Here is a 111,356-nt window from a genome sequence, read left to right as displayed (position 1 = left end):
TGTCCCCCATCGCCCAGGCCGATGCCATTAAACCATTGGGGGTGAGCTTATTGAGGATAGTGACGGAGGAAATTTGCGAGTCGTTACGCCGCAGTGGGAAGGTACTCAGGCTGCCGCGGATCATGGCGAAAAACACCAACAGGCTGATCAGCAGGTACACCACAAAGACCGGGTTGGGTAGCAAACGAGGTTGCCGTGCTGACCGCCGTATTTGTGCAAACCCAGTCTGCTGAGGCTGTGAAAAGAGGACTTTCCTGCCCAGTCGGTTGCTCAGCCAGACAAACAACGCTACCAGCAGTAGTGATCTGACAATCGGGTAGTCCTGCCAGATGGTGGTCATGACGGCGACTGGGCCATCGTCAATGAGCCCGAACGCGAAAATATCGATGTAGGTATGGTAGGTCTGGTAATAAAAATAGTTGATGATGGCGATGATGCTGACCAGAAATGCGCATACCCCCAGATACCAGGGCGCAATACGCTGCACCCAGCGCCAACCAGTGCGATGCACGCTCATCGCCAGGCCGATGACCAGCAGCGGCGCCAGCAGGATGGATACCGCACGTAAATCGTAACGTAACCCGGTTAGCCACATCAGTCTGACTGCGGCGTCGTAATGTTGTAATTGCTGTGTGTCGGCAAACACTGAAAACATGGTCAGACGGGCGCCAGACAACAACAGGCTCAATAATAAAATTTGGCACCACAGGGTTTTTAACAGGGTGCGGGCATGCTGTTGGTAGTTATCCATTTTTATTCTTGGAGTGTTATCAGTAGGGGGAATGCTACGGTGTTATTGCAAAAAAATCTCAGTTACATGTCAGGAAGATGAAAGAAAATATGAACGGCAGACCGGGGCCTGCCGTTGTGTTCAGTGCTGCCTGTTTCACCCTCAGTCAATCGTGTGCTTATAGTCGATTTTATTGACGTACCAGACCCTGGGACCGGTAGGCGTACTGACCACCGCTTCTTCGTCCACCGCTTTTTTCAGCAGGGCGCGGGCCATTGGCGCGTCAATCGAGATGTAATCTTTTCGGCCATAGATTTCATCCGGCCCGACGATACGAAAGCGTTTAACCTCGCCCTCTTCGTTTTCCACCTCGACCCAGGCACCAAAGAATACCTTGCCGTCCTGCTGGGGGGAGTAATCCACCACCCGCACCACCTGCAGGCGTTTGCGCAAGTAACGTACCCGGCGGTCGATTTCACGCAACAAGCGTTTGTTGTAGAGGTAATCGGCGTTTTCGCTGCGATCGCCCAAACTGGCCGCCCAGGCTACCTTCTCTGTGATTTCCGGGCGACGCTCTTTCCACAGATAGTTCAGTTCCTGATGCAGGGCTTCATAGCCTTCGCGAGTGATCAGATCGGTTTTCATACGCTTTTCTGAAATGTGAAGATCATAAAATCGTTATAATCGACAACTGTGAGATAACATAGCGGATAAATCGTCATTTGTAGCGTAGCTTACGGTGAATTATGGCGGGAACGGCTTGATTACAACGTATTTTTATATCCTTTGTAACAATTTTGCCTAGAATGTATACCAGAAACGGCTGTCAGTTCGTTGCGCGTTTCTGAACAATACTAGATTGTGTTTCGTGATGGAACCAAGCGCTGGCGGCTATCATGTCTTTGGAGAAGAGAGATGCAAGAGAATTATAAAATTCTGGTTGTGGATGACGATATGCGCCTGCGAGCGTTATTGGAACGCTATCTGACCGAACAGGGTTTTCAGGTACGTAGTGTTGCCAATGCCGAACAGATGGATCGCCTGCTGACGCGCGAATCCTTCCATCTGATGGTATTGGATTTGATGTTACCGGGCGAGGATGGGTTGTCCATCTGCCGTCGTCTGCGCAGTCAAAGCAACCCGATGCCGATCATCATGGTGACGGCGAAAGGCGAAGAAGTGGATAGAATCGTAGGGCTGGAAATCGGTGCCGACGATTATATTCCCAAACCGTTTAACCCACGCGAACTGCTGGCCCGTATTCGTGCGGTACTGCGCCGTCAGGCGAATGAATTGCCCGGCGCACCGTCACAGGAAGAAGCGGTCATCGCATTCGGTAAATTTAAACTGAATCTGGGCACGCGCGAGATGTTCCGTGACGATGAACCCATGCCGCTGACCAGTGGCGAGTTCGCGGTACTTAAGGCGCTGGTGAGCCACCCGCGTGAGCCGCTGTCTCGCGACAAACTGATGAATCTGGCTCGTGGCCGTGAATACAGCGCCATGGAACGTTCCATTGACGTGCAGATTTCCCGCTTGCGCCGCATGGTAGAGGAAGACCCGGCACATCCGCGCTATATCCAGACCGTGTGGGGACTGGGTTACGTTTTTGTGCCGGACGGCAGTAAAGCATGATTCGATGGCGCTTCTCACCACGCAGCGCCTTCGCCCGCACGCTGTTGCTGATTGTTACTCTGCTATTCGTTAGCCTTGTCACCACCTATCTGGTGGTGCTTAACTTCGCGATTCTGCCCAGTCTGCAACAGTTCAACAAAGTTCTGGCCTATGAGGTCAGAATGTTGATGACGGACAAGCTGCAACTGGAAGATGGTTCCACGCTGGACGTCCCCCCGGCGTTCCGGCGTGAGATTTATCGCGAGCTGGGTATTTCGCTCTACACCAACGCCGCAGCCGAAGAGAGCGGTCTGCGCTGGGCGCAGCACTACAAGTTTCTGAGCCAGCAGATGGCGCAGCAACTGGGTGGGCCGACCGAAGTGCGGGTTGAGGTCAGCAAGAATACGCCGGTGGTCTGGCTGAAAACCTGGTTATCGCCGGATATCTGGGTTCGGGTGCCGCTAACGGAAATCCATCAGGGCGATTTCTCGCCACTGTTTCGTTATACCCTGGCTATTATGCTGCTGGTGATAGGCGGCGCCTGGTTATTTATTCGGGTGCAGAACCGACCCTTGGTGGAGCTAGAGCACGCTGCCATTCAGGTGGGGAAAGGCATTATTCCGCCACCGTTACGTGAATATGGTGCTTCGGAGGTGCGTTCGGTGACGCGAGCTTTCAACCAGATGGCATCCGGGGTCAAGCTACTGGCGGATGACCGAACGTTACTGATGGCTGGCGTCAGCCATGACTTGCGCACGCCGTTGACCCGCATTCGTCTGGCAACCGAGATGATGGGCCAGGAAGATGAATACCTGGCGGAATCTATCAATAAAGATATTGAAGAGTGTAACGCCATCATCGAGCAGTTCATCGACTACCTGCGTACGGGTCAGGAAATGCAGATGGAGGTCGCTGACCTCAATGCGATTCTGGGTGAAGTGGTTGCGTCTGAAAGCGGTTATGAGCGGGAAATCGACAGTGAATTGACTCTGGGCGAACTGCCGATGAAGGTCAGCCCTTTGTCGATTAAACGAGCGGTAGCGAATCTGGTCGTGAATGCTGCGCGTTATGGTAATGGCTGGATTCGTGTCAGCAGCGGCCGGGAATTACAGCGAGCCTGGTTCCAGGTGGAAGACGATGGCCCCGGTATCGACCCATCGCAGTTGGCGCACCTGTTTCAGCCGTTTGTTCGTGGTGATAGTGCCCGCAGTACCAGCGGCACCGGGTTAGGCCTGGCGATCGTGCAGCGTATTATTGACGCACATAACGGATCGTTGGATGTGGGGAAAAGTGAGCGCGGCGGACTACGCGTGCGGGCTTATTTGCCACTGGCGTTCCCGAACTCATCCAGCACGGCTTCAGTCCGTGTGCGTGAGGGCCATCGACGTAGCTCGACGCAGACAGGTCGCACCCGGCAAGGCAAAGAGTAATATCGACCCACCGAGGTGAAATCGGTGAAAATAACAAAGAAAAGGCGCGTTATCGCGCCTTTTTGCTGTCGGAAAACGCCGCCGGGCGGCGATCGTCGAGGTTAGCGTTTCGGCCCGGCGGATACCAGTGCCGCACCGGCTGGGGTGTCGGTGTATTTATCGAAGTTGGTGATAAAGCGCTGCGCCAGATCGTGTGCTTTCTCTTCCCACTGCTCTACAGAAGCGTAGGTGTCGCGAGGATCCAGAATCGCTGGATCAACACCCGGCAATGCGGTCGGGATCGCCAGATCGAAGATCGGCAACGTTTGGGTTTCAGCGTCATCGATGCTGCCATTGAGGATTGCGTCGATAATGCCGCGAGTGTCCTTAATGGAGATACGTTTGCCGGTGCCGTTCCAGCCGGTATTGACCAGATAGGCTTTTGCACCTGCTGCCTGCATGCGTTTCACCAGGACTTCTGCGTACTGCGTCGGGTGCAGCGTCAGGAACGCTGCGCCAAAGCAGGCGGAGAAGGTAGGGGTTGGCTCGGTGACGCCGCGCTCGGTTCCCGCCAGCTTGGCGGTAAAACCAGACAGGAAGTGGTACTGGGTTTGGTCCGCTGTCAGGCGGGATACCGGTGGCAGCACGCCGAAAGCATCGGCGGTCAGGAATATCACCTTGGTGGCGTGCCCGGCTTTGGACACCGGCTTCACGATATTATCGATGTGATAGATCGGGTAAGACACGCGGGTGTTTTCGGTTTTAGAACCGTCGCTGAAATCAACGCTGCCATCGGCCAGCACCGTCACGTTTTCCAGCAGCGCATCGCGCCGGATAGCGTGGTAAATGTCCGGTTCGGCTTCAGCGGAGAGGTTGATGGTTTTCGCATAGCAACCACCCTCGAAGTTGAACACGCCGTCATCATCCCAGCCGTGCTCGTCATCGCCGATCAACTGGCGTTTCGGGTCGGTGGACAGCGTGGTTTTGCCAGTACCGGACAAGCCGAAGAACACCGCAACATCGCCTTTCTCGCCAACGTTGGCCGAGCAATGCATGGACGCGATGCCTTTGAGTGGCAGCAGGTAGTTCATGATGGAGAACAACCCTTTCTTCATCTCGCCGCCGTACCAGGTACCGCCGATGAGCTGGATGCGCTCCGTCAGGTTGAACGCCACGAAGTTCTCTGAGTTCAGCCCTTGTTCTTGCCACTGCGGGTTAGTGCATTTCGCACCGTTCATCACGATGAAATCCGGCTCGAAACCCTGCAACTCCTCCTCGCTGGGGCGAATAAACATGTTTTTCACGAAGTGGGCCTGCCAGGCCACTTCAGTGATAAAACGGACCTTCAGGCGAGTGTCGGCATTAGCGCCACAGAAAGCATCAACGACAAACACGCGTTTGCCCGACAACTGGTTGGTGACCAGCTGTTTCAGGTGTTGCCAGTTTTCCTGGCTAAGCGGATGGTTGTCGTTTTTGCCTTTGCCCTGATCAGACCACCAGACGGTATTGCGAGTCACATCGTCACGAACGATGTACTTATCCTTTGGCGAACGGCCAGTGAAAATGCCTGTATCAACGGCAACGGCACCCAGTTGGGTTTCGATACCGCGTTCATAACCTTGCAGGGTAGGGGATGTTTCTTCAGTAAACAGTAAATCGTAGCTTGGGTTGTAGACAATTTCGCGGACATCATGAATACCATAAGCCGTCAGTGCCTCTGGCGTAATGCCTTTCATCTGCATGTTGCTACTCCTAGATCGTTATAGTTGTACTACATAGTAAGTCTAGAAGGTGAGCTTATTTTAACCGCGATAACAATCAAAAAATTAAATAAATTCATTAATAACTTTGCTTATACATGTGAACGGAAAGTAAGCAAATGGTTGGTATGTAAGCAAAATAGTGCGATAAAAACACCAGCGGCTTACTGATGTACTGATTAATCTGAAAAGAGCAGATAGCCCGCTGGCGGGCTATCTGTAATGAATGAATACGCTGTGATATGACGCGGAAATAATTAGCGTGATTAATGTAAGGTCGGGTTGGCGCTGGACTGACGAATGTTGTCGATGTCCTTGGCATTAAACAGATAATGGCTGCCACAATAGTCGCAGTGCATATCGATTTGCCCGTCTTGCACCAGAATATCGCTGACCTCATCCGCTGGCAGCGTCATCAGCGCGTCAGCACAGCGTTCCCGTGAACAGTGGCATTTGAACTCGACCGGCTGCGGCTCATACAGCGTGACGTTTTCCTGATGGTACAACCGGTACAGCACATCGTTGGCTGGCAGGCCAAACAGTTCTTCCGCTTTCACCGTGGCGGTTAGCTGTGTGAGATGGTCAAAATCCTCACGGTTGCCGTGCTGTGCGGGCAGCACCTGTAGCAGCATTCCGGCAGCGCACTGGCGGCCATCATGCTCACCGGTGCGAATGAACAGCCGCGTTGGCAACTGCTCGGATTGCTGGAAGTAATTTTCCAGACAGGCCGCCACATCCTCGCCATCCAGACCCACCACGCCCTGATAACGTTCACCTTCAGTCGGGGTGATGGTTATCACCAGATAACCGTTGCCGACCATGTCGCGCAGTGAACTGTCGGCGGCAATGTCGCCTTGCAAACGCGCAACGCCGCGCATTTGCTGCTGGTGGTTACCGTTAATCACCGCCAGTTTCAGCGGGCCGTCGCCCTGTAACTGTACCGTGATATCGCCGCTGAATTTGAGCGTAGCGGTCAACAGGCTGGTGGCTACCAGCATCTCGCCCAGCAGGTTTTTTACCGGTACCGGGTAGTCGTGATTCGCCAGCATGTGCTGGAAGGTGTCGCTTACCGTGACTAGTTCGCCGCGAACAGCATGATTTTCGAACAGGTAACGATGCAATTGGTCATGATTGGCCATAATGTTCTCTCGTGGTGACGACGGCTTATTCCGTATCACTGTATTTGAATTTGATTAAATCCCGACGCTCTTTCTTATCCGGCCGCCGGTCCGGGTGCGGCATCGACAGGGCATTCAGCTTTCTGGCTTGCGCCAGCTTTTCACGCTTTTCAATGCTCTGCGGCGTTTCTTCATATAACGCCTGAGCTTGTGCCGCCGGGCGGCGCTGATCGCTAACTGCGCGAACCATTACCGTGCGCGTATCGTTGCCCTGACGCAGCGTAATTTCGGCATCTAATTCCACCAGCTTGCCCGGTTTGCTGCGCTGGCCGTTATAGTGCACTTTGCCGCCGTCGATCATCTCACGCGCCAGAGCACGGGTTTTGTAAAAACGCGCAGCCCATAGCCACTTATCTAACCGGACGGCGTTGTCGTCATCGTGTTGACGGTCTTTACTCATGAACACTCCTGATTGCCGACGCGAATCGACTGATGAATGTCCGGCAAAAAGGCCAGATAGTCATTCATCGACGGGTGTTGCTGGAAGCGATTTTCCTGCCGACTGGTTGAGTCAGGATTGCTGACACCCAGACAATAGCGGATACCGAAGGTTCTGGCGGCATCCAGAATTGGCTCGCTGTCATCCACAAACAGGGTTCGTTCCGGGTTAAACCCGATGTCTTCCTGCACTGCCTGCCATAATCGCTGATCTTCCTTGGGATACCCATAAGTATGGGTGGAAAGCAATAAATCAAGGTGCCTATCCAGCCCGGTATGAGCCACCTTGACGGACAGGCTATGCGGATGGGCGTTGGTCAGCAAAACCGACCGGCGGCCGCTTTTACGCAGCGCGTGCAGAAATGGCGTGGTGTCATCCCGCAAGCGGGCGCGGTGGCCGATGTCACTGGTCATCTGGTAAATATCCAGCCCCAGTCGCTCACTCCAGTAATCGAAGCAGTACCAGTTCAGGGTATGACGCACTGCCTGGTATTCCACTGCGATCAATTGCTGTGCCTGATCCAGGCTGATTTCACGCTGACGACTCAGGGATTCCGGTACCAATTGCAGCCAGAAATAGCTGTCGAACGCAAGGTCGAGCAGCGTACCGTCCATATCCAGCAGGACGGTATCGATCTCATTCCAGTTCAGTTCGGGATTCATACATACTCCAGGACAATGCCCCGTTTCCGGTGTAACCGGAAGCGGGGTAGTCGATATTATTCGCGTAGCATAACCGCTAAACGCGGCTGATAGCACGTATCGATTGAGGTGAGCTAGGAGTGAACCGCATTGCCGTACAGGGGACTGGCGGTCGGTGCTTCCGGCACCAGATGGCGCGCATAGTATTGCTGAATATTGGCAATACGCTGCTGGCTGCGGCGGCGTTTGACCAGCAGCAACAGCAGATTCAGCACCAGAATGACGCTGAAGGCCAGCAACAGCAGGCAGGCACCCAGCGAGCGCCACATGGTAACGGCGTCAGGTTCGCTATGCAGCGAAATATGGCGGGTACCATTGGCGTCGATGCTGATCTGCGTTATCACGCCAGTGGCTTCAAACGGCGTATGCAGCAACAGCGAGGACAGGCGTTGAAGTTCCTGCCATTGCTCCTGCGGCGGGAGATCGCGCAGTGGTGCCACCGGTGCCTGATGATTGACGAATTGCCTGCCTTCGTCACTGCGAATCAGAAAACCGCCCGGCGGCGGGCTGTTCAGTGAATTGGAGGCGGTAATGATTTCGCGACTGTAGAACTCGTCGGTGGCGTTTTTCACCAAAGCATCCAGTGATTCAGCACTGACCGGGCGTAACACCACGCTCATGCCTTTCAGCGCGCCGGAGCGCGCCCGTTTAACCAATAGGTCCCAGTTTTTGGCATTGCCTAAATTGATCAGCGCATTTTTGAGCCGGATACAATCTTCTTCTTTCTCACATAAGGCATCGGTTTTCAGCACGATATCGGAGAAGTTATTGAGCAGAATCATACCGGATTTCTGAATAGCATCTGCCAACTGGGAACTGACCTGATTGTCGCTGGCGGCGGGGTGCAACTGCTCGTTCACCGTTTTTTGTAAGGCGGCGGTTTTCTCGATGGTGTCTGATTCAGGTAATGGCAGCGGTGCCGCTTTATTCCAGTAAATGGCGGCGCAGTCAAACGGGGCGAAAGGCGAGGCTTTGGATGCCGTTGGGTTGAGGCTAATCGGCGGCACATAGCACATCCCGCTGCCGCGTACCTGTAGTTTATCGCCAATGTGCAGCGGCATGCGTTCCAGCTCTTCAACCTGGTTTACTTTGATGCTGCTGGCACCCTGAACCCAGGCCAGACTGAGCTTTAAGGGAAGATCAAGCGGTACTGACGTCAACAGTAGGATCAGGCTGAGCAGTGCACCGACGGCCAGTACGGCGTTTTTGCCCCATTGCTGTAGCGGGAAGAATTTGACTTCGTTATGTAAGGACAGATAGTTGCCCTGACGCACGACCTGGCGGGTCAGATAAATATCCACATCGGTTTTTTTGCCGAGGTCGTAGCCAATGTAAGGCTGCCAGTGGGGGGGATAAATAAGGTCGATATTGCCGAGCGAGACATTGCTGATCTGGCTTTGTGTGGTGTCGCTGAATAATCCCATGCATTGTGGTGTGCCATGCAGGCAATGCACTTCGCGCAGTTCTTTTTGCGATGGAGGTCGAAACAACTGCCAGCATCCCCAGGCGGCCATCAGGCAAGCGACACCGGCCAGCCAGGGCAACATCGTCAGCGGACTGGTCAGGCTAAACACCAGCAGCAGAAACGCCAGACTCAGTACTCCGGTTTCACGCAGACCGCGTGAACGGTGCACGGCATGCTCTTCCGGCGTTTCCTTGCGGATAGCGACCAGCTCGGTGTGTTCGTAGCTTTCCGGGCGAATGTATGCCTGTTCGCCAGGGATGTCTGAACCGGCGAACGAATCCATTTCGGTCACCACTTCCGTCAATGAATGGCCGTTCAACGAAATCACCAGTGGGATCGAACGGGTTTTGATCAGTTCGATTTCATTGTTCTGAGTGATGTATTGCTCCCAACGTGCAGGCAGGTGGATTTCCTGAGTATCGATGTAATAGCGCCATTTATTGGGCGCGTCAGTGCTCAGCCCATAGCGGGTGATGCTATGGGTTATAGGGTACACCCGATTGCCCGGCAGCAGACGGGGCAAGGTAGCCGGAACAGACGCAGAAACCGGACTGTCTATGTGGGCCATGGCCAGATAGCGTTCGACGGCAATACGTTCCGACGCTGTCAGCTGGCGATGTCCCGATGGTGTAACCGGCAAACGTTTGGCGAATAGAAGACGACGATACATGAGATAGCCAATGATCCCCCCCACGACAATTAGACAGGCAAACAATACAGCCAATATGATGAGTATTGTGCGCATATTATCTCCCGCTAACAGCGTAAGGTTCCCCCTGTTATTCCCGGATAGTAACAAAACTACACGAACAATGTTAACCCACGTCGTACAGTTAATAACTGAATTAACCGACTATTACTTGTTTAACAGCGCATATTAGCAAGCTAGCTCGAACGCGAAAATGAGGAAAATCTGAATTTTTTCTGATGGGTTTATGGTGGCGGCGCATCGTTATACTGTCGTTTTTTGTATAAAAAAACTAATGTGTGAGCGTTGTTGCGAATATGTAAATTCACCATGATAGAGTTGCAGCGACTGTTAATGTTAACGCACAATATGACTTACTGAATATTTTGCAGGAAATCGCGGCTCTACCAGTTTGTGTTCCGTGCCGACACTGGCCTGAACGGGAAAGCCTGTTGCGGTTTCCTCATCGAGGCCACGATGGATAATAACCTGCAAAAACCTAAAATCCTCAAGGTTGAGACCGTAGCCCGTTCACATCTGTTCAATGTGGAGGCCGTTGATCTGGAGTTTAGCAACGGTGAGCGCCGCATCTATGAACGTATGCGTCCGTCAGGCCGTGAAGCGGTGATGATAGTACCGGTCATCGGCGATGAACTGTTGTTGATTCGTGAATATGCGGTAGGGATTGAGCAGTATGAATTGGGGTTCCCCAAAGGGCTGATTGACCCAGGTGAGACCGTATTTGAAGCGGCTAACCGTGAACTGATGGAAGAGGTCGGTTTTGGTGCCGAACGGTTTGAATTGTTATCCACCCTGACGATGGCACCGTCGTATTTTTCCAGCAGCATGAATATCGTGGTGGCGAGCGGTCTTTATCCGAAACGCTTGCAAGGTGACGAGCCAGAACCGTTGCAGTTAGTTCGCTGGCCGCTGGCAAACATGATGTCGCTGCTGAAAGAGCCGGATTTTCGCGAAGCACGTAACGTGAGTGCGTTATTTTTAGCGCAACAGTTTTTGGCACAACCGTTTTCGGCGCAGCAGGACGAATCGTCAACGTAATGGCTTCATCACAGTCCAGATAAAGAACCCGATCGAGATAAAGAAAAAGGCGCGAATATCGCGCCTTTTTGCTGTGTGGTTATCGCGGTCGCGGCACAGCCCCATCAGAACCGCACCGCGTGTTCGCATCAGAATAGCTCTTCTGCCTGACCGCTGCTGGTGTTGTACAGCGTGGTACCGGCGTCATGCACGGCCCGCTCAGTGGGTTGCGTACCGTCGATGAAATACTCCTGACGACTATTCCCGCCGCCATCCGACAGTTTGCCGGTGCTGCGATCGATAGTGACCGTCACGACGCCCTGCGGCGGCGTCTTCGGCTGTTCTGGTACGCCGGCCAGCGCCACCTTCATATAGTCATCCCAGGCAGGTTCAGCACTTTTTGCTCCGCCTTCATAACCGGAAATCTGGTCGCGAATCACACCAGATGCAGATGTTCGGCCAAGATCACGGCGGTGATCGTCAAAACCAATCCACACCGAAGCAACAACATTTGCACCATAACCGGAGAACCAGGCGTCTTTCGAGTTGTTGGTTGTACCGGTTTTGCCACCAATATCATGGCGTTGCAGTACTTTACCCGCGCGCCAGCCGGTACCCATCCAGCCCGGTTCGCCAAACACGTTACTGTTGAGCGCGTCTTTGATCAGGAAGGCCAAAGGCGTGCTGATAACATGCGGGGCGTACGGTTGAGCGGCGGCTTGTTTAGCGACTTCCGACGGTGTAATCGGGTCAACCTGCGGGGCGGCCTGTACCGGATTTTCCTGCGATGTCGCGACGTTCTCCATGCTGTCATCCGACAGGACGGCGGAACGTTGGGTATCGCCGTAAATGACCGGCAGATTGCAGGTATCGCACACGATTTTCGGTGTGGCGCTGAAAACGGTATTACCGGCAGCGTTGTTGATTTTGGTGATGAAGTAAGGGTCGACCAGATAGCCGCCGTTAGCCATTACCGAGTAACCACGCACTACCTGCAACGGTGTAAACGACGCGGCACCTAGCGCCAGTGATTCGGTATGTACGATGTTCTGTTCCGGGAAGCCGAAGCGTTCCAGATAATTAGCGGCGTAATCCACGCCCATCGCACGCATTGCACGCACCATCACCACGTTTTTCGACTGTCCCAGGCCCTGGCGCAAACGGATTGGGCCGTCATAGACCGGCGGTGAGTTTTTCGGGCTCCAGTCGGAACCCGCACCGGGATCCCAGCGTGTAATTGGGGCGTCGTTGAGGATAGTCGCCAGCGTCAGGCCTTTATCCATCGCAGCGGTGTACAGGAATGGCTTGATATTTGACCCTACCTGCCGCAGCGCCTGCGTAGCACGGTTGAACTTGCTCTGATTGAAATCGAACCCGCCAACCAGCGCCAGTATCGCGCCGTCTTGCGGATTGAGGGAGACCAGCGCCGAGTTGACGTCAGGCACCTGCGCCAGCCACCAGTCGTTGTCGACTTTGCGTACCCAGATTTGTTGACCAGCAGCCAGTACATCGGTGACGCGTTTTGGCGTGGGGCCTTGCTGGTCATCCGAACGATAGGCGCGTGCCCAGCGTACACCCAACATTGGCAGTTCTATCTTATCGCCGTTAGCCATCACGGCATGGGCTTTATCGGCGCTGGCATCGGTAACAACCGCCGGGAACAACGGCCCGTAAACCGGTAATTTTTTCAGTGCCTCGACAATCTTGTCCTGCGTCAATGCAGGAGTACCGACTTTCCACAGCACCTGGTCCGGGCCGCGATAGCCGTGACGCATATCGTAGGCGATAACGTTGTTGTGGACCGCGTCTTCCGCTGCCAATTGCAGTTTGCGGGTGATAGTGGTGTAGACCTGATAACCGTCGCTATACGCATCTTCGCCGTAGCGCTTCACCATTTCCTGGCGAACCATTTCGGCCATATAGGGCGCGGAGAAGGCGATTTCTGGTGCGTGATAGTCCGCCACCAGCTTTTCGTTACGGGCCTGATCGTACTGCGCCTGCGTGATGTAGTTCTCGTCCAGCATGCGCGACAGCACCACGTTACGACGCGCTACGGCACGATCGTAAGAGTAAAGCGGGTTAAAGGTGGACGGCGCTTTCGGCAAACCGGCAATCATTGCCATTTGCGCCAGCGTCAACTGGTCGACGGGTTGTCCGAAATAGACCTGTGCGGCGGCACCCACGCCGTAAGCGCGGTATCCCAGATAGATCTTGTTCAGATACAGCTCCAGGATTTCGTCTTTGGTCAGTGTTTGTTCGATGCGGATAGCCAGAAACACTTCCTTAATCTTACGCAACAGCGTGCGCTCAGGACTCAGGAAGAAATTACGTGCCAACTGCTGGGTGATGGTACTTGCCCCTTGCGATGCATGGCCAGAGGTCAGGGCAATCACCGCCGCGCGAATAATCCCCTGCGGGTCAACACCGTGATGTTCAAAGAAACGGCTGTCTTCTGTGGCGATAAACGCGTTAACCAGCATCGGCGGGATCTGGTCCAGCTTCAGCGGGATACGACGCTTCTCACCAAACTGGGCGATCAGCTCGCCGTCAGCACTGTAAACCTGCATCGGAGTTTGCAGGCGGACATCTTTCAGCGTAGCGACATCGGGTAACTGTGGCTCGATATAGCGATAGAGGCCATAGAGCGAAGCGACTCCCAGCAGAATGCAACTCACTGCAAGGATGAATAGATACTTTACGAACTTCACCGGAGATTTTCCATTCAGTAGCAATTGAATAGTTTATAAACAGACGGGCGCTAGTATAAAGGGAAGCCAGCAAGGTGGATATACCCGTCGTCTTTCAGATTACAGGCGCATGGTGGCCTGCTGTACCCGGCTTTTTATGGTCCTCTTCCCTTGCGGGGCGCCGTAAACCGGGTATGACTCTATGACCGCCTTACCTGCACCGCGACGTCCATCGGGTATCTGTTCTGTATGAAACGATAAGGAGATCGAACATTCATGGCTTATCCCATCTGGCAGGTTGGGTTGGACATTCAGAACGGCGTAATGCGCGCCCTGGCCGTACAACGTCGCCGACATAGCTGGCAATTACGCCATTGGTGGCAATTGCCGTTACCAGACGGCACATTACGCGGCGGTAGTCTACATCATCCCGCTGCACTTTGTACGGTTCTTCGTCAATGGCGGCATGAATTGCCACGATTTGTTTCACTACGGTTGGGGTTTCCCGCCCCGCGTGTACTGCAACAACGGCTGTCGATGCCAGACCATCGTCTGCGTGAACCGCAACGTGGCGAATATATTCGTAAAATGGCGGCCAAAGTACTGCCGGTGAGCGGCGACGATCTGGCGCTGGATTATCGTCCTGATCCGCAGGCTCCCAATAAGCTATTGGTCACTGCGGCACGTCAGACGGAACTGGATATCTGGCTGCATTGTCTGCGTGATGCCGGTCTGCAGCCCGATGCGGTAGATATCACACCTTGCGCATTGCGGTGTATGGCGGCACGGGCCGGGCTGGCTGGCGATCGTCTGCTGTTGCACCGGTTTGACGATCACTGGCTGTGGGTGTCACCGCTGGACGCACCTTTGGCATTCGGCACGTTTCATCCGGATGAGATAGCGGGCGACCCGACGGGTACAGGAGCCGAGCACGAACTATTAAAGTACGTGAGCACTTGCTATCAAAAAGAGATCCCACCTGCAGCCTATCTCAGTGCCTCTGTTCCTGTGACATTGCAGCAAGCGTCTGCCGGGCTGATTTCCTGGTCGCCGCTGGCGGCATTTGCGCAACAACAACCCCCATTACCCGCATTTCCTGCCGCTTTTGCCATTGCAGGGGGGCTGGCGATCCGCCCGGAGGATTCACCATGCTGACTGTGAATCTTCTGGCGTGGCGACCTCGCCTGTTTTACCGGCGTATACGCTTAAGCCTGTTGCTGACCGGTATCGTGGTGGTGATTGTTGGTTATGCGGCAGTCATCGCCTGCGTGAACTACCGCCAACAACTGGCATGGCGGCAACAGCAGGTCGGGCTGACACAGTCGCAACAGGTGCGCTATGAACAGCTCCACCACCAGACGTTCGCTGCCTGGCAGCGACGTGAAACCCGGTTGGCGCAACTGGCGGCACAAGAGCAGAGCCAACGCCAGAACCAGCGTTATCAAATCCTGCTTGCACAGCTACCGTCGCTGATGCCTGACGCACTTTGGCTGACAGAAATTGGCGATAACGGTGTGCGTTTATCGTTGTCAGGAGTGAGTAATCACTATTCAGCTATTGTCACGCTGGCGAAGGCGATGTCGGCATTACCGCAAATAGCCCATGCCAGTGTGCAACAGGCCGATCGTGATCCTAAGAATAACGCCCGGCTGAGTTTTTCGTTACGTCTGCACTGGCAGGCTATAGGCGAGGTGGGGGCGAAAGGATGATGAACTGGCTTTATTCCCGGGTCGCACATTGGCTGACCGCGCCGCTATGGTTGTGGCTGCTGGTTCCCCCAATGCTGGTCATGTTGGCGGCGGTTGTCATCGGTGGAATATGGATGCAGGCGCAGCAGCGACAGTTACTGCAACTCGAACAGCAAGTCCGTGATAGTGAACAGGTCATCAGACAGTGGCGAGAGAAAATTACCGCGTTACCGACACTACACGTATTACAACGCTGGCTTGCTGAGCAGCCTTCTTTGGCAGAAGACAGGTCGGTAAATCGCCTCGCGTCGTTACTGGATGCGCCATTACGAGACAGTGGTGTTCAGCTTGAAAGCTGGCATCCATTGCCGTCGGAGGGCGCTAATGACGGGTCACCTGCCTGGTTACTGGTTTTTAATGCACAGTATGGTGCAACCCTGAATTTCCTGTCGCGTTTTCAAGCGCTGCCAGTGGTGCTGCGCATCGACCACATTACTATCCGAAAGGCCTCTGCCGGGCTGCGTACCGAATTGCGGCTTTCGCTGCCGCAAGCGCTATCAGCGAAGGTGGCGCAATGAGTCGCTGGCAAGGCTGTGCACGGTGTGTCGTGGGGCTTCTTGGCGTGGTGAGTACAGCGGCATACTGTGATTCAGTAATACGCGAGTCCGCTATGCGCGATCCGTTCCAGCCCTTGTCGGAGATGTCGTGTAATAGCGGGCAGGATCAGCAGAAATGGCAACTCAAGGGAATGGTGGGGTCATCGTCGCGGTGGATTGCCTGGCTGGTACAACCGCAAATCGGCTGGTTACGCGTTCGTGATGGTGACGTTATTCCACCCGGTGACTGGCAGATTACCCAGCTTGACCGTGGCGGCGCAACGTTGCGTCAAACGGGGGGGAAAGTGAGCTGTGGAGTGGCGGAAATACGTCTTGGGCCGCCTTTTCATCACAACAAGGAATGAAGGATGAAGACAGGATGTTTTCCCGGCAGACGGTTTTACCGGTACGGCTGGTTGATGATGTTATGTGGCAGCATGCTGGCCAAAGCAGGTAGCGGTGAGCCGGTTTCACTGGTCTTTGACGACGTTCCGGTGCAGCGAGTTTTGCAGGCGCTGGCAGACCACCAGCAACTTAATCTGGTGGTGGCACCGGGGGTAGTAGGTAACATTAGCCTGAATTTACAGCAGGTTCCCTGGCAGCAGGCGCTGGATATTATTCTGCGCATGGGGCAATTGACGGTTGAACAGCAAAATAGCGTCATGATGGTTTACCCCGATACCTATGTGAAAGACCGTCAGCAGAAACAGGAAGAACAAGCGGCTAAGCAGCGTTTGCAGCTACCGTTGCAAAACTTGTCCGTCACCTTGCAGTACGCGGAAGCGACGGAGGTGGTGGCGAATCTGCAAAGCCAGCGCGGTACGTTGCTGACGGAGCGCGGTAACGTCACCGTCGATAAACGCACCAACACGCTGCTGATTCGGGATGTTGCCCCTGCGCTGGAACAAATTCGTCCCTGGATTGACGCGTTGGATAAGCCATTGTCGCAGGTGCAGTTGGCGGCGCACATCGTCACCATCAGCAGCGAGCATCTTAAAGCCTTGGGAGTGAACTGGGGGCTGGGGGAGGCCTCTATAGCAGGGCAGGCGATGCAAATGAACAACTTCACGGTCAACCTTCCGGTTGAATCGCCTGCCGTTAACGCCGGGTTCCACCTGGCAAAGCTCAATGGCCGATTACTTGACCTGGAGCTGATGGCGCTAGAGCAGGAAAACGAGGTAGAGATTATCGCCAGTCCGCGCCTGTTTACTGCGCATCAACAAACGGCCAGCATCAAGCAAGGCACAGAAATCCCGTATCAGGTATCCAGCGGCGCCAGCGGTTCGACATCGATCGAGTTCAAGGAAGCGGTGTTAGGGATGGAGGTCACTCCCAGAATTCTGCATGGCGGGCAGATTACGCTCAACCTGCTGATTAGCCAGAATATGCCGGGGCGGGCTATCAAGCAGGGGGAGGGCGGAGAAATCCTGGCGATCGATAAACAGGAGATCCAGACTCAGGTCACCGTGCAGGATGGCGAAACCATTGTGCTGGGTGGGATTTTCCAACAGCAGAAAAATCAGGGGGAGCGTCAGGTACCAGGTTTAGGGGCGTTACCGGGCATTGGTCGGTTGTTTCGCGCTACAAACCAGCAGCATACACGCCGCGAACTGGTCATCTTTATTACGCCTACGCTGATTCAGGCGGCCAAACGAGCACCCGCGACCTGATTATCCTAAAACAGCGGGCAGTAAGGATGTGTCTGCCCGCTTTATGCACTCGCTTTGTGAAATAGTGCCCTTCATAGTTTGACGATCCCGTCGTTTTAGCATACAAGGATAGCGGCTTGAGCACGGAAGTGGTGTTACATCAGCAGTGTAGATAAAACGCACGGTTTATGATGACCTGGTTTGTGTGGCGTTTTATTCGGTTGCCAAACCACCCTGAGTATTGAGATAATTTTTTGTCTGATTCTCGCACTATCGCTCATGAGGTTTCAGTTTAGGTTCCGCCGCAGGTTACATGGCGGGGCGGGTTATCATTAACGAATTTCTTAGTAATACCAAAAAAATGGCAGAGAAACGCAATATCTTTCTGGTTGGGCCTATGGGTGCCGGCAAAAGCACTATTGGCCGTCAGTTAGCTCAGCAGCTCAATATGGAATTCTTCGACTCCGATCAAGAAATTGAGCGTCGTACCGGGGCTGATGTGGGCTGGGTATTTGATGTGGAAGGCGAGGAAGGCTTCCGCGAGCGCGAAGAGAAAGTCATTAATGAATTGACGGAAAAGCAAGGCATTGTACTGGCAACCGGCGGCGGTTCGGTGAAATCACGCGAAACCCGCAATCGCCTGTCAGCACGTGGCGTGGTGGTGTATCTGGAAACCACGATTGAAAAACAGTTGGCCCGTACTCAACGAGATAAAAAACGTCCGTTGCTTCAGGTTGAAAGCCCACCACGCGAAGTATTGGAGGCGTTGGCGAAAGAGCGTAATCCGCTGTATGAAGAAATCGCCGATGTTACGATTCGCACCGATGAACAAAGCGCCAAAGTCGTTGCCAACCAGATTATCAGCATGCTGGAAAACAACTGATTTTGTGCAATCTCCTGTATACCGCAGGTCTCTGACAGATCAATGGAACGTGCATGGAAAGAGTCACCGTAACCCTCGGGGAACGTAGTTACCCCATTACGATCGCCGCCGGTCTTTTCAACGATGCGGCTTCTTTTATGCCGCTGAAGGCTGGCGATCAGGCCATGCTCGTGACCAATGAAACGTTGGCTCCATTGTATCTGGACAGGGTGCGTAGTCTGCTGGAGAGCAGCGGCGTACGGGTGGATCAGGTTATTCTGCCCGATGGCGAGCAATTTAAGTCGCTGGCGGTGCTAGAGCAGGTGTTTTCCGCATTACTGGCCAAACCGCATGGTCGTGATACTACGCTGGTAGCATTGGGCGGAGGCGTCATCGGTGATTTGACCGGTTTTGCTGCTGCCTGTTATCAACGTGGCGTTCGCTTCATTCAGGTTCCCACCACATTGTTGTCACAGGTTGACTCCTCTGTCGGTGGTAAAACGGCAGTCAATCATCCGCTTGGCAAAAACATGATTGGTGCGTTTTATCAGCCCGCCTCGGTGGTTGTCGACTTGGATTGCCTACAAACATTGCCTGCACGTGAGCTCTCCTCCGGGCTTGCCGAAGTGATCAAGTATGGCGTTATCCTCGATCGCGTCTTTTTTGAATGGCTGGAAGCGCATATCGACGAGATCCGTCGGCTCGAAGGTGCGCCGCTGGCCTACTGTATCCGTCGTTGTTGTGAACTAAAAGCTGAGGTAGTGGCCGCGGATGAACGTGAATCCGGGCTGCGTGCCTTGCTGAATTTAGGCCACACTTATGGACATGCCATTGAAGCGGAAATGGGGTACGGCAACTGGTTGCATGGCGAAGCCGTAGCGGCCGGAATGATGATGGCCGCTCATGCGGCGCGTCGCCTCGGGCAGTTGAGCGCAGATGACGTTGAGCGTATCAAGTCGCTGTTGCTGCGGGCTGGTTTGCCTGTCACCGGACCGAGCGAAATGGTTCCGCAAGCGTATTTACCGCACATGATGAGGGATAAGAAGGTTTTGGCCGGAGAGTTGCGTCTGGTTCTGCCTACGGCAATTGGTCAGTCAGAAGTCCGGTCGGGTGTATCGCACGAACTGGTGCTGGCATCCATCGCCGACTGCCTTCCCTAAACCTTCAGCTGGGCTGGCTGAATAGCCAGCAGGTGGAGTCGCGGTGGTTTACGTTTAAAATACAATGCCTTATGATTTAGACTTTCGCAGCGTCAGAATGTGTGCGAAAGCTAGCCTTTCAGTGGGAGGGTAAAATGGATGAGTTCAACCCGGAAGAAGAGTTGAAACCGGATACCAGTGATCGACGCCCCGTGCGTCAGCAGAGAAGAAGCAAAAGTTTCTCTGCCCCGAGTGTTTCGCTATCCAGACAACACACCATGATTGGTATCGGTATTGTGGTATTGGTGCTGCTGATCATCGGCATCGGCTCTGCCTTGCAGTCACCCAGCCAGAATACGCCTTCAGCGCCGTCACCCACCGCAGGTTCTGGCAAGAATATCGATTTGTCATCGTCCATGTCTTCCAGCCAGGTGCAGGGAGCATCGCCGACGGCACCCCAGCCTTCTTCCCCGGTACCGGTAAGCAATAACCCGAATGCAGGGAGTAGCGCTCCGCAGGCGTTAAGCGGCCAGCCGGTTTCTGGCACCCCTACACAGGCGCCATTGCCTGCACAGAATAACAACCAGCAGCGTATCGAGTTGCCGGGTAATATCACCGAGGCATTGTCTCAGCCTCAGCAGCAAGACAGGGTAAACGCCTTGTCGGCTGGGTTGCCGACCGAACCGGCTACCATCTTGTCGCCGACCACCAAGGCCGGGCGCTCGCAGCCTGTGGAGAAGGCGCCTTCACGTGTGCAAGTTGAAAAGCAGCCTTCGACTGTGTCATCCCATGAAACGACGCTATCCCATAAAACGGTCGCAGAAGCTAAAGAGGCAGCGAAGCCTGCTACGAATACGCATCGCGGCCCTACGACCGCTGTAATGCCCGCACCATCGAGCAAACCGGTTGCGGTGGTTAAACCTGCGGCGTCAGCCGCGAGCCAGAGCAGTACGGCTATCCAGAGTGCGCCTGCCAGCCACTTTACCTTGCAGCTCAGCAGTGCGTCTCGTGAAGATTCCCTCAAGGCTTATGCACGGGAACAGCGACTGGCGAATTACTGGGTGTATGAAACGAAACGTGACGGGCGGCCCTGGTATGTGCTGGTGAATGGCGTTTACGCCACATCGGAAGATGCCAAGCGTGCTATTGCGTCCCTGCCTGCTGATGTTCAGGCGAAAAAACCATGGGTCAGGCCGATCCGTCAGGTGAAGCAGGACTTGACCAAGTAAGACCAAATTGGCCCTGATGTGCTGTCTTAACAGAGTACAATCCGTGGCTCTGAACTGTGTGAGTAACTAACGACGGCATGAAGAAAAACCGCGCGTTCTTAAAATGGGCCGGTGGGAAATATCCGCTGGTGGAGGAGATTCGCCGATATCTGCCAGCGGGAGAGCGATTAATCGAACCTTTCGTGGGTGCGGGTTCTGTGTTTCTCAATACCGACTACGACAGCTATATTCTGGCGGATATTAACAGCGATCTCATTAATCTTTATAAAATTGTCAAAACTGAAACCGATACGTTCATTAGCGATGCCCGCGAGTTGTTTGTTGATGAGGTGAATACCTCGGATGTTTTTTATCAGTTGAGAACGGAATTTAACCTCTGCACCGATGACTATCGCCGTGCGTTGCTGTTTCTGTATCTGAACCGGCATTGTTATAACGGCTTGTGCCGCTATAACATGCGAGGTGAATTCAATGTGCCGTTCGGGCGTTATAAAAAGCCCTATTTTCCGGAAGAAGAACTTTACTGGTTTGCGGAAAAGGCGCGAAACGCCACGTTCGTTTGCGAGCATTATCAGCAGACGTTGACCAATGCGACCTCAGGCTCGGTGGTGTATTGCGATCCGCCTTATGCGCCGCTGTCGGCAACGGCCAATTTCACGGCGTACCACACCAACAACTTTAACCATCAGGATCAGCAAAATCTGGCGCAGTTGGCACAACAGTTGTCATCGCAAAACCAGATCCCAGTGCTGATTTCCAACCATGATACGGTACTGACTCGCGAGTGGTATCGTGATGCGTCATCGTTGTATGTGGTCAAGGCGCGTCGCACCATCAGCCGCAATATTTCGGGCCGCAGTAAGGTCAATGAATTGCTGGCGTTGTACTGCCGGGCGTCTTGAGTGTCACCAGAGGCGACGGGCAGGGGGATAACGGTGAGAAAAACCTCACCCTTGTTCCCCTAACAGAGTGGCTGCGCAGGTGTGTCATCAGTGGGTGTACCCGGCAGCGGAATGCAGACTTGATGGTTTGGAGAAACGCATGAAACCGTTTTTAATCGCCCCGTCTATTTTGTCGGCTGATTTTGCCCGCCTTGGCGAGGATACCGCGCGCGCTCTGGCTGCCGGAGCAGATGTCGTCCACTTTGATGTGATGGATAACCACTATGTCCCCAATTTGACGATTGGCCCGCTGGTGTTGAAATCCCTGCGCAACTACGGCATTACCGCACCGGTCGATGTGCATCTGATGGTAAAACCGGTGGACAGACTGATACCTGATTTTGCCGAAGCGGGTGCCAGCTTCATTACGTTTCATCCCGAGGCATCTGAACATGTCGACCGTACTCTGCAACTGATCAAGAGTCATGGTTGTAAGGCCGGTCTGGTGTTTAACCCGGCCACCTCACTGAGTTATCTTGATTATGTGATGGATAAGCTGGATATCATTTTGCTGATGTCCGTGAACCCGGGCTTCGGTGGTCAGTCATTCATTCCTTCTACGCTGGATAAATTACGCCAGGTGCGTCAGCGGATTGATGAAAGCGGCTATGATATCCGTCTTGAGGTCGATGGTGGCGTCAAAGTCGATAACATCGCGCAGATTGCGGCAGCCGGTGCGGATATGTTCGTCGCCGGTTCGGCGATTTTCGGCCAGCCGGATTACCGTGCGGTGATTGATAAGATGCGTCATGAGTTGGAGACAGTACGTCATGGCTGATTTTGCGGCGATTCGTGGGCTGGCGTTTGATCTGGATGGTACGCTGGTTAACAGCGCGCCGGGGCTGGCCGAAGCGGTGGATATGGCATTAGGTGCATTGTCGCTGCCGCGCGCGGGTGAAGAGCGAGTATCCACCTGGATTGGTAACGGTGCCGATGTACTGATGGAGCGGGCGTTACGCTGGGCAGGGGTAGAGCCAACGAGCAGGCAGATTCAGGACACCCGTTCACTGTTCGATAAGTACTATGCCCGCACGGTAGACAGCGGCAGCCTGCTGTTTCCCGAGGTGAAGGACACACTGGCCGAACTGGCCGCACGTGGTTTTCGTATGGCCGTCGTCACCAATAAACCGACGCCCTTTGTCGCGCCGTTGCTGGATGTGCTGGGGATAGGGCACTATTTTTCGCTGATTTTAGGCGGCGATGACGTTACCGAGAAAAAACCGCATCCGGCACCGTTGTACATGGTGTTGGGTAAACTGGGGCTACGGGTAAACGAATTGCTGTTTGTCGGCGATTCTCGTAATGATATTCAGGCTGCCCGAGCCGCCGGATGCCCGTGCGTCGGCATGACGTACGGTTATAACTATGGCGAGGCGATCGCGTTAAGTCACCCTGACGTGGTGCTGGATCGCTTTGCGGATTTATTGACCCTTGCCGGGTTACCCTTTTTACACGATCAGGAAGCATGACATGAGTAAGCCCATTGTATTTAGCGGCGCACAGCCGTCAGGCGAGTTGACCATTGGTAACTACATGGGTGCGTTACGTCAGTGGGTCAACATGCAGGATGATTTTGACTGCATTTATTGCATCGTGGATCAACATGCGATCACCGTGCGTCAGGATCCGCAGCAACTGCGCAAGGCGACACTGGATACGCTGGCGCTCTATCTGGCCTGCGGTATCGACCCGCAAAAGAGCACGATTTTTGTCCAGTCGCATGTGCCGGAACACGCACAACTGGGGTGGCTGCTGAATTGCTATACCTATTTCGGCGAACTGAGCCGCATGACCCAGTTCAAAGACAAATCTGCCCGTTATGAAGAAAACATCAATGCTGGGTTGTTTGACTACCCGGTGTTAATGGCGGCTGACATTCTGCTCTACCAGACTAATCAGGTACCGGTGGGCGAAGACCAGAAACAGCATCTGGAACTGAGCCGGGATATCGCCCAGCGCTTCAACGCGATTTACGGTGAGGTGTTCCGTGTTCCTGAACCGTTTATTCCTAAATCCGGCGCGCGGGTGATGTCTTTGCTGGAGCCGACCAAGAAGATGTCGAAGTCAGATGACAACCGCAATAACGTCATTGGCCTGTTGGAAGACCCGAAATCGGTGGTGAAGAAGATCAAACGCGCAGTCACTGACTCCGACGAGCCACCAGTGGTGCGTTACGATCTGCAAAACAAGGCTGGGGTGTCCAACCTGCTGGATATCCTCTCTGGCGTGACGGGGAAAGCCATCCCTGATCTGGAGAAAGAGTTTGAAGGGCAGATGTATGGTCACCTGAAAGGCGCGGTAGCCGATGCGGTTTCCGGCATGCTGAGCGAACTGCAGGCGCGTTATCACCGTTTCCGTGATGACGAAGCCTTCCTGCAGCAGGTGATGCGTGATGGGGCACAAAAAGCCAGCGCCCGTGCGCAGGAAACGCTGCGTAAAGCCTATGACGTGGTGGGGTTTGTCGCTCGCCCGTAATCTGATCGTTCGTTATCTGGTCGTGGTTATTTGTATTCACACAGCGCCGCTTCTTATCGGAAGCGGCGTTTTTTATTGATGTTATTCTGAGCGATGGATAAGGAAAATAAAGATGATATACCCGTCATACTTCAAGTTGCAGGTGCGTTGGCTGCCCTCGCTCACCCCCAGTCACTTACTTGAGTAAGCTCCTGGGGATTCATTCGGTTGCCGCCTTCCTGCAACTTGGATTATTTAGGGTATAGAAATAGAGATTGTAAATAGGGCAATTGCATAATCATCGGGCGGATAATTTTCACAAATGTTATAAATTGCCTAATGACCTCGCGGTAAACTTCCTCAATAATCGACATAAATAAAACGCAATTTTATTAAATCAGCACTGTGTTTTTATTTTTATCAATTCATAAAAACCGATGCTGGCGGGCGCTTCATCTTCAGGCAGGTAATCAACGTGAAAATTGAATCCATTGACGTCACCGTCTTCACTTATCCCACTCGCCGCGTTTCTGACAGCGCAGGACATTCCCATCCCGGCGATGAGCATCAGGCTAGCATGGCGTTGCTGACCATCAGCACCGAGGATGGGCACAAAGGGTATGCATTTGCGCCGCCGGAAGTCATTCGGCCCTATGTGGTGAACAGTTTTTTCCGCAAAGTACTGATTGGGCAGGATCCTTTTGACCGTGAGCGTTTATGGCAGGATCTGGTGCACTGGCAGCGCGGTAGTGCTAACCAGTTAACTGACCGGGCGCTGGCTATCGTTGAGCAAGCCTTGTGGGATCTGGCGGGGCGGGTACTGAACATGCCGGTCTATAAACTGCTGGGCGGCTACCGCGATAAAGTACTGGCATACGGCAGCACCATGTGTGGCGACGAACTGAAAGGTGGCCTGTCGACGCCGGATGAGTACGGTCAGTTCGCCGAAAAACTGGTCGCGCGCGGTTACAAGGCCATTAAATTGCACACCTGGATGCCACCGGTATCATTCGCACCCAGCCCGCAAATGGATGTGAAAGCCTGTGCGGCGGTGCGTGAAGCGGTGGGGCCGGATATCAACCTGATGCTGGATGGCTACCATTGGTATAGCCGTAGCGAGGCACTGTATATCGGTCGTGAGCTGCAAAAACTGAACTTCACCTGGTTCGAAGAGCCGATGGAGGAACAGAGCATGGCATCCTACAGTTGGCTAAACAAAAATCTGGATATCGATGTCATCGGGCCAGAAAGTCTGGGCGGGAAATATTTCAGCCGTGCCGACTGGGTGAAAGAGGGGGCCTGTGACATCCTGCGTGCCGGGGTGCAGGGTGTGGGCGGTATTTCACCGTGTCTCAAAGTGGCACATCTGGCGGAGGCCTTCGGTATGGATTGCGAAATTCATGGCAACGGGGCACCCAATCTGGCCGTCGTGGGAGCGATTAAAAACTGTCGCTGGTATGAACGTGGCCTGCTGCATCCCTTCATGAACTACGACGAACCTGCCGCTTACCTCAATTCGCTGGTGGACCCGATGGACGAAGACGGTTTCGTCCACCTGCCACAACGTCCTGGCCTGGGCGAAGATATCAACTTTGACTGGATCGAAGCACACACGCTGAGCCAGCATTAATCGTCAGGTAGCGCATCATTCTTTTGACCCTTTCTCTCCCCCGGTTATGATGTTTCGACTCCGGGGGAGCGTGTGGCGGCTATCATAATGTTCAGTCGGCGGGTGGGAGAGCAAATAGTGCTCTTTTTTTCGCCAATGGGTGGCCGTGATCGCGTAAAAAAAGGTAAATGGGTGGCGCAGAAAGGTACGGCTATTTAAAATCGGTACGCTTTCTGTCGTTGATCCTCAAAAGGAATGCTTCATGTCAAAACGTATACTGGCAGCGGTAGTGACTGTATTTGCCCTGACCGCTTTTTCACCGGCTTTTGCCGCTACCACGTCCACTCACGTGTTGCTGACAACCACCGCAGGTAACATTGAACTGGCGCTGGATGATCAAAAAGCGCCGATTTCCGTGAAAAACTTTGTCGATTATGTCAACAGCGGTTTTTACAATGGCACTATTTTTCACCGGGTCATCCCAGGGTTCATGGTTCAGGCTGGCGGTTTTAGCAGTGATATGAAACAGAAAGCCACCAATCCGCCTATCAAGAATGAAGCGGATAATGGTCTGCGTAACCTGCGCGGCACTATTGCTATGGCGCGTACCAGTGAAAAAGATAGCGCCACCAGTCAGTTCTTTATCAATGTAGCGGACAACGCTTTTCTGGATCACGGTCAGCGTGATTTTGGCTACGCGGTATTCGGTAAAGTCGTCAAAGGCATGGAGGTCGCAGACAAGATTTCTCAAGTCCAGACCGACAATGTCGGGCCGTACCAGAATGTACCGACGAAACCTATCGTCATTCAGTCAGCAAAAGTGATTAAGAAGTAATCGCCTGTTGGTTTGACATGTCTTTCGCATCATTTCCCCATTCCCGCAGCAGGATGCCGCGGTGTGGGGAAACTGCTCCAATTATTTTTTAGACAGCGACAGCTTTTTGTCATCAATTAGCATGTGCTGAGTGATCACTTCGTACACCACGTAGTGGAATAGCTCCGTCATACCTATCTGCTGCTGCTCAAACCGTTGTAGTAGCTCGCTTGCCCGATAGAGCAGGTGGCTGTGTAAACGGGCGTGATAACCGACGTCTGGATGCTGCTTTTCGCGCAGCATTTGCTCTTCATGCTGCATGTGCTCGTGCAGTAAATCGATAAGCTGGCTGACCTGCTGTGAGAATTCTTCCCGTGTTCCGCTACGCAGTATTATCTGCAATAGCGCATTAGCCTGACGAAACAGGTTCTGGTGTTCTCTGTCGACATCCGGATGACCGGTAGCGTAACTGTAGTGCCAGGTCAGATGAACCAGATTGGTATCTGGCAACACCATCAACGAATTATCGACAATCAGTGCTTCCGTTTCGACACGGTTACGGCCTGCCGCTTTAGCACGGTAGAGCGCGGAGTCGGCCCGGCTTAGCCAGCTTTCCCAATGGTCGGTAGACTGACAAACGGCAATACCAATGCTGGTTGTCACCTGCAGACCGTTGGAAAAACGTTGTGATTCGAGCGCCTGCCTGATGCGTTCAGCGGTCAGTATCGCACCGCCGATACCGGTAGACGGCAGAATTGCGACGAACTCTTCGCCTCCCCATCGCCCCAGTACATCGGTAGTGCGCAGCGTAGTACGAGCAATGTGCGCGAATGCTTTGAGTACTTCATCCCCCGTTGCGTGGCCGTAATCGTCGTTTACTTTCTTAAAATGATCCAGGTCGAACATCAGCAACGACACGGGGTAGCCGTATCGCTCCAGACGGTCCATTTCCTGGCGGGCTATCTCTTGTACCCGGATGCGGTTCCAACAGCCTGTCAGGTTGTCCTGGCGCAGCATCAGGCTGTTGAGATGGTCTGAACGATCCTTCGTCATCATGATCAGCCCGTTGGCAATGAAGAGCAGTGTGGCGAGACTCGCCACATTGATAATCGTCAGTGCCGGGGCACTGGCGAGTAATGAAGTCGGATAATTACCGCTGGATAGTAACAACAATAGTCGATGGATAAGGCTGAGGATATTCACCGTCAGCCCCAATACCATCAGGTTGCGTCCCCGAACCGGTTGATCGGTTGCCTGTGTCAACAAATACCCAATCACCACAAAGGCTTGTAGCATGCACAGAATACTACTGACCAGTGTGCGGGCTTTCTGGTTATCCAGCATGATGCTAAAGAACACGGCGGCAAATACCGCTGGCATCCACAACAACCAGTGGGGAACACGCCGTTGCTGGAACGTGGCGACAGACAGAAGCAGTAGTGAGTAGGCCTGCGCAATCAGGATGTTAGAAGGGATGATGGATAGCGTGTCAGGAATTTGGCCGCGTAATGCATACAATGTGTAGGCTGTGCCGTGGAAAACTAATGCCCATGTACAAATCATCAATTCCCGATCCCGATGGTTATGCGCTGCCCAGCGCACACACAGGGCCAGGGCAAAACTTGAGACGATGATCATCATGAACATTGTGGGGACATCGACTCGCATGTATCACCTCAAAATAAAAAAAAGCAAAAAGTGACTGTCACTGGCATTCGTTGTTATTCGTGAATGCTCAGCGGAATATCAGTTAGATTTTATTCTTCTTCCTTACTGCGGTCGGCTTTATTGATACCGACACAGTAGCAAATCCAAATATAGTGAATTTGCAGTACAGGAGCATGACAAGGCAGGCACACGATATAAAAAGCGTGTCTGAACGTCTGTACTCGTTGCTTGCCTGTTTATTGCCGTCCGATGGCAGGATACCGCGTAGCGTGGCGGAATAGTGCCCGACTAGGGTGAGGATCAGGAGGGCCGAATAGGATGTCGTTCGGCAACGCAATGGCATCGTCATCCTGATGATGACCTGTCCGGCCTGTTTTGCTGTGTGTCTGTTTTTGCGATGTCGGTCTGTGTCGCTGTGTTTGATAGTATTGATATACGGTTTAGCGATGGTTGTTGTCAATATACCCGTCATACTTCAAGTTGCAGGTGTGTTGGTTGCATTACTCGGCCCATCCCTGGGCCTCGCCCTTTCAGGGCCGCAGCACGCTGCGTTCAACTCTGCTCCCGGCAGAGTTGTCGTTCACCCGAATCACTTACTTGAGTAAGCTCATCGGGATTCACTCGCTTACCGCCTTCCTGCAACTCGAATTATTTAGGGTATAAGCGCGTTATGCCAACAGAAAAAAGGGAACCTGCAGCAGGTTCCCTTCTATTTTTTAACGCGTTGGTAATGCATTCGGGTGGGGGGTTATTCCAGGTCTTTCGCCATTTGTTGCAGCCAACTGTCCACACCGCTGGATGGTACCGTCAATGTACGCGTAGTCGCGGTCGCGGTGGGATAACCACCGACTTCGCTCTGGCTGTTGACGAAGGTACCGCTACGTTTCTGGAAATCGCTAACGATGCGTTTGTCCACCGCGTCGCGGTCTTTCGGTCGCGCACCGGCGTGCTGCGTTACCTGATTGGCTACCGACGAGGGACTGAGCGCCGTCAACCCGGTGGGCCAAACGGGGGCGGACTTCAGCAGGTTAATGCCGGTACCGGAGGTCTGCGCGACGGCTTTGCCTGCTTTATCGAAAGCCAGATTGTCGCTCATCCAGACATCGCCGCCAGTGGTATTGCTGCCGACCAGTGAGAGATCGGATTTGGTGTTGGCACCGTAATACATCACGTTACCGGCGATCGCGACTTTGGCGTTCACCGGCAAAGAGCGGCCTTCCCACTCGCTTTGTATCGCCCCGATGCGGATACCCCAAATTCCTGGGTTGTAGATCAGGTTGTTGACCACAACGCCGGTGGTTGCACCTTTAAACCATGGGTTGCGTTCATTGTTATGGGCATACAGGTTGCCGATGATCGCCGCGTTGGTCACGTTATCGTGCACCAGCGTTCCCATCGAGTGGATGCCTTTGGAGTGGCTGGAGTCGTACAGACCTTCCGCAATAATGTTATTCGAGAAGGTAACGTTATGGGCGGTGCCGGACTGGCCGTCGTAACGCGGGCCTGAAACCGACAGGTTTTCATCCGTACCCCAGGCAAAGCTACAGTGATCCACGACGACGTTGTAGGCATTCGGTCCATACAACGATACGTCTTTCTCAAAACCACTCTTCTTGGCGTGACCGTTATCACCAATGCGGAAACGGATATGCTGCATCAGGACATCATGGGTGGTGATCATCATGCCACCCTTGACCAGGGTAATACCGGGTGACGGCGCGGTTTGCCCGGCAATGGTCACGTAAGGCTCGGCGAGCCGAATGTCCTGCTCGTTGAGGTCAATAATACCGCCCACTTCGAACACGATAACTCGCGGGCCTTTGGTGGCCAATGCTTCGCGCAGCGAGCCGGCACCGCTGGAAGCCAGCGTGGTGACGCGGATAACTTTGCCGCCGCTGCCGGCTACCGTCTCGGTACCGAATCCTTTCAGGTCAGGGGCGGCGGTGCTGGCGGCCTGAGCAGTCAGCACGCAGGTACTGAATAGCAATGTAAATAAAAGGGTATGTTTCATGATGGCTTGATCCCTATGCCGGGGCGTGTTCGGTCTGATAGCAAGGTGCTGTCAAACAAAAGGCGGGTGAGTAATGATGGCTCTCCCGCCCTGAATCAATCATGCGTCCTGCGCCCGGTTTTGCCGGGCGCAGGACGTTCCAGAGGTCAGTCAGGCTGACGGGAGCGTATTACTTACAGGCTGCACTGGTCAGTGTTGCCAGGTTTTTGCCAACACCGGCGTAGTTAGCCAGTTTGTCCTTCACGCACTGGGCGCTAACCGGGCTGTAGCTGTAAGGCACAGTCGGGTAGGTGCCGGTGGACGTCCAGCTGTCGGCGTTGACGTAAGCCTTGGTGTCGGCTGTCCAGGTAATGTTGTAAGTCGCAAAATCGGCCGGTTTGGTGATGTTGTTATTCTTCAGTACCCAGGTACCGAAATTGCTGCCGTCATAGCGTGAGGTTACCGGGCTTACCGCATTTTCGAACCAGTTGTTTTCGATCAGCGCTTTGCCATTCTGACGGACGTTCAGGCCAGAGCTGGTGATATTGGTGTACAGGTTGTTGTACGCATGGACATTACCACCGCGTTGCAACGGCAGACGGGCGTTAACGTCGTTGTAAACGTTGTGATGGTAGGTGATGTTGCGTTCAGCGCTGTCAGAAGAACTGAAGCCCGCCAGACCGACCTTCTTCACACCATGGATGTAGTTGTAGGAGATGGTGACGTAAGTAGCACCTTTTTTGATGTCGAAGGCGGATTCAAAGGTGGTGTCGCCGTCTTTGGTACCGTCACATTCGTGGTTTGCCGCAAACAGCTCGTTATGGTCCAGCCAGACGTTCGGCGAGTTGTCGATACGGAACATGTCGCCATCCTGAGCGCCGCCTGGCATGTAGCCGAGACGCATGTTGCGTACCACAACATCGGAGGAGTTGACTATCCAGATACCGAAGTTCGCGGAAGAACCGTTGGCACCGATGATGGTGATGCCTTTGGTGAAGTCTTTGATTTCCACGCCACGAGCATCTTTGCTCCACTGACCGCAAATGTTGGCGGCTGCCGCGTTGATCAGACTGTCTTCGTTACCGGTATAGGTGATAATCAGCGGGTAGGCACCGCCTTTCACTTTTTTACCGTTGGCATCCACTTTGGCGGCATCGATGATATTTACAATATCCTGCATGGACGCAGCCGTTTTGCTAACCGCGCCCGTGACGTTACCACCGTCCGTTTTGGTATAACCGCCGGTATCCGCAGCCAGGCTGGATTGACTGAATGCCAGCAGCAGACCGGCGGCAATGGGAGTAATGAGTGATTTCATGAGTCGTGTTCCTGTTTTTTAAAAAAATATGAAATGGGCATTTATCGTTCCACATGCCCTTATTGGTGGTTGATGCAGCCGCGATATTCCCGTCATGCTTCATGTTGCAGGGGCATTAACTGCCGTTCAGTCACACAACTCATGCAGGGTACACATAAGTAAAACCGAATCGCATGAATCAACCTGTGCTCAGTTTTAGCTCAAAAAGACGACATTTCAATAGGTGAAACGGCAGTTCATTATTAGTAATGGTTATGTTTTTTCAAATTTTGACAGACGTCACTCTTTGTGGACGGAGTTCTGACCTGCTGGTTATAACCTTTAATAATTAAAAACCTGCCGATTAGTAAATTCATTCACCAGATGAGTGGCAGGCTGATCCATACCGGGAAAAGAGCAGGCGATTGCCTGCTCGATTACCGGGTTATTGATTGCTGGGTTACTGACAGGCGGCGCTGGTCAGCGTGGCCAGGTTTTTACCCACACCGGCGTAATTAGCCAGTTTGTCCTTCACACACTGCGCGCTAACCGGGCTGTAGCTATAGCTCACTGCCGGGAAGGTACCAGTGGAGGTCCAGCTATCCGCATTCACGTAAGGTTTGGTGTCCGCCGTCCAGGTGATGCCGTAGGTCGAGAAGTCAGCCGGTTTGGCAATGTTGTTGTTTTTCAGCACCCAGGTGCCGAAATTCTTGCCGTCATAACGGGATGTCACCGGATTCACTGCATTTTCGAACCAGTTGTTTTCGATCAAGGCCTGGCCGTTCTGACGCACGTTGAGACCGGAACTGGTGACATTGGTGTACAGGTTGTTGTAAGCATGCACCAGACCGCCGCGTTGTAACGGCAGGCGGGCGTTCACGTCGTTATAGCGGTTATGGTGATAGGTGATGTTGCGGCCGGTATCGCTGCTGCTGGAACCGTCCAGCCCCACTTTTTTCACACCGTGGATGTAGTTGTAGGAAACGGTGACGTAATCTGACGCCCCTTTGATATCGACGGCTGCTTCAAAGGTGGTGTCGCCGTCTGGCGTACCGTCGCACTCATGGTTGGCGGCGAATAATTCGTTATGGTCAACCCAGACGTTCGGCGAATCATCCACGCGGATCATGTCGCCATCTTTAGCCCCGCCCGGGACGTAGCCGATACGCATGTTTTGCACCACGACGTCAGAGGATTTCTTAATCCAGATACCGAAGTTAGCGGATGAGCCGTTAGCGCCGATGATGGTGATGCCTTTGGTGAACTCCTTGATTTCCACGCCACGGGGGTCTTTGCTCCACTGGCCGCAGATATTGGCTGCCGCCGCGTTGATCAGCGAGTCTTCATTACCGGTATAGGTGATGACCAGTGGGTACGCACCGCCTTTCACCTTTTTGCCGTTAGCATCCAGACGGGCTGCTGCGATGATATCGACGATATCTTGCATCGATGTGGCCGTCTTGCTGACCGCACCCGTCACGTTGCCCCCCGCTGTTGCGGCGTAACCGCCGGTATTGGTAGCAGCCAGCGCGGGTTGGCTGAGTGCCAGTAACAGTCCAGCGGTAATCGGGGTAATGAGTGATTTCATAGCCTGTATTCCTTTTCTCTAAACCATCAATAAGTTTGTGGGCATGAGTTTTTCCCTGCGCCCGTAGTGGACGTTGGCCGGTATGCCGGTAGATGAAAGCTGTCCATGCATGTCGGTCACCAGACTCAGTTTTAGTGTAAAAATCGAACACTTCAACAAGCGAAATGCCATTTCACTATCTGGATCGAATAGATTTTTTAATAGTTTTGAGCAGGCTCACGCTAACGGGTTTCGATAACAGGTTTGGCAATAACTATTCAGTAAATCTTCATAGTTTTGGTTTGGAATGAATTGTGAAGTTGTTCACAGGCGCGGTGGTATGCCCGTTAACTGACCGGGTTGTGTCACCCGGTGGCTTCTCTCCCGCATTTCGCCGTATTTCCACGTTGAACAGCCGCGCTCGTGAAGCGGGCGATTTCTTACTCTGCTCTTATCACTGACATGAGCAAAGGGTGGGGGATATGCAACCAGTTGATGAACTGACGATTTTGGCCGATGGGCTGCATGATGTGGTACGAAGGCGAATTTTGCGCGATTACATTGCGCACATGGAGGAGCAGCAACGGCATTTTGCCGGGTTTCAGACCAACCAACAGGGTGGCTTCGATGCCGGGTTGCGTCCATTGCTGGAGATGAACCTGCTGAACCTGGGAGACAGCATGGAACCCGGTGCTTATCAGGTCAACAGCAAGCGTTTTGAACGGGCGGTGCTGGCGTATTACGCCCAACTGTGGCGTTTGCCATCGCCGTACTGGGGTTACCTGACGGCGATGGGGTCGACGGAAGGCAACCTGTTTGCGCTGTGGAATGCGCGCGATTTTCTGTGTGGCGCGGCGACCACCCATTGGCCGTCCACTGCGCATGCGCGCTACGCGCCCGTGGTCCTGTATTCCGAGCGCAGCCACTATTCACTGGCCAAGGCGTGCCGGGTATTGCAACTGGCGACCCCCGCACAAGCCGGTCCGGCGTTGGGGCGTTGCCCGATTACTGCCGGTGTCTGGCCACAGGCGCTGCCCTGCGATGATGCCGGGCGCGTGGACGTAGAGAGCCTGTTGCAACTGGTGGTGTTTTTTCATCGCTACCGACGGCCGGTGATTATCTGCCTGACCAGTGGGACGACGTTTAGCGGTGCCTGTGACGACTGGGCGCAGATTACGGCGCAATTGCAGCGATTACTGCCGCCGAATACCCCGCAGCAACGCCACTATTGGCTGCACATGGACGGGGCGTTGTCGTCGAATTATCTGCCGTTCTGGCCGGAGCCGGAAGGGCGTCAACTGGCGATTGATGCACAGGCGGCATCACTGCATTCCATCTGCGCCAGCCCGTACAAATGGTTAAGTATGCCGTGGCCGTGCGGCATTGTGATGCTGCCTGAAGCGTATCGTGCGGTGGCACTCAATCGCCCGAACTATATCGGTAGCGGTGAGGCAACGTTATCCGGCTCGCGTCCCGGTTTGTCGGCGGTGGTGTTGTGGAACCAGTTGTGCCGTTTGGGCGAGCCAGGACAGCAGGAGATGATCCGCCGTTGTCACGAGGTACAACGCTACGCATACCAGCAACTTCGCTATCTGTTTGAACGCCTTGACCCTGGCCGGGAGCGGTTAGTGGTACTGCCGTTAATCCGCGGCTCGCTGATGGTGCAATTCAGTGCGCCACACCCGTCGGTGATTGAACGGTTTTCGTTATCCAGCGATCAGGTGGTCGTGCAGGGAACGCCGAGGCGATTCTGCCATCTGGTGGTGTTGCCGCATTGTCATCAGGCACTGGTAGATAGCCTGCTGTGGGCGCTCAGACAGCCCGGTGCTTTTGCGCCGGTTACGGAGGTGTGATTATGCGAACGCTATGGGCATGCATTGCAGCGGGGTGTCTATTTTGGGGGGGAGCGGTGTGGGCGGCGGTGGCGGATAACGCGCCGGATACCCGACCGGTCGATGTGAGTGTGAGTATTTTTATCAATAAAATTTACGGCGTAAACACCCTCGAGCAAACCTACAAGGTGGATGGGTATCTGGTCGCGCAATGGACTGGTAAACCACGCAAAACACCCGGCGACAAACCCTTGATCGTTGAAAACAACCAGATCGAGTGGTGGATTAAGAATGGCTTGTGGGTACCGGCACTGGAATTCATCAACGTGGTTGGCAGCCCGGATACCGGTAATAAGCGCCTGATGCTGTTTCCCGATGGCCGGGTTATCTATAACGCCCGCTTTTTGGGTTCGTTCAGTAATGACATGGATTTCCGCCTGTTCCCGTTTGATCACCAACAGTTCGTGCTGGAACTGGAGCCGTTTTCCTATAACAACCAGCAATTGCGATTCAGTAGCATCCAGGTTTATACCGAAAATATTGATAACGAAGAGATAGACGAGTGGTGGATTCGGGGAAAAGCCGCCACCCATATCAGCGATATTCGTTATGACCATTTGAGCAGTGTGCAGCCCAACCAGAACGAATTTTCCCGTATTACGGTGCAGATAGACGCGGTTCGCAACCCATCCTACTACCTGTGGAGTTTTATCCTGCCGCTGGGGCTGATTATCGCCGCTTCCTGGAGCGTGTTCTGGCTCGAATCGTTTTCCGAGCGTTTGCAGACCTCGTTCACGCTGATGCTGACTGTGGTGGCCTATGCGTTTTACACCAGCAATATTCTGCCACGCCTGCCTTACACCACAATCATCGATCAGATGATCATCGCCGGGTATGGCAGCATTTTCGCGGCGATTTTGCTGATTATCTTTGCCCATCATCGTCAGGCGAACGGCGTGGAAGATGAGCGATTGATACGCCGCTGTCGTCTGGTTTTTCCGCTCAGCTTTCTGGCGATAGGCGGGATGCTGGTTATTCGGGGGATCACGCTATGAACGTTTCACCTTCACGGGCAGCGCTGGTTGAAGCGTTGTTCGCCAGCCTGATTTTTATCGGCTTGCTGGGGTTTTCGACCTACATGGTTTACCACAAGTCTATCAACGCGCTGGAGCAGGAAATTAAGATCGGCTTGTTGTCGAACGTGCGAGCGGCCGCCTCCACCCTGTCTGGCGATGAGCACCAGAACATCACCGCGCATACCGAGCGTGATGATCCGCTTTACCGGCAACTGGCTGTGCAACTGGAGCGTATTCGCCAGGCGTCGCAGGATGTGCGTTACATCTATACCACGATACTGGATCAGGACAAGGTGCGCTTTGTCGTCAACCCCAGTCCGCAAAACGACAATGATGGCGACGGCATTCCTGATCTGCCTCCGGCGTTGATGCAGGTCTATGACAATGCGCCATCGGAACTGGTGGCGGCGCTGCGGGAACATAAAACCGGGGTGTCGGACCAACCGTACCGGGACGAATGGGGCGTTTTCATCAGCGCCTACGCGCCTTTTTATGACCGACAGGGGACGTTTCGTGGCGTACTGGCGATGGATCTTGAGTTATCACGTTTTTATCAGCGGTTAGAGGCGCTCAATCAGGTATTTCGTAAGGCCATCATTACCATTCTGTTTCTCGGCTTGGTCGTCGGACTGGCGGTGTGGTGGATGCGGCGCAGCAGCCAGCAGGTAAGCAGGCAACTGGCATTGCGCGAACAGGCTTACCACGCGTTGTTACACGCCACATCCCCCTTACAAATGGAACGGCTGTATGACCAGACGCTGCCGCTGTTGTTTTTACGTGGTGGCACGCCTGCCCGCTCACCGCTGGACATGACATCCATCACTCTCTCCGCAGACACCACCAGCGTAGACCCGGCTGTGCGGGACAATCACAGCGCGTTGCAGAGTAATTTATCCGCATGGTGGCAAAACACCGCGCTGTCATTATTGCCCTGCCCAGCCTCCATGCTAACGACCGTACCCACCGACGCGCTGGACGCCTATTTCTCACCGGATTATTACCGTGGTTTCTGGTTGCAGAGCTTCCAACTGTGGCGGCAATTGGCGCAGCAACCGTTGAGGATTGAGGTGCACTTGCAGGAAGAAGCGTTGCTGTATTGGGTGCTGGATATCCTGCTGATACGAACCGGTGAACCGGACAAGGGCGAAGACGGTGACTCGGCGGACTGGTGGCGACGCTTTTTGCTCTGGCAGGCAGAGGCTGCATCCGCACACGTGGCTATCCGACAGGTGGAGAAAGGGCAGCTATGGCTGAGCTGGCGGGTACCTAAATATCCGGAGGCGTTATGATACGGCGGTTATTACCCATCCTGTTGATCATGCAAACGTTCTTGATTCAACTGGTCTCCGGCATCAATTACGTCACCATCCCGGTGCTGATGAACCTGCAAGGTCATAACAATTTGTGGATAGGCGTGGCGATGGCCTGCGAAATCATTGGCGTGCTGCTATTCCATCGGCGCTTGAGCCGACTGATTCAGTGGATAGGACTGGTGTGGTCAACGCTGTTACTGGTGTTGCTGCGAGCCGGGCTGTGCGTCAGCATGGCGTGGCAACAGTTTTATCCCGGCTGGCTGGTCAGTATTTTGGGGTACGGGCTGTGTACCGGGATGCAGTTGATCCTGCTACAGACCTGGCTTAACCAGTTGCCACTACGGCGGCGCGGCGTGGTGATGGGGCTGTTTTCTGCCGCGCTGTCGTTGGGTGTGGCGTTGGGACCGGTCTTGCTGCAACTGACGCAGGTATCGATGGCACAGCGGTTCTGGCTGACCGCGTTGCTTAGCCTGAGCTCGCTGCTGCTGGTGTGGATTGCCCACATCAACCCGCAGTCGGGGACGGTTTCTGCGGTTCGTTTTCGCTTTGTCTGCCGTCATGCCCGCGCCATTCTGGTTTCCGCGTTGGTGGGGGGCGTCAGTTTCTACGGTTTACCCAATTTCCTGACCTTGTACGGTATGAGTGATGGATTGACGGACGAGCGGGCATCGTTGCTGATGACCATGTTCATGTTGGGCAGCGTGACGCTTGGTATGGCCGTCAGCCTGTTATCGGATTGGGTCAACCGGCAATGGATCGTCGCGTTTTGTATTTTCTGCTCGGTGGTATGCGCAGTGTTTCTGGCACTGGCGGTGTACGCCGACTACGGTGCCACACTGGTGTTGTTGTATCTCTGGGGTGGGAGCATGGGCGGTGTGTACAGCATTGGTTTGTCGCTGATTGGCGATCGTTTTCCTCCACAGCAGCAGATGTCTGCCAACATGAGTTACACCATGATGGATTCCCTTGGTGGTATTGCCGGTTTGATTGGCATCGGTTTCATGATGGACCGCATGGGGCCAGAGGGGATGACGATGGTGCTGGTGGTGGTCGGCTGCGCCTTCCTCTGTTACCTGGTGTGGGAGTTGGTCGAGCATCAGACGCCATTTCAATAAACGTGGCTTCTCGATGCCTGGTCTCGTCGCATGCACAGGAATACTGCTGTTTTGCTTCGTTGCCCCGGTTGATGACCGGGGCGCAGGCTCATGATGTCCTGATTTCCCCCGATTTTGCTGCATGTTCCCCTGCTTTTTACCGAGATTTCCCCAAGAGAGGGAAGCGTCTTCCTCTGCAAACTGACTGCGTCAAGCCATTGAGGAGGAAACCGAATGACTCTTGAAATTAGTCAGGAAAAATTAAAAAAGGTAATGACGACCGCCAGTGCCGACGATCTCACGCAATTTCAGCCGGCATTACAGCAGGAATGCAACGCGGCGCAGATCGATACCCCTTTGCGTTTTGCGCACTTTATTGCCCAGATTGCGCACGAGAGCAATGAATTGCGCGCCCGGGTGGAGAATTTGAATTACAGCGCCAAAGGGCTGCGCTCGGTGTTCGGGCGGTATTTCACCACGGATGAGATGGCCGCACAGTGTGAACGCAACCCCGAAGCTATCGCCAATATTGTTTACGCCAACCGATTGGGTAACGGTGCGACACAAACCGGTGATGGCTGGAAGTATCGCGGTCGAGGGCTGATTCAACTGACGGGGCGGGATAACTATCGTGCCTGTGGCAGCGCCATTGGTCAGGATCTGGTGACCAATCCTGACCTGATTAGCCAGAATCCAGACGTTTCAGTGGCGGCGGCAATTTGGTTCTGGAAAAAGAACGGTCTCAACGAGCTGGCCGATCAGGATGATATCAACGGGATCACTCGTAGGATTAATGGCGGCCTGAATGGCCTGGCCGATCGTAAAAACTATCTGGCGAAGGCTAAACGCGCTTTTAACTGATAAACGTGTTTTTAACTGATAAATGTGATGCTGTGGACAATACCGGTGCCAGAGGTCAATTCGGCAAGGCAACGCCGGTTTATCTGGAACCGATATTTTCCACCGCGACGTGAACATCCCGTCTTTTTAAAATGGGGTACGTTGTTCAATAAGTTTTCAGTATTTTCTTGGCAGATTATAGGTAACCTATTGAGCGACCTGGATCTGATAAAACTGATACTAAAGTGATACCAAAATATTCTTTAAGTAAGGCTAGTATGAGTTTATTCGTTCAGGATAAATAAATGCTGCATCGCAGGTCGTTTAAATCATAAATGACGATGACATTTATTGAGACAGACTGTGTTTACTGTGTGAAAGTTCTGCGCCAGCTCCAGAGTAAAAGAAAATATAACCGGACAGCATGGTTATCATTCATGCAATAGTAGTGGTTGTTATTCTCTTGCGAGCGGAGTGGTCTGAAAACACCGGGGATTTTAAATTCCACATTCAGGAAAGAGAATGATGATGCACTCGTCGAACACTCGTGATGTATTCGTTGATAATCCGCTATCGGGCTTGCAGCAATTAGGGATAAATGGAGAGGGAGTAAAAATCGGTATTATTGATGGTGCCATTGATAGTCATCACCCGATATTAAATCATTTAACCATTGAAAGCCTGGCTGCACAGGAAAATAAAACGACCTCACACGGAACGGCAGTCAGCAGCATTATTGGTGGCAAAGGCGTTGGTATTGCACCGGCAGCCACTATTTTGAGTATCCCTGTATTTCATGAGGATGAACGGGGAAATATTCATGGCTGCTCTGAACGCACCCTGGCAAAGGCGATTCGTGATGCCCGTTTACATGGCTGCCATATTATTAATGTGAGTGGCGCATCATTATCGATAAATGGTCAGGGAACGGATGAATTACGTAAAGCCATTGACGATTGTGAAAAAGACGGCGTGTTGATTGTGGCGGCTGTCGGTAATGAAGGCCGCAATAGTGAGTCATTACCGGCATCAATGGATTTTGTTCTGGCTGTTGGTGCCTGCGATAAAGAAGGGTTGCCCGCTCCATTTAATAACTATGGGTTGAAACTGAGAAAGAAAATGTTGCTGGCATCCGGTGTATCCATTCCTGTTGCTACGCCGAATTATGATCTGTCTGTTGTCTCTGGCAGTAGTTTTTCTGCCCCGGTGGTGTCGGCGATATCGGCATTAATCATGAGGGCAATAAATGTAGCGGGGCATTGTCGTGCGCCACAAATTATTCGGGACCTGCTGTTTACTACAGCGACCCCACTGGTGTTGTCAACGGCAGCTAATCGGGAGTCAGTGATATACCGATTAAATATTCAGAAAGTATTCCGGCAAATAGCACAGGAATTCTCTCACCAACCACCCAAAAGGATCATGACCATGTCAACTGAAGAAAAAAATATTGAGCCTGCCGCTGTGGAGCTGCTGGTTCCCTCAATTATCGACACCCATCAGGACATTCAGGATGTGGCGTTGGGCGATGATGCCGTACTGGCGCCTTCCAGCCTGAGTACCGAAGTGAGTGCGCCATCGCGTGACGCTGGCCTGGCGTTCCCCAAAATCAGCGACCCGGCGGCCAACCATTATGTGCATGCGCCCGCCCGGCGGATTATGCCGCAGTCTTCTGCGTTGGATGCGCGCACGGTGCGCGATCAGGAAAAGATTTTTGTTATCGGCCAGGTTGGCTATGACTTCGGTACCGAAGCGCGGTTGGATTACTTCACCCAGGTCATGGGAAATAAAAGCGGCTATCCGTTTGATCCGGTGCAAATGGCCGAACATTTGAATACCGGCGATAACGCGGAGCAATCCAACGCGTTGATCTGGACATTAAAAATCGACGGTATTCCGGTGTACGCCATTAAACCGGATGCGCAGTTCGCGGTGCTGGAATACGCCCGTCTGGTGGAATTCCTGTACGAACAGGAAACCAAAGGCGTAGAGCGCGTTTCTATCGCCGGGATTATCAGCGGTGAAACGCGGCTGTTCAACGGCCAAGTGATTCCGACCATCAGCCCGGTATTACGCGGCATGTTCAACTGGGAATCCCAGGATATTTCGAAAATGCTGATGGGCGAAAGCGCCGTCGGTACGCCGAAATCCAAAGAGCTGATCAACTTCATCAACCGTATTTACTACGAGCTGCGTAACCGTGGTTACGAGTCGAATGAGCGCGCGATTAACTATGCGGCCACTAACGCGTATCAGATGAAGGAAATCTTCGATGACGCCTTCGCTGAAGGATTATTCCTGAACAAAATCAGCGCAGAGCGCAGCCCGGTCAGCCGCCCGGAATCCGATTGCTGGGACGTGGTGCTGGAGTTCTTCAACCCGAAAGAGCGTCTTACCGCTGCCCGCAAACTGTATCGCTACACCATTGACGTCAGCGATGTCATGCCGGTCACCATCGGCACGCTGCGTAGCTGGCATGCCTATTAATACCGGCTTGCCGTTTGTTCTCGGTTTTAAGATTTGCCGCCAGTTGGGGGCATTAACCTGGGGATATCCCCAAAATACGATGTAAATACACTCAAGGAGAAACACCATGAAACTTCCAACCCAAGCACAGAATGTGAACCGCGCTAACCGTGTTGCTGAAGCCAAAGCCTCTGGCGTCAACCCGGCTTTCTGGGGTGAAGCGCTGAATCTGCTGAAAAAAGCAGGCCAGGGCGCGCTGAGCGGCGTACTGAGCTAATCGACAATGGTGCACGGCCATATGGCCGTGCACCATTTCTTCATAATAAGAAAAAATACAGTGATGTAATACGGTAATAATTATATTGTCAAAATCAGGGGATATGACGTTCGGTGAATGTACATCATAACGAATTAATAGGTTCGATTGTGGCTCTGCATGATTCATATGCATGAATATCAACCCACAGTAAATGAGGGTTGGTGTTTAGAGCGTGTCATGAAAATAGTGCCATAAAAAGAGCGTATTAATTTTTATTGCAGAGGGGAATGTATGTCTAACAATGGATTTTTCTTGAACACCGCAGTGATCAAAGACCTGAGGCTAAAAAAAAATTAAGTCAGGAGAAATTGTCGGAGCTGAGTCTTGAGTCGAAGTGTTATATCTCTATCTCTACAGTAAAAAGAGCCGAGTTAGGCAAGCCTATTTCCAGGCAAACGTTGTGTAAATTTGCGAAATTCTTTGATGTCACGGTAGATAATCTCATTTTACCCTCGGATGAGCGGGTTTCTCGTGACGTGACTCACGATGAGTGTAAATGTATCGCGTTTATTTTTGCCGGGATATATAACATGTTGGTTATGAATGAGGCAAATAAGACCTGATTGTAGACATAGAAAATAATATTTTAACGAAAGCCATATTAACCCTCGAATAATTGTCGTGGGGGCGGGTGATTATAGACAGCACAGGCATGAATTGTCGCGGTCACATCACCATGTTGGCGTTGTGCGTTGAATTCGAGTGCCAGCAGGGAAAGCATTTTATTTTTATCTCATGTTCGCGGTGATAATAAATAAAAACAGTAAAGGGATTTACTTTATTTTACCAGGGTGTAGTCAGGACGATTTTTCGACAGGGTATATCGCTATCACATTTCAGGTTGCCGGTGTGCGCCAGCCATTTACCGGCGTAAGCGCCGGAGGGTTCGCTGTGTCACCACCTTTGGCAACCCGAATGACTGATGGTAGGGATATTGGTTTTTATTGTTGGAATAGCGGTTGAAATAAGACGGTGGCGTTGCATCAGCCATACCCGTTCTTATGAAGGAGTACATTATTGTGCAATGTACGCTGGCAGGAGTTGAATAAAGGATTTTCCCGTGAAAACAGAAAATATACTACCTGGTAAACTAAAAAATATTCCTGCTGAAAAGATCCCTCTGGCGGGTTATTCGGTAGGAAGGCATATTCCTGAATTCATCTTTTTACCCTCCGCGCTGCGTGGGCAAATCGATCGGTTATTGCTGTCTGGCCAGCCGATTCTGCTGTATGGCGAACCGGGTGCCGATCTGTCTGATATCACCAGCTATATTCGAGCCAGGCTGCTGGCATCCCAAGGGCGTTATGTCGAGCTTGGCGGCGAAGGTGACCCAACGAAACAGGTAAGTGATATTTTTGCCTCACTGCCTGACGATCATCGGTTGACGCTGTGCATACCGGGCTTTGATGCCCTGACCGAACAACAACAACAGACGTTGCTGACACAATTGCAGGATGAACAGGCCGGTCGCAATGGTCTGCGGCTGGTATTTGGGTTGATAGCCGCGCCGACAGAGCGCGGTGCGTTGCCGACACAACCCGGCGCACAACTGATGTCGACCTTCGGGTGCCAACTATTGTCTGTGTCGGCCCTGAAAGGCAAAACGCCGGAGATAGTCGAATTGGTCCACGCGGCCTGGCAGGCGTACCGTCAATCGGTCCGGCAGATATTGCATCCTGACGTGCTGTTTTATCTGCACCATTACGAATGGCCCGGCAATGTCAGGCAGTTGTGGCACAGCATTGCCCGGCTATTAATGCTCAGTGAGGATGCTGAGATTAGTCTGGCTCAGGCCAGCCGTATTCTGCCGCATATTATCCCCCCAACGGAGCTGGCACAAAAGGGGGAAGGACGGCGGATTAACCGCTCATTGTGTGATGCGGTATTGAGCCGTGATCAGGACGCGTTGCAGCAGTTTCACCCCTCGGTGATCAAAGCGCTGCTGTACCTGGGCGAGCATTTTCAACGTGAAGTGACGCTGATTGAACTGGCGGAGAATTCGCATATCAGTCCGTCGCATCTTTCTTATCTGCTCAAGCACAGTCTGGGTTTATCGTTTAAACAGATTCTGAATCAGACCCGCATTTTCTATGCCTGCCAGCGGCTGGAGTGTCACCCCATGAGCCGCATTACTAATCTCTATCTGGATTGCGGCTATGGCGACCTGAGCCATTTTGAAAAGATGTTTAAGCGCTACACCGGTGCGACCCCCATTGAGTTTAGAAAGCAGTTCAATCCGATGTTGCTGCGTAATGAAACCGGGTGAGAGCCCGGTTATCGCGGAGTGCCCCGGCCATCATTGACCGGGGTTTTCCCGTGATGTCGGCAGATTTTTATCCCCGCGTTCTGCGCCACATTGACGTTCTGTACCGATTGTTTCCACCTCGTATCTGGACAACCGCCTCTCAACTCTTCAGACTCGGCACATTCATTCGACATCATGCGTGGTCAGCATGATATCGATGACGCTCTGGCGTCATTTATCCGCTGATCAATAAAGATATGCTGCTACTTATCGACAACTACGACTCCTTTACCTACAACCTGTACCAGTATTTTTGCGAACTGGGTTCAGAGGTGCTGGTCAGGCGTAATGATGCGCTGACGCTGGCGGACATCGAGCGGTTATCGCCGCAACGACTGGTGATTTCTCCCGGCCCCTGTACACCGGATGACGCCGGGATCTCGCTGGCGGCGATTCGCCATTTTGCCGGTCAACTGCCGATTCTGGGTGTCTGTCTGGGGCATCAGACGTTGGGACAGGTATTCGGCGCACAGGTGGTGCGCGCCCGTCAGGTGATGCACGGCAAAACCTCGCCAGTACGGCATACCGGGTGCGGTGTGTTCGCCGGGCTGGCAAACCCGCTTACTGTCACGCGTTACCATTCGCTGGTGCTGGAAAAAAATACGCTGCCGGACTGTTTTGAGGCCACCGCCTGGACTGAGCTTGACGGTGATATCGACGAGATCATGGGGATACGTCATCGCTCGTTGCCGCTGGAAGGTGTGCAGTTTCATCCGGAAAGCATCCTCAGCCAGCAAGGGCATCAGCTATTGAAAAATTTCCTTGATTTATAGTCGGATAGCGCAGGTCAGGCCGGGCGTATCGGATTAGTGATTGCCTATTTTTGATTTTTTATGCATATTTATTGATTATATTTTCACTTAAGATCTTCACTCCACACTACGGGATATGACAACGGGGCAGCAAATGGCGACAGAGAAAGCAGCAGTAACACGGGATACTTACGATAAGGTAATTCTTCCGGTTTATGCACCCGCGCAGTTTGTGCCGGTAAAAGGCAAAGGGAGCCGTGTCTGGGATCAGCAGGGCAAAGAATATATCGATTTTTCCGGCGGCATCGCGGTAACGGCGCTGGGACATTGCCATCCGGCGTTGGTGGCGGCGTTGAAAGAGCAGGGTGAAACCCTGTGGCACACCAGCAACGTATTCACCAACGAACCGGCGCTGCGTTTGGCGACCAAACTGATCAACGCCACGTTTGCCGATCGTGTGTTTTTCGCCAACTCCGGCGCAGAAGCCAATGAAGCGGCGTTCAAACTGGCACGGCATTACGCCATTACCCGTCATAGCCCGTACAAAACCAAGATAATCTCGTTTTACCAGTCGTTTCATGGCCGTACCTTGTTTACCGTGTCGGTCGGTGGTCAGCCGAAATATGCCGATGGCTTTGGCCCGAAACCGGCGGATATCGTGCACGTGCCGTTCAACGACTTGGACGCGGTCAAAGCCGTGATGGATGACCACACCTGTGCCGTGGTACTGGAGCCGATTCAAGGCGAAGGCGGTATTACGCCAGCGACACCGGCATTCCTTAAAGGGGTGCGTGAGCTGTGCGATCAGTATCAGGCGCTGCTGGTGTTTGATGAAGTGCAGTGTGGTATGGGCCGCAGCGGTAAGCTGTTCTCTTATATGCACTACGGTATCACGCCGGATATTCTGACCACCGCGAAAGCGCTGGGCGGCGGTTTCCCGATCAGCGCCATGCTGACCACGGAAGAGATTGCGTCGGTGATGGCGGTCGGGACACACGGCACCACCTATGGCGGCAACCCGCTGGCTTGCGCGGTGGCGGAAGCGGCGCTGGATGTGATCAATACACCGGAAGTGCTGTCCGGCGTGGTCGATCGCCATGCACGTTTTGTGTCTGCGTTGGAGCGCATCAACGCCCAGTACGGCATTTTTGATGAAATCCGTGGCATGGGCCTGCTGCTGGGCGCACAGCTAAAACCGGCCTGGCATGGTCGCGCCCGTGATTTTCTGGCGGCATCGGCAGACCTGGGGTTGATGATTTTGGTGGCGGGGCCGGATGTGATCCGCTTTGTGCCGTCGCTGGTGATCACCCATGAAGAGATAGACCAGGGGATGGCGCTGTTTGAAAAAGCCGTGGCGCAGGTAGTGAAGGGCGCGTAAGCCGCGTTTTTCCTCATTATGCCAGCACGACCTTGCGAAGTATGAAGCAAAAGAGGGTGACCGACGGTCACCCTCTTTGTTTTCGTGCCATCCCAGACTGTGTGGCAAACCCTTGCGTGTTCTGAAGGGGCGGTCACACCAACATGACGCTGACCCCTTTGTCTTGCAGTTGGGCGATCACCTGTTGATCGGCGTCTTTGCCGGTAATCAGGATATCGATCCTATCTGATCCGCAGAACAGCATACCGGCACGTTGTCCCACCTTGCTGCTGTCGGCCAACACCACCAGCTTGCCGATGTGGTTAAGCATTTTTTGCTCGGCCATGGCCGTTAGCATATCCATTTTGTAGAGGCCATCTGCGGTAATCCCCTTACCGCTGGTGAACATCCAGTGCCCGGCATAAAGCGAGGAGATTTCGTCCTGTGGGGCTAACGTAATGGATTGCGATTTGTTGTACTGCCCGCCAATGATCACCACACCGTCATGGTCATGTTCAATCAGGTAATTCGCCAGCGGGAAATAATTGGTGATGACTTGAACATCCTGCCCACAGATTTCCTGACCCAGTACAAAAGCGGTAGAGCCGCAGTTGATAACAGCGCTTTCACCCGGTTTTATCAAGGCGGCGGCGGCCTGTGCGATACGCATTTTCTCACTGTGGTGAGAAAATTCGCCGCGACTGACGGGCTCATGACTGTTGAGCGGCGACCAGTGGGTTTTGGTTTGCGTGAGTGCTTCTGCACCGTTGCGCACCTTACGCAGCTTGCCGGAGTCGTTGAGTTTGTTGATGTCGCGGCGGGCGGTGGCGGGAGAAATATCAAAGGCCTGCATGATGCCCGTGACCGACAGATGGCGTTTTTGATTGAGTAATTCCAGGATGGCGCTGTGGCGCTGGGCTTCCGTCATATCGTGCCTGATGGTGATTGAATCTGATTTTTTTATGATTATATCCCGCATGCGCGTGAATGACAGCCGTTCCTGGAATTCTTTTGACGACATCGGATTAGGCCAGCGCCAAACCGGCCTGACGGCCTATTTCGGCCAGTCGTGTACGAGCCAGTTTCAGGTTAGCCGCCCATTGTTCGTCTTTGGCCCACATCTCCAGTACCAACGGGCCGTTGTAACCCATTTCGGCCAGGGTGCGGAAAATGGCAGCAAAATCCACCTCGCCTTCACCAATCACCAGATCGCGGAATTGCCCCTGACTGTGTGCGGAAACCTTGCGGGTGTCTTTAAGGTGGATTTGTACGATGTGATCGCAACTGAGCTTTAGCTCGGTGCAGGTGTCGTAGTTCCAGCCGGTGATGTTGCCCACATCCGGGTAAGCCATAAAGTAAGGGGACGGGATGGCTTTTTTCAGCACCTCAAATTTGCTCAGCGAATTGAGGTACGGCGTATCCATGATTTCGACCCCTAGCATGACACCGGCCCGTTCGGCCATGCGGGTGGCGGCTTTCATGCCTTCGATAAACCGCTGATGGGTTTCTGCCGATGGCGACTCGTAGTAAACGTCGTAGCCCGCCAACTGGATGCAGCGAATGCCCAGCTTGTAAGCCAGGTTTATCGCTTTTTCCATGATCTCATGGGCTTTTTCACGGATAGCCGGGTCGTGTGAGCCGAAGGGGAAGCGGCGGTGGGCGCTCAGACACATCGACTGTAACGGGAAGTTGTTTTTCTCGCACAGATGCCGCAGCTGGTAGGTTTCGTCATCGCTCCACGCCAGTCGCTGTAATTTTTCGTCCGATTCATCGACGGATATCTCAATGAAATCAAACCCCAGTTCTTTGGCGACCAGAATCTTCTCTTCCCACGTGAACGCGGCGGGTAGCGCCTTTTCGTAGAGCCCAAGGCGAAAGGGCTTGTCAAAGTTGTGCATGTTGCTCCCTCTGTTGCGGTTCTGCCTTGCTGTGCGTGGCGCAGGCCATGAATGCCCCAGTGGACGGTTCATGGCCTGCACCTGTGTGTTACAGGAAGGACTTGTAAGGCAACTCCGGTTCGTCAACGAAGATGTCGTCAAAGCCGCGTGGATGCTGGTAATGCAGCGTGTTTTTGTCGGTTGGGAAGGTGTATTTACCGCCGACCTGCCAGAAGAACGGGCGGAAGCGGTAACCAAGCCGGTCTTTCTTCATGTTCCACAGCACTTCAATTTCACGTGGGTCACTCTGGAAGTTGGCCCAGATATCGTGATGGAACGGGATAACCACCTGGGCGTTGAGCGACTCGCCAGCGCGCAGAATGTCTGACGAGGTCATTTTGTCGGTGACACCGCGCGGGTTCTCGCCATAGGAGAGCAGGGCGACGTCAATCTGGTAGTCGTTGCCGTGTTTGGCGTAGTAGTTGGAGTAGTGGGAATCGCCGGAGTGATAGAGGTTGCCGCCCGATGTCTTGACCAGATAGTTGACGGCCCGGTCGTCCATGCCATCCAGAATGTTTTTATCTTTTGAGGACACCCCGGCAGGCAGCGTTACCAGCGCGGTGCGGTCAAACGCATCCAGCACCTGGATAACGATGTCGCCGACCGGAATTTCATCGCCGACGCGGGCGACGATGCAACGATCTTCCGGCACACCCCAGCGCAGCCAAAGATCCACACAGGCTTTGGGGCCGATGAATTTCACGTGGTTACCGCAGTTTTTCAGTACCGCTGCCGCCACATTCACATCGATGTGATCGGCATGGTCGTGGGTCGCCAGTACCGCGTCGATCTGATTGATTCCAAAGGGATCGAGCACGAACGGCGAGGTTCTCAGATTGGGTTGTAGCTTACGAACCCCGCCCATACGCATCATCTGGTGCTGTTTGTTCATATAAGGGTTGGCGTGGGTTTTCTTGCCGGTACCACACCAGAAATCGATAGAGATATTGGTATTGCCCGCCGATTTCAACCAAATGCCGGTACACCCCAACCACCACATGGCAAAGGTATCCGGTTTCACGTTTTCCTGCTCAATCTCTTCGTTTAACCACGTGCCCCATTCGGGGAAGGTGCTCAGTATCCAGGATTCACGGGTGATCTCATCAATCTTGCTCATCGGACGTACCTTTCTGGTTTGGATGCCGCACTGCGATCGCGAACCCGGCAGCGGGTCATCGGACAATGACATGACGCACATGGCTGCGCATCTATGATTGGTTGTGATTTTTCGTGACTATAACAATGGTTTTTTTGATTATCAATGATTGCGATGATTATTTTGTGATATGGACGAATCTTTCATAACCTGCTTCAGGTGGGATTTATCTTATTTTATTGTTTTAAAGCTTATTTTTATTTTTCTTATTCATGCCTTCTATGAGGGAATCGCTAGATGGCAGGGAAAACCATTCGCAAATGCTAGCTAATCTCACTGAGAATCCCGTATTTAAGAGATCTTATCGGCAAGACATTCATCACAAAAAATCATTTAATGATGAAATATGATTGTTTGTGAGTTTACCAGGGCGACGACCTAGCTGTCCTCCGCCCACAGAATGTAAGCAACCCATACCTGGACGGGTGGTGATCGAGTCCACTACTCCAATAGCAATCCAATAGCAGTGTCAGTGTCCTTATGTCGGACGGAGCAACGTTATGGAAACCCTCTACAGCGTTTTTTACATTTTCTACAGCCAGGTGATGACCAAGGCCCCGTTGTTACTGGGGTTAGTGACCTGTATCGGCTATCTGCTGCTTAGACGTGACGGCACCACCGTGGTGAAAGGCACGGTGAAAACCATCGTCGGCTTCATGCTGGTGCAGGTGGGGTCAACGACCCTGGTGTCTGGTTTTAAGCCGGTGATAGACAAAATCTCTGAGTACCACCACCTGACCGGTTCGGTCATCGACCCTTACACCACCATGATGGCGACCATGGAAACCATGGGAAGCCGTTACTCCTGGGTGGGGTATGCGGTGTTGCTGGCGCTCGGTCTGAATATCCTGCTGGTGGTGTTCCGCCGTGTGACCGGCATTCGCACCATCATGCTCACCGGCCACATCATGTTTCAGCAGGTCGGGCTGGTGGCGGTGTTCTACGTGGTGATGGGGGCTTCCATGTGGGAAACCATCCTGTATACCGCGGTGATCATGGCGCTCTATTGGGGGATTTCCTCCAACATTATGTTTAAGCCGACCCAGGCCGTTACCGGTGGGGCGGGGTTTTCTATCGGCCATCAGCAGCAGGTCGCTTCCTGGATAGCCACCAGGCTGGCTCCTAAACTGGGCGACAAGGAAGACAGCGTTGATCAGCTCAAGCTGCCGAAATGGCTGCATATTTTCCACGACAGTATTACCGCCACCGCCATTGTGATGACGGTCTTCTTCGGCATTATCCTGCTGTCGTTCGGCCTGGATAACCTGCAAAAAATGGCCGGGTCGACCCACTGGACCATTTATATTCTGGAAACCGGCCTTCGCTTCGCGGTGGCGATTCAGGTGATTGTGGCCGGTGTGCGCATGTTCGTGGCCGAACTGTCTGAAGCGTTTAAAGGGATTTCCGAGCGCGTTATCCCCAATGCCGTGCTGGCGATTGATTGCGCGGCTATCTATGCCTATTCCCCTAACGCGATGGTGTTTGGTTTTATCTGGGGGACGCTGGGGCAGTTCCTGGCGGTGCTCGGTCTGCTGTTGCTCAACTCCTCTATCATGATTATCCCCGGTTTTATCCCGATGTTCTTCTCTAACGCCACCATTGGGGTATTTGCCAACCACTTTGGCGGTTGGCGCGCGGTGATGAAGATCTGCTTCGTGATGGGAATTATCGAAGTGTTGGGGTCGGCCTGGGCAATTCACCTGTTTGCCCATAACGGTACCAGCTTCAACGGTTGGATGGGGATGGCGGACTGGGCGCTGGTGTTCCCACCCATTATGCAAGCGCTGTCGTTCTCATCCCTGTTCTTCTTTGTGCTGCTGGCGGGGGCTGGTGTCTACATGTACTTCGCATCACGCACTCTGCGTCAGGAAGAAGACAATGCGCAGCCGGTCACCGATCAGACCGACATCGACCCTGTCGAGCCGCAATCAGCGATGCCGACTGAGGGACGTGCCGTGCGTATTCTGGCGGTGTGCGGCAACGGGCAGGGCTCTTCCATGATGATGAAGATGAAGATCGGCAAGTTTCTTGAACAACGGGGAGTGCCGCACATCATGGACTCCTGCGCCGTGGCAGATTACAAGTCCAAACTCCCGACAACCGACATTATTGTCTCGTCCAAGCATCTGGCTGGGGAAATGAGTCCCGGTGACGGCAAATTTGTGTTGGGGGTGCAAAACATGCTTAACCCACACTCTTTCGGTGACGAGTTGCTGGGGCTTATCAGGAAAAACTTTGCCGGTTAATCAATCACGCTTTCCCCTCCACGCGGGAAAAGTAAGGAGAAGCAGATGAAATTCAAACAATCGTTAATCGACAATGCCTCCGTGCTGCTTAACGCCAGTGCGGCGGACTGGCGCGAAGCTATCAAGCTCGGTACCGATATGCTGATTGCCTCCGGCGCTGTCGAGCCCCGTTACCATGAGGCGATTATCAGCAGTATTGAAAAGATGGGGCCTTATATCGTGATTGCGCCGCAGTTTGCCATGCCCCACGCGCGCCCGGAGAACGGTGTGAATCGCACCGCGTTTGCGCTGGTGACGCTCACCACACCGGTCAAATTTGAGGGAGAAGACGAACCGGTGGATGTGCTGATCACTCTGGCAGGGAGTACCTCCGACGAGCATATGGAAGGGTTGATGGAAGTGACCCAGATACTGGAGGACGAGCACAGCGACACCGGAATCAACCTCGACAAACTGCGGGTTTGTACCAGCTGTGAAGACGTGTTCCGAGTGATTGATAAGGCGCTAGCCCAAACCGCCTGAGCGGCAACAAGGCGCTCCGGCAGGGGCGCAGGAGAAACAACGATGTATCAGCAATTGAAGGCTATCGTACTGGAAGCCAACCTGCTGCTCCCCCGTCATGGTTTAGTGACGCTGACCTGGGGCAATGTCTCCCAGATTGATCGCGAGCAGGGTGTCATCGCGATTAAACCTTCGGGGGTCTCCTATGAGCAGATGACTATCGACGATATCGTCGTCGTCGACATGGCAGGGCGGGTGGTCGAAGGGCGACTTAATCCTTCCAGTGATACCGAGACCCATTTGGTGCTGTACCGTGCCTTCGAGCACATCGGCGGTATTGTGCATACCCATTCCCGCCACGGCACGGTCTGGGCGCAGGCCGGTCAGGATATTCCTGCGCTCGGCACCACCCATGCCGACTATTTCTATGGGGACATCCCCTGTACCCGCTCGTTGCGTGAAGACGAAATCGCTCAGGATTATGAAAAAAATACCGGTCTGGTGATTGTGGAGGAGTTTCATCGTCGCCATCTCGACCCACTCGCGGTGCCGGGGGCGGTGATTACCGGCCATGCTCCCTTCTGCTGGGGAAAAAATGCACTGGATGCGGTGCATAATGCGCTGGTGCTTGAAGAGGTGGCCGCCATGGCGTTCTCAACCCGACTGCTTAATCCAGACATTCATATTGCGCAGGCGCTGTCTGATAAACACTATTTCAGAAAACACGGCGCGAATGCCTATTACGGCCAGCGTTGAAGGGCCGCGCACGTAACACGATGACAAGGTAATGATGGCTTGAAATAAACAGTGGCAATGGGCCACGGGCTGCGCTCGCCCTCAAGTCAGAGATCCCGATATTTTCACTCTTGGAAAGGAAATCGCATGATGACTAAACCTATGCTGCAAATTGCCCTTGATTCGACCGAAATGGCCACTGCTGTGGAGGTGGCTGACCGGGTCAGCGGCTTTGTTGACGTGATTGAGGTGGGGACCATTCTGGCCTTTGCCGAAGGGATGGCGGCGGTGCGCACACTACGCGAACGTCACCCGAACCACATTATCGTTTGTGATATGAAAACCACGGATGGCGGTGCGATCCTGGCGCGTATGGCGTTTTCCGCTGGCGCTAACTGGATTACGGTGTCTGCCGCCGCGCATGTAGCGACGATCGCCGCCTGTAAGAAAGTGGCTGATGAATTTGGTGGCGAAATCCAGATTGAGCTGTACGGTAACTGGAATCTGGATGATGCCAGAGCATGGCGTGACATGGGGATTACCCAGGCCATCTACCACCGTTCCCGCGATGCGGAGCTGGCCGGGATTAACTGGACCCCTGCCGATCTTGGCAAAATGCGGGCGCTGTCCGAACTGGGGCTCGAACTGTCTATCACCGGCGGTATCGTGCCGGAGGATATCCACCTGTTCGACGGTATTTGCGCGAAAGTGTTTATCGCCGGTCGCGCGCTGGCTTCTGAGAGCGGCCGTGCGACAGCAGAAGCACTGCGCACCGAGATCAACAAGTATTGGTAATACAGGATGCCGTCAGGCACCGGTGTTTGAGTCGGTTGGCGGTGTGAGACCATGTGAGACTCTGTGAGATTATATGAGACAAAAAGGGCGGCCATCTGGCCGCCCTGTCCGATAACGGGGTTGCTGATGGGATCAGCGAGTACCGTATACCACGATGGTTTTACCGTGGGCGGAGATCAGGTTCTGGTCTTCCAGCATTTTCAGAATGCGGCCGACAGTTTCGCGGGAACAGCCGACGATCTGGCCGATTTCCTGACGGGTGATCTTAATCTGCATACCATCCGGGTGGGTCATGGCGTCCGGCTGTTTGGCCAGATTAAGCAGGGTTTGCGCGATGCGGCCCGTCACGTCGAGGAACGCCAGGTTACCGACTTTTTGCGAAGTAACCTGCAGACGACGTGCCATCTGTGAGGACAAGCGCATCAGAATGTCCGGGTTGACCTGGATGAGCTGGCGGAATTTTTTATAGGAGATTTCAGCAACTTCACAGGCTGTTTTTGCCCGGACCCACGCACTGCGTTCCTGCCCGTCTTCAAACAAGCCAAGTTCGCCAATAAAATCGCCCTGATTCAGATAAGACAGAATCATTTCCTTGCCTTCTTCATCCTTGATCAGCACGGCAACCGAGCCTTTCACGATGTAGTAAAGCGTCTCTGCTTTTTCACCCTGGTGGATTAGGGTGCTCTTCGATGGGTACTTGTGAATGTGGCAATGAGAAAGGAACCATTCGAGAGTCGGGTCTGTTTGCGGTTTGCCGAGAACCATTCGCTGTTATCCTCTGTTGTTAATTCACTGCGCAAATCACAGGGCTCAGAGTTCCCTGTACGGCGTGATAACATAGTTATAATTCAATTCCGTCCTGGCGGAATGACGTCAGGGAATATACTGAGGCTGTCTATCAGATGACGCCAGTAAGCCGGTGGTGGGTCAGGCATCGGCTCAACAACACATGCCGGTTTACGCTTTTGTTTGTAACACAGGTTGAGTGTAGTGTCTTGTGTTGTCTCGCTTCAGCATGATTAAGCTCTGATTATCAGGCTTTTTTGTACATAAGCGATGTAAAATTTCAAAAATAATTGATTGAGGACAAAATTATGCAGGCGCGGGTGAAATGGGTTGAAGGGTTAACGTTTCTTGGTGAATCCGCTTCCGGACATCAACTGCTGATGGACGGCAACGCAGGCGATAAAGCGCCCAGCCCGATGGAAATGGTACTGATGGCCGCGGGCGGATGCAGCGCCATCGATGTGGTGTCTATCCTGCAAAAAGGCCGTCATGACGTGGTGGATTGCGAAGTCCGCCTGACGTCTGAACGCCGTGAGGAGGCACCGCGCCTGTTCACCGCCATCAACCTGCATTTTATCGTCACCGGCAAGGGCCTGGGCGATAAAGCCGTGGAGCGTGCGGTGTCGCTGTCAGCCGAAAAATACTGCTCTGTGGCGCTGATGCTCGGAAAAGCCGTGAACATCACCCACAGTCATGAAGTGATCGCGCTGGATTAAACACCTCTGCTCGCGGTGGTGTGCTGTCCTGTCCACCGCGTCGTTAAGCGCCGGTTTATCGGCGCTTATCATCGCTCTTATCGCCGATGTCAGTCGATTTTATTGCCTTCCATCAACCGCTGTACCAGCGGCATCATGATCAACTCCATCGCCAGCCCCATTTTGCCGCCCGGTACCACCAGCGTATTGATGTGGGAAATGAACGAGCCCTGCAACATGGCCAGCAGGTAGGGGTAATCAATACGGTCCAGACCCTGAAAGTGGATCACCACGAAACTTTCGTCCATCGAGGGAATGGCTTTGGCGGCGAACGGGTTAGAGGTATCGACCGTCGGTACGCGCTGGAAGTTGATGTGGGTGCGGGAAAACTGCGGCGTGATATGGGTGATGTAGTCTTCCATCGAGCGCACGACAGAATCCATCACCGCCTCGCGGGAGTGACCGCGTTCGTTAACGTCGCGTACCAGCTTCTGAATCCATTCCAGGTTGACTATCGGCACCACGCCGACCAGCAGGTCGACATGCCGGGCAACATCATGCTGCGCGGTGACCACGCCGCCGTGTAATCCCTCATAGAACAGCAGGTCGGTCGGCTCTGGCATCGGTTCCCAGGGCGTGAACGTCCCCGGCACCTGATTGTAGGGGATGGCTTCATCATAGGTGTGCAGGTATTTGCGGGTCTGCCCGGTGCCGCTACGACCGTATTCGATAAAGGTGTTTTCCAGTTGGCAGAAGTCGTTGGCTTCCGGCCCGAAATAGCTGATGTGACGCCCCAGGTCCCGAGCCTTGCGGATCGCCATATCCATTTCCGGTCGGGTATAGCGGTGATAGCTGTCGCCATCCACCAGTGCGGCGCGCAGATTCAGTTGCTGGAAGATCTTGCGAAACGCCAGGCTGGTGGTCGTGGTCCCCGCGCCGCTGGAGCCGGTGACCGCGATAATCGGGTGCTGGTGCGACATGGTGTGTAACCTCCGATGTGTAGGGCAATCTTCGGTGAAGTCATCATTCGATGAGTAAGGGCTATGCCGTGCAGAGCCATCAGGCCATGTTGTATCTGATTCATGTTAGATCTGATCATTGTTAGCATGTTTATCGCACACTGACACGGCAATTTACGTTTTTAAGCGATTGATTCAGGGCTGATACCGTTCATTATTGCTGAGCTGGCGACGGGGCATGATATTGACGGTTTCGTGCAATTCCGACCACACCAGGACGACCTCGCCGTTTGCCAGTTGCTGGCGGATATCCGCCACTTTTTCTTCCAGCGTGCGTTCCTGCTCGCCGTAGTCTGTGCCTTCACGCAGGACGAACGATTCAATCAGATTTTGCAGTGTTTCCGGTGCCAGTTCTTGCCAGGGAATGATCATGCGTGCTGCTCCAGATAAGGGGTAAACCAGTCGGGAATACGGTGCTCCAGCCACAATTCAGGCTGTTGCCAGGATCCGCCAACAAAACCGACATGACCGCCATGCTCCGTCAACTGGTAGTCGATATTGGCTGGGAGTTGCGAGACATCAGCGATGACCTCCGGCGTCATAAACGGGTCGTCTTTGGCGTGGATGACCAGCAATGGCTTATGGATACGCGGTAGTAAAGGCAGGGCGCTGCTGCGCCGGTAATAATCGGTTGCGTCGGTGAAACCGTGCAGCGGCGATGTGACCAGCTCGTCAAACTCTCGCAGGCGATGCACCCGACGTAACCGACTGGCGGACACCGGCAGGCAGTCGGGGTACATCGTCAACTTGTGCAAGGCGTTGCGACGCAGTGAACTCAGCAGATAGAACTGGTAGAGGCGTGAAAAACCCTGCTCCAGACGGGTGCTACACGGTTCGAGCATCAACGGTGCGGATACCACCGCCGCGGCATCCAACGGGCAGGCGGCACCTTGTTGCGCCAGCAGGCAAGCCAGCATATTCCCACCCAGAGAAAACCCCGCCGCGACGGTGGGGGCGTCACCCAGCGTCTGACGCAGCCAATGCAGGAAGTAGCGCGCGTCTTCGGTTTCGCTGGCGTGATACGCCCGTGGCAGGCAGTTCGGTTGTCCACTGCAACCACGGAAGTGCATCACCACCGCCAGCCAGCCGCGCTGCTGGCAGGCCGTCATCAGTCCGTGGGCGTAAGGGCTGTGAAAACTGCCTTCCAGCCCGTGAAATAGCACTACGCGGGGTTTATGCGCCGCGAGTTGTGGCGCTTCGCTCCAGGCCAGGTCGATAAAATCGCCGTCCGGCAGGGTCAGACGCTGCCAGACGGGTTTCAGGGCCGCACGACGGCGAAGCAGACGCGGTAGCAGCGTCTGAATATGCGGGTTGCGCCCACCCGGCAGGGGCTGAAAGCACACACTACGGTAAGAAGAATTATTCATAAAAAGAGAGCCATGATGAAAAGAGGCATGGGAGCCCATCGCGGCATGGCGAAGCACTTGTCTGCATCCTGCTGCGCTGCTAGGTTTAACGTCCCTTATGTTAAAGGATCGTCGTTTCATGGAGCACGTCAGCCTGTTTCTTTCAATGCTCGGTTTCTTGTGGGTCGCCGCCATTACACCTGGGCCCAATAATATGCTACTTACTGCCTCCGCAGCCAACTTTGGCGTATTACGCTCTATGTCGTTGATGCTGGGTATCATGATCGGTATGCAAAGCATACTGCTGTTGGTAGCACTGGGGTTGGGGAGCCTGATCCTGCTTTATCCCTCACTGCATCTGGCGCTGAAGCTACTGGGCAGTGTCTATCTGCTGTGGTTATCGTGGAAGATTGCCACGGCGGCTTACGAAAAGCTGGATACCGAAACGGCACCGCCGCGGCCGATTCCGTTGTATCAGGGTGGGTTGTTGCAGTTCCTCAACCCCAAAGCCTGGCTGATGTCGCTGGGCGCGGTCGCGGGGTTTAGCCTGTCTGGCGACGGCTATGTCGGGTCGGTGGTGGCTATCAGCGTGGCGATGGTGTGCGTTAATTTCGTGGCCGGGGTTATCTGGCTGGGATTTGGTGCGATGATCGGCCGCCTGCTGCAAAGTCCACGTGCCTGGAAGGTATTCAACCTCGCGATGGGGTTACTGACGGCAACCTGCGTGCTGATGATTTGGCATTAATCATCGTCAAGAGAATCTGAACGGAGGGCCACCGTATTGCGCCCGCCGTTCACTCAGGATGGTGCTTACCCCTGGGCTTCGGCGTCGCGCAGCAACTGTTCGAGTTGTTCCTGCGCATCCAGCCAGGCCATTTCGGTATTCTCCAGTTCGGCCTTCGTCGCGCTTTGTTTTTGCAAACAGTCGGTCAATTCGCTTTTGCGGCTAACGTCATATAACCCGCTGTCGGCAAGGCGCTCTTCTACCGCACTCAGTGTTGCCTGCAGCTTCTCCATCTGTTGTTCCAGTTGGGTTATCTGCTTACGCAGCGGTTGAGTCAGTGTGCGCAGTTCGGCGTCACGCCGTTTTTGATCTTTCCTCGACTGCGCGCTGTTGGCGGCGTTGTCTTTGGGGGCGGATTCTGCCGCGTTATCCTGCTTCTGGGCATCCAATAGCCACTGCTGGTAATCCTCCAGATCGCCGTCAAACGGCTCGACCTTGCCGTCGTGCACCAGATAGAGATCGTCGGTGGTGGATCGGATCAGGTGACGATCGTGCGATACCACCACCAGCGCGCCGTCGAAGTCGATCAACGCTTCGGTCAGCGCCTGGCGCATGTCGAGATCCAAATGGTTGGTCGGTTCGTCGAGTAGCAACAGGTTAGGGCGCTGCCAGACAATCAGCGCCAGCACCAGTCGCGCCTTTTCGCCGCCGGAAAAACGCTCGGTGCATTCGGTGACCTTGTCGCCCCGAAAGCCGAAACCGCCGAGATAATCACGCAGTTGCTGCTCGGTCTCGCGCTCTGCCAGTCGGGTCAGGTGCTGTAACGGTGATTCGTCGGGGCGCAAAAACTCCAACTGATGCTGGGCGAAATACCCCAGCCGTATGCCTTTGGCCAGGCCGATGTCGCCGCTAAACGGCTGAAGCTCGCCCGCCAGCAGTTTGATGAGCGTCGATTTACCGGCACCATTGTGGCCCAGTAAGCCGATGCGTGAGCCGGGCACCAGATTGAGTTTGATAGAATCGAGAATCAACCGGTCGCCGTAGCCCGCGCTGACTTTCTCCATTCGCAACAGTGGGTTGGGCAGCGCTTGCGGTTCACGAAAGCTGAAGCGGAACGGGTTGTCGACATGCGCCGGGGCGATAAGCTCCATGCGTTCGAGCATCTTGATGCGGCTTTGGGCCTGTTTGGCTTTACTGGCTTTGGCGCGAAAACGGTCGATATAGTGCTGCAGATGCGTGACCCGCTCCTGCTGGTGCTGGTACATCGCCTGTTGCTGGGCCAGACGGGTAGCGCGCTGTTGCTCGAACGAGGTGTAGTTGCCGGTGTACTCGAACAGGGTTTCCTGCTCGATATGCAGGATGCGGTTAGCGATCGGGTCAAGAAAATCCCGGTCGTGGGAGATGAGCACCAGCGTGCCAGGGTAGTTTTTCAGCCACTTTTCCAGCCAGATCACCGCATCCAGATCCAGGTGGTTGGTCGGTTCGTCAAGCAGCAGTAAGTCGGAGCGGCAAATCAGTGCCTGCGCCAGATTAAGGCGCATACGCCAGCCACCGGAGAAATCGCTGACGGATCGTTGTAACTGGTCTTGCTGAAACCCCAGCCCGTTAAGCAGGCTGGCGGCGCGGGATTGAATCGACCAGGCCTGAATCGCGTCCAGTTTGCCGTGCAGGGTGGCGATAGCGTTGCCGTCGTTACGGACGTTGGCCGCGTCGAGGTCGGCTTCCAACTGGCGAAACTCGCGGTCGCCGTCTATCACGTAATCAATAGCCGAGCGTGCCAGCGCCGGTGTTTCCTGATTAACCCATGCCAGTGCCCAATTTTGTGGAAAGGTGACGCTGCCGCCATCGGCGCTGATTTCCCCTTTCAGTAATGACAACAGGGTTGATTTGCCACAGCCGTTTTTACCCACCAGACCAACTTTCTGACCTGGGTTGATGGTGGCGGTGGCGTTGTCCAGCAGTACCCGTGTACCGCGTCGAATTTGCAAAGAGGAGAAAACAATCATAACGCGCCAAATGTTCAAATATGTTAAATTACCGATCGGGTATCAGGACTGCCGTGTCCTGTTGTATTGCACTACGCATGGTAGCCGAAAATACCTGCAATGACGACGCCCTGGAGGGGAATGATGTCGCAGCCACCAAAGATTTTGCTGCTGTTTGCCCATCCGGAATCTCAGGATTCGGTCGCGAATAAGCTGCTACTGCACTATGCCCGGCAACTTGGGCATGTCACGGTGCACGACCTGTATGCACACTATCCTGATTTTTTTATCGACATTCATCATGAGCAGCAGTTGCTGCGTGATCACCAACTGATTGTGTTCCAGCACCCGCTTTATACCTACAGTTGTCCGGCGTTGCTGAAAGAGTGGCTGGACAGGGTACTGACGCGTGGCTTCGCTAACGGGGTCGGCGGTAATGCGCTGGCTGGAAAATATTGGCGCTCGGTGGTCACGACCGGTGAGCCGCAAGATGCCTACCGCGCGTCGGGCGTGAACCGCTACTCAATGGATGAAGTCTTGCGGCCGTTTGAGATGACGGCAGCCATGTGCCACATGAATTGGTTATCGCCGCTGGTGATTTACTGGGCCCGGCGTTTGCCGCCTGATGTATTACGGGAACACGCTAAAGCCTACAGCGATTGGCTGGCGTCACCGTTTCCCCATGGGGATTACTAAACATGGAAACGTCTTCGTTATTGAACGCCGGGGTGTTGTTCCTGTTTGTCGCCGTGTTGATGGTGCCGATTGCCGCACGGCTGGGGATTGGTGCGGTGCTGGGCTACTTGCTGGCCGGTATCGCCATAGGCCCGTGGGGGCTGGGATTCATCCGTGATGTGGAAGCCATCCTGCATTTTTCCGAGCTGGGTGTGGTCTTCCTGATGTTTATCATTGGCCTGGAGCTGGACCCGGCCAAATTGTGGCGGCTGCGGCGGTCTATCTTCGGCACCGGTGCGGCGCAGGTCTTGCTGAGCGCGACGCTATTGGGTGGCGTGTTGTATCTGAGTCAGTTTTCCTGGCAGTCGGCGATGATCGGCGGCATTGGGCTGGCGATGTCTTCTACGGCTATCGCGTTACAGCTGATGCGGGAAAAAGGCATGCACCGTAACGAGGCCGGTCAGCTCGGCTTTTCCGTGCTGCTGTTTCAGGACCTGGCGGTTATCCCGGCGTTAGCGCTGATCCCGGTACTGGCGGGGGTACAAGGTGAACTGGATGACTGGCGACAGGTGGTGCTGAAGGTGGTGGCATTTGGCGGCATGCTGATTGGCGGCCGCTATCTGGTGCGCCCGCTGTTCCGGTTTATCGCCGCCTCCGGCGTGCGGGAGGTATTCACCGCCGCCGCGCTGTTGCTGGTGCTGGGGTCTGCGCTGTTTATGGATGCGCTGGGCCTGTCGATGGCGCTCGGCACGTTTATCGCCGGTGTGTTGCTGGCGGAGAGCGAATACCGCCATGAACTGGAAATCGCCATCGAGCCATTCAAAGGGTTGCTGTTGGGGCTGTTTTTCATCTCGGTCGGCATGTCGCTCAACCTTGGGATACTGTACGCCAATATCCTGATGGTGTTGACGGGCGTGGCGATTCTGGTGGTGGTGAAAGGGATTATTTTGTACCTGCTGGCATGGATGTACGGGCTGCGTTCCTCTGAACGACTGCAGTTTGCCGGTGTGCTCAGTCAGGGCGGTGAATTTGCTTTCGTGCTGTTTTCTTCTGCGGCGACGTATCGGGTACTGAAAGGGTCGCAACTGCCGTTGTTACTGGTGACGGTCACCCTGTCGATGATGTTGACGCCGCTGCTGATGACGCTGATCGACAAACTGTTATCGCGCCGCTTCAACCATCAGGAAGAGGTGGATGAAAAGCATTATGTTGAGAATGACCGGCCTCAGGTGATCGTGGTGGGGTTCGGGCGTTTTGGGCAGGTTGTCGCGCGTTTATTAATGGCCAACAAAATGCGCATCACGGTATTGGATCGTGATATCAGCGCGGTGCGACTGATGCGCTCCTATGGCTATAAAGTGTATTACGGTGACGCGACTCAGCTCGAATTACTGCGTGCCGCCGGGGCGGATCAGGCGCAATCTATCGTGATTACCTGTGTGAACCCAGAGCACTCCATGACAATTGTGCACTTGTGTCAGCAGCATTTCCCCCATCTGGAGATTCTGGCGCGTGCCCGCGGGCGTGTGGAAGCGCATGAACTGCTGCAGGCAGGTGTCACCCTGTTCACCCGCGAAACGTTTTCGAGTGCGCTGGAATTGGGGCGCAAAACGCTGATTACACTCGGTATGCACCCCCATCAGGCGTACCGGGCACAGCAACATTTTCGTCGGCTGGATATGCGTATGCTGCGTGAACTGATGCCGCAGCATAAAAGCGATGTGGCGCAGATTTCCCGCGTCAAAGAGGCCCGCCGCGAGCTTGAGGAGATCTTTGAGCGAGAAATGCAGCGTGAGCGGCGTCGACCGGATGACTGGGATGAGCACGACGACCATTAAGCAGGGACACGGTGTACAAGTTGTCTGTCGTAAGTGAATACAGACCTGATTAACCAGGAGTCGGAGAACAACTATGCGTAAACGCTTTATTGCCGGAGCGGTGTGTCCGAAGTGTCATTCACAGGATACGCTGGCGGTAGGACGCGAAGGCGATGACGAGGTCGTGGTGTGTGTGCACTGCGGGTATCAGCAAAGCCAGTCGGAAGCGCCACCCAAGGCCGCCACACCGCCCGCCGGTGAAATCATTGGCCTGTTTCGACCGGAATAGTCAGGCTGAAAGCCGCTGTAATGGCGGTGGGCGATGCACGGTACGCCGGTGGAACAGGTCTTCCAGACAGTTTTTTATCCCGGGCAATACATGGGGATGTTTTTCCGCTACAATTTGCGCAAATTGATTTCCAACGCTAGGAGATATCATGAAAGTAGCAAAAGACCTGGTGGTCAGCCTGGCTTATCAGGTTCGTACAGAAGATGGTGTATTAGTTGATGAGTCTCCGGTGAGCGCACCGCTGGACTATCTGCATGGTCACGGTTCGCTGATTTCCGGTTTGGAAAAAGCGCTGGAAGGCCGCGATGTGGGCGAGCGTTTTGACGTTAGCGTCGGTGCTAACGATGCCTACGGCGAATACGACGACAATCTGGTTCAGCGCGTACCGAAAGACGTATTTGTCGGTGTGGATGAGCTGCAGGTTGGTATGCGCTTCCTGGCTGATACCGATCAGGGTCCGGTACCGGTAGAAATTACCGAGGTGCAGGATGACCACGTTGTGGTTGACGGTAACCACATGCTGGCAGGCCAGAACCTGAAATTCAACGTGGAAGTGGTTGCTATCCGTGAAGCTACGGAAGAAGAACTGGCCCACGGCCATGTGCACGGTGCGCACGACCATGATCACGAAGGCTGCTGTGGTGGTCACGACCATGATCACGACGGTTGCTGCGGTGGCCACGGCCATGATCACGATCATGACCATGAAAAGGGTAAAGGCGGTTGCGGCGGCCACGGCGGTTGCGGTTGCCAGCACTGATATTTCCCTGTTTCAGAGAAAGCCGCGTGTGAACGCGGCTTTTTTTTTGCTATTTCCCCTCGTGGGTGGAGGGGGATTTTTCCCTGCCGCCGTCTGGCGGTTGTGGTGGCGCTGTCGAATGCGTTAGCGTTTGGTGCCCGTCTTTGTTGCCGGGTAGTCCGGCACAATCGGTGTTTTGCTTTTTTGTAATGACTGCATGAAGGCGTTGTTCAGGTGCAGATGCTGTTCCACCAGAGCCGGTGGCGTCAGTGCCAGCCATTGATTGAGCGAGATATCCGCATAGTGGTCGCTCTTAAACAACTCCAGAAAACGCAGTGGCGTCGTGCCGGTATTTTCCACGTAATGCCCCATCGCGAAGGGGACGTAGCCGACATCACCTGCACGAAAATCGAAGGTGCGCGCCTGCCCGGATGAGGCAAACACTCCCATCCGCCCTTCTCCTTCAAGATAGTATTGCCACTCGTCATTATTCGGATGCCAGTGCAGTTCTCGCATGGCGCCGGGCTCCAGTTCTACCAGTGCTGCCGCGATCGTTTTGGATACCTTGAACACCGACGAGTCGGTAATACGCACGGTACCGCCCTTGGTCTTGATGGGGGCCTGCGCCAGCATACGGTGGCTGAATGGGTTGACGACCTGACCTGCGCCGCCAAACGCGCCCTTGTCGATATTTCCCGGTACCGGCGCGGCAAAAATGTACTCGTCGGATGGGCTGGGCAGGTGGCTGAAGGTCTCCACCGGTACGCCGAAATTCTTCGCCAGCACGTCCGGCGGTATATGTTTAAACCAGTCACTCAGCAAAAAGGTACTGTCTTCATCGAAGTTACCGCTGTCAAAGGCTAACAGGAACTCACAGCCATCAGGCCCCAGGCCCTGAATCGAGTGTGGTACACCCGGTGGAAAATACCACAGGTCGCCGACGCCCAGATCATCAACAAACCAACGTCCTTCAGCGTCGATGGCGGTAATTCGAGCGTTACCATACAGCATGTAGGCCCATTCACCTTCTTTGTGCCAGTGTAGCTCGCGGATGCTACCTGCGTTGAGGCGCATATCCACACCGGCGATGGTGGTGGAGATACCCAGCTCGCGTTGCGTTACCTGACGTGTCCAGCCGCCGCTGCCTTTGCGTATATGGGCGTCGCTAAAAGAAAAACGCAGATTGGGTAAAGTCCCGTTATCGGTTAATGGCGGGTTGACCAGATCGGGGTTCTGCATTTGCCGCTGCCGGTTTTGCGGGCCGGGGTCGTTCCCTCCCAGGCCGTTCCCAGTCCATGGAATGGCGTTATCTTGTGCGTGTAGTTTCCCGGCGGCCAGTGCCACGGTTCCGCCAACGGTGAACGCCATAAAGTTTCGACGTGTTAATGCATTCATGAGCGACTCCTTGCTAAGTTAAATGTGATGTCATCATGTCATCGGATACCATTCGCAATGGCCTGCTCGTGATGTAGGCCGATGCAGTGCTATCTCGTCGCAGTCAGACATCCTGTATTTTTATAACAGCAGCTCACTTTCTCTGCGGGTGACTTGTAAGGAGTTGTTGGCAATAAATATAAATATTATTTATGTATTACCGGTGAGGAAGCATGGAAAAATGGCCGTGTTTGCTATCTGTTTCACTAATGTTTCGTTTTTGTTTCGCCGAATGAGCGTTCTGGCAAAAAAAGAGCGGGGATAGGGACGCGGTGTGGTAGTACCGGGCAGGGGATGCGTTGTAATGCTTGTTTACAGGTTGCGCAGTTGTCGCTTTACAGTGCAACGCCTCCCGAGGGAGGCGTTGAATCATATAGCGTTGAATAAGATGGTGTTGAACCATTCCGGTGAGAAAGGCGGATTACTCTTTCCCTACCAGCATGGCGTCCTGAGGAGCATTGTCTCGCTGGGCGCGGGTCATCAGGAAATAGCTGTAACCCATCAGCATCAGCACAATAAACAGGCCGCCAATGACCGGGTTGAACCACAGCATCGCGATGAGGCACACCACCGACAGCGCCAGTGCGATAGCCGGGATGACCGGATAACCCGGTGCCAGGAAGGTACGATGCAGCTCCGGTTCGCTGCGGCGTAAACGAAACAGGCTCAGCATACTCATCATGTACATCACGTTGGCCCCGAACACTGCCATCGTGATCATCGCGGCGGTCAGCGTCATTCCCTGCAGGTTGATCCAGCTATCGCTAAAGATGGTGGCGATGCCAATCACGCCGCCAGTCAGAATAGCGCGGTGCGGTGTCTGGAAGCGGGATAGCTTAGCCAGTCCGGCAGGTAAATAACCTGCCCGGGCCAGCGCGAAGAATTGACGCGAATACCCGAGGATAATGCCGTGGAAGCTGGCGATTAACCCGAACAGACCGATCCACACCAGCATGTGCATCCAGCCCGAGTTTGATCCCACTACGGCTTTCATCGCCTGCGGCAACGGGTCGTTGATGTTGGACAGCGTACGCCAGTCACCCACACCGCCTGCCATCACCATGACGCCGAGCGCCAGCACCACCAGCGTGATAATACCGCTGATGTAGGCTTTAGGAATGGTGCGTTGCGGGTCTTTGGCTTCTTCCGCCGCCATCGCCGCACCTTCAATCGCCAGAAAGAACCAGATAGCAAAGGGAATGGCGGCGAAGATGCCGGAAATGGCCGGGCTACCGAAATCACTACTACCGGCCCAGCCGTTGGCGACGAAGTGGCTGATGCTGAAACCGGGCGCGACCACCCCCATGAACACCAGTAATTCGATGACCGCCAGCACGGTGACGAACAGTTCAAACATCGCCGCCAGTTTCACGCCCAAAATATTCAGTGTCATAAAGATAAGGTAGGCGCCGGTGGCGGCGTAGCGCGGATCCAACGACGGATACTGCACATTGAGATAAGCGCCGATAGCCATCGCGATCGACGGCGGGGCAAACACGAACTCGATCAGGGTCGCCATACCGGCAATCAGGCCACCGGTTTCGCCAAAGGCGCGACGGCTATAAGCAAAGGGGCCGCCAGCATGAGGAATGGCGGTGGTCAGTTCGGTGAAGCTAAAAATAAAGCAGGTGTACATGGCGGCGATAATCAAGGTGGTGACGAGAAAGCCTAGCGTTCCCGCCACACCCCAGCCGTAACTCCAGCCGAAATACTCGCCGGAAATCACCAGGCCGACGGCAATCCCCCACAGATGAAGCGTACCCAGGGTGGGTTTTAACTGCGTGGGTTTTAGCTGCATTGTCATGACGGTCTCCCCTACACGTCGTGGGATGAAAATAGCGGCTTTTCATCACCTCTGTGTATAAAAATCATGTGGTTATAAAAATCACCGTGTCAGAAAGCGGTACGGTTGCGTACTGCGCCAGATATGTCCGGCAGGGTGGTACGCTTTCGATAATGCCGCCTGGGGTTCGTCGGCGACTTGACCTCTGCCCGTAGATTTTTGCGCTCTACGGTCAAACCGGGAGGGTTCGGCGGGGCGGTGTCGTGCAAGGTCAATTTGCGGCACTGTGACGTCAAGCATCATCGCGGGAGTGATCTCATTCTGATAGTCAGGCGGTGCCCTGTCCGCTGGACACCACCGGTTTGGCCCTCTTTGGATGAGATAACCCCTATGGCAGAGCAGGATATGGCAGAACAGTACGATACCCTTGATAACACCACGCTGGACCAGTTGGCCGCACTGGCTATGCAACGTTACCCATCAGCGCAACAGGGGCAGCTCAGCCTGTTGTGTCGTTCGGAAAACGCCACCTATCGGCTGAATGCCGGTGGTAAACGCTACGCGATGCGTATTCACCGTCCCGGCTATCATCAGCGTGAGGACATCGCCGGTGAACTGGCCTGGCTGGACGCGTTGCGTGAAGAAGGTATTACCGTGCCGCAGGCCCTGAACGGGTTGGATGGCGAAGCCGTGCAAACCGTGACGATGAGCGATGGTACGGTACGCAATGTGGTGCTGTTCCATTGGATTGACGGTGAGATGCCGACCACCGAGGTTGACGCCGCCGCTTTTGAACAACTGGGGATGATCACCGCCCGTTTGCATCAACACAGCCGTCGTTGGGAGCGCCCCACCGGTTTTCGTCGTCTGGTTTGGGACCATGACACCATGGTCGGGCCACAAGGGCACTGGGGGCGCTGGCAGGATGCGCCCAACCTGAAGGCGACGGATCACGGCGTCATCGAAGAAACGCTGGCACAGGTGCAGCAGGCGCTGACCCACTACGGTAAGGATCGCCAGCGTTATGGGTTGATCCACGCGGATTTACGGCTGACTAACCTGTTGCTGCAAAACGGCGAAACCCGGGTGATCGACTTTGATGATTGCGGCTTTAGCTGGTATCTGCACGATCTGGCAGCGGCAATCAGCTTTGTGGAGCATCACCCCAGCGCACCGTCATGGGTGGAAGGCTGGCTAGACGGTTACCAGAAAATTTGCCCACTGGGCGAGGCGGACCGGGCGGTGATCCCCTCGTTGCTGATCCAGCGGCGCATTCAGTTAATGGCCTGGGCGGGATCGCATAGTCAGACGGAGCAGGCGATCAGTTTGGGAACCGACTGGAGCGACCACACCGTGCGGTTATGTCGCCGTTATCTGGAGAACGTCGCACTGCCGGTGGGTGCCTGACTCTGACGTGGCGAACCGTGCACCATGATAGCGCACCACGGGATCGTCGTGGTGCTACTTTGCCTTTCGACGCGATAAAAATCAGTAACTTGTGAATGGTATGGAATTTGCAGGTTTACGATATTGAATCGGTTGTGTGAGGCAGGAATCATGGAAACCACGTCTTTTCGGTTACCGCCGGTGGCCGAGCTATCCGGACATCGGGGGGTTCTGGCGGCGGCGGCATCAGGTCTGACCGATTTTATCGGTGAAAAAGGCGGCGATGCGGATCGCATTCTCGGTATCAGCGGTATCAACCCGGAAATGCTGGCCTGCCCGACGCTTAGCGTCGGACTGGTCAATTATTGCCGGGTACTGGAGGAGGCGGCCCGTTATTCGGACTGTGATAATTTCGGGCTGCATTACGGCCGACAGTTCAAACCGCAGGCGTTGGGGTTGATAGGCTATGTTGGGTTATGCAGTGCCACTCTGGAGCAGGCATTGCATAACGTAGTCAATGCCTTCCCTTTTCATCAGCACGATACCTTGATTCGTCTGGTGGACAAAGGCGACTGCTGGCGCTTTGACTATCAGGTGCGTCACGGCGCTATCCTGCATTGTCGGCAGGATGCCGAGCTGACATTGGGGATGATATTAAACCTGATTCGTCATGCGGCAGGCAAAAACTGGGCACCGCGGGAGGTCCATTTTGAACATCCCCGCCCCGAGCAGTGGCATGAACACTGTAAAGTGTTTGACGCACCGGTGTATTTCGACCAGCCGTTCAACTCCCTGCTGATCCCCAAGCGTGATGTGACGCGGTCTATGCCGGACAATGATCCGCTGTTGCTGCTGGTGGTGCAGGACGCGTTGCGTCGGCTTAACAACGACGCCCCCCAGCAGAGCGTAGTGGAACTGGCGCGCGCCCGGCTGCGTCAGGTGTTGTCGCAGGGGGAACCGTCGCTGGACGAGGTGGCGGAGAGCATTGGGTTATCGAGCTGGTCGCTACAGCGTCGCTTGAAAGACGAAGGCATCACCTTCACCCAATTGGTGGAAAAGGTGCGCTGCGAAATGGCGACACACTATTTGCAGCAACGCCAGCTGTCGATTTCCGAGATGGCATTCCTGCTGGGCTACTCCGAGGTGAGCGCGTTTTCCCGCGCCTTCCGCCGCTGGTTTGGCATCAGCCCACGGCAGTGGCGCAAGGCATAACACGCTGGTGGTTATCGGGTTTGCCGGTATTAATAATGCGGCGGCGGTGTTTCTTCCGACTGTGAGGCAATCATGGAAGGGGCCGTCGCCCGCAGTTTGTCGGTGAGCAGCCGTAATTGTTCGCGTAACCGGGCCATTTCCAGTTCATGGTGCACGACGGTCTGGTTCAATTCCTCTATCGTTATCTCCTGAAAAGCCAGTCGGCTTTCCAGCAATTCGAGCCGTTGTTCCAGTGGTGACAGTGACATCATTTTTCCTCCCGTGCAGTGAGTGCAAAGTGTGTCAGAAAGCGGAAAGTTCTGGTAGTAAAACCCTACGCCATCGGGCGTAAATCCTGGTATTCAGAATTTTTCGCTATCTGGTGCGGCGTGTCGTTGTATTGTCTTTGCACGCAACGTTATAGTAGCTGGCGAAATGTTAATGTTGCCGGGGCATGGTGCTCCGAATGTTGGAGAGATGGATGAAATCACTGTTTAAAGTCACACTGCTGACGGCGGCCATGGGACTGGCGCTGAGTACGGGTGTTATGGCGGCGGATGCGGCCAAGACCACTGATGCAGCGGCTACCGCTCCTGCGGCAGCGGACACAGCGAAAGCAGCGGCAGGTCAATTTAAGAGCGATGAAGAAGCCGCCGCGTATGCGCTGGGCGCCTCTTTGGGTCGCTACATGGACAACTCCCTGAAAGAGCAGGAAAAACTGGGTATCAAACTGGATAAACAACAGTTGATCCAGGGGGTTCAGGACGCGTTTGCTGACAAGAGCAAATTGTCTGACGAAGAAATAGAGAAAACCCTGCAGTCGTTTGAAGGCCGCGTGAAAGAAGCGGCTCAGGCAAAAATGCAGCAGGACGCTAAAGACAATGCGGATAAAGGCACCAAATTCCGTGATGCCTTCGCCAAAGAAAAAGGCGTGAAGAAAACTGAATCCGGCCTGCTTTATCAGGTAGATAAGGAAGGGACCGGCGCAGCACCTAAAGACAGCGATACTGTAGTGGTGAACTACAAGGGTACGCTGGTTGATGGCACCGAGTTCGATAACTCCTACAAACGCGGCGAGCCGCTGTCTTTCCGTCTGGATGGCGTTATCCCGGGCTGGACTGAAGGCCTCAAGCACGTGAAGAAAGGCGGTAAGATCAAGCTGGTTATCCCACCGGCATTGGCTTACGGCGAAGCGGGCGTTCCGGGGATCCCGGCTAACTCTACGCTGGTGTTCGACGTCGAACTGCTGGATATCAAGTCAGATGCCGACGCGAAAGGCGCTGCTGCACCGAAAGCAGAAAAACCGGCTGACGACAAAGCGAAGAAAGCCGCTCAGTAATGCCTTGTACGCCGCTAGTTTGGGGCGTGTAAACTGGTTTCGATACCGCCCGTGCGTCTGCACAGGCGGTATTTTTTTGCGCCAGACCAAACCTGTGGTGCGCGTTATCCTGTACTTCCGCCCCCCGCATGGCTGTAATCAGTACACCGCGATACTGGAGTCGGCACGTGGCTCTGTCCCGCCGCACAGCACGCCGCTGGTGGGATGACGTACGATAATCTGCCCACGGCCGTAGTCGACGGAGTCACAGTCGATTTGTAACTGATGACCCGCTTGCAGCAGACTCAACGCCAGAGAGCGCGGGGCATTTTGCTCAATGCCGACTTTCATGCCACCCAGCCATTGCCAGCGCGGCGCATCCAGCGCGGCCTGTGGATTCAGATTAAAATCAATCAGGTTCATCGCCATTTGTACATGCCCTTGAGGTTGCATGTAGCCACCCATCACGCCGAATGGCCCCACCGCCTGACCATTCTTACTGATAAAACCGGGAATGATGGTGTGGAAGGTTTTCTTACCGGGTTGCAGGCAATTTGCATGATGAGGGTCGAGGCTGAATTCGGAGCCGCGATTTTGCAGTGCAATGCCGCTATCAGGCAGCACCACGCCAGAGCCGAAACCGTGGTAGGCGCTCTGGATGAACGACACCATGTTGCCGTCGGCATCGGCGGTAGCAAGGTATACCGTACCGCTGGCGTGTGGGTCGCCGTGGCGTGGTGGTTGCGCCTGCTCGGTGATTTCCACCCGACGCTGTGCCGCGTAACGTGGCGACAATAACGAGGCGGCGCTGGTTCGCATCTGTTCCGGGTCGGTGATGTAGTGCAGACCATCGGCGTAGGCCATTTTTAATGCTTCTAGCTGACGGTGCCAGGTCTGGTGGCTGTCGCGCTGATCGAAGCTGAAACCTTGTAGAATATTGAGCGTCATCAGCGCAATCAGCCCCTGGCCGCTGGGTGGAATTTCCCAAATGTCATAGCCACGGTAGTTGAGGCGAATCGGCTCTACCCAGCCTGGTTGATAGCGGTTCAAATCCGCCAGCGTCAGGTAACCGCCGGTGGACTGGGCGAAGTCTGCCAGCCGTTGCGCCAGCGCGCCCCGGTAGAAACTCTCGCACTGGGTTTCGGCCAGTTCCTGTAACGTCTTCGCCTGTGCTGGATTACGAAACAGTTCGCCGGCAGCCGGAGCCTGACCATAATTAAGGTAAGTATCGAACCAGGCATCGAAAATCGGCAGGCGGTGGCGTTGATAAAGCCGGTGTGCTTCCTGCCATTGATAGGCCACCATCGGCGACACCGGAAAGCCATCCCGGGCGAGCTGGATAGCCGGTTGCAGCAGATCGGCAAACGGCAGTGTGCCAAACCGGCGTGACAGTTCTGCCCAGGCTGCCGGGCAACCGGGAACCGTCACCGGCTCCCAGCCGTACAGCGGCATGGCGGTGTGGCCGCGAGAAGTGACAGACTCAATACTGAGTGCGGCAGGGGCGTAGCCGCTGGCGTCCAGCCCGTGTAGGGTGTCTTTCACCCACACCAGTGCGAAAGCATCGCCGCCGATGGCGCAGCCGGTGGGTTCCACCACCGTCAGCGCTGCGGCGGTGGCGATAGCGGCATCAATGGCATTGCCGCCCCGACGAATCATCTCAATGCCGACTTCGGCCGCCAGCGGTTGCGAGGTAGCGACCATTCCCCGTTTTGCAAAAACGCACTGGCGCTGTGACGCGTAAGGGTAGTGGTGGGTGGAAAAGTTCAGCATAGGATTTCCTTAACGAGATTTCCTTAATGAGATTTTCTTAACAAGAGAATCAGCGTACCCGGCTGAGAAATTCACCGGTACGCGGATGCACGGGATGACTGAACACCTGCTCCGGTGAGCCTTGTTCGATGAGTTCCCCCTGATGGAGCACCACCACCTGATCCGCCACTTCACGGGCAAATCCCATTTCATGTGTGACGATAACCATAGTCATACCGTCCTGAGCCAGCTCTTTCATGACGGCCAGCACTTCGCCCACCATTTCCGGGTCGAGTGCGCTGGTGGGTTCATCAAACAACATCGCTTGTGGTTTCATCGCCAGCGAACGGGCGATCGCCACCCGTTGCTGCTGCCCGCCTGATAACTGAGAGGGGTAGAAGTCCACTTTTTCCTGCAAACCGACGCGTGCCAGCAGGTTGTAGGCATCGGCTACCGCCGTTTCGTGCGACACGCCCAGTACCTGCGTTGGCGCTTCAATAATGTTTTCCAACACCGTCATGTGCGGGAAGAGGTTGAAGCGCTGAAACACCATGCCGACATCGCGGCGGCGGCGGGCAATATTGGTTTCCGTATCGCGCGTCAGGCTGCCATCCGGGCGCTGGCGAAAGCCTATCAGCTCACCGTTGATACGAATGGTGCCGGACTGAATATCCTCAAGGCAGTTGATACAGCGGATGAAGGTGGTCTTGCCGGAACCCGACGCGCCAATCAGCACCACCACTTCTCCCCGGTGGACATCCAGTGACACGCCTTTGAGGATAGGTTGGTCACCGAAAGATTTGTGGATATCCCGGGCGGAAATAACGATATCTTGTTGGTGGCAGGACATATCAGCGCCCCCTCAACGTTTTCATCGCCTGGCGGCCGAACAGGCCCATCGTCTGACGGCCAAACAATCGGCTTGAGGCACTGACACGCACGTGCGGCTGATTGAAGCGTTTCTCCAGCCAGTACTGAAACAGCCCCCACAGAGACGTGAGCACCAGAAAGTAGATAGCTACTACGGTGTACAGCTCAAATACCCGGAACGTGGCGGAGGTAATCACCTGGGTGCTTAGCAACAATTCCTGTACGCCGATAACGCTCACCAGCGTGGTGTTTTTCAACATCACATTAAACTCATTACCGATGGACGGAATGATGACCCGGAACGCCTGCGGCAGAATGATGCGGCGCATTAGCCTGGGAAACGTCATGCCGAGGGACTTGGCTGCCTCATACTGGCCTTGATCCACCGCTCCCAACCCTGAGCGGATGATTTCGGCCATGTACGCCCCTTCGTTTAGCCCGAGCGCGACGATGGCCGCCTGAATATTCCCCGGGATCACCAGCGAACCAAGGGTGATATCCTGAAAGTGGAACAGGCCGCCCGCCGCCAGCGCGGTATACAAAAACACGATCTGCACCAGTAGTGGCGTACCGCGCATTAGCCAGATATAGAGCCCCACCGGGTAGCGCAGCAGTGGGCTGGTGGACAGCCGCAGTAACGCGGCCATCAGCCCCAGCACGCTGCCGAGCAGCATGGCGGATACGGCAATAATGCAGGTCAGCCATAGCCCATAGAGATAGACATCGCTAGGCTTGAGCAGATACTGCCAGAACACCTCCCAACTGAAATTCATGATGACTGGCCGGCATCCAGCCGGTCACCCGCGACGTGCCATTTTTCCAGCAGCTTGAGGTAACTGCCATCCGCCTGCATATCCTTGATAATCTGTTCCACTGCGCCGCTGAAGGCGTTGTCGTCTTTGCGAAAACCGAGCCCGGTGAGGATGCGGGCAAAAGCCGGTACGCCGGTTTCAAACAGATTCGGTGCGAGAGATTGGTAATAACCGGCGGTTTCCACCGTGGTGCCGTAAGCATCGCTTTGTTGGATGCGTAATGACTGAAAGGCATCGGTATCGCTATTGAAGACCACGATGGTCATCGGCGGTTTTCCTGCGGCCACCAGGGTTTTGTTCTGGTCTTCCAGCAAGGAACGGATGGTAGAGCCGTTTAGCACCGCGACTTTCTTGCCTGAAAGGTCATCGAGTGTATGAATCCCTTTCGGGTTGCCCTTCAACACCACCACCGACTGGCTGGAGTACATGTAATTGACCATGTCGATCACTTCCCGGCGGGCCGGTTTGTCAAAGAGCTGGTCAGCCAGCATGTCGCACTGACTGGCTAGCAGTGCCGGAATCAGCCCTGAAAACGGGATGACTTTCCACTCTACTTTCTTGCCGCCCAAACGTTTGGCAATGTCATTAGACAAATCCACGACTACGCCTTGTGGCTTTTGGTTGCTGTCATAAAAGCCGATAGGGGGGGAATCCATGCCGCCGCACAGGGTGATTTTATCCACGGACTTCAGGCGAGCGGGGATCTCCGTGGCGGCATGAGCCAGGCTGACGGAGAGAGCAAGCGCCGAAGCACAGAGAAGAGCACCAGGTTTTAACATTGTTCACCTCGTTAAGTGGGGGGAGCGATTGTCAGTGGAGCGATGTGCCGGGATGGCAATATCGGGCATTACGGCAGCATGTTGGTCAGCAACGGAATAGTGCCTTCCACATGGTGACGAATTATTTGTTCCGCCAGCACGGGATCGCCGGTGCGTAGCGCATCGATGATCTGGCGGTGATCTTCCCGGTCGTTTTGCGGTTGATTGACCCGCTGACGCCACAGGTGCATGTACGGGGAGATCGACGAATTCAACAGGCTTATCTGGCGCAGCAGGCGCGGCCGCTCGCTCAGGCTGCACAGGTACTCATGAAAGACACGGTGATGGAGTACCCATTCGTAGGGCTCATTGTGGGTGTCATCCATGCTATCCAGCAGCCGCGTCAGATGGGTGAGGTGCTTCTCTGTCAGTTTTGATACCGCGATGCGGATAGCAAGCCCCTCCAGTACGCTTCGCATTTCAAACACTTCGCACATCTGCTCGCGATTCAGGCCGCTGACTACCGCACCACGGTTCGGCCGCAACGTCAGCAGGTTTTCCGCCGCCAGTCGTTTGAACGCGCCGCGTACCGGCATCCGGCTCATTTGCAGTTCGGCTGCAACCTCTTCTGCCACCAGATGGGTGCCCTGTGGGTGGCGTCCGCGGCAAATACCGTCCAGCAGGTACTGGTAAGCCTGATCTTCCGCTGTGCCAGTATGGCCGCTGCCGTCACCGCTGGCGGCATACACCACATTTTCACCGTTGGTAAAAAGTCGCATGTCGTAAACCCTTCACTTTGGATCCAAGGATACAAAATGGCTAAAGCAAGAAGTGGGCCAGTGTGTGAAGGGCTGATGCAACGTGGGCCAGGCGTGAGTGAATGAAAAGAAGAGGGAGAATAAAGCGAAAAACCGCACCAGTTCGGTGCGGTTTGGTCATTTTTGTCGCAGAAGAACGACTTATGACATCATCGGGTCAGTATGCTGTGGCAATAAGCATGAACACACGATTAGCCAACATCGTGTTCGTAACTGATAACGTCTTCACTATGGGGATGATTGAACACCACTCGCGCCTGAGTGCCGGTGCGATCGCGCCGGTTTTCCAGAAAGAATTCACCGTGATGCAATTGCACGATACGGGTGACGATACTCAGGCCAAGGCCGATGCCGCCATAGCGGGTGTCCATACGCACAAAGGCTTTAGTGAGCTCTCCCACCTGGGACTCATTAATACCCGGTCCTTCGTCCGCAACGGTCAACTCGTAGCCGCCGTCGGGATGATCGGCCAGTCTGATGCGAATCGTGCTGTGTTCAGGGCTATACCGATAGGCGTTTTCCACCAGATTACGCAGCAACAACTGCAACAGTGTCGCGTTGCCCGGCACGATGGCGTTTTGCGTTTCTAACTGCCAATCGAGCTGTTGATGCCGTGCCGCCGCCATTTCTTCAAGCTCTTGCTGGTTCGGTGTGATGACATCATCCGCTAATAACACCGATTTATAGTGGCCGGTTGCCAGCTCATTACTGGTGCGCGCCAGTAACAGCAACTGTTCGATGGTTTTGGTCAGGTGGTCGACGCGCTTAATTAATGGCTGGCAATCGATATGGTGGAGTTGTTCATGCAACTCCAGGCTTAATCGGATACCGGCCAGCGGTGTACGTAATTCATGTGCGACATTCGAGGCAAAAAGCCTGTCGCGGTATAACGACTCACTAAACCGCGCCAGTAATTGATTCATACTGGTGATGACAGCCGCAATCTCGGTGACATCACTGTGTTGTTGTAGTGGATCGAGATTTTCCGCCGTGCGGTTGTGTAGTTCTTCCTGCAGCTTTAAGAGGGGGCGGGTGATCCAGGTCACCGCATGGGCACACAAAATGAGAGAGGCGATGATCATCACCAGGCTGGGAATACTGAGCGAGGCAATCGCTTCATGCACTTCTAATTCGATATCCTGACTGAGCTTTTTCGCGGTCAGCGTTTGTTCTACCAGTAACTGGATTTGCTCTTCACTTTCATGCCAGAGCCAGACCACGCTCAGCAACTGGCACGCCAGCAAAATACACCCCAGTGTCAGAATCAACCGGGTTCTGATGCTGGCAGTTTTCTCCAGCGGCGAGGGGTGGGGGAGCAGTTTCATGGCTGATCATCCTTGGTCAGTAGATAGCCGAAACCGCGTAGCGTCTTGATGCGATTTTTGCCGATCTTTTGCCGCAGATTATGGATGTGGACTTCCAGCGAATTCGATGAGGGGTCGTCGTCCCAACTGTACAAGTCCTGATGCAGCACTTCACGGTGTACCTGTGAACCTGCCTTGAGGATAAGCCGGGAGAGGATGGCGAACTCCTTCGGCGTCAGCACGATAGGCTTGTCATCCAGCATAACCTGTTGATTGTTGAGATCGAGCGTGATGTTGTCTACCCGAATCCAGCTGTCGCTGGATCCCTGATGACGACGAATAAGCGCACGGACCCGTGCCTGAAACTCACTCAATGCAAAGGGCTTTATCATGTAATCGTCGGCCCCGACATCCAGCCCGGTGACGCGATCATCCACCGTATCCCGCGCGGTGAGAATGAGCACCGGTTGCTGGTAGTTGTTTCGACGCCAGCGACCTAGCAGGGTGAGGCCGTCTTCGTCCGGCAAGCCCAGATCCAGCACCACCAGGCTGTAGTGGGCGCTGTTGATGAGGGCATCCGCTTCTTTGGCTGTGGAAGCGCAATCGCAGACATACCCTTCATTGCGCATCGCCTGCAATAACCCTTCCTGTAACAACGTATCATCTTCAACAATCAAGAGTTTCATGAAGTGCCCCGACACGGTTGAAGAATATCAAGCGGTGCCTGATATTCTTTTGTCGCAATGTTAAACATGCCCAGAACGGTGTGGAAAAGATTGTCCTGAGAAAAACGCTGTTGGTCGGCTTGCTTGCGCATGCAACTGTCGTTGATGGCAAACTGCTGCTGGTAGCCGCCGGAGAACCACATCAACATCGGGATATGGGTTTGCTGTGTGGGCGCAACGGCATACGGCATGCTGTGCAGGTACATTCCGTCTTCGCCCAATGATTCGCCGTGGTCGGAAAGATAAACCAAAGCGGTATTAAATTTATCCTGATGCCCTTTCAAGACATTAATTGCCTTATCAACAATATAGTCTACGTAGAGAATCGTATTATCGTAAGTATTGATTAATGATTCTCGCGAGCACGTCTGAATTTGATTGGTATCACAGGTTGGCGTGAATTGTCTAAACGATTCGGGGTAACGCTGATAATAGGCCGGACCGTGGCTACCCATGGTATGCAGTACGATAATACCGTCATTATTCAACTGATTAATGTAGTCGTCCACGCCATGGAACAGGGCTTCATCGTGACATTCGCCGTCAATACATTGTCCGGGAAGATTCAGGTCGGTGATGTCACGCGTCGGTACGCGATCGCAGGCACCTTTGCAGCCACCGTCATTCTCTTGCCAGAGCACACTGACGCCAGCGTGCTGCAGAATATCGAGTAATCCCTCCTGATGGGAGGCTAACTGCTCGTCGTAGCCAGTACGCGGCATGCCGGAAAACATGCAGGGAACGGACACTCCGGTTGAGGTACCGCAGGAGGCGGTCTGTCCAAAATAAACCACATTATCGTTGGCCAGCCGGGGATTGGTGGGTTTTCCGTAACCACCGAGGGAAAAGTTCTCAGCACGCGAGGTTTCTCCCACTACCAGAATCACCAGGTTCTTTTTGGCATCCCCCGCTGGCGGCGGGTTTCTGTGTGCATCCAGTCCGATTTGCACCAACGGTAAATTAGCTTGTGCGTGATGACGGTAATAGGAAATATTCGCGAGAATAATATTGCTGGGGGTTAATGATTTCACCAGCTCTTTATTATTACGCATCAGCGAAGCGTAATCTTTATAGAAAAACGTGGCGACCAGCAGAATAGCGACAATCGACACCATGATGCTGAAAATACGCGAACCAATGGCTATCCAGCTTAATGGGGTGGGCCGAATCTTCACCCACAATGCGCCGAGCGCCGGAATAATACCCGACAGGGTCAGCCACAGTACATACTGGGGCGTCACCAGTGCCATGGATTCCGCCATGTTGGTTTCGAACACGTTCTGCATCATGGTACGGTCAATGATGATGCCGTAATTAATCATGAAATACTGTACCGCCGCGCCGCCTATTAATAGCAGTGCGACGACCCCCTGACGCAACCAGGGGATCACCAGTAACGTGAACAGGATATTGAGTACTGCAAAGATGACGATGGGCATGGTGGCGATAAACACGCCATCCAGCCAGGAGTTGACCTCGACCAGGTGTGAGACCTGACGGTAGTAGGCGATATTTTGTATCAGGGTGATAAATGCCGCGAAGACAAAATTATAGGTAAAACTGCTCCATACGGGGCGGGAAATGCGTGAAATTCTGAGCATTGCAGATAGGCCATCCATGCGGGAAAATATGATGTGTCGCACTCTAAAGCGCATAAATTAACTCAACCTTAAGAAGGAAAACACCCGACCGCTCTCGAAATACAAAGGACGACGCAAGGGTTATTTGGTAAACTCACTATTCTGTCAATACGATGATAAATGACGTTGAGGGTGGTGCCTGTCATGTCTACTTCGCTTGTTACTGGCGAATCCAGCGACCTTGATTTGCTTGACCAGCGTCCGTTCACGCAGACGGATTATGAAATCCTGAAATCGTATGAGGCTGTGGTTGACGGCCTGGCGATGCTGATCGGCGATCATTGCGAGATAGTCTTGCACTCGCTGGACGACCTGAAGTGCTCGGCGGTTCGTATCGCGAATGGCGAGCACACCGGACGTAAAATCGGCTCGCCCATTACTGATCTGGCGCTGCGTATGTTACATGACATGGCGGGCGAAGACAGCAGTGTTTCCAGAGCGTATTTTACCCGCGCCAAAAGCGGCGTATTGATGAAGTCGGTCACCATCGCCATCCGCAATCGCGAACAGCGCGTCATCGGGCTGTTGTGCATCAATATGAATCTCGACGTTCCGTTCTCGCAGATTATGCAAACCTTCCTACCACCGGAGATCAAGGAAGTGGCGTCTTCCGTCAACTTCGCCTCTTCGGTGGATGAGCTGGTAGCGCAAACGCTAGAGTTCACGATTGAAGAAGTGAATGCCGATCGTAACGTTTCCAATAATGCCAAGAACCGCCAGATTGTGCTGAACCTCTATGAAAAAGGCATTTTTGATATCAAGGATGCCATCAATCAGGTCGCCGATCGGCTGAATATTTCCAAGCACACGGTCTATCTGTACATCCGCCAGTTCAAAAGCGGCGATTTTAGCGGGCACGATCGGTAATGTTGAGCTATTGCCTGCTGGTGACCGGGCCTGCTTATGGCACGCAGCAAGCCAGTAGCGCGTTTCAGTTCGCACAGGCTTTACTGGCGCAAGGGCACCGGTTGCAAAGCGTTTTCTTCTACCGCGAAGGGGTGCTGAACGCCAACCAGCTCACGGCACCCGCGAATGATGAGTTTGATTTGGTTCGTGCCTGGCAGCAACTGGCGTCGTCTCATGAGGTGGAACTGAACGTTTGTGTCGCGGCGGCGCTGCGGCGCGGTGTGACCGACGCAACGCAGTCGGCGCAGTTGCAACTGTCGGGAGCCAATCTTCAACCAGGGTTTACCCTGAGCGGTTTAGGCGAACTGTCGCAGTCGGTGTTGCGTTGCGATCGTGTCGTCCAGTTTTAGTCAGTGGGAAAAAAGAAGATGAAGCGCGTTGCCTTTGTGTTTACCCAGCCGCCTCATGGTTCGGCCTCCGGCCGGGAAGGGCTGGATGCATTGTTGGCAATGTCGGCATTGACCGAAGATATCGGCGTTTTCTTTATCGCTGACGGTATATTCCAGCTTCTCCCTAACCAGCAGCCAGAGCGGATTCTGATGCGCAATTATATTGCGACTTTCGGTGTGCTGCCGTTGTATGACATCGAGCGTTGTTACGTTTGCGAAGCGTCGCTTCGTCAGCGTGGTTTGTCTGTGGATACCCGTTGGGTGTTAGATGTCGAACCACTGGCGGCAGATGCATTACGCGACATGCTCAACACCTACGATACTGTACTGACCTTTTGAGCGGTGAACCCATGCTGCATACTCTGGCGCATTCTCCCTACCATAGCGATCTGGATGCGTTGCTGCGTAACGTTGGCGCGGATGACGCTATTTTGCTGTTGCAGGATGGCGTGATTGCGGCGTTAAGCGGCGCGCCCTTTGGCGAACGCCTGCAGTCTTCTGGCGCTACGGTGTATGCCTTGCAAGAGGATGTGGTAGCTCGCGGGCTTTCTGAGCAAATTTCCACCACAATTGTACTGATTGACTATACTCAATTCGTGCAATTAACAGTCCTGCATTCCCGGCAACTGGCTTGGTAATTTCGCCTTTTTGTATATTTCTTGACTCCTTACCCGGCCAGCCCTAAAATTCTGCGTCCTCATACTTTGCCTCTGTCTCTGTATGGGGTGATTTATTACGTGTTTACGAAGCAAAAACCAGGAGCTTTTTGAATGGCAACAATTAACCAGCTGGTACGCAAACCGCGCTCCCTGAAGGTTGCTAAGAGCAACGTTCCGGCGCTGGAAGCCTGCCCGCAGAAACGTGGCGTATGTACCCGTGTATATACCACCACCCCGAAAAAACCGAACTCCGCACTGCGTAAAGTTTGCCGTGTTCGCTTAACCAACGGTTTTGAAGTTACCTCCTATATCGGTGGTGAAGGTCATAACCTGCAGGAACACTCCGTGATCCTGATCCGTGGCGGTCGTGTTAAAGACCTGCCAGGTGTGCGTTACCACACCGTTCGTGGCGCGCTGGACTGCTCTGGTGTTAAAGACCGTAAGCAATCCCGCTCCAAATACGGCGTGAAGAAGCCCAAGGCTTAATGGTTCTCCGTTAAGTAAGGCCAAACGTTTTAACTTTAATGTCAAACTAAACTCGTAGAGTTTTGGACAATCCTGAATTAACAACGGAGTATTTCCATGCCACGTCGTCGCGTCATTGGTCAGCGTAAAATTCTGCCGGATCCGAAGTTCGGATCAGAACTGCTGGCTAAATTTGTCAATATCCTGATGGTAGATGGTAAAAAATCTACTGCAGAAGCAATCGTCTATACCGCGCTGGAGACCCTGGCTCAGCGTTCAGGTAAAAGCGAACTGGAAGCTTTCGAAGTCGCTCTGGACAACGTTCGTCCGACTGTCGAAGTTAAGTCCCGCCGTGTAGGTGGTTCAACTTATCAGGTTCCGGTTGAAGTCCGTCCGGTTCGTCGCAATGCTCTGGCTATGCGTTGGATCGTTGAAGCTGCTCGTAAACGCGGTGATAAATCCATGGCTTTGCGCCTGGCGAACGAACTTTCTGATGCAGCAGACAACAAAGGTACTGCTGTGAAGAAACGTGAAGACGTTCACCGTATGGCTGAAGCCAACAAGGCGTTCGCTCACTACCGCTGGTAATCCCTGCGTAGACGTTAATACCCTGGCGGGCGCTCAACAGCTGACCCGCCCGGGTTTACTACTTTGAACGCCCTAGGAATAGAGGAAACAAATGGCTCGTACAACACCCATTGCGCGCTATCGTAATATCGGTATCAGCGCACACATCGACGCCGGTAAGACCACCACTACTGAACGTATTCTGTTCTACACCGGTGTAAACCACAAAATCGGTGAAGTTCATGATGGCGCCGCCACTATGGACTGGATGGAGCAGGAACAAGAGCGTGGTATCACCATTACCTCTGCTGCGACCACTGCCTTCTGGTCTGGTATGGCTAAGCAGTATGAACCGCACCGTATCAACATCATCGACACCCCGGGGCACGTTGACTTCACCATCGAAGTAGAACGTTCCATGCGTGTTCTGGATGGCGCAGTCATGGTTTACTGTGCGGTAGGTGGTGTTCAGCCGCAGTCTGAAACCGTATGGCGTCAGGCGAACAAATATAAAGTTCCGCGTATCGCGTTCGTTAACAAAATGGACCGTATGGGCGCGAACTTCCTGAAAGTTGTTGACCAGATTAAAGTGCGTCTGGGTGCGAACCCGGTTCCGTTGCAGCTGGCCATCGGCGCAGAAGAACACTTCACCGGTGTTGTTGACCTGGTGAAAATGAAAGCCATCAACTGGAATGAAGCAGACCAGGGCGTTACCTTCACTTATGAAGATATCCCGGCTGACATGCAGGATCTGGCCGATGAATGGCACCAGAACCTGATCGAGTCTGCGGCAGAAGCCTCTGAAGAGCTGATGGAAAAATACCTGGGCGGCGAAGAGCTGACCGAGGAAGAAATCAAAACAGCACTGCGTCAGCGCGTACTGAACAACGAAATCATTCTGGTTACCTGTGGTTCTGCGTTCAAGAACAAGGGTGTGCAGGCAATGCTGGACGCCGTTGTCGACTATCTGCCGGCACCGACTGACGTTCCTGCGATCAACGGTATTCTGGATGACGGTAAAGATACGCCGGCTGAGCGTCACGCTAGCGATGATGAGCCGTTCTCTGCACTGGCGTTCAAAATCGCAACCGACCCGTTCGTGGGTAACCTGACGTTCTTCCGCGTGTACTCCGGTGTGGTTAACTCCGGTGACACCGTACTGAACTCAGTGAAATCCGAACGTGAACGTTTTGGCCGTATCGTTCAGATGCACGCCAACAAACGTGAAGAGATTAAAGAAGTTCGTGCAGGCGACATCGCCGCTGCGATCGGTCTGAAAGACGTTATCACCGGTGATACCCTGTGTGACCCGGAAAACCCGATCATTCTGGAGCGTATGGAATTCCCGGAACCGGTTATCTCCATCGCTGTAGAACCGAAAACCAAAGCTGACCAGGAAAAAATGGGTCTGGCTCTGGGCCGTCTGGCGAAAGAAGACCCGTCTTTCCGTGTATGGACTGACGAAGAATCTAACCAGACTATCATCGCGGGTATGGGTGAATTGCACCTGGACATCATCGTTGACCGTATGAAACGTGAATTCAACGTGGAAGCAAACGTGGGTAAACCGCAGGTTGCTTACCGTGAAGCGATTCGCGCTAAAGTTACTGATGTTGAAGGTAAACACGCTAAGCAGTCTGGTGGTCGTGGTCAGTATGGTCATGTTGTTATCGACATGTACCCGCTGGAGCCGGGCTCAAACCCGAAAGGCTACGAGTTCGTCAACGACATTAAAGGTGGTGTGATTCCTGGCGAATACATCCCGGCCGTTGATAAAGGCATCCAGGAACAGCTGAAAGCGGGTCCGCTGGCAGGCTTCCCGGTAGTTGATCTCGGCGTGCGTTTGCACTTCGGTTCTTACCATGACGTTGACTCCTCTGAGCTGGCGTTTAAACTGGCCGCTTCTATTGCCTTTAAAGCTGCGTTCAGTAAAGCGAAACCTGTTCTGCTTGAGCCGATCATGAAGGTTGAAGTAGAAACGCCGGAAGAGAACACTGGTGATGTCATCGGTGACCTGAGCCGCCGTCGTGGTATGCTGCGTGGTCAAGAATCCAACGTGACTGGCGTTGTGATTCACGCTGAAGTTCCGCTGTCTGAAATGTTCGGATATGCAACTCAGCTGCGTTCTCTGACCAAAGGTCGTGCTTCTTACTCCATGGAGTTCCTGAAGTACGATGATGCGCCGAACAACGTTGCCCAGGCCGTTATCGAAGCCCGTGGTAAGTAATTCGGGTTTAACAACACATTGATCCCGTGCTCTCTCCATAAGGGGAGAGCATTTGAGTAAGGAATATAGCCGTGTCTAAAGAAAAATTTGAACGTACAAAACCGCACGTCAACGTCGGTACTATCGGCCACGTTGACCATGGTAAAACTACTCTGACTGCTGCCATCACTACCGTTCTGGCAAAAACCTACGGTGGCCAGGCTCGTGCATTCGACCAGATCGACAACGCGCCGGAAGAAAAAGCGCGTGGTATCACCATCAACACTTCTCACGTTGAATACGATACCCCGACTCGTCACTACGCGCACGTTGACTGCCCGGGACACGCCGACTACGTGAAAAACATGATCACCGGTGCTGCCCAGATGGACGGCGCGATCCTGGTTGTTGCTGCGACTGACGGCCCGATGCCGCAGACTCGTGAGCACATCCTGCTGGGTCGTCAGGTAGGCGTTCCGTACATCATCGTGTTCCTGAACAAATGCGACATGGTTGATGACGAAGAGCTGCTGGAACTGGTTGAGATGGAAGTGCGTGAGCTGCTGTCTCAGTACGACTTCCCGGGCGACGACACGCCGGTAATCCGCGGTTCTGCGCTGAAAGCGCTGGAAGGCGATGCCGAGTGGGAAGCGAAAATCATCGAGCTGGCTGAAGCACTGGACAGCTACATTCCGGAACCTGAGCGTGCGATTGACAAGCCGTTCCTGCTGCCGATCGAAGACGTATTCTCTATCTCCGGCCGTGGTACTGTAGTGACCGGTCGTGTAGAGCGCGGCATCATCAAAGTGGGTGAAGAAGTGGAAATCGTGGGTATCAAAGACACCACGAAAACCACCTGCACCGGCGTTGAAATGTTCCGTAAACTGCTTGACGAAGGCCGTGCGGGCGAGAACGTCGGTGTTCTGCTGCGTGGTACCAAACGTGATGAAGTTGAGCGTGGTCAGGTACTGGCTAAACCGGGCTCAATCAAGCCGCACACTCAGTTCGAATCTGAAGTGTACATCCTGAGCAAAGACGAAGGTGGCCGTCACACGCCGTTCTTCAAAGGCTACCGTCCGCAGTTCTACTTCCGTACTACTGACGTGACTGGCACCATCGAACTGCCGGAAGGCGTAGAAATGGTTATGCCTGGCGACAACATCAAGATGGTCGTAAACCTGATCGCGCCGATCGCGATGGACGACGGTCTGCGTTTCGCAATCCGTGAAGGTGGCCGTACTGTAGGCGCCGGCGTGGTTGCTAAAGTTATCGCTTAATATCGATAACTGACATGAAAAGTGAAAAGGGTACTTCGGTACCCTTTTTTTATTCTCCCAATGATGAATTGAAATAAAAACCATTCTTATTTACAATGCGGTGAGTTGATTAAAAAATGAGTTATCCGCATATGTATGTCTGTCTATGCAATGCCGTCTCCGATAAAGTCATCCGGCAGGTTGTTCGCCAGCATCAACCGCAGTCGCTGAAACAGCTGAAGCAATTTGTGCCGATCGGAACGTCATGCGGCAAATGTATCCGTCAGGCCCGACTGATTCTGGAAGAAGAAACAGCAAAAGATGCGCAATTGTATAAAGTCGCCTGAGTCGTAAGGGCATTTTTTTGACTCTGTGTAGACCGCTTCTACACTTTTTAATACTGAAGCGGAGGAGCAAAGTCATGAAAGGCGATAAAAATGTCATTACACATCTGAATAAACTGTTGGGCAATGAGCTGGTGGCTATCAACCAGTACTTCCTTCACGCCCGCATGTTTAAGAACTGGGGACTCAAGCGTCTTAACGATCATGAGTATCATGAGTCGATTGACGAAATGAAACATGCAGATCGGTACATTGAACGCATACTGTTTCTGGAAGGGGTCCCAAATCTACAGGATCTCGGCAAACTGAATATCGGTGAAGATGTTGAAGAGATGCTACGCTCGGATCTTGCGCTGGAGCTTGAGGGCGCGAAGAACTTACGCGAGGCCATCGCTTATGCTGATTCAGTGAGAGATTATGTCAGTCGTGATTTGATGATTGAGGTGCTCACCGACGAAGAAGAGCACATCGATTGGTTGGAAACCGAATTGGAACTGATCGCGCGTCTGGGCATGCAGAACTACCTGCAAACGCAGTTGAAAGAAGAGTGATTTTCTCCCCTCTGCCACACGCGTCAATATGACCGCGATGTAACCCTAACCAGGTTAATAAAGCATCACTTCTAACTTTCGATTGCTTCCTGAGCGAATTTACGTATAATGCGCGGGCTTACCTGAAATGGTAGGCCCGATTCGTATGAATCTGAAGGCAGGTACCCGATACCCGCCGAACAATACTCCCGATATGGGGGTTATGTACCGAACGATTACACTCTCCCATCAATCGTAATGGGTACGAGTAGTAATTATTTTCGTTTATAAAATAATTGGAGCTCTGGTCTCATGCAGAACCAAAGAATCCGTATCCGCCTGAAAGCGTTTGATCATCGTCTGATCGATCAATCAACCGCGGAAATCGTCGAGACTGCCAAGCGCACTGGTGCGCAGGTCCGTGGTCCGATCCCGCTGCCGACCCGCAAAGAGCGCTTTACCGTTCTGATCTCCCCGCACGTTAACAAAGACGCGCGTGATCAGTACGAGATTCGCACTCACAAGCGTCTGGTTGACATCGTTGAGCCAACCGAGAAAACCGTTGATGCTCTGATGCGTCTGGATCTGGCTGCCGGTGTAGACGTGCAGATCAGCCTGGGTTAATCAGGTCATTGAGCGATTGAGAGGTTGAAACAATGATTGGTTTAGTCGGTAAAAAAGTGGGTATGACCCGCATCTTCACTGAAGAAGGCGTTTCTATCCCCGTAACCGTAATCGAAATTGAAGCAAACCGCGTGACTCAGGTTAAAACCCTGGAGAACGACGGATACCGTGCTGTCCAGGTCACCACCGGCGCTAAAAAAGCTAACCGTGTAACCAAGCCTGAAGCAGGTCATTTTGCCAAGGCTGGCGTTGAGGCTGGTCGTACTCTGCGTGAATTCCGTCTGGCTGACAGCGAAGAATTCGCTGTAGGACAGGACATTAGCGTTGAAGTTTTCGCTGACGTTAAGAAAGTAGACGTTACCGGTACTTCTAAAGGTAAAGGCTTTGCCGGTACCGTTAAGCGCTGGAACTTCCGCACTCAGGACGCTACCCACGGTAACTCCTTGTCTCACCGTGTACCGGGTTCTATCGGTCAGAACCAGACTCCGGGCAAAGTGTTCAAAGGCAAGAAAATGGCAGGCCAGCTGGGTAACGAACGTGTAACCGTTCAGAGCCTGGACGTAGTACGTGTTGACGCTGAGCGCAACCTGCTGCTGGTTAAAGGTGCAGTCCCGGGTGCAACCGGTAGCGACCTGATCGTTAAACCGGCTGTGAAGGCGTGAGGAGATAGCAATGGAATTAGTATTGAAAGACGCGCAAAGCGCGCTGACTGTTTCCGAAACTACCTTCGGTCGTGATTTCAACGAAGCGCTGGTTCACCAGGTTGTTGTTGCTTATGCAGCAGGTGCCCGTCAAGGTACTCGCGCTCAGAAGACCCGTGCTGAAGTAACTGGTTCCGGTAAAAAACCGTGGCGTCAGAAAGGCACCGGCCGTGCGCGTTCTGGTTCTATCAAGAGCCCGATCTGGCGTTCTGGTGGCGTGACTTTCGCAGCCAAGCCGCAGGATCACAGCCAGAAAGTAAACAAAAAGATGTACCGCGGCGCGCTGAAAAGCATCCTGTCCGAACTGGTACGTCAGGACCGTCTGATCGTTGTCGAGAAGTTCTCTGTTGAAGCACCGAAAACCAAGCTGCTGGCTCAGAAACTGAAAGAACTGGCGCTGGATGACGTGCTGATCATCACTGGTGAACTGGATGAGAACCTGTTCCTGGCCGCTCGCAACCTGTACAAGGTTGACGTACGCGACGTAGCAGGCATCGATCCGGTAAGCCTGATCGCCTTCGACAAAGTGGTTATGACTGCTGATGCTGTTAAGCAAGTTGAGGAGATGCTGGCATGATTCGTGAAGAACGTCTGCTGAAAGTATTGCGCGCGCCGCACGTTTCTGAAAAAGCGTCTACTGCGATGGAAAAAACAACACCATCGTACTCAAAGTTGCTAAAGACGCGACTAAAGCAGAAATCAAAGCTGCTGTACAGAAACTGTTTGAAGTCGAAGTCAATGACGTCCGCACCCTGGTTGTTAAAGGGAAAGTAAAACGTCACGGACAGCGTATCGGTCGTCGTAGCGACTGGAAAAAAGCTTACGTCACCCTGAAAGAAGGCCAGAATCTGGACTTCATCGGCGGCGCAGAGTAAGTCGGAGGAGTAAGAACAATGGCAGTTGTTAAGTGTAAACCGACATCTCCGGGTCGTCGCCACGTTGTTAAAGTGGTTAACCCTGAGCTGCACAAGGGCAAACCGTATGCCCCGTTGCTGGAAAAAAACAGCAAAAGCGGTGGCCGTAACAACAATGGTCGCATCACCACTCGTCACATCGGTGGTGGTCACAAACAGCAGTACCGTATTGTTGACTTCAAACGCAACAAAGATGGTATCCCGGCTGTAGTTGAGCGTCTGGAGTACGATCCGAACCGTTCCGCGAACATCGCGCTGGTTCTGTACAAAGACGGCGAACGCCGTTACATCCTGGCGCCGAAAGGCCTGAAAGCGGGTGACCAGATTCAGTCTGGTGTTGATGCTGCAATCAAAACCGGTAACACCCTGCCGATGCGTAACATCCCGGTCGGTTCAACGGTTCACAACGTAGAAATGAAACCAGGTAAAGGCGGCCAGCTGGCTCGCTCCGCTGGTGCCTACGTTCAGATCGTTGCTCGTGAAGGTGCTTACGTTACCCTGCGTCTGCGTTCTGGCGAAATGCGTAAAGTCGAATCCGACTGCCGCGCAACGCTGGGCGAAGTCGGCAATGCTGAGCATATGCTGCGCGTTCTGGGTAAAGCAGGTGCTGCACGCTGGCGTGGTGTTCGTCCTACCGTTCGTGGTACGGCAATGAACCCGGTTGACCACCCGCACGGTGGTGGTGAAGGTCGTAACTTTGGTAAGCACCCGGTTACTCCGTGGGGCGTTCAGACCAAAGGTAAGAAGACCCGCAGCAACAAGCGTACTGATAAATTCATCGTACGTCGCCGTACTAAATAATTTTAGAGGATAAACCATGCCACGTTCTCTCAAGAAAGGTCCATTTATTGACCTGCACTTGCTGAAGAAGGTAGAGAAAGCGGTGGAAAGCGGTGACAAGAAGCCCCTGCGCACCTGGTCCCGTCGCTCAACGATCTTTCCAAACATGATCGGTTTGACCATCGCTGTCCATAATGGTCGTCAGCACGTTCCGGTATTCATCTCTGATGAGATGGTCGGACACAAGCTGGGTGAATTCGCGCCGACTCGTACTTATCGCGGCCACGCGGCTGATAAAAAAGCCAAGAAGAAATAAGGTAGGAGGAAGAGATGGAAACTATCGCTAAACATCGCCATGCTCGTTCTTCTGCCCAGAAGGTTCGCCTGGTGGCTGACCTGATTCGCGGTAAGAAAGTGTCGCAAGCTCTGGATATTTTGACCTATACCAACAAGAAAGCTGCTGGTCTGGTTAAGAAAGTACTGGAGTCTGCCATTGCTAACGCAGAACACAACGATGGCGCTGACATTGACGATCTGAAAGTTGCGAAAATCTTCGTAGACGAAGGCCCGAGCATGAAACGCATTATGCCGCGTGCTAAAGGTCGTGCGGATCGCATCCTGAAGCGTACCAGCCACATCACTGTGGTTGTGTCCGATCGCTGAGACTCTGGAGACTAGCAATGGGTCAGAAAGTACATCCTAATGGTATTCGCCTGGGTATTGTCAAAACTTGGAACTCTACCTGGTATGCGAATACCAAAGAATTCGCTGACAACCTGGACAGCGATTTTAAAGTTCGTCAGTACCTGAACAAGGAACTGGAGAAAGCCTCCGTTTCTCGCATCGTTATCGAGCGTCCGGCTAAAAGCATTCGTGTGACCATTCACACTGCTCGCCCGGGTATCGTTATCGGCAAGAAAGGTGAAGACGTTGAAAAACTGCGTAAGGGCGTAGCGGATATCGCTGGCGTACCGGCGCAGATCAACATCGCTGAAGTTCGTAAGCCTGAACTGGACGCAAAACTGGTTGCTGACAGCATCACTTCTCAGCTGGAACGTCGTGTTATGTTCCGTCGCGCGATGAAGCGTGCTGTTCAGAACGCCATGCGTCTGGGCGCTAAAGGTATCAAAGTTGAAGTTAGCGGTCGTCTGGGCGGCGCCGAAATCGCACGTACCGAATGGTACCGCGAAGGTCGTGTTCCGTTGCACACACTGCGTGCTGACATCGACTACAACACCTCCGAAGCGCACACCACTTACGGTGTCATCGGTGTGAAAGTGTGGATCTTCAAAGGTGAGATCCTGGGTGGTATGGCTGCCGTTGAACAACCGGAAAAACCGGCTGCTCAACCGAAAAAGCAGCAGCGTAAAGGCCGCAAGTAAGGAGAGTCGCTGAATGTTACAACCAAAGCGTACAAAATTCCGTAAAGTGCACAAAGGCCGCAACCGTGGTCTGGCTGCAGGTACGGATGTTAGCTTCGGCACTTTCGGTCTGAAAGCTGTTGGCCGCGGTCGCCTGACTGCTCGTCAAATCGAAGCTGCTCGTCGTGCTATGACCCGTGCTGTTAAGCGTCAGGGTAAGATCTGGATCCGTGTATTCCCGGACAAACCGATCACTGAGAAACCGCTTGAAGTGCGTATGGGTAAAGGTAAAGGTAACGTGGAGTATTGGGTTGCCTTGATTCAGCCAGGTAAAGTCCTGTACGAAATGGACGGGGTGCCGGAAGAGTTAGCCCGTGAGGCATTCGAACTGGCAGCAGCGAAACTGCCGATCAAAACCACCTTTGTAACTAAGACGGTGATGTAATGAAAGCAAAAGAGCTGCGTGAAAAGAGCGTTGAAGAGCTGAATACCGAACTGCTCGGACTGCTGCGTGAACAGTTCAATCTGCGCATGCAGGCTGCCAGCGGTCAGCTGCAACAAACTCACCTGTTGAAGCAAGTGCGTCGTAATGTCGCACGCGTTAAGACTTTACTGACTGAGAAGGCGGGTGCGTAATGACCGATAAAATCCGTACTCTGCAAGGTCGTGTCGTTAGTGACAAAATGCAGAAATCTGCCGTTGTTGCTATTGAGCGTTTCGTGAAACACCCGATCTACGGTAAATTCATCAAACGCACGACCAAGCTGCACGTGCATGACGAGAACAACGAATGTGGAATTGGCGACGTGGTTGAAATCCGCGAATGCCGTCCGCTGTCCAAGACCAAATCCTGGACCTTGGTTCGCGTTGTAGAGAAAGCGATTCTGTAATACAGTATTGCCCTTCTCTTGATAATAAACGGCTCTGTAAAGGGCCGTTTATTTTTTCTACCCACAGTCGATAAGTGGTGTTATAATGCTGCGCCCTCGATTCTGGGGTATTAATGACCCGCAAGGGTTCGAAAAGTAGTAGTTGACATTAGCGGAGCACTAAACATGATCCAAGAACAGACTATGCTGAATGTGGCCGATAACTCCGGTGCACGTCGCGTAATGTGTATCAAGGTTCTGGGTGGCTCGCACCGTCGCTACGCAGGCGTCGGCGACATCATCAAAATTACCATTAAGGAAGCAATTCCCCGCGGTAAGGTGAAAAAAGGCGATGTACTGAAGGCGGTAGTGGTGCGCACCAAGAAGGGTGTTCGTCGCCCTGACGGTTCTGTCGTTCGCTTCGATGGTAATGCATGCGTTATTCTGAACAATAACAGCGAGCAACCTATCGGTACGCGTATTTTTGGGCCGGTAACTCGTGAACTGCGTACTGAAAAGTTCATGAAAATTATCTCTCTGGCACCAGAAGTACTCTAAGGAGCGAATCATGGCAGCGAAAATCCGTCGTGATGACGAAGTTATCGTGCTGACCGGCAAAGATAAAGGTAAGCGCGGTAAAGTTAAGAACGTCCTGACTTCTGGTAAGGTCGTTGTTGAAGGTATCAACCTGGTTAAAAAACATCAGAAGCCGGTTCCGGCGCTGAATCAACCAGGCGGCATCGTTGAAAAAGAAGCTGCTATTCAGGTTTCTAACGTTGCAATCTTCAATGCGGCCACCGGCAAGGCGGATCGTGTAGGCTTTAGATTCGAAGACGGCAAAAAAGTCCGTTTCTTCAAGTCTAACAGCGAAACTATCAAGTAATTTGGAGTAGTACGATGGCGAAACTGCATGATTACTACAAAGACGAAGTGGTTAGCAAACTGATGACTCAGTTCAGCTACAATTCTGTCATGCAAGTCCCTCGGGTCGAGAAGATCACCCTGAACATGGGTGTTGGTGAAGCGATCGCTGACAAGAAGCTGCTGGATAACGCCGCAGCTGATTTGACAGCTATCTCCGGTCAAAAACCGTTGATCACCAAAGCACGCAAATCTGTTGCAGGCTTCAAAATCCGCCAGGGCTATCCGATCGGCTGTAAAGTAACTCTGCGTGGCGAACGCATGTGGGAGTTCTTTGAGCGTCTGATTACCATTGCTGTACCGCGTATCCGCGACTTCCGCGGTCTGTCTTCGAAATCATTCGATGGACGTGGTAACTACAGCATGGGTGTGCGTGAGCAGATCATCTTCCCGGAAATCGACTATGACAAGGTCGATCGCGTTCGTGGTTTGGACATTACCATTACCACCACTGCGAAATCCGATGATGAAGGCCGTGCGCTGTTGGCCGCCTTTAACTTCCCGTTCCGCAAGTAAGGTAGGGTTACTAATGGCTAAGCAATCCATGAAAGCACGCGAAGTTAAGCGCGTGAAATTAGCTGATAAATTCTTCGCCAAGCGCGTTGAGCTGAAAGCTATCATCTCCAATGTGAACTCATCCGACGAAGATCGTTGGGATGCTGTTCTCAAGCTGCAGACTCTGCCGCGTGATTCCAGCCCGTCCCGTCAGCGTAACCGCTGCCGCCAGACAGGTCGTCCGCACGCTTTCCTGCGGAAGTTCGGGTTGAGCCGTATCAAGGTCCGTGAAGCCGCCATGCGCGGTGAAATTCCGGGTCTGAAAAAGGCTAGCTGGTAATTGTCACCAATTGAATCACGGGAGTAAAGACAGATGAGCATGCAAGATCCGATCGCGGATATGCTGACCCGTATCCGTAACGGTCAGGCCGCGAACAAAGTTGCGGTCACCATGCCTTCCTCCAAGCTGAAAGTGGCAATTGCCAACGTGCTGAAGGAAGAAGGTTTTATTGAAGATTTTAAAGTTGAAGGCGACACCAAGCCTGAACTGGAACTGACTCTTAAGTATTTCCAGGGCAAGGCTGTTGTAGAAAGCATTCAGCGTATCAGCCGTCCTGGTCTGCGCATCTATAAACGCAAAGATGAGCTGCCGAAAGTTATGGCCGGTTTAGGTATCGCAGTTGTTTCTACCTCTAAAGGTGTGATGACTGATCGTGCAGCTCGCCAGGCTGGTCTTGGTGGCGAGATTATCTGCTACGTAGCTTAATCGGGAGGGAAGAATGTCTCGTGTTGCAAAAGCACCCGTCGTCATTCCTGCCGGCGTAGAGGTAAAACTCAACGGTCAGGATGTTTCGATCAAGGGTAAAAACGGCGAGTTGGTTCGTGAGATCAATGCCGCTGTCGAAGTTAAACAAGCTGATAACGTGCTGACTTTCGCCCCGCGCGAAGGTTTTGCTGATGGCTGGGCTCAGGCCGGTACTACCCGCGCCCTGTTGAACAGCATGGTTATCGGTGTTACCGAAGGCTTCACCAAAAAGCTGCAATTGGTAGGTGTAGGTTATCGTGCAGCCGTGAAAGGTAATGTGGTGAATTTGGCCCTGGGCTTCTCTCACCCGATCGATCACGAACTGCCTGCAGGCATTACTGCTGAATGTCCGTCTCAGACTGAAATCGTACTGAAAGGTGCGGATAAACAGCTGATCGGTCAGGTAGCGGCTGACCTGCGTGCTTACCGTCGTCCTGAGCCTTACAAAGGCAAAGGTGTCCGTTACGCCGATGAAGTCGTGCGTACCAAAGAGGCTAAGAAGAAGTAAGGTAACACTATGGATAAGAAATCAGCTCGTATCCGTCGTGCAACCCGCGCACGTCGCAAAATCCGTGAATTGGGTGCGACTCGTCTGGTGGTACATCGTACCCCCCGGCATATTTATGCGCAGGTTATCGCACCGAACGGTTCTGAAGTCCTGGTAGCCGCTTCTACTGTAGAAAAAGCTATCGCTGAGCAACTGAAGTATACCGGTAACAAAGACGCGGCCGCAGCTGTTGGTAAAGCTGTTGCTGAACGCGCTCTGGAAAAAGGCATCAAGGGTGTGGCCTTTGACCGTTCCGGGTTCCAATATCATGGTCGAGTCCAGGCACTGGCAGATGCTGCCCGTGAAGCTGGCCTTCAGTTCTAAGGTAGAGGTGTAAGATGGCTCACATCGAAAAACAAGCTGGCGAACTGCAGGAAAAGCTGATCGCGGTAAATCGCGTATCTAAAACCGTTAAAGGTGGTCGTATTTTCTCCTTCACAGCACTGACTGTGGTAGGTGATGGTAACGGTCGCGTAGGTTTTGGTTACGGCAAAGCTCGCGAAGTTCCGGCAGCGATCCAGAAAGCGATGGAAAAAGCCCGTCGCAATATGATGAATGTCGCGCTGAACAACGGCACTCTGCAGCACCCGGTTAAAGGTGCACACACAGGTTCTCGTGTGTTCATGCAGCCAGCTTCCGAAGGTACCGGTATCATCGCCGGTGGTGCAATGCGCGCCGTCCTGGAAGTTGCAGGGGTTCACAACGTATTGGCTAAGGCCTATGGTTCCACAAACCCGATTAACGTGGTTCGTGCAACTATCGACGGCTTGGCTAACATGAAGTCCCCGGAAATGGTCGCTGCCAAGCGTGGTAAATCCGTTGAAGACATTCTGGGGTAATTGACCATGGCAAAGACTATTAAAATTACTCAAACCCGTAGTGCAATCGGTCGTCTGCCGAAACATAAGGCAACGCTGCTTGGCCTGGGTCTGCGTCGTATTGGTCACACCGTTGAGCGCGAGGATACTCCTGCTGTTCGCGGTATGGTCAACGCGGTTTCCTACATGGTTAAAGTGGAGGAGTAACAGATGCGTTTGAATACTCTGTCTCCGGCCGAAGGCTCTAAACACGCGCCGAAGCGCTTAGGTCGCGGTATTGGTTCCGGCCTCGGTAAGACTGGTGGTCGCGGCGTCAAAGGTCAGAACTCTCGTTCTGGCGGTGGCGTACGTCGTGGCTTCGAAGGCGGTCAGATGCCTTTGTATCGTCGTCTGCCGAAGTTCGGCTTCACTTCTCGCAAAGCGATGATTACAGCGGAAATCCGTCTGTCTGATCTGGCTCGTGTGGAAGGCGATGTTGTTGATCTGAATACGCTGAAAGCTGCTAACGTCATCGGCGTTCAGATTGAATTCGCGAAAGTGATTCTGTCTGGCGAAGTTGCACGTCCGGTAACGATTCGTGGTCTGCGCGTCACCAAAGGCGCTCGTGCTGCTATCGAAGCTGCTGGCGGCAAAATTGAGGAATAAGTAGCAGATGGCTAAACAACCAGGATTAGATTTTCAAAGTGCTAAAGGCGGAGTTGGCGAACTGAAACGCAGACTGTTGTTTGTTATCGGTGCGTTGATTGTTTTCCGTATTGGCTCTTTTATTCCCATTCCTGGTATTGATGCCACTGTGCTTGCCAAATTGCTCGAACAACAGCGTGGCACCATCATTGAAATGTTTAACATGTTCTCTGGTGGTGCTTTAAGCCGCGCTTCAATTTTCGCACTGGGAATTATGCCGTATATTTCGGCATCCATCATCATTCAGTTGTTGACGGTGGTTCATCCCGCATTGGCGGAAATTAAGAAGGAAGGGGAAGCTGGCCGACGTAAAATCAGCCAGTACACCCGCTACGGCACTTTGGTGTTGGGGATATTTCAGTCAATCGGTATTGCTACCGGTTTACCGAATATGCCTGGAATGCAAGGTCTGGTAATTAATCCAGGCTTTGCGTTTTATTTCACCGCTGTTGTCAGTCTGGTCACAGGGACTATGTTCCTGATGTGGCTGGGCGAGCAGATTACTGAACGCGGTATCGGTAACGGTATCTCAATCATAATCTTTGCAGGTATTGTTGCGGGTTTACCGCCGGCTATTGGCCATACCATCGAGCAAGCGCGGCAAGGCGATCTGCACTTCCTCCTGTTGCTGTTGGTTGCAGTGCTGGTATTCGCTGTAACGTTCTTTGTGGTGTTTATCGAGCGCGGTCAACGTCGTATCGTTGTTAACTACGCCAAACGCCAGCAAGGACGTCGCGTATATGCAGCACAGAGTACACATTTACCACTGAAGGTGAATATGGCCGGTGTTATTCCAGCTATCTTTGCTTCCAGTATTATTCTGTTCCCGGCGACGATAGCATCGTGGTTTGGGGGCGGTACCGGTTGGAACTGGCTGACGACTATTTCGCTGTATCTGCAGCCTGGGCAACCGCTTTATGTGTTACTCTATGCATCTGCAATCATCTTCTTCTGTTTCTTCTATACCGCGTTGGTGTTTAACCCGCGTGAAACAGCAGATAACCTGAAGAAGTCCGGTGCATTCGTGCCAGGAATTCGTCCGGGAGAGCAAACGGCGAAGTATATTGATAAAGTAATGACCCGCCTGACGTTAGTTGGTGCGATGTATATTACCTTTATCTGCCTCATCCCGGAGTTCATGCGTGACGCAATGAAAGTGCCGTTCTATTTCGGTGGGACGTCATTACTGATCGTTGTTGTTGTGATCATGGACTTTATGGCTCAAGTGCAAACGCTGCTGATGTCAAGTCAGTACGAGTCTGCATTGAAGAAGGCGAACCTGAAAGGCTATAGCCGCTGATTAGGTTAGCTTGAGAAGTTACGGAGAGTAAAAATGAAAGTTCGTGCTTCCGTCAAGAAATTATGTCGTAACTGTAAGATTGTTAAGCGTAACGGCGTCGTTCGCGTTATCTGCAGTGCCGAACCGAAGCATAAACAGCGCCAAGGCTGATTATCTCGCATATTTTTCTTGCAAAGTTGGATTGAGCTGGCTAGATTAGCCAGCCAATCTTTTGTATGTAACTGCAATGTCATTTGAGTATCCTGAAAACGGGCTTTTCAGAATGATATTGCTTTATAAAATTGTAGGAGTGCATAGTGGCCCGTATAGCAGGCATTAACATTCCTGATCATAAACATACCGTAATTGCATTAACTGCTATTTACGGCATTGGTAAAACCCGTTCCAAATCTATCTGTGCTGCAACGGGTATTGCTGAAGATGTTAAGATCAGTGAGCTGTCTGAAGAGCAAATCGATAAGCTGCGTGACGAAGTTGCCAAGTTTGTTGTAGAAGGCGACCTGCGTCGTGAAATCACCCTGAGCATCAAGCGCCTGATGGACCTTGGTACTTATCGTGGTTTGCGTCACCGTCGTGGTCTGCCGGTTCGCGGTCAGCGTACCAAGACTAACGCCCGTACCCGTAAGGGTCCGCGCAAACCGATCAAGAAATAATCGGGGTGATTGAATAATGGCAAAGGCACCTATTCGTGCACGTAAGCGTGTAAGAAAGCAAGTCTCTGACGGTGTGGCTCATATCCATGCTTCTTTCAACAACACCATCGTTACCATTACCGATCGTCAGGGTAATGCGTTGGGTTGGGCAACTGCCGGTGGTTCCGGTTTCCGTGGTTCTCGTAAATCCACTCCGTTCGCCGCTCAGGTAGCAGCAGAGCGCTGCGCTGAAGCTGTGAAAGAGTACGGTATCAAGAATCTGGAAGTTATGGTTAAAGGACCTGGTCCGGGCCGTGAGTCTACTATCCGCGCTCTGAACGCGGCTGGTTTCCGCATCACTAACATTACTGATGTGACTCCGATCCCTCATAACGGTTGTCGTCCGCCGAAAAAGCGTCGCGTGTAACGCCGCTTTTAGGATTGCTGGAGAAAGAAAATGGCAAGATATTTGGGTCCTAAGCTCAAGCTGAGCCGTCGTGAAGGCACCGACCTGTTTCTAAAGTCTGGTGTTCGCGCGATCGATTCCAAGTGTAAAATTGAACAAGCTCCTGGCCAGCACGGCGCACGTAAACCGCGTCTGTCTGACTATGGTGTACAGTTGCGTGAGAAGCAGAAAGTTCGCCGTATCTACGGTGTTCTGGAGCGTCAATTCCGTAACTACTACAAAGAAGCCGCTCGCCTGAAAGGCAATACAGGTGCCAACCTGTTGCAGTTGCTGGAAGGTCGTCTGGACAACGTTGTTTACCGTATGGGATTCGGTGCTACCCGCGCAGAAGCTCGTCAGCTGGTAAGTCACAAAGCTGTTATGGTAAATGGTCGCGTTGTTAACATCGCTTCTTATCAGGTATCTCCGAATGACGTAGTCAGCATCCGCGAGAAAGCGAAAAAGCAGTCTCGTGTTAAGGCCGCTCTGGAGCTGGCTGAACAGCGTGAAAAGCCAACTTGGCTGGAAGTTGATGCTGCCAAGATGGAAGGTGTGTTCAAACGTATTCCTGAACGTACCGATCTGTCTGCGGACATTAATGAACACCTGATCGTCGAGCTTTACTCCAAGTAAAGCTTAGTACCAAAGAGAGGACACAATGCAGGGTTCTGTGACAGAGTTTCTAAAACCGCGCCTGGTAGATATCGAGCAAGTTAGTTCGACGCACGCCAAGGTGACCCTTGAGCCGTTAGAGCGGGGCTTCGGCCATACTCTTGGTAACGCACTGCGCCGTATTCTGCTTTCATCCATGCCTGGTTGCGCGGTGACCGAGGTTGAGATTGATGGTGTACTGCACGAGTACAGCACCAAAGAAGGCGTACAGGAAGATATCCTGGAAATCCTGCTCAACCTGAAAGGGCTGGCGGTGAGAGTTCAAGGCAAAGATGAAGTTATTCTTACCCTGAATAAATCTGGCATTGGCCCTGTGACTGCAGCCGACATCACCCATGATGGTGATGTCGAAATCGTCAAGCCACAGCATGTGATCTGCCATCTGACCGATGAGAATGCATCTATCAATATGCGTATCAAAGTTCAGCGTGGTCGTGGTTATGTGCCGGCGTCTGCCCGTATTCATACGGAAGAAGATGAGCGCCCGATCGGTCGTCTGTTAGTCGACGCTTGCTACAGCCCTGTTGAGCGTATCGCTTACAATGTTGAAGCAGCGCGTGTTGAACAGCGTACTGACCTGGACAAGCTGGTTATCGAAATGGAAACCAATGGTACGATCGATCCTGAAGAGGCGATCCGCCGTGCGGCAACCATTCTGGCTGAACAATTGGAAGCTTTCGTTGACTTACGTGATGTACGTCAGCCGGAAGTGAAAGAAGAGAAACCAGAATTCGATCCGATCCTGCTGCGCCCTGTTGACGATCTTGAATTGACTGTCCGCTCTGCTAACTGCCTTAAGGCAGAAGCTATCCACTACATCGGTGATCTGGTACAGCGTACCGAGGTTGAATTGCTTAAAACGCCTAACCTGGGTAAAAAATCTCTTACTGAGATCAAAGACGTGCTGGCTTCTCGTGGTTTGTCACTGGGCATGCGCCTGGAAAACTGGCCACCGGCAAGCATTGCTGATGAGTAACCGGATCACAGGTTAAGGTTTTACTGAGAAGGATAAGGTCATGCGCCATCGTAAGAGTGGTCGTCAACTGAACCGTAACAGCAGCCATCGCCAGGCTATGTTCCGTAACATGGCTGGTTCTTTGGTTCGTCATGAGATTATCAAGACGACCCTGCCGAAAGCGAAAGAGCTGCGTCGTGTTGTTGAACCGCTGATTACTCTTGCCAAGACCGACAGCGTTGCTAATCGTCGTCTGGCATTTGCCCGCACTCGTGATAACGAGATCGTGGCTAAACTGTTTAACGAACTGGGCCCGCGTTTCGCGAGCCGTGCTGGTGGTTACACTCGTATTCTGAAGTGTGGCTTCCGTGCTGGTGACAATGCGCCGATGGCATACATCGAGCTCGTTGATCGCGCAGTTTCTCAGACAGAAGAAGTTGCTGCTGCAGAGTAATTTGCACTAGCGTAAAAAAGCCGGGGAAACCCGGTTTTTTTACGTCCTTATTTTAGCCCTCCCCGCCGCTGTTCGAGTGCTTTTCAATCCACTATCATATGAATAAAATCTCGAGTATGAGGTTGTGTTATGTTTCCTATTGATGAATGGGCTGAGCGCCATATACTCGAAGCACAAAAGCGCGGAGAATTGGATCATTTATCGGGAAGCGGTAAGCCGCTTCAATTGGATGATAATAGCGCCGTCCCTAGTGAGTTGCGCAGCGCATACCACTTGATGAAGAATTCTGGTTTTTTACCACCGGAGTTATCAACTCGTAAGGACGCGTTGACACTGGCAGATTTACTGCTCACTACTGACCCTGCATCAAACGAGTATGTTGAGTTATCCCGGCAGCTCAGAGCGCTTGAATTGCGTTTACAGCTTTCAGGCGTCAACACGGATTTTTTAAAAATGTCTTATCGGCATCAACTGATGAGCCGGTTTGAGAAGAGGTTACACCCTGAGAAAGACGACTGACCTGTCGTTATAATACGGTGTCCTTGCCAATGTTATGTCTATCAAATGAGGTAATTTATGTCGAGCTATCGCCATACTAAAGGTCGAATAACCGATAATGCACTCGAAGCATTACTGCATGACCCCTTGTTTCGCCAACGTGTCGAGCAAAATGCTAAAGGTAAAGGAAGTTATCGGCGCAAAGAGAAACATCAGAAAGCACAGAGTAAAAATTGGGAGGCCAGTGGTAAGAGCAATAACACTTTTACCACTGGCCTTCTGATTTGCTGTTTCAGTTATCAAGATCAGTTATGAATTTTTAGACTGGCTATCAATCTGCTGTTTGAGCAGATCTCTTATTTCTGTCAGGAGTGTTTCTTCCGCGGTGATTTTCGGTGGGGTATTCGGTTGTTCCTGTTGAGTGCGGCGTAATTTGTTCATCAGTTTTATGGCCATAAAAATGGCGAAGGCCATGATAACAAAATCAAAAATATTCTGAATGAATGTACCGTAGTTTATGCTGACGGCAGCAAGGTTGCCCTGAGCTTCTCGTAAAACCCAATGGAACTGCTTGAAATCGACACCGCCTATCAATAACCCCAATGGCGGCATAATAATGTCCGATACCAGCGACGATACGATTTTCCCAAATGCCGCACCAATAATGACCCCTACAGCCAGGTCAACAACATTGCCGCGCATGGCGAATTCACGAAACTCTTTTATCAGACTCATTGCATTATCTCCTGTTAAACCCTTTTAATTCTAACAAGTGATAAAGAAATTACCAAAATGGCATATGACATAGGGCGCGGGTTAACACGCCCTGAGGAAAGGTGGTCAGAGGAAGAACGGACTGGGTTGGAATAAACGCTCAACGTCAGAAATATATTTCTTATCAGTCAGAAACATGATGACGTGATCGCCCTGCTCAATCTGTAAATTATTATTAGCAATGATCACATCGTCGCCACGTACAATGGCACCAATAATTGTTCCAGGCGGGAGTTTGATATCAGCGATCATGCGACCGACTACTTTCGATGTCCCCTCATCGCCATGCGCAATGGCTTCAATGGCTTCCGCCACTCCACGTCGTAGTGATGAAACACTGACGATATCTGCTTTGCGGACATGCCCCAACAGAGCAGAGATCGTTGCCTGCTGTGGTGATATAGCCACATCAATGACACTTCCCTGAACCAGGTCGACGTAGGCTCGACGTTGGATCAAGACCATTGCTTTCTTCGCCCCCATTCGCTTGGCCAACATAGCTGACATGATATTGGCTTCATCATCATTGGTGATGGCGATAAATACGTCGATTTGCTCGACATGTTCCTGAGCCAGTAATTCCTGGTCCGAGGCATCACCATGGAAAACAATGGTATTTTGTAAACGCTCAGCCAGTTCCGCAGCCCGAAGTGCATCGCGTTCTATCAGTTTAACGCTATAGTCTTTCTCCAGTTTACGAGCAAGGCCTGCACCTACATTTCCCCCGCCAACAATCATGATGCGTTTATAGGGCTTCTCAAGACGCTGCATTTCACTCATGACGGCCCGAATATGTTGTGAAGCAGCAATAAAGAATACTTCATCTCCCGCTTCAATAACGGTTGAGCCTTGTGGGCGAATAGGGCGGTCATGTCGAAAAATTGCGGCAACCCGGGTTTCAATATGAGGCATATGATCGCGCATTGTCGCGATGGCATTCCCTACCAGAGGCCCGCCATAATATGCGTTTACCGCAGCAATACTGACTTTTCCTTCGGCGAAATTGACGACCTGCAATGCCCCCGGATACTCGATTAATTTGTAGATATTATCGATGACCAGCTGTTCCGGCGAAATAAGATGGTCGATGGGGACTGCTTCAGACTGGAATAACTGCTCTGACTCGCGGATATACTCTGATGCACGGATTCGGGCGATACGGTTAGGGGTATTAAACAGCGAATAAGCGACCTGACAGGCGATCATGTTGGTTTCATCTGAGTTGGTTACGGCTATCAACATATCCGCGTCTTCTGCTCCAGCTTCGCGCAACACGCGTGGATGAGAGGCATAACCTGTAACCACGCGCAGGTCGAATTTGTCCTGAAGCTGGCGTAACCGAGTGGTATTGGTGTCCACAACCGTAATATCGTTGTTTTCACCCGACAAATTTTCCGCCAGCGTTCCGCCAACCTGACCTGCACCAAGAATAATTATCTTCATCGTCATTTCTGCCGTGTCTGTTCCCGTTGGGGAGCTGTGGACTATTGCCCGCTTTTTACCAGCTTCGCATAAAAGAAACCATCGCCATCTTCCGCCTCAGGCAACATTTGTATCCCTGGTGAGGCTGGGGTTCCGGTATCGACCAGCATCGCGTCGGCGTGTCGTTGCAGGAAATCTGCTATTTGTTGGCAATTCTCTTCCGGTAATACTGAACAAGTGGCATAAACCAGCGTGCCACCGGTTTTCAGTCGCGGCCAGATAGCTTCCAGAATCGTGTTTTGTAGCGATGCCAGTTCGGCGATATCGCTATCCCGACGTAGCCATTTGATATCTGGGTGGCGACGAATGACACCGGTAGCAGAGCAGGGTGCGTCGAGTAAAATGCGGTCAAAACACTTATCACCGCACCACTGTGCAGGTGTTCTGCCATCACCACATTTGACTTCGGCATGCAGATTAAGCCGCTGCAAATTTTCTCTGACTCGTTTCAAGCGTTGTTCATCAACATCAACGGCCAGTACGCGGGCATGAGGTGCAGCTTCAAGTATATGTGTTGTTTTGCCGCCGGGTGCGGCACAGAGGTCGAGAATATCCTCGTGGTCTTGTGGTGATAGCCAGTGGATACAGCCCTGTGCAGAAGCATCTTGTACGGTCACAAACCCTTGTTCAAAGCCCGGCAATAAACTGACAGCACAAGGCGTGCTCAGTCTGATGGCATCTGGATAGTGTGCGTGAGGATGAGCCTCAATCCCTTTTTCCTGTAATAACGCCAGATATGCTTCACGGGTATGATGACGGCGATTGACCCTTAACCACATCGGAGGATGTTGATTGTTGGCGTCGATAATCCGTTCCCACTGACTGGGGTAGGCTTTTTTCAGTCGTTGTAGCAGCCAGTCGGGGTGCGAATAACGTGCTGGGTTGTTCTGTAACCGCTGCTGCAGCGCCTCCTGCTCGCGTTGAAATTGGCGTAATACGCCATTAATCAGCCCTTTTAATTGCGGACGTTTCAGGGCTACTGCGCCATTCACTGTTTCTGCCAGAGCGGCATGAGGGGGAATGCGGGTATGGATGAGCTGGTAAAGGCCAACCATTAGCAGATAATGCAGAACTTTCTGTTTGCCGGTAAGCGGTTTTGTCATCAGTTGACGAAGATACCAGTCCAACTGCGGTAATACGCGCAATACACCAAAGCAGATCTCTTGCAGCAGGCCGCGATCTCTTTCACTGATGTCACGTTGGAGCGCAGGCAGTAATTGACTAAGTGATTGCCCTTGTTCTACAACCTGTACAAGGGTGGTGGCGGCAATACTGCGAAGATTGTATGTGCTTTTCATCGGCTCAGAAGAATAGGGGAATAATGGTGGTACCGACTAGTCTGTCGGCACCGTAGTATCAGGCTAATGTGTTGCCTGGGATGAACCATTCACGACGCGAATTCAGCAAGTCCTGTGCCGACATGGCTTTTTTGCCTGATGGCTGAAGCATTTGAATATTTAATATGCCGTTAGCGGTGGCGACTCTGATGCCTTCTTTATCGGCTGCAAGCACCGTTCCTGGCTGTTGTTGGTGCTGAGTATCTAGCGCCTGTGCTTTCCAGACTTTTACTGGCTGTTCCTCAACCAGAAAATAGCTGACGGGCCAAGGGTTGAAAGCCCGAATACAACGTTCCAGTTGCTCTGCAGACAATTGCCAGTCTAATCGCGCTTCTTCTTTGCTTAACTTTTCTGCGTAGGTTGCCAGGCTGTCATCCTGCACTTGTGCTGTGACCTGAGATGAAGACAGCTGCGCCAGAGTTTCCATCAGCCCTTGTGGGCCAAGCTTCGCCAGTTTGTCGTAGAGTGTGGCACTGGTGTCATCTGGCAAAATAGCACATTCGATTTTATGAAGCATGGCGCCAGTATCTAATCCGGCATCCATTTGCATGATCGTGATGCCAGTCAGGCTGTCACCAGCCCAAAGCGCACGTTGTATCGGTGCGGCCCCACGCCAGCGTGGCAATAGTGACCCATGAACGTTGATGCATCCCAACCGGGGCATATCCAGAACCGCTTGTGGCAGGATAAGGCCATAGGCAACTACGACCATCACGTCAGCGTTGAGTCCTGCCACGACTTGCTGGTTTTCGCTGGGGCGTAATGATTTGGGTTGGAATACCTGGATGCCATGCTGCTCGGCCAACACCTTGACCGGGCTGGAGGTCAGTTTATTACCACGCCCTGCCGGGCGGTCAGGCTGGGTAAAGACACCGACAATCTCATGCTCCGAGGATAACAGCGCAGCAAGGTGCTGCGCGGCGAAATCGGGCGTTCCTGCGAAAATAATGCGTAATGACACGTAGTTTCCTGTCTGGATATAGGTTTACGATACTGTTTTATGCCTTGCTGTTTTGCCGGGCTAATTTCTCCAACTTTTGGCGAATGCGCTGGCGCTTCAGCGGCGACAGATAGTCGACAAACAGCTTACCAACCAAATGATCCATTTCATGTTGGATACAAATTGCCAGCAATCCGTCAGCATCAAGTTCAAAAGGTTTTCCTTCACGGTCTAGCGCACGCACTTTGACGTGCTCAGCCCGAGGAACCAATGCACGGGTTTCTGGAATCGACAAACAACCCTCTTCTATTCCTGTGTCGCCGGATTTTTCCAGCAGTTCCGGGTTGATCAGCACAAGTCGTTGATCCCGTTCTTCGGACACATCAATAACAATGATGCGCTGATGGATATCAACTTGTGTTGCGGCAAGGCCAATACCTTCTTCCTCGTACATGGTATCGAACATATCGTCCACGATACGCTGAATTTCTGCATTAACTTCTTTTACCGGCTTTGCCTGAGTGCGAAGCCGCTCATCGGGAAAATGTAATACTTGCAAGACTGACATATAGGTTTAGATCTGTATTCAGGTGGTTAGAATGCTCCAGTCTTTATTGTAGACATTTCCGGGGGTGATTGACAGCATCACGGCCACAGTAGAGCAGGGTGTGGAGTGGGGTATGATGGATACGGAAATCTGGTTGCGTCTGGCGTCGGTTAAGGGGCTTGGAGCCAAACGCTGTGCGCTAGTGTTCAGCCAATTGCAGGCCGAGAATTCGTATTTGGCCGAACATCTGAAAGCGTTAGGTTTGACGCAAAATCAGACCGAGCAATTTTTCGGCCTGAGCGACTTGGATGTACAGAATACCATCGGCTGGTTGGAAAAGCCGGCCCATCACCTGGTGACATTTGGCAGCGCCAATTATCCTCCACTGCTCAGTAACATTGCTTCTCCCCCGGCATGTTTGTATGTCATTGGAGAGCTAAACCTCCTGTCATCTCCGCAAATCGCGGTGGTGGGTAGCCGTAACAATAGTGCTTATGGCGAACAGTGGGGACATTTCTTTAGCGAACAACTCAGCCAAAATCGTTTGACAGTAACCAGTGGGCTGGCCGTCGGTATTGATGGAATTGCCCATCGAGCCGCTTTACAGGCAGAAGGAAAAACCCTTGCCGTCTTAGGAAGTGGATTACGTCGACTTTACCCCCGCCGACATGTGGCGTTAGCGGATGCCATCGTGGCGCAGGGTGGTGCTCTGGTGTCGGAATTCCCTCTAAATACACCGCCGCTGCCGGTAAACTTTCCTCGCCGTAATCGCATCATCAGTGGATTAAGTCTGGGGGTTCTGGTCGTAGAGGCGTCACTGCGTAGTGGATCGCTGGTGACGGCGCGTTATGCATTGGAACAGAATCGTGAGGTTTTTGCCTTGCCTGGTCCGATCGGCAATCCGATGACGGAGGGTAACCACTGGCTGATACAACAAGGCGCAACTTTGGTTACTCAGCCTCAGGACATTTTTGAACAACTCCATAATGGGCTGCGTTGGTTTGCCGATATTCCCAATGAGGGCGTTCCTGAAATTATTTGTGCGACGGAAGGTGAACTGGAATTGCCATTTGCTGATGTGTTGGCTACCGTAGGAGATGAGGTTACACCTGTTGACGTTGTCGCTGAACGTGCCGGCCAACCTGTGCCAGAGGTGGTGACTAAGTTACTGGATCTGGAGTTAGCAGGGTGGATCGCAGCTGTACCCGGCGGCTATGTCCGTATAAGGAGGGCAGGCCATGTTCGACGTACTCATGTACTTGTTTGAAACTTACATCCACAATGAAACTGAAATGCGTGTCGATCAAGATACGTTGACTGATGACCTCACCCGCGCGGGATTTGATCGTGATGATATCTACAGCGCGTTGGACTGGCTGGAAAAACTGGCTGATCTGCAGGAAGGGCAAACTCCGCCTTTAGCATTGGCCAGTGATCCCCTGGCGTTACGCATCTACACGGCTGAAGAAGAGCAGCGTCTGGATGCAGATTGCCGTGGTTTTCTGCTGTTTCTTGAGCAGATTAAGGTCCTTAATCTGGAAACCCGAGAAATGGTTATTGATCGGGTCATGGCACTTGAGACACAGGATTTTGACCTTGAGGATTTGAAATGGGTCATTTTGATGGTGCTGTTCAATGTGCCTGGCTGTGAAAATGCTTATCAGCAAATGGAAGATTTACTCTTTGAGGCGAATGAAGGGTATTTGCAGTAGTCGGGAATCAGAGTAAATCATGAACAAAGCCGTTATTGCTGACAAGCATCAACAGGTATGTCCTGAATGCGGGGCTGTGCTGATTATCCGTTCCGGGCAGCACGGCCCGTTTCTTGGCTGTTCAAGTTATCCTGAATGTCGTTATATCCGTCCGCTTAAAGCCAATGCTGATGGGCATGTGGTGAAAGTGCTGGATGGTCAATCTTGCCCTTGCTGCCAGTCGACACTGGTGTTACGTCAAGGGCGCTATGGTATGTTCATTGGCTGTAGCAACTATCCTGAATGCGATCATACAGAAGCGATTGATCGCCCGGATGAAACTGCCTTGATATGCCCCCAATGCCATGAAGGCCGATTGCTTCAGCGGAAATCTCGCTACGGCAAGACGTTTTACGCGTGTGAGCGTTACCCCTCTTGTCAATTTTCGCTGAATCATAAGCCGCTCGCAGGGGAGTGTGAGTATTGTCATTATCCATTATTACTCGAGAAGAAAACCGCGCACGGAGTAAGACGCTTTTGCGCCAGTAAATTATGTGGAAAGCCGGTAGAAGAACGTCATAGTGATGAGTAACGTAAATTCTGAAGATTTAGCACTGCTGTTACAGCAATTGCGGGAAGAGCGAGTGATCGCCTACCCAACGGAGGCTGTATTTGGACTCGGATGTGATCCTGACAGTGAGGTGGCGGTAGAGCGCTTGCTGGCGCTAAAACAACGCCCGCGTGAAAAGGGTCTGATTCTGATTGCAGCGAATTTTCAGCAACTGGAATCTTATATTGAGTTCTCTGCCTTGTCTGATGCGCAACGTCAGACGATTTTCGCCACCTGGCCTGGTCCGGTGACCTGGGTGATTCCAGCCAGAGCGGAAACACCGGACTGGTTGACCGGACGTTTTAGTTCGCTGGCGGTGCGAGTGAGTGATCACCCGTTGGTGAAGCAATTGTGTCTGGCATTTGGCAAGCCGCTGGTTTCAACCAGCGCTAACTTGAGCGGTCTGCCGCCTTGTCGTACCGCCAGAGAAGTTACTGCGCAGTTTGGCGAGCGTTTTCCTGTCCTCAATGGGGAAGTTGGCGGTCGTCTGAATCCGTCTGAAATTCGTGATGCTTTGACGGGTGAAATGCTGCGTCAAGGGTAGTAACTACTGGAGAATAAGGTGTCTGCGAGTCAATCTTTTGCTGTTTTTGGTCATCCTATCGCGCATAGCAAATCGCCGCGTATTCATGCGTTGTTTGCAGAGCAAACCGGGATTTCGCTGACATATGAGCGTATTCTCGCCCCATTGGATGGCTTTGAAGATAGTCTGAACGCATTTTTCCAGCATGGTGCATGTGGCGCGAATGTAACGGCCCCATTTAAGGAGCGTGCATGTGCTGCGGTGGACGAGTTGAGTGAACGAGCCCGTTCTGCTGGTGCCGTTAACACGGTTCAAAAGAAAGGTGATGGTTCGCTGTATGGTGATAATACGGATGGTATAGGCCTGTTGAGTGATTTGCAGCAGCATGAGTTTATCCAGCCGCGTAATCGGGTGTTGCTCGTGGGAGCAGGGGGTGCAGCGCGTGGCGTTATTCAGCCTTTGCTTGCGTACGGATGCGAGGTAATCATCGTTAACCGTACATTTTCCAGAGCGGCAGCACTGGCTGAGCATTTCAACTGCTATGGTCAGGTAAGTGCACTGCCGCTAGAAATACCAGATAGTCAGCGTGTTGATGTAATTATTAATGCCACCTCATCAGGTATAGCGGGTGATGTGCCTGATTTACCTGCTTCTCTGATATCTCCCGATGTGTGCTGTTATGACATGTTTTATCAGTCGGAACCGACGCCTTTTTTGAAATGGTGCATCCAGCAAGGGGCGCAACGGTATGTTGACGGTATAGGTATGCTGGTCTGGCAGGCGGCACATGCGTTCAATTTGTGGCACGGTGTCATGCCTGACGTTGTGCCGGTGATCCATAAAATGAAGCAGGAACTGGGGGCATGAATCAGGCGATCCAATTCCCCGACCGGGAGCGGTGGAGTGATCTTGATGAGGCGATCATTTTTCCGGCACTGGTCGGTGGGTTCCAGCGTGAGTGCATCATTAGACAAGATATTTTGCTTGCTCGTTATGGTGACGCACCACCGGAACAGTGGCTGTCACTGTTCCGCGAACATCGTTGGGATTGGGAAGATGAGTTTGAGCGTTTGATCCGTAATGATGAACATGATGAAAAGGGCGCTTTCTGTTTGGGAAATAACCCCATTAATTGAAATAAATCCATTAATTAATGAAAAGCGCCTATGCCTTCTTTACTGAGATGGCTGGTTTAGGTATTCGTCTTTCCAACGCACATAATTGTTGGCTGAATAGTGTAAACCTTCCAGCTCTTGCTCAGTGAGTGGGCGGATCTTTTTAGCTGGACTACCCAGATAAAGGTAGCCTGTCTCCAGTGTCTTCCCAGGTGAAACCAGACTACCCGCTCCAATAATGACGTCATTCTCAACAGTGACGCCATCAAGAAGGATTGATCCCATTCCTACCAGCACACGATTTCCGATGGTGCAGCCATGCAACATAACCTTGTGCCCGACAGTGACATCTTCACCGATGATGAGTGGATTTCCATGTTCGTTCTTTTCTGAACGATGGGTGACATGTAAAACACAACCATCCTGAATGTTGGTTCGAGCGCCAATCTGGATAAAGTTAACATCCCCCCGGATGACGACGAGTGGCCAGATGCTCACATCATCTGCCAGTGTGACTTCCCCGATCACAATACTGGAAGGATCCACCATGACATTTTTACCGATAACAGGGCGCGTTCCTTTAAACGGGCGTAATGTCTCGGACATGTGCCGTATTCTCCTAACGTTAGTGTAATGGATCCCAGATCTTTGATTGATCCGGCGTTATCGCTCAGAAAATAGCGTTGCCTGCACAATAACTCAACGTAAGGGTGGAAAAATGCGCGAACGGAAAAAAAGATT

The 111,356-nt window shown here is 53.1% G+C and carries 123 protein-coding genes and 1 pseudogene (1 of these 124 cut by a window edge); 87 read left to right on the top strand and 37 right to left on the bottom strand.

Annotated elements, in window-relative coordinates; translation table 11 throughout:
- A protein-coding gene (locus DZE2538_RS18005) for an LTA synthase family protein (protein WP_038916913.1) crosses the window boundary here: on the bottom strand, positions 1–751 show its 5' portion. 1,283 nt of this gene lie to the left of the window's left edge; only the first 751 of its 2,034 coding nucleotides appear in the window; its start codon is at positions 749–751; the stop codon falls past the left edge of the window.
- A 141-nt stretch (positions 752–892) separates the two neighbouring features.
- Positions 893–1,375, bottom strand: a complete 483-nt coding sequence (greB, locus tag DZE2538_RS18000; RefSeq protein WP_038916912.1) for a transcription elongation factor GreB — start codon at positions 1,373–1,375, stop codon at positions 893–895.
- A 270-nt stretch (positions 1,376–1,645) separates the two neighbouring features.
- On the opposite strand from greB, the gene ompR reads away from it, so the two are divergent.
- Together ompR and envZ are read left to right on the top strand one after the other, a co-directional pair.
- Positions 1,646–2,365 (top strand): osmolarity response regulator transcription factor OmpR, encoded by a 720-nt coding sequence (gene ompR / locus DZE2538_RS17995; protein ID WP_001157747.1) that lies wholly within the window; start codon positions 1,646–1,648, stop codon positions 2,363–2,365.
- On the top strand, positions 2,362–3,774 hold the full coding sequence (gene envZ, locus DZE2538_RS17990) for a two-component system sensor histidine kinase EnvZ (RefSeq protein ID WP_038916911.1): 1,413 nt from the start codon (positions 2,362–2,364) through the stop codon (positions 3,772–3,774). The genes ompR and envZ overlap by 4 nt, the downstream gene beginning before the upstream one ends.
- Positions 3,775–3,875: 101 nt before the next feature.
- Here the strand turns inward: envZ and pckA are convergent, their stop codons facing one another.
- The 5 genes from pckA to DZE2538_RS17965 form a co-directional block, all read right to left on the bottom strand.
- A complete protein-coding gene (gene pckA, locus DZE2538_RS17985; RefSeq protein WP_012886417.1) occupies positions 3,876–5,495 on the bottom strand; it encodes a phosphoenolpyruvate carboxykinase (ATP) in 1,620 nt (539 codons plus the stop codon).
- Positions 5,496–5,779: 284 nt separating this feature from the next.
- Positions 5,780–6,652, bottom strand: a complete 873-nt coding sequence (hslO, locus tag DZE2538_RS17980) for an Hsp33 family molecular chaperone HslO (RefSeq protein WP_038916910.1) — start codon at positions 6,650–6,652, stop codon at positions 5,780–5,782.
- Positions 6,653–6,677: 25 nt separating this feature from the next.
- Positions 6,678–7,091: a ribosome-associated heat shock protein Hsp15 gene (gene hslR / locus DZE2538_RS17975; RefSeq protein ID WP_023640918.1), complete on the bottom strand. Its 414-nt coding sequence runs from the start codon at positions 7,089–7,091 to the stop codon at positions 6,678–6,680.
- Positions 7,088–7,792, bottom strand: coding sequence for a GMP/IMP nucleotidase (gene yrfG, locus DZE2538_RS17970; RefSeq protein ID WP_038916909.1), 705 nt, complete (start codon positions 7,790–7,792; stop codon positions 7,088–7,090). Before yrfG ends, hslR begins: the two co-directional genes overlap by 4 nt.
- 113 nt (positions 7,793–7,905) lie before the next feature.
- Positions 7,906–10,041, bottom strand: a complete 2,136-nt coding sequence (locus DZE2538_RS17965) for an intracellular growth attenuator family protein (protein WP_038916908.1) — start codon at positions 10,039–10,041, stop codon at positions 7,906–7,908.
- Between the two features lie 420 nt (positions 10,042–10,461).
- Here DZE2538_RS17965 and nudE point away from each other — a divergent pair, with 420 nt between their 5' ends.
- Positions 10,462–11,043, top strand: coding sequence for an ADP compounds hydrolase NudE (gene nudE, locus DZE2538_RS17960; RefSeq protein ID WP_038917221.1), 582 nt, complete (start codon positions 10,462–10,464; stop codon positions 11,041–11,043).
- A 128-nt stretch (positions 11,044–11,171) separates the two neighbouring features.
- Here the strand turns inward: nudE and mrcA are convergent, their stop codons facing one another.
- On the bottom strand, positions 11,172–13,730 hold the full coding sequence (mrcA, locus tag DZE2538_RS17955; RefSeq protein WP_038916907.1) for a peptidoglycan glycosyltransferase/peptidoglycan DD-transpeptidase MrcA: 2,559 nt from the start codon (positions 13,728–13,730) through the stop codon (positions 11,172–11,174).
- 255 nt (positions 13,731–13,985) lie between these two features.
- On the opposite strand from mrcA, the gene pilM reads away from it, so the two are divergent.
- The 14 genes from pilM (at position 13,986) to ppiA (ending at position 26,711) form a co-directional block, all read left to right on the top strand.
- On the top strand, positions 13,986–14,864 hold the full coding sequence (gene pilM, locus DZE2538_RS17950) for a type IV pilus biogenesis protein PilM (RefSeq protein WP_038916906.1): 879 nt from the start codon (positions 13,986–13,988) through the stop codon (positions 14,862–14,864).
- On the top strand, positions 14,858–15,418 hold the full coding sequence (locus tag DZE2538_RS17945; protein ID WP_038916905.1) for a PilN domain-containing protein: 561 nt from the start codon (positions 14,858–14,860) through the stop codon (positions 15,416–15,418). The genes pilM and DZE2538_RS17945 overlap by 7 nt, the downstream gene beginning before the upstream one ends.
- A complete protein-coding gene (locus DZE2538_RS17940; protein WP_236616977.1) occupies positions 15,415–15,975 on the top strand; it encodes a hypothetical protein in 561 nt (186 codons plus the stop codon). Before DZE2538_RS17945 ends, DZE2538_RS17940 begins: the two co-directional genes overlap by 4 nt.
- Positions 15,972–16,358 carry a HofP DNA utilization family protein gene (locus DZE2538_RS17935; RefSeq protein WP_038916903.1) on the top strand — a complete coding sequence of 129 codons (387 nt, stop codon included), beginning with the start codon at positions 15,972–15,974 and terminating at the stop codon, positions 16,356–16,358. Before DZE2538_RS17940 ends, DZE2538_RS17935 begins: the two co-directional genes overlap by 4 nt.
- A gap of 3 nt (positions 16,359–16,361) precedes the next feature.
- A complete protein-coding gene (hofQ, locus tag DZE2538_RS17930) occupies positions 16,362–17,663 on the top strand; it encodes a DNA uptake porin HofQ (RefSeq protein ID WP_071603592.1) in 1,302 nt (433 codons plus the stop codon).
- Positions 17,664–18,003: 340 nt separating this feature from the next.
- Positions 18,004–18,525: a shikimate kinase AroK gene (gene aroK, locus DZE2538_RS17925; protein WP_023640907.1), complete on the top strand. Its 522-nt coding sequence runs from the start codon at positions 18,004–18,006 to the stop codon at positions 18,523–18,525.
- A gap of 53 nt (positions 18,526–18,578) precedes the next feature.
- Positions 18,579–19,664: a 3-dehydroquinate synthase gene (gene aroB, locus DZE2538_RS17920; protein WP_023640906.1), complete on the top strand. Its 1,086-nt coding sequence runs from the start codon at positions 18,579–18,581 to the stop codon at positions 19,662–19,664.
- A gap of 134 nt (positions 19,665–19,798) precedes the next feature.
- Entirely contained in the window at positions 19,799–20,872 is a 1,074-nt protein-coding gene (locus tag DZE2538_RS17915; RefSeq protein WP_038916902.1) for an SPOR domain-containing protein, read from the top strand.
- Positions 20,873–20,949: 77 nt separating this feature from the next.
- Positions 20,950–21,774, top strand: coding sequence for an adenine-specific DNA-methyltransferase (gene dam, locus DZE2538_RS17910; protein WP_019845157.1), 825 nt, complete (start codon positions 20,950–20,952; stop codon positions 21,772–21,774).
- Positions 21,775–21,913: 139 nt separating this feature from the next.
- The gene (gene rpe, locus DZE2538_RS17905; protein ID WP_038914749.1) at positions 21,914–22,591 is read left to right on the top strand and encodes a ribulose-phosphate 3-epimerase; all 678 of its coding nucleotides are present in this window, start codon (positions 21,914–21,916) and stop codon (positions 22,589–22,591) included.
- Complete coding sequence (locus tag DZE2538_RS17900) at positions 22,584–23,282, top strand: phosphoglycolate phosphatase (protein WP_038916901.1); 699 nt, start codon at positions 22,584–22,586, stop codon at positions 23,280–23,282. The genes rpe and DZE2538_RS17900 overlap by 8 nt, the downstream gene beginning before the upstream one ends.
- A gap of 1 nt (position 23,283) precedes the next feature.
- Positions 23,284–24,288 (top strand): tryptophan--tRNA ligase, encoded by a 1,005-nt coding sequence (gene trpS, locus DZE2538_RS17895; protein ID WP_012886398.1) that lies wholly within the window; start codon positions 23,284–23,286, stop codon positions 24,286–24,288.
- A 454-nt stretch (positions 24,289–24,742) separates the two neighbouring features.
- Complete coding sequence (locus DZE2538_RS17890) at positions 24,743–25,897, top strand: mandelate racemase family protein (RefSeq protein WP_023640900.1); 1,155 nt, start codon at positions 24,743–24,745, stop codon at positions 25,895–25,897.
- A gap of 241 nt (positions 25,898–26,138) precedes the next feature.
- Positions 26,139–26,711, top strand: a complete 573-nt coding sequence (ppiA, locus tag DZE2538_RS17885) for a peptidylprolyl isomerase A (RefSeq protein WP_012886395.1) — start codon at positions 26,139–26,141, stop codon at positions 26,709–26,711.
- 81 nt (positions 26,712–26,792) lie between these two features.
- Here the strand turns inward: ppiA and DZE2538_RS17880 are convergent, their stop codons facing one another.
- The 4 genes from DZE2538_RS17880 to pelC all read right to left on the bottom strand — a co-directional run bounded on the left by DZE2538_RS17880 (position 26,793) and on the right by pelC (position 33,233).
- The gene (locus tag DZE2538_RS17880; RefSeq protein WP_236616976.1) at positions 26,793–28,253 is read right to left on the bottom strand and encodes a diguanylate cyclase; all 1,461 of its coding nucleotides are present in this window, start codon (positions 28,251–28,253) and stop codon (positions 26,793–26,795) included.
- An 853-nt stretch (positions 28,254–29,106) separates the two neighbouring features.
- Entirely contained in the window at positions 29,107–30,369 is a 1,263-nt protein-coding gene (gene pelZ / locus DZE2538_RS17870) for a pectate lyase PelZ (protein WP_038916899.1), read from the bottom strand.
- A 169-nt stretch (positions 30,370–30,538) separates the two neighbouring features.
- A complete protein-coding gene (gene pelB / locus DZE2538_RS17865) occupies positions 30,539–31,666 on the bottom strand; it encodes a pectate lyase PelB (RefSeq protein ID WP_038916898.1) in 1,128 nt (375 codons plus the stop codon).
- 439 nt (positions 31,667–32,105) lie between these two features.
- The gene (gene pelC, locus DZE2538_RS17860) at positions 32,106–33,233 is read right to left on the bottom strand and encodes a pectate lyase PelC (RefSeq protein WP_012886391.1); all 1,128 of its coding nucleotides are present in this window, start codon (positions 33,231–33,233) and stop codon (positions 32,106–32,108) included.
- Between the two features lie 293 nt (positions 33,234–33,526).
- Here pelC and DZE2538_RS21055 point away from each other — a divergent pair, with 293 nt between their 5' ends.
- The 11 genes from DZE2538_RS21055 to argD all read left to right on the top strand — a co-directional run bounded on the left by DZE2538_RS21055 (position 33,527) and on the right by argD (position 46,587).
- The gene (locus DZE2538_RS21055) at positions 33,527–33,673 is read left to right on the top strand and encodes a hypothetical protein (protein WP_161624060.1); all 147 of its coding nucleotides are present in this window, start codon (positions 33,527–33,529) and stop codon (positions 33,671–33,673) included.
- Between the two features lie 21 nt (positions 33,674–33,694).
- Positions 33,695–35,065, top strand: a complete 1,371-nt coding sequence (locus DZE2538_RS17855; RefSeq protein WP_038916897.1) for a pyridoxal-dependent decarboxylase — start codon at positions 33,695–33,697, stop codon at positions 35,063–35,065.
- A gap of 2 nt (positions 35,066–35,067) precedes the next feature.
- Positions 35,068–36,099: a ligand-gated ion channel gene (locus tag DZE2538_RS17850; RefSeq protein ID WP_012886389.1), complete on the top strand. Its 1,032-nt coding sequence runs from the start codon at positions 35,068–35,070 to the stop codon at positions 36,097–36,099.
- The gene (locus tag DZE2538_RS17845) at positions 36,096–37,409 is read left to right on the top strand and encodes a PDC sensor domain-containing protein (RefSeq protein ID WP_038916896.1); all 1,314 of its coding nucleotides are present in this window, start codon (positions 36,096–36,098) and stop codon (positions 37,407–37,409) included. The genes DZE2538_RS17850 and DZE2538_RS17845 overlap by 4 nt, the downstream gene beginning before the upstream one ends.
- The gene (locus tag DZE2538_RS17840) at positions 37,406–38,548 is read left to right on the top strand and encodes an MFS transporter (protein WP_019845166.1); all 1,143 of its coding nucleotides are present in this window, start codon (positions 37,406–37,408) and stop codon (positions 38,546–38,548) included. Before DZE2538_RS17845 ends, DZE2538_RS17840 begins: the two co-directional genes overlap by 4 nt.
- 213 nt (positions 38,549–38,761) lie before the next feature.
- Complete coding sequence (locus tag DZE2538_RS17835; RefSeq protein ID WP_038916895.1) at positions 38,762–39,388, top strand: glycoside hydrolase family 19 protein; 627 nt, start codon at positions 38,762–38,764, stop codon at positions 39,386–39,388.
- Positions 39,389–39,889: 501 nt separating this feature from the next.
- Complete coding sequence (locus DZE2538_RS17830; RefSeq protein ID WP_019845167.1) at positions 39,890–41,854, top strand: PatA/PatG family cyanobactin maturation protease; 1,965 nt, start codon at positions 39,890–39,892, stop codon at positions 41,852–41,854.
- Positions 41,855–41,960: 106 nt separating this feature from the next.
- Positions 41,961–42,110 (top strand): hypothetical protein, encoded by a 150-nt coding sequence (locus DZE2538_RS21100; RefSeq protein ID WP_012886384.1) that lies wholly within the window; start codon positions 41,961–41,963, stop codon positions 42,108–42,110.
- 1,102 nt (positions 42,111–43,212) lie between these two features.
- Positions 43,213–44,418, top strand: a complete 1,206-nt coding sequence (locus DZE2538_RS17820) for a helix-turn-helix domain-containing protein (protein WP_023640891.1) — start codon at positions 43,213–43,215, stop codon at positions 44,416–44,418.
- A gap of 236 nt (positions 44,419–44,654) precedes the next feature.
- Positions 44,655–45,230 (top strand): aminodeoxychorismate synthase component II, encoded by a 576-nt coding sequence (locus tag DZE2538_RS17815; protein ID WP_038916894.1) that lies wholly within the window; start codon positions 44,655–44,657, stop codon positions 45,228–45,230.
- A 133-nt stretch (positions 45,231–45,363) separates the two neighbouring features.
- Positions 45,364–46,587 (top strand): bifunctional acetylornithine/succinyldiaminopimelate transaminase, encoded by a 1,224-nt coding sequence (gene argD, locus DZE2538_RS17810; RefSeq protein WP_019845172.1) that lies wholly within the window; start codon positions 45,364–45,366, stop codon positions 46,585–46,587.
- A gap of 133 nt (positions 46,588–46,720) precedes the next feature.
- On the opposite strand, the gene ulaR is transcribed toward argD, so the two are convergent.
- The 3 genes from ulaR to ulaG all read right to left on the bottom strand — a co-directional run bounded on the left by ulaR (position 46,721) and on the right by ulaG (position 49,620).
- A complete protein-coding gene (gene ulaR / locus DZE2538_RS17805) occupies positions 46,721–47,494 on the bottom strand; it encodes an HTH-type transcriptional regulator UlaR (RefSeq protein ID WP_016942973.1) in 774 nt (257 codons plus the stop codon).
- Positions 47,495–47,591: 97 nt separating this feature from the next.
- A complete protein-coding gene (locus tag DZE2538_RS17800) occupies positions 47,592–48,464 on the bottom strand; it encodes an L-ribulose-5-phosphate 3-epimerase (protein ID WP_023640888.1) in 873 nt (290 codons plus the stop codon).
- A gap of 88 nt (positions 48,465–48,552) precedes the next feature.
- Positions 48,553–49,620 carry an L-ascorbate 6-phosphate lactonase gene (gene ulaG / locus DZE2538_RS17795; RefSeq protein WP_038916893.1) on the bottom strand — a complete coding sequence of 356 codons (1,068 nt, stop codon included), beginning with the start codon at positions 49,618–49,620 and terminating at the stop codon, positions 48,553–48,555.
- A gap of 539 nt (positions 49,621–50,159) precedes the next feature.
- Between ulaG and DZE2538_RS17790 the strand changes: the two genes are divergently transcribed.
- The 4 genes from DZE2538_RS17790 to DZE2538_RS17775 all read left to right on the top strand — a co-directional run bounded on the left by DZE2538_RS17790 (position 50,160) and on the right by DZE2538_RS17775 (position 53,936).
- Positions 50,160–51,905 carry a PTS ascorbate-specific subunit IIBC gene (locus DZE2538_RS17790; protein ID WP_038916892.1) on the top strand — a complete coding sequence of 582 codons (1,746 nt, stop codon included), beginning with the start codon at positions 50,160–50,162 and terminating at the stop codon, positions 51,903–51,905.
- A gap of 45 nt (positions 51,906–51,950) precedes the next feature.
- On the top strand, positions 51,951–52,427 hold the full coding sequence (locus DZE2538_RS17785; RefSeq protein WP_019845176.1) for a PTS sugar transporter subunit IIA: 477 nt from the start codon (positions 51,951–51,953) through the stop codon (positions 52,425–52,427).
- Positions 52,428–52,469: 42 nt separating this feature from the next.
- Positions 52,470–53,162 carry an L-ribulose-5-phosphate 4-epimerase gene (locus DZE2538_RS17780; protein WP_023640885.1) on the top strand — a complete coding sequence of 231 codons (693 nt, stop codon included), beginning with the start codon at positions 52,470–52,472 and terminating at the stop codon, positions 53,160–53,162.
- Positions 53,163–53,291: 129 nt separating this feature from the next.
- Entirely contained in the window at positions 53,292–53,936 is a 645-nt protein-coding gene (locus DZE2538_RS17775; protein WP_023640884.1) for a 3-keto-L-gulonate-6-phosphate decarboxylase UlaD, read from the top strand.
- 132 nt (positions 53,937–54,068) lie between these two features.
- On the opposite strand, the gene crp is transcribed toward DZE2538_RS17775, so the two are convergent.
- Positions 54,069–54,701 carry a cAMP-activated global transcriptional regulator CRP gene (crp, locus tag DZE2538_RS17770; protein ID WP_012768072.1) on the bottom strand — a complete coding sequence of 211 codons (633 nt, stop codon included), beginning with the start codon at positions 54,699–54,701 and terminating at the stop codon, positions 54,069–54,071.
- A 329-nt stretch (positions 54,702–55,030) separates the two neighbouring features.
- Here crp and DZE2538_RS17765 point away from each other — a divergent pair, with 329 nt between their 5' ends.
- Positions 55,031–55,438: an OsmC family protein gene (locus tag DZE2538_RS17765; protein ID WP_012886369.1), complete on the top strand. Its 408-nt coding sequence runs from the start codon at positions 55,031–55,033 to the stop codon at positions 55,436–55,438.
- Between the two features lie 89 nt (positions 55,439–55,527).
- On the opposite strand, the gene DZE2538_RS17760 is transcribed toward DZE2538_RS17765, so the two are convergent.
- From DZE2538_RS17760 to DZE2538_RS17750, 3 genes are all read right to left on the bottom strand, one after another.
- Positions 55,528–56,397: a phosphoribulokinase gene (locus DZE2538_RS17760; RefSeq protein WP_012886368.1), complete on the bottom strand. Its 870-nt coding sequence runs from the start codon at positions 56,395–56,397 to the stop codon at positions 55,528–55,530.
- 174 nt (positions 56,398–56,571) lie between these two features.
- Positions 56,572–56,808 (bottom strand): YheU family protein, encoded by a 237-nt coding sequence (locus DZE2538_RS17755; protein ID WP_019845179.1) that lies wholly within the window; start codon positions 56,806–56,808, stop codon positions 56,572–56,574.
- Positions 56,805–57,803 carry a hydrolase gene (locus tag DZE2538_RS17750; RefSeq protein WP_038917219.1) on the bottom strand — a complete coding sequence of 333 codons (999 nt, stop codon included), beginning with the start codon at positions 57,801–57,803 and terminating at the stop codon, positions 56,805–56,807. Before DZE2538_RS17750 ends, DZE2538_RS17755 begins: the two co-directional genes overlap by 4 nt.
- A 118-nt stretch (positions 57,804–57,921) precedes the next feature.
- Here DZE2538_RS17750 and DZE2538_RS17745 point away from each other — a divergent pair, with 118 nt between their 5' ends.
- Positions 57,922–58,527, top strand: coding sequence for a LysE family translocator (locus DZE2538_RS17745; protein ID WP_038916891.1), 606 nt, complete (start codon positions 57,922–57,924; stop codon positions 58,525–58,527).
- Positions 58,528–58,592: 65 nt separating this feature from the next.
- On the opposite strand, the gene DZE2538_RS17740 is transcribed toward DZE2538_RS17745, so the two are convergent.
- A complete protein-coding gene (locus DZE2538_RS17740; protein WP_038916890.1) occupies positions 58,593–60,512 on the bottom strand; it encodes an ABC transporter ATP-binding protein in 1,920 nt (639 codons plus the stop codon).
- Between the two features lie 123 nt (positions 60,513–60,635).
- Between DZE2538_RS17740 and kefG the strand changes: the two genes are divergently transcribed.
- From kefG to slyD, 4 genes are all read left to right on the top strand, one after another.
- The gene (gene kefG, locus DZE2538_RS17735) at positions 60,636–61,187 is read left to right on the top strand and encodes a glutathione-regulated potassium-efflux system ancillary protein KefG (protein ID WP_023640881.1); all 552 of its coding nucleotides are present in this window, start codon (positions 60,636–60,638) and stop codon (positions 61,185–61,187) included.
- Positions 61,188–61,189: 2 nt separating this feature from the next.
- On the top strand, positions 61,190–63,004 hold the full coding sequence (kefB, locus tag DZE2538_RS17730; protein WP_038916889.1) for a glutathione-regulated potassium-efflux system protein KefB: 1,815 nt from the start codon (positions 61,190–61,192) through the stop codon (positions 63,002–63,004).
- 73 nt (positions 63,005–63,077) lie between these two features.
- Positions 63,078–63,272 (top strand): YheV family putative zinc ribbon protein, encoded by a 195-nt coding sequence (locus tag DZE2538_RS17725; protein ID WP_016942987.1) that lies wholly within the window; start codon positions 63,078–63,080, stop codon positions 63,270–63,272.
- 148 nt (positions 63,273–63,420) lie between these two features.
- A complete protein-coding gene (gene slyD / locus DZE2538_RS17720) occupies positions 63,421–64,032 on the top strand; it encodes a peptidylprolyl isomerase (RefSeq protein WP_019845185.1) in 612 nt (203 codons plus the stop codon).
- 123 nt (positions 64,033–64,155) lie between these two features.
- Here slyD and DZE2538_RS17715 read toward each other — a convergent pair whose 3' ends face one another.
- The gene (locus DZE2538_RS17715) at positions 64,156–65,406 is read right to left on the bottom strand and encodes an oxalate decarboxylase family bicupin (protein ID WP_038914718.1); all 1,251 of its coding nucleotides are present in this window, start codon (positions 65,404–65,406) and stop codon (positions 64,156–64,158) included.
- Positions 65,407–65,866: 460 nt separating this feature from the next.
- Positions 65,867–67,249, bottom strand: coding sequence for an ethanolamine permease (gene eat / locus DZE2538_RS17710; protein WP_038916888.1), 1,383 nt, complete (start codon positions 67,247–67,249; stop codon positions 65,867–65,869).
- A 369-nt stretch (positions 67,250–67,618) separates the two neighbouring features.
- On the opposite strand from eat, the gene DZE2538_RS17705 reads away from it, so the two are divergent.
- Together DZE2538_RS17705 and qhpR are read left to right on the top strand one after the other, a co-directional pair.
- On the top strand, positions 67,619–68,635 hold the full coding sequence (locus DZE2538_RS17705; protein ID WP_038916887.1) for a phosphotransferase enzyme family protein: 1,017 nt from the start codon (positions 67,619–67,621) through the stop codon (positions 68,633–68,635).
- A gap of 150 nt (positions 68,636–68,785) precedes the next feature.
- Positions 68,786–69,826: an AraC-like transcriptional regulator QhpR gene (gene qhpR / locus DZE2538_RS17700; protein WP_016942992.1), complete on the top strand. Its 1,041-nt coding sequence runs from the start codon at positions 68,786–68,788 to the stop codon at positions 69,824–69,826.
- Positions 69,827–69,855: 29 nt separating this feature from the next.
- Here the strand turns inward: qhpR and DZE2538_RS17695 are convergent, their stop codons facing one another.
- Entirely contained in the window at positions 69,856–70,074 is a 219-nt protein-coding gene (locus DZE2538_RS17695) for a protein SlyX (protein ID WP_023640877.1), read from the bottom strand.
- Positions 70,075–70,286: 212 nt separating this feature from the next.
- Here DZE2538_RS17695 and fkpA point away from each other — a divergent pair, with 212 nt between their 5' ends.
- Positions 70,287–71,144: an FKBP-type peptidyl-prolyl cis-trans isomerase gene (gene fkpA / locus DZE2538_RS17690; protein WP_019845190.1), complete on the top strand. Its 858-nt coding sequence runs from the start codon at positions 70,287–70,289 to the stop codon at positions 71,142–71,144.
- Between the two features lie 138 nt (positions 71,145–71,282).
- On the opposite strand, the gene DZE2538_RS17685 is transcribed toward fkpA, so the two are convergent.
- The 8 genes from DZE2538_RS17685 to eptA form a co-directional block, all read right to left on the bottom strand.
- Positions 71,283–72,893 (bottom strand): gamma-glutamyltransferase family protein, encoded by a 1,611-nt coding sequence (locus DZE2538_RS17685; RefSeq protein WP_038916886.1) that lies wholly within the window; start codon positions 72,891–72,893, stop codon positions 71,283–71,285.
- Between the two features lie 49 nt (positions 72,894–72,942).
- A complete protein-coding gene (locus DZE2538_RS17680) occupies positions 72,943–73,722 on the bottom strand; it encodes an amino acid ABC transporter ATP-binding protein (protein ID WP_038916885.1) in 780 nt (259 codons plus the stop codon).
- Between the two features lies 1 nt (position 73,723).
- The gene (locus tag DZE2538_RS17675; protein WP_019845193.1) at positions 73,724–74,515 is read right to left on the bottom strand and encodes an amino acid ABC transporter permease; all 792 of its coding nucleotides are present in this window, start codon (positions 74,513–74,515) and stop codon (positions 73,724–73,726) included.
- The gene (locus tag DZE2538_RS17670; RefSeq protein ID WP_038916884.1) at positions 74,512–75,333 is read right to left on the bottom strand and encodes an ABC transporter substrate-binding protein; all 822 of its coding nucleotides are present in this window, start codon (positions 75,331–75,333) and stop codon (positions 74,512–74,514) included. Before DZE2538_RS17670 ends, DZE2538_RS17675 begins: the two co-directional genes overlap by 4 nt.
- 68 nt (positions 75,334–75,401) lie before the next feature.
- Positions 75,402–76,091, bottom strand: coding sequence for a GntR family transcriptional regulator (locus tag DZE2538_RS17665; RefSeq protein ID WP_019845195.1), 690 nt, complete (start codon positions 76,089–76,091; stop codon positions 75,402–75,404).
- Positions 76,092–76,321: 230 nt separating this feature from the next.
- Positions 76,322–77,455, bottom strand: a complete 1,134-nt coding sequence (pmrB, locus tag DZE2538_RS17660; RefSeq protein WP_038916883.1) for a two-component system sensor histidine kinase PmrB — start codon at positions 77,453–77,455, stop codon at positions 76,322–76,324.
- Complete coding sequence (gene pmrA / locus DZE2538_RS17655; protein WP_012886353.1) at positions 77,452–78,120, bottom strand: two-component system response regulator PmrA; 669 nt, start codon at positions 78,118–78,120, stop codon at positions 77,452–77,454. Before pmrA ends, pmrB begins: the two co-directional genes overlap by 4 nt.
- Entirely contained in the window at positions 78,117–79,760 is a 1,644-nt protein-coding gene (gene eptA / locus DZE2538_RS17650; protein WP_038916882.1) for a phosphoethanolamine transferase EptA, read from the bottom strand. Before eptA ends, pmrA begins: the two co-directional genes overlap by 4 nt.
- A gap of 183 nt (positions 79,761–79,943) precedes the next feature.
- Here eptA and DZE2538_RS17645 point away from each other — a divergent pair, with 183 nt between their 5' ends.
- The 40 genes and pseudogenes from DZE2538_RS17645 (at position 79,944) to DZE2538_RS17455 (ending at position 101,911) form a co-directional block, all read left to right on the top strand.
- Complete coding sequence (locus tag DZE2538_RS17645) at positions 79,944–80,666, top strand: helix-turn-helix transcriptional regulator (protein WP_012886351.1); 723 nt, start codon at positions 79,944–79,946, stop codon at positions 80,664–80,666.
- On the top strand, positions 80,666–81,055 hold the full coding sequence (gene tusD, locus DZE2538_RS17640; RefSeq protein WP_038914707.1) for a sulfurtransferase complex subunit TusD: 390 nt from the start codon (positions 80,666–80,668) through the stop codon (positions 81,053–81,055). The genes DZE2538_RS17645 and tusD overlap by 1 nt, the downstream gene beginning before the upstream one ends.
- A gap of 18 nt (positions 81,056–81,073) precedes the next feature.
- A complete protein-coding gene (tusC, locus tag DZE2538_RS17635; RefSeq protein WP_019845200.1) occupies positions 81,074–81,433 on the top strand; it encodes a sulfurtransferase complex subunit TusC in 360 nt (119 codons plus the stop codon).
- Positions 81,434–81,444: 11 nt separating this feature from the next.
- Positions 81,445–81,732 carry a sulfurtransferase complex subunit TusB gene (gene tusB / locus DZE2538_RS17630; RefSeq protein WP_038916881.1) on the top strand — a complete coding sequence of 96 codons (288 nt, stop codon included), beginning with the start codon at positions 81,445–81,447 and terminating at the stop codon, positions 81,730–81,732.
- Between the two features lie 132 nt (positions 81,733–81,864).
- Positions 81,865–82,239, top strand: a complete 375-nt coding sequence (gene rpsL, locus DZE2538_RS17625) for a 30S ribosomal protein S12 (RefSeq protein WP_012768095.1) — start codon at positions 81,865–81,867, stop codon at positions 82,237–82,239.
- A gap of 96 nt (positions 82,240–82,335) precedes the next feature.
- Positions 82,336–82,806 carry a 30S ribosomal protein S7 gene (gene rpsG, locus DZE2538_RS17620; RefSeq protein WP_012768096.1) on the top strand — a complete coding sequence of 157 codons (471 nt, stop codon included), beginning with the start codon at positions 82,336–82,338 and terminating at the stop codon, positions 82,804–82,806.
- Positions 82,807–82,897: 91 nt separating this feature from the next.
- A complete protein-coding gene (gene fusA / locus DZE2538_RS17615) occupies positions 82,898–85,012 on the top strand; it encodes an elongation factor G (RefSeq protein ID WP_023640869.1) in 2,115 nt (704 codons plus the stop codon).
- Between the two features lie 71 nt (positions 85,013–85,083).
- A complete protein-coding gene (gene tuf / locus DZE2538_RS17610) occupies positions 85,084–86,268 on the top strand; it encodes an elongation factor Tu (protein WP_012882957.1) in 1,185 nt (394 codons plus the stop codon).
- 131 nt (positions 86,269–86,399) lie between these two features.
- On the top strand, positions 86,400–86,594 hold the full coding sequence (gene bfd / locus DZE2538_RS17605; RefSeq protein WP_012886346.1) for a bacterioferritin-associated ferredoxin: 195 nt from the start codon (positions 86,400–86,402) through the stop codon (positions 86,592–86,594).
- Positions 86,595–86,668: 74 nt separating this feature from the next.
- On the top strand, positions 86,669–87,142 hold the full coding sequence (gene bfr / locus DZE2538_RS17600) for a bacterioferritin (protein WP_012886345.1): 474 nt from the start codon (positions 86,669–86,671) through the stop codon (positions 87,140–87,142).
- A 291-nt stretch (positions 87,143–87,433) separates the two neighbouring features.
- Entirely contained in the window at positions 87,434–87,745 is a 312-nt protein-coding gene (rpsJ, locus tag DZE2538_RS17595) for a 30S ribosomal protein S10 (protein ID WP_001181005.1), read from the top strand.
- Between the two features lie 32 nt (positions 87,746–87,777).
- Positions 87,778–88,407 (top strand): 50S ribosomal protein L3, encoded by a 630-nt coding sequence (rplC, locus tag DZE2538_RS17590; RefSeq protein ID WP_016943915.1) that lies wholly within the window; start codon positions 87,778–87,780, stop codon positions 88,405–88,407.
- A gap of 10 nt (positions 88,408–88,417) precedes the next feature.
- Positions 88,418–89,023, top strand: a complete 606-nt coding sequence (rplD, locus tag DZE2538_RS17585; RefSeq protein ID WP_012764041.1) for a 50S ribosomal protein L4 — start codon at positions 88,418–88,420, stop codon at positions 89,021–89,023.
- Positions 89,020–89,321: pseudogene (gene rplW, locus DZE2538_RS17580) on the top strand (50S ribosomal protein L23). The gene rplD and the pseudogene rplW overlap by 4 nt, the downstream one beginning before the upstream one ends.
- Before the next feature lie 18 nt (positions 89,322–89,339).
- Entirely contained in the window at positions 89,340–90,161 is an 822-nt protein-coding gene (gene rplB, locus DZE2538_RS17575) for a 50S ribosomal protein L2 (protein ID WP_012886343.1), read from the top strand.
- A 16-nt stretch (positions 90,162–90,177) separates the two neighbouring features.
- Positions 90,178–90,456 carry a 30S ribosomal protein S19 gene (gene rpsS, locus DZE2538_RS17570; protein ID WP_012764044.1) on the top strand — a complete coding sequence of 93 codons (279 nt, stop codon included), beginning with the start codon at positions 90,178–90,180 and terminating at the stop codon, positions 90,454–90,456.
- A gap of 14 nt (positions 90,457–90,470) precedes the next feature.
- The gene (gene rplV, locus DZE2538_RS17565) at positions 90,471–90,803 is read left to right on the top strand and encodes a 50S ribosomal protein L22 (RefSeq protein ID WP_012764045.1); all 333 of its coding nucleotides are present in this window, start codon (positions 90,471–90,473) and stop codon (positions 90,801–90,803) included.
- A 17-nt stretch (positions 90,804–90,820) separates the two neighbouring features.
- Positions 90,821–91,522 (top strand): 30S ribosomal protein S3, encoded by a 702-nt coding sequence (gene rpsC, locus DZE2538_RS17560; protein WP_012768105.1) that lies wholly within the window; start codon positions 90,821–90,823, stop codon positions 91,520–91,522.
- 13 nt (positions 91,523–91,535) lie between these two features.
- The gene (gene rplP / locus DZE2538_RS17555) at positions 91,536–91,946 is read left to right on the top strand and encodes a 50S ribosomal protein L16 (protein WP_012768106.1); all 411 of its coding nucleotides are present in this window, start codon (positions 91,536–91,538) and stop codon (positions 91,944–91,946) included.
- Complete coding sequence (rpmC, locus tag DZE2538_RS17550) at positions 91,946–92,137, top strand: 50S ribosomal protein L29 (RefSeq protein ID WP_012764048.1); 192 nt, start codon at positions 91,946–91,948, stop codon at positions 92,135–92,137. Before rplP ends, rpmC begins: the two co-directional genes overlap by 1 nt.
- The gene (gene rpsQ / locus DZE2538_RS17545) at positions 92,137–92,391 is read left to right on the top strand and encodes a 30S ribosomal protein S17 (protein ID WP_012768107.1); all 255 of its coding nucleotides are present in this window, start codon (positions 92,137–92,139) and stop codon (positions 92,389–92,391) included. Before rpmC ends, rpsQ begins: the two co-directional genes overlap by 1 nt.
- A gap of 165 nt (positions 92,392–92,556) precedes the next feature.
- On the top strand, positions 92,557–92,928 hold the full coding sequence (gene rplN / locus DZE2538_RS17540; RefSeq protein ID WP_012768108.1) for a 50S ribosomal protein L14: 372 nt from the start codon (positions 92,557–92,559) through the stop codon (positions 92,926–92,928).
- A gap of 10 nt (positions 92,929–92,938) precedes the next feature.
- The gene (gene rplX, locus DZE2538_RS17535) at positions 92,939–93,253 is read left to right on the top strand and encodes a 50S ribosomal protein L24 (RefSeq protein WP_012768109.1); all 315 of its coding nucleotides are present in this window, start codon (positions 92,939–92,941) and stop codon (positions 93,251–93,253) included.
- Between the two features lie 14 nt (positions 93,254–93,267).
- Positions 93,268–93,807: a 50S ribosomal protein L5 gene (gene rplE, locus DZE2538_RS17530; RefSeq protein WP_012768110.1), complete on the top strand. Its 540-nt coding sequence runs from the start codon at positions 93,268–93,270 to the stop codon at positions 93,805–93,807.
- Positions 93,808–93,820: 13 nt separating this feature from the next.
- The gene (gene rpsN, locus DZE2538_RS17525; RefSeq protein WP_012768111.1) at positions 93,821–94,126 is read left to right on the top strand and encodes a 30S ribosomal protein S14; all 306 of its coding nucleotides are present in this window, start codon (positions 93,821–93,823) and stop codon (positions 94,124–94,126) included.
- A 33-nt stretch (positions 94,127–94,159) separates the two neighbouring features.
- On the top strand, positions 94,160–94,552 hold the full coding sequence (gene rpsH / locus DZE2538_RS17520; RefSeq protein ID WP_012768112.1) for a 30S ribosomal protein S8: 393 nt from the start codon (positions 94,160–94,162) through the stop codon (positions 94,550–94,552).
- Between the two features lie 13 nt (positions 94,553–94,565).
- A complete protein-coding gene (gene rplF, locus DZE2538_RS17515) occupies positions 94,566–95,099 on the top strand; it encodes a 50S ribosomal protein L6 (protein ID WP_013319697.1) in 534 nt (177 codons plus the stop codon).
- Between the two features lie 9 nt (positions 95,100–95,108).
- Complete coding sequence (rplR, locus tag DZE2538_RS17510; protein ID WP_012768114.1) at positions 95,109–95,462, top strand: 50S ribosomal protein L18; 354 nt, start codon at positions 95,109–95,111, stop codon at positions 95,460–95,462.
- Positions 95,463–95,476: 14 nt separating this feature from the next.
- On the top strand, positions 95,477–95,977 hold the full coding sequence (gene rpsE / locus DZE2538_RS17505; RefSeq protein WP_012768115.1) for a 30S ribosomal protein S5: 501 nt from the start codon (positions 95,477–95,479) through the stop codon (positions 95,975–95,977).
- Between the two features lie 6 nt (positions 95,978–95,983).
- Complete coding sequence (rpmD, locus tag DZE2538_RS17500; RefSeq protein WP_004846568.1) at positions 95,984–96,163, top strand: 50S ribosomal protein L30; 180 nt, start codon at positions 95,984–95,986, stop codon at positions 96,161–96,163.
- A 3-nt stretch (positions 96,164–96,166) separates the two neighbouring features.
- Positions 96,167–96,601: a 50S ribosomal protein L15 gene (gene rplO, locus DZE2538_RS17495; protein WP_012886341.1), complete on the top strand. Its 435-nt coding sequence runs from the start codon at positions 96,167–96,169 to the stop codon at positions 96,599–96,601.
- Positions 96,602–96,608: 7 nt separating this feature from the next.
- Entirely contained in the window at positions 96,609–97,940 is a 1,332-nt protein-coding gene (secY, locus tag DZE2538_RS17490) for a preprotein translocase subunit SecY (RefSeq protein WP_012886340.1), read from the top strand.
- Positions 97,941–97,973: 33 nt separating this feature from the next.
- Positions 97,974–98,090 (top strand): 50S ribosomal protein L36, encoded by a 117-nt coding sequence (gene rpmJ / locus DZE2538_RS20540; protein ID WP_002227352.1) that lies wholly within the window; start codon positions 97,974–97,976, stop codon positions 98,088–98,090.
- 146 nt (positions 98,091–98,236) lie between these two features.
- Positions 98,237–98,593 (top strand): 30S ribosomal protein S13, encoded by a 357-nt coding sequence (gene rpsM / locus DZE2538_RS17485; RefSeq protein WP_012768119.1) that lies wholly within the window; start codon positions 98,237–98,239, stop codon positions 98,591–98,593.
- 16 nt (positions 98,594–98,609) lie between these two features.
- A complete protein-coding gene (gene rpsK, locus DZE2538_RS17480; RefSeq protein WP_002919257.1) occupies positions 98,610–98,999 on the top strand; it encodes a 30S ribosomal protein S11 in 390 nt (129 codons plus the stop codon).
- Between the two features lie 30 nt (positions 99,000–99,029).
- Positions 99,030–99,650 carry a 30S ribosomal protein S4 gene (gene rpsD, locus DZE2538_RS17475; RefSeq protein WP_012768120.1) on the top strand — a complete coding sequence of 207 codons (621 nt, stop codon included), beginning with the start codon at positions 99,030–99,032 and terminating at the stop codon, positions 99,648–99,650.
- 25 nt (positions 99,651–99,675) lie between these two features.
- A complete protein-coding gene (locus DZE2538_RS17470; protein ID WP_012768121.1) occupies positions 99,676–100,665 on the top strand; it encodes a DNA-directed RNA polymerase subunit alpha in 990 nt (329 codons plus the stop codon).
- Positions 100,666–100,705: 40 nt separating this feature from the next.
- On the top strand, positions 100,706–101,098 hold the full coding sequence (gene rplQ / locus DZE2538_RS17465) for a 50S ribosomal protein L17 (RefSeq protein ID WP_012768122.1): 393 nt from the start codon (positions 100,706–100,708) through the stop codon (positions 101,096–101,098).
- A gap of 129 nt (positions 101,099–101,227) precedes the next feature.
- Positions 101,228–101,617, top strand: a complete 390-nt coding sequence (locus tag DZE2538_RS17460; RefSeq protein ID WP_038916880.1) for a DnaJ family domain-containing protein — start codon at positions 101,228–101,230, stop codon at positions 101,615–101,617.
- Positions 101,618–101,674: 57 nt separating this feature from the next.
- A complete protein-coding gene (locus DZE2538_RS17455) occupies positions 101,675–101,911 on the top strand; it encodes an alternative ribosome-rescue factor A (protein WP_023640866.1) in 237 nt (78 codons plus the stop codon).
- On the opposite strand, the gene mscL is transcribed toward DZE2538_RS17455, so the two are convergent.
- The 5 genes from mscL to def all read right to left on the bottom strand — a co-directional run bounded on the left by mscL (position 101,906) and on the right by def (position 106,697).
- The gene (gene mscL, locus DZE2538_RS17450; RefSeq protein ID WP_038916879.1) at positions 101,906–102,331 is read right to left on the bottom strand and encodes a large-conductance mechanosensitive channel protein MscL; all 426 of its coding nucleotides are present in this window, start codon (positions 102,329–102,331) and stop codon (positions 101,906–101,908) included. The two genes, DZE2538_RS17455 and mscL, sit on opposite strands and share 6 nt — an antisense overlap.
- 105 nt (positions 102,332–102,436) lie before the next feature.
- A complete protein-coding gene (trkA, locus tag DZE2538_RS17445) occupies positions 102,437–103,813 on the bottom strand; it encodes a Trk system potassium transporter TrkA (protein WP_019845206.1) in 1,377 nt (458 codons plus the stop codon).
- Positions 103,814–103,854: 41 nt separating this feature from the next.
- Positions 103,855–105,150, bottom strand: a complete 1,296-nt coding sequence (gene rsmB, locus DZE2538_RS17440) for a 16S rRNA (cytosine(967)-C(5))-methyltransferase RsmB (RefSeq protein WP_038916878.1) — start codon at positions 105,148–105,150, stop codon at positions 103,855–103,857.
- 58 nt (positions 105,151–105,208) lie between these two features.
- The gene (gene fmt / locus DZE2538_RS17435; protein ID WP_023640865.1) at positions 105,209–106,150 is read right to left on the bottom strand and encodes a methionyl-tRNA formyltransferase; all 942 of its coding nucleotides are present in this window, start codon (positions 106,148–106,150) and stop codon (positions 105,209–105,211) included.
- Between the two features lie 37 nt (positions 106,151–106,187).
- Positions 106,188–106,697: a peptide deformylase gene (gene def, locus DZE2538_RS17430; RefSeq protein WP_012886331.1), complete on the bottom strand. Its 510-nt coding sequence runs from the start codon at positions 106,695–106,697 to the stop codon at positions 106,188–106,190.
- A gap of 112 nt (positions 106,698–106,809) precedes the next feature.
- On the opposite strand from def, the gene dprA reads away from it, so the two are divergent.
- The 6 genes from dprA to DZE2538_RS17400 are packed head-to-tail and all read left to right on the top strand — an operon-like array spanning position 106,810 to position 110,636.
- Positions 106,810–107,943, top strand: a complete 1,134-nt coding sequence (dprA, locus tag DZE2538_RS17425) for a DNA-protecting protein DprA (protein ID WP_023640864.1) — start codon at positions 106,810–106,812, stop codon at positions 107,941–107,943.
- Entirely contained in the window at positions 107,915–108,388 is a 474-nt protein-coding gene (locus DZE2538_RS17420) for a DUF494 family protein (protein ID WP_012886329.1), read from the top strand. Before dprA ends, DZE2538_RS17420 begins: the two co-directional genes overlap by 29 nt.
- 19 nt (positions 108,389–108,407) lie before the next feature.
- Positions 108,408–108,959, top strand: a complete 552-nt coding sequence (locus DZE2538_RS17415; protein ID WP_023640863.1) for a DNA topoisomerase family protein — start codon at positions 108,408–108,410, stop codon at positions 108,957–108,959.
- Positions 108,952–109,521 (top strand): L-threonylcarbamoyladenylate synthase type 1 TsaC, encoded by a 570-nt coding sequence (gene tsaC / locus DZE2538_RS17410; protein WP_110372321.1) that lies wholly within the window; start codon positions 108,952–108,954, stop codon positions 109,519–109,521. Before DZE2538_RS17415 ends, tsaC begins: the two co-directional genes overlap by 8 nt.
- 18 nt (positions 109,522–109,539) lie before the next feature.
- Entirely contained in the window at positions 109,540–110,367 is an 828-nt protein-coding gene (gene aroE / locus DZE2538_RS17405) for a shikimate dehydrogenase (RefSeq protein ID WP_038914700.1), read from the top strand.
- Entirely contained in the window at positions 110,364–110,636 is a 273-nt protein-coding gene (locus DZE2538_RS17400) for a DUF1488 family protein (protein WP_023640860.1), read from the top strand. Before aroE ends, DZE2538_RS17400 begins: the two co-directional genes overlap by 4 nt.
- Positions 110,637–110,675: 39 nt before the next feature.
- Here the strand turns inward: DZE2538_RS17400 and DZE2538_RS17395 are convergent, their stop codons facing one another.
- The gene (locus tag DZE2538_RS17395) at positions 110,676–111,221 is read right to left on the bottom strand and encodes a gamma carbonic anhydrase family protein (RefSeq protein WP_023640859.1); all 546 of its coding nucleotides are present in this window, start codon (positions 111,219–111,221) and stop codon (positions 110,676–110,678) included.
- Between the last annotated feature and the right edge of the window lie 135 nt (positions 111,222–111,356).

It is taken from the genome of Dickeya zeae NCPPB 2538 (assembly GCF_000406165.1).
Classification (GTDB): Bacteria; Pseudomonadota; Gammaproteobacteria; order Enterobacterales; family Enterobacteriaceae; genus Dickeya; species Dickeya zeae.
The sequence above is the reverse complement of the archived record's forward strand: the minus strand, read 5'-3'. Positions and strand labels throughout refer to the sequence as shown.

What these genes read in the sequence shown, in the direction of transcription:
- greB (WP_038916912.1), bottom strand. Translation starts at nt 1,375, where the DNA reads ATGAAAACCGATCTGATCACTCGCGAAGGCTATGAAGCCCTGCATCAG.
- ompR (WP_001157747.1), top strand. Translation starts at nt 1,646, where the DNA reads ATGCAAGAGAATTATAAAATTCTGGTTGTGGATGACGATATGCGCCTG.
- envZ (WP_038916911.1), top strand. Translation starts at nt 2,362, where the DNA reads ATGATTCGATGGCGCTTCTCACCACGCAGCGCCTTCGCCCGCACGCTG.
- pckA (WP_012886417.1), bottom strand. Translation starts at nt 5,495, where the DNA reads ATGCAGATGAAAGGCATTACGCCAGAGGCACTGACGGCTTATGGTATT.
- hslO (WP_038916910.1), bottom strand. Translation starts at nt 6,652, where the DNA reads ATGGCCAATCATGACCAATTGCATCGTTACCTGTTCGAAAATCATGCT.
- hslR (WP_023640918.1), bottom strand. Translation starts at nt 7,091, where the DNA reads ATGAGTAAAGACCGTCAACACGATGACGACAACGCCGTCCGGTTAGAT.
- yrfG (WP_038916909.1), bottom strand. Translation starts at nt 7,792, where the DNA reads ATGAATCCCGAACTGAACTGGAATGAGATCGATACCGTCCTGCTGGAT.
- DZE2538_RS17965 (WP_038916908.1), bottom strand. Translation starts at nt 10,041, where the DNA reads ATGCGCACAATACTCATCATATTGGCTGTATTGTTTGCCTGTCTAATT.
- nudE (WP_038917221.1), top strand. Translation starts at nt 10,462, where the DNA reads ATGGATAATAACCTGCAAAAACCTAAAATCCTCAAGGTTGAGACCGTA.
- pilM (WP_038916906.1), top strand. Translation starts at nt 13,986, where the DNA reads ATGGCTTATCCCATCTGGCAGGTTGGGTTGGACATTCAGAACGGCGTA.
- DZE2538_RS17945 (WP_038916905.1), top strand. Translation starts at nt 14,858, where the DNA reads ATGCTGACTGTGAATCTTCTGGCGTGGCGACCTCGCCTGTTTTACCGG.
- DZE2538_RS17940 (WP_236616977.1), top strand. Translation starts at nt 15,415, where the DNA reads ATGATGAACTGGCTTTATTCCCGGGTCGCACATTGGCTGACCGCGCCG.
- DZE2538_RS17935 (WP_038916903.1), top strand. Translation starts at nt 15,972, where the DNA reads ATGAGTCGCTGGCAAGGCTGTGCACGGTGTGTCGTGGGGCTTCTTGGC.
- hofQ (WP_071603592.1), top strand. Translation starts at nt 16,362, where the DNA reads ATGAAGACAGGATGTTTTCCCGGCAGACGGTTTTACCGGTACGGCTGG.
- aroK (WP_023640907.1), top strand. Translation starts at nt 18,004, where the DNA reads ATGGCAGAGAAACGCAATATCTTTCTGGTTGGGCCTATGGGTGCCGGC.
- aroB (WP_023640906.1), top strand. Translation starts at nt 18,579, where the DNA reads ATGGAAAGAGTCACCGTAACCCTCGGGGAACGTAGTTACCCCATTACG.
- DZE2538_RS17915 (WP_038916902.1), top strand. Translation starts at nt 19,799, where the DNA reads ATGGATGAGTTCAACCCGGAAGAAGAGTTGAAACCGGATACCAGTGAT.
- dam (WP_019845157.1), top strand. Translation starts at nt 20,950, where the DNA reads ATGAAGAAAAACCGCGCGTTCTTAAAATGGGCCGGTGGGAAATATCCG.
- rpe (WP_038914749.1), top strand. Translation starts at nt 21,914, where the DNA reads ATGAAACCGTTTTTAATCGCCCCGTCTATTTTGTCGGCTGATTTTGCC.
- DZE2538_RS17900 (WP_038916901.1), top strand. Translation starts at nt 22,584, where the DNA reads ATGGCTGATTTTGCGGCGATTCGTGGGCTGGCGTTTGATCTGGATGGT.
- trpS (WP_012886398.1), top strand. Translation starts at nt 23,284, where the DNA reads ATGAGTAAGCCCATTGTATTTAGCGGCGCACAGCCGTCAGGCGAGTTG.
- ppiA (WP_012886395.1), top strand. Translation starts at nt 26,139, where the DNA reads ATGTCAAAACGTATACTGGCAGCGGTAGTGACTGTATTTGCCCTGACC.
- DZE2538_RS17880 (WP_236616976.1), bottom strand. Translation starts at nt 28,253, where the DNA reads ATGATTTGTACATGGGCATTAGTTTTCCACGGCACAGCCTACACATTG.
- pelZ (WP_038916899.1), bottom strand. Translation starts at nt 30,369, where the DNA reads ATGAAACATACCCTTTTATTTACATTGCTATTCAGTACCTGCGTGCTG.
- pelB (WP_038916898.1), bottom strand. Translation starts at nt 31,666, where the DNA reads ATGAAATCACTCATTACTCCCATTGCCGCCGGTCTGCTGCTGGCATTC.
- pelC (WP_012886391.1), bottom strand. Translation starts at nt 33,233, where the DNA reads ATGAAATCACTCATTACCCCGATTACCGCTGGACTGTTACTGGCACTC.
- DZE2538_RS17855 (WP_038916897.1), top strand. Translation starts at nt 33,695, where the DNA reads ATGCAACCAGTTGATGAACTGACGATTTTGGCCGATGGGCTGCATGAT.
- DZE2538_RS17850 (WP_012886389.1), top strand. Translation starts at nt 35,068, where the DNA reads ATGCGAACGCTATGGGCATGCATTGCAGCGGGGTGTCTATTTTGGGGG.
- DZE2538_RS17845 (WP_038916896.1), top strand. Translation starts at nt 36,096, where the DNA reads ATGAACGTTTCACCTTCACGGGCAGCGCTGGTTGAAGCGTTGTTCGCC.
- DZE2538_RS17840 (WP_019845166.1), top strand. Translation starts at nt 37,406, where the DNA reads ATGATACGGCGGTTATTACCCATCCTGTTGATCATGCAAACGTTCTTG.
- DZE2538_RS17835 (WP_038916895.1), top strand. Translation starts at nt 38,762, where the DNA reads ATGACTCTTGAAATTAGTCAGGAAAAATTAAAAAAGGTAATGACGACC.
- DZE2538_RS17830 (WP_019845167.1), top strand. Translation starts at nt 39,890, where the DNA reads ATGATGATGCACTCGTCGAACACTCGTGATGTATTCGTTGATAATCCG.
- DZE2538_RS21100 (WP_012886384.1), top strand. Translation starts at nt 41,961, where the DNA reads ATGAAACTTCCAACCCAAGCACAGAATGTGAACCGCGCTAACCGTGTT.
- DZE2538_RS17815 (WP_038916894.1), top strand. Translation starts at nt 44,655, where the DNA reads ATGCTGCTACTTATCGACAACTACGACTCCTTTACCTACAACCTGTAC.
- argD (WP_019845172.1), top strand. Translation starts at nt 45,364, where the DNA reads ATGGCGACAGAGAAAGCAGCAGTAACACGGGATACTTACGATAAGGTA.
- ulaR (WP_016942973.1), bottom strand. Translation starts at nt 47,494, where the DNA reads ATGACGGAAGCCCAGCGCCACAGCGCCATCCTGGAATTACTCAATCAA.
- DZE2538_RS17800 (WP_023640888.1), bottom strand. Translation starts at nt 48,464, where the DNA reads ATGCACAACTTTGACAAGCCCTTTCGCCTTGGGCTCTACGAAAAGGCG.
- ulaG (WP_038916893.1), bottom strand. Translation starts at nt 49,620, where the DNA reads ATGAGCAAGATTGATGAGATCACCCGTGAATCCTGGATACTGAGCACC.
- DZE2538_RS17790 (WP_038916892.1), top strand. Translation starts at nt 50,160, where the DNA reads ATGGAAACCCTCTACAGCGTTTTTTACATTTTCTACAGCCAGGTGATG.
- DZE2538_RS17785 (WP_019845176.1), top strand. Translation starts at nt 51,951, where the DNA reads ATGAAATTCAAACAATCGTTAATCGACAATGCCTCCGTGCTGCTTAAC.
- DZE2538_RS17780 (WP_023640885.1), top strand. Translation starts at nt 52,470, where the DNA reads ATGTATCAGCAATTGAAGGCTATCGTACTGGAAGCCAACCTGCTGCTC.
- DZE2538_RS17775 (WP_023640884.1), top strand. Translation starts at nt 53,292, where the DNA reads ATGACTAAACCTATGCTGCAAATTGCCCTTGATTCGACCGAAATGGCC.
- crp (WP_012768072.1), bottom strand. Translation starts at nt 54,701, where the DNA reads ATGGTTCTCGGCAAACCGCAAACAGACCCGACTCTCGAATGGTTCCTT.
- DZE2538_RS17765 (WP_012886369.1), top strand. Translation starts at nt 55,031, where the DNA reads ATGCAGGCGCGGGTGAAATGGGTTGAAGGGTTAACGTTTCTTGGTGAA.
- DZE2538_RS17760 (WP_012886368.1), bottom strand. Translation starts at nt 56,397, where the DNA reads ATGTCGCACCAGCACCCGATTATCGCGGTCACCGGCTCCAGCGGCGCG.
- DZE2538_RS17755 (WP_019845179.1), bottom strand. Translation starts at nt 56,808, where the DNA reads ATGATCATTCCCTGGCAAGAACTGGCACCGGAAACACTGCAAAATCTG.
- DZE2538_RS17750 (WP_038917219.1), bottom strand. Translation starts at nt 57,803, where the DNA reads ATGAATAATTCTTCTTACCGTAGTGTGTGCTTTCAGCCCCTGCCGGGT.
- DZE2538_RS17745 (WP_038916891.1), top strand. Translation starts at nt 57,922, where the DNA reads ATGGAGCACGTCAGCCTGTTTCTTTCAATGCTCGGTTTCTTGTGGGTC.
- DZE2538_RS17740 (WP_038916890.1), bottom strand. Translation starts at nt 60,512, where the DNA reads ATGATTGTTTTCTCCTCTTTGCAAATTCGACGCGGTACACGGGTACTG.
- kefG (WP_023640881.1), top strand. Translation starts at nt 60,636, where the DNA reads ATGTCGCAGCCACCAAAGATTTTGCTGCTGTTTGCCCATCCGGAATCT.
- kefB (WP_038916889.1), top strand. Translation starts at nt 61,190, where the DNA reads ATGGAAACGTCTTCGTTATTGAACGCCGGGGTGTTGTTCCTGTTTGTC.
- DZE2538_RS17725 (WP_016942987.1), top strand. Translation starts at nt 63,078, where the DNA reads ATGCGTAAACGCTTTATTGCCGGAGCGGTGTGTCCGAAGTGTCATTCA.
- slyD (WP_019845185.1), top strand. Translation starts at nt 63,421, where the DNA reads ATGAAAGTAGCAAAAGACCTGGTGGTCAGCCTGGCTTATCAGGTTCGT.
- DZE2538_RS17715 (WP_038914718.1), bottom strand. Translation starts at nt 65,406, where the DNA reads ATGAATGCATTAACACGTCGAAACTTTATGGCGTTCACCGTTGGCGGA.
- eat (WP_038916888.1), bottom strand. Translation starts at nt 67,249, where the DNA reads ATGACAATGCAGCTAAAACCCACGCAGTTAAAACCCACCCTGGGTACG.
- DZE2538_RS17705 (WP_038916887.1), top strand. Translation starts at nt 67,619, where the DNA reads ATGGCAGAGCAGGATATGGCAGAACAGTACGATACCCTTGATAACACC.
- qhpR (WP_016942992.1), top strand. Translation starts at nt 68,786, where the DNA reads ATGGAAACCACGTCTTTTCGGTTACCGCCGGTGGCCGAGCTATCCGGA.
- DZE2538_RS17695 (WP_023640877.1), bottom strand. Translation starts at nt 70,074, where the DNA reads ATGTCACTGTCACCACTGGAACAACGGCTCGAATTGCTGGAAAGCCGA.
- fkpA (WP_019845190.1), top strand. Translation starts at nt 70,287, where the DNA reads ATGAAATCACTGTTTAAAGTCACACTGCTGACGGCGGCCATGGGACTG.
- DZE2538_RS17685 (WP_038916886.1), bottom strand. Translation starts at nt 72,893, where the DNA reads ATGCTGAACTTTTCCACCCACCACTACCCTTACGCGTCACAGCGCCAG.
- DZE2538_RS17680 (WP_038916885.1), bottom strand. Translation starts at nt 73,722, where the DNA reads ATGTCCTGCCACCAACAAGATATCGTTATTTCCGCCCGGGATATCCAC.
- DZE2538_RS17675 (WP_019845193.1), bottom strand. Translation starts at nt 74,515, where the DNA reads ATGAATTTCAGTTGGGAGGTGTTCTGGCAGTATCTGCTCAAGCCTAGC.
- DZE2538_RS17670 (WP_038916884.1), bottom strand. Translation starts at nt 75,333, where the DNA reads ATGTTAAAACCTGGTGCTCTTCTCTGTGCTTCGGCGCTTGCTCTCTCC.
- DZE2538_RS17665 (WP_019845195.1), bottom strand. Translation starts at nt 76,091, where the DNA reads ATGCGACTTTTTACCAACGGTGAAAATGTGGTGTATGCCGCCAGCGGT.
- pmrB (WP_038916883.1), bottom strand. Translation starts at nt 77,455, where the DNA reads ATGAAACTGCTCCCCCACCCCTCGCCGCTGGAGAAAACTGCCAGCATC.
- pmrA (WP_012886353.1), bottom strand. Translation starts at nt 78,120, where the DNA reads ATGAAACTCTTGATTGTTGAAGATGATACGTTGTTACAGGAAGGGTTA.
- eptA (WP_038916882.1), bottom strand. Translation starts at nt 79,760, where the DNA reads ATGCTCAGAATTTCACGCATTTCCCGCCCCGTATGGAGCAGTTTTACC.
- DZE2538_RS17645 (WP_012886351.1), top strand. Translation starts at nt 79,944, where the DNA reads ATGTCTACTTCGCTTGTTACTGGCGAATCCAGCGACCTTGATTTGCTT.
- tusD (WP_038914707.1), top strand. Translation starts at nt 80,666, where the DNA reads ATGTTGAGCTATTGCCTGCTGGTGACCGGGCCTGCTTATGGCACGCAG.
- tusC (WP_019845200.1), top strand. Translation starts at nt 81,074, where the DNA reads ATGAAGCGCGTTGCCTTTGTGTTTACCCAGCCGCCTCATGGTTCGGCC.
- tusB (WP_038916881.1), top strand. Translation starts at nt 81,445, where the DNA reads ATGCTGCATACTCTGGCGCATTCTCCCTACCATAGCGATCTGGATGCG.
- rpsL (WP_012768095.1), top strand. Translation starts at nt 81,865, where the DNA reads ATGGCAACAATTAACCAGCTGGTACGCAAACCGCGCTCCCTGAAGGTT.
- rpsG (WP_012768096.1), top strand. Translation starts at nt 82,336, where the DNA reads ATGCCACGTCGTCGCGTCATTGGTCAGCGTAAAATTCTGCCGGATCCG.
- fusA (WP_023640869.1), top strand. Translation starts at nt 82,898, where the DNA reads ATGGCTCGTACAACACCCATTGCGCGCTATCGTAATATCGGTATCAGC.
- bfd (WP_012886346.1), top strand. Translation starts at nt 86,400, where the DNA reads ATGTATGTCTGTCTATGCAATGCCGTCTCCGATAAAGTCATCCGGCAG.
- bfr (WP_012886345.1), top strand. Translation starts at nt 86,669, where the DNA reads ATGAAAGGCGATAAAAATGTCATTACACATCTGAATAAACTGTTGGGC.
- rpsJ (WP_001181005.1), top strand. Translation starts at nt 87,434, where the DNA reads ATGCAGAACCAAAGAATCCGTATCCGCCTGAAAGCGTTTGATCATCGT.
- rplC (WP_016943915.1), top strand. Translation starts at nt 87,778, where the DNA reads ATGATTGGTTTAGTCGGTAAAAAAGTGGGTATGACCCGCATCTTCACT.
- rplD (WP_012764041.1), top strand. Translation starts at nt 88,418, where the DNA reads ATGGAATTAGTATTGAAAGACGCGCAAAGCGCGCTGACTGTTTCCGAA.
- rplB (WP_012886343.1), top strand. Translation starts at nt 89,340, where the DNA reads ATGGCAGTTGTTAAGTGTAAACCGACATCTCCGGGTCGTCGCCACGTT.
- rpsS (WP_012764044.1), top strand. Translation starts at nt 90,178, where the DNA reads ATGCCACGTTCTCTCAAGAAAGGTCCATTTATTGACCTGCACTTGCTG.
- rplV (WP_012764045.1), top strand. Translation starts at nt 90,471, where the DNA reads ATGGAAACTATCGCTAAACATCGCCATGCTCGTTCTTCTGCCCAGAAG.
- rpsC (WP_012768105.1), top strand. Translation starts at nt 90,821, where the DNA reads ATGGGTCAGAAAGTACATCCTAATGGTATTCGCCTGGGTATTGTCAAA.
- rplP (WP_012768106.1), top strand. Translation starts at nt 91,536, where the DNA reads ATGTTACAACCAAAGCGTACAAAATTCCGTAAAGTGCACAAAGGCCGC.
- rpmC (WP_012764048.1), top strand. Translation starts at nt 91,946, where the DNA reads ATGAAAGCAAAAGAGCTGCGTGAAAAGAGCGTTGAAGAGCTGAATACC.
- rpsQ (WP_012768107.1), top strand. Translation starts at nt 92,137, where the DNA reads ATGACCGATAAAATCCGTACTCTGCAAGGTCGTGTCGTTAGTGACAAA.
- rplN (WP_012768108.1), top strand. Translation starts at nt 92,557, where the DNA reads ATGATCCAAGAACAGACTATGCTGAATGTGGCCGATAACTCCGGTGCA.
- rplX (WP_012768109.1), top strand. Translation starts at nt 92,939, where the DNA reads ATGGCAGCGAAAATCCGTCGTGATGACGAAGTTATCGTGCTGACCGGC.
- rplE (WP_012768110.1), top strand. Translation starts at nt 93,268, where the DNA reads ATGGCGAAACTGCATGATTACTACAAAGACGAAGTGGTTAGCAAACTG.
- rpsN (WP_012768111.1), top strand. Translation starts at nt 93,821, where the DNA reads ATGGCTAAGCAATCCATGAAAGCACGCGAAGTTAAGCGCGTGAAATTA.
- rpsH (WP_012768112.1), top strand. Translation starts at nt 94,160, where the DNA reads ATGAGCATGCAAGATCCGATCGCGGATATGCTGACCCGTATCCGTAAC.
- rplF (WP_013319697.1), top strand. Translation starts at nt 94,566, where the DNA reads ATGTCTCGTGTTGCAAAAGCACCCGTCGTCATTCCTGCCGGCGTAGAG.
- rplR (WP_012768114.1), top strand. Translation starts at nt 95,109, where the DNA reads ATGGATAAGAAATCAGCTCGTATCCGTCGTGCAACCCGCGCACGTCGC.
- rpsE (WP_012768115.1), top strand. Translation starts at nt 95,477, where the DNA reads ATGGCTCACATCGAAAAACAAGCTGGCGAACTGCAGGAAAAGCTGATC.
- rpmD (WP_004846568.1), top strand. Translation starts at nt 95,984, where the DNA reads ATGGCAAAGACTATTAAAATTACTCAAACCCGTAGTGCAATCGGTCGT.
- rplO (WP_012886341.1), top strand. Translation starts at nt 96,167, where the DNA reads ATGCGTTTGAATACTCTGTCTCCGGCCGAAGGCTCTAAACACGCGCCG.
- secY (WP_012886340.1), top strand. Translation starts at nt 96,609, where the DNA reads ATGGCTAAACAACCAGGATTAGATTTTCAAAGTGCTAAAGGCGGAGTT.
- rpmJ (WP_002227352.1), top strand. Translation starts at nt 97,974, where the DNA reads ATGAAAGTTCGTGCTTCCGTCAAGAAATTATGTCGTAACTGTAAGATT.
- rpsK (WP_002919257.1), top strand. Translation starts at nt 98,610, where the DNA reads ATGGCAAAGGCACCTATTCGTGCACGTAAGCGTGTAAGAAAGCAAGTC.
- rpsD (WP_012768120.1), top strand. Translation starts at nt 99,030, where the DNA reads ATGGCAAGATATTTGGGTCCTAAGCTCAAGCTGAGCCGTCGTGAAGGC.
- DZE2538_RS17470 (WP_012768121.1), top strand. Translation starts at nt 99,676, where the DNA reads ATGCAGGGTTCTGTGACAGAGTTTCTAAAACCGCGCCTGGTAGATATC.
- rplQ (WP_012768122.1), top strand. Translation starts at nt 100,706, where the DNA reads ATGCGCCATCGTAAGAGTGGTCGTCAACTGAACCGTAACAGCAGCCAT.
- DZE2538_RS17460 (WP_038916880.1), top strand. Translation starts at nt 101,228, where the DNA reads ATGTTTCCTATTGATGAATGGGCTGAGCGCCATATACTCGAAGCACAA.
- DZE2538_RS17455 (WP_023640866.1), top strand. Translation starts at nt 101,675, where the DNA reads ATGTCGAGCTATCGCCATACTAAAGGTCGAATAACCGATAATGCACTC.
- mscL (WP_038916879.1), bottom strand. Translation starts at nt 102,331, where the DNA reads ATGAGTCTGATAAAAGAGTTTCGTGAATTCGCCATGCGCGGCAATGTT.
- trkA (WP_019845206.1), bottom strand. Translation starts at nt 103,813, where the DNA reads ATGAAGATAATTATTCTTGGTGCAGGTCAGGTTGGCGGAACGCTGGCG.
- rsmB (WP_038916878.1), bottom strand. Translation starts at nt 105,150, where the DNA reads ATGAAAAGCACATACAATCTTCGCAGTATTGCCGCCACCACCCTTGTA.
- def (WP_012886331.1), bottom strand. Translation starts at nt 106,697, where the DNA reads ATGTCAGTCTTGCAAGTATTACATTTTCCCGATGAGCGGCTTCGCACT.
- dprA (WP_023640864.1), top strand. Translation starts at nt 106,810, where the DNA reads ATGATGGATACGGAAATCTGGTTGCGTCTGGCGTCGGTTAAGGGGCTT.
- DZE2538_RS17420 (WP_012886329.1), top strand. Translation starts at nt 107,915, where the DNA reads ATGTTCGACGTACTCATGTACTTGTTTGAAACTTACATCCACAATGAA.
- DZE2538_RS17415 (WP_023640863.1), top strand. Translation starts at nt 108,408, where the DNA reads ATGAACAAAGCCGTTATTGCTGACAAGCATCAACAGGTATGTCCTGAA.
- tsaC (WP_110372321.1), top strand. Translation starts at nt 108,952, where the DNA reads ATGAGTAACGTAAATTCTGAAGATTTAGCACTGCTGTTACAGCAATTG.
- DZE2538_RS17400 (WP_023640860.1), top strand. Translation starts at nt 110,364, where the DNA reads ATGAATCAGGCGATCCAATTCCCCGACCGGGAGCGGTGGAGTGATCTT.
- DZE2538_RS17395 (WP_023640859.1), bottom strand. Translation starts at nt 111,221, where the DNA reads ATGTCCGAGACATTACGCCCGTTTAAAGGAACGCGCCCTGTTATCGGT.